Below are 115,343 nucleotides of genomic sequence, written 5' to 3' on the forward strand. Positions count from 1 at the left end.
ACTGACGATCCAGCCGCAGTGCGCTGCGCCCATCACCCTGCATCTCACCGGCGTTGTTCAGCTCTGCCGCCGTCAGTTGCAGCACATTTTGGCTGCGCACGTTGCCGCCGGCCAGGTTATTGAATACCCCACTCAGCTCAGCGTTAAGGCTGTTTTTCCCCAGCAGCCTGCCACCGTTGTCCAATTGCACGGCCGTGAGCCGCAGATCCCCCGCCTGCATCAGGCCCGGATTCTCGATGCGTTCCGCATTCAGCCGCAGTTCGCCGTCGCTCAGCATCTGCCCCGAGGCCTGCTGCACTGCTGCACCGGCGATCTCGGCATCAAGCCGGTTAACGCCGGTCAACACACCGCCGTTATTCAGGTTGTCGCCTTTCAGACGCAATGCAGTCGCCTGCCAGTTGCCGCTGTTGTTCAACGCGTCGGCTTCGATCTGTGCGCTGTCGCCCTGTACTTCTCCCCGGTTATCGATGCTGTCGGCCTTCAGCCTCATCGCGCCTTCCGTCAATACCTTACCGCCGTCGTCCAGCACGTCGGCGTTCAATGCCAATGCCCCACGGCTCAATACCTGCCCCTGGTTATCCAGTTGGCCAACCCACGCGGTCAGCCCGTCAATCCCCAGCGCGCTGCCGGCGTTGTCCCAACGCTGCGCGGTGATATCAATAGCCTGCCCCTGCAGCTTGCCGACGTTGTTCAACTGCGCGCTTTGCAGCGCTAACACGCCGCCAGCGAGGATCCGCCCCGTCAGGCGGTTTTGCAGGTCCTGAGCAGTAACATCCGCCTTGCCTTTAGCCTGCAGCAGCCCACCGTTGTCCAGAGCGCTCGTATTGATTGCGACGTCTTTCGCCGCAAGCCGTCCGGCGTTATTCAGCCGCGGAGCGGCCAGCGTCAGTGCGTTGTTCGCCACCAGCTCGCCCAGGTTGTCTACCGATTGCGTAAAGGCCAAATCCAGCGCCGCAGCACCGATTGCTCCCCTGTTGACCAGCCGTTCGCCACGCAGAGTCAGTTGCTTGCCGGCCAGCAGTTCACCCTGCTGATCAAGACGATTGACGGCCAGCGTCAATTGCTCACTGGCGTGCACCTGCCCGCGCTGGCTCAAATAATCCCCGCGCCAGTCGAGGTTGCGAGCACCGAGCTCTGCGGTATTGTCCACGGTAGCGCCGCTGACCTTCAGATCCCCCAGCGTGCTGAACACGCCGGCAAGTTGCGCACCCTCGGCGACTTTCAGAGACATACCCTGTTTGGCCTGGGTTTGTCCGCTCGCAGCGGCAATCAGCCTTTGGCTGTCGATCGTCAGCTCGCGCTCCGCAGAAAGCAGCCCGCCGAGCCGCACCTCATCCCCCTGGAGCGCGATGTCGCCATCACTGAGTAGCGAAGAACCCTGCGCGGTTTTCAGCGCGCCGCCATTAAATGCTACGCTCTGTTTGCCGGTAGCGCTGCCGGCCAGTAAAAACTCGCCCGCTTGCACCGTCAGCGGGCCGTCGGCATACAGAGAACCGCCCAGGCTCAGGCCGTTTTTCACCGTCAAATCAAGCCGTTGTTGAGAACCGATCAGCCCCTGATTGTTCACGCCATCGGCGTTGATCGTCAGCTCGCCACCCGCCTGCAGTTTGCCGCTGTTATCCAACTGCCTGCCGGTCAGGTTCTGCGCCCCCTGCGCCTGCATCAATCCGGTGTTGGTCAGTTGCTGCGCCTGAACCCGGCTGTCGCGATTGGCGGCCAGTTGGCCACGGTTATTCAACGTGTTGGCCTGCAGTTGCAGGTCACGCCCGGCCGTCAATGTTCCCCGCCAGTCGCCAGCGCCGCTGAGCGTCAGCCCGATATCGCCTTCGGCGGTCACCCGGCTGGCCACACCGCCGGTGAGGCTGTCTGCCAAGAGGTGCAGATCGCCGCCCGACGCAGCGTTACCCCCCAGCATCAGTGCACCGGCCTGCAGATCTACCTGCTTCAACCCGGCCAACATAGACGCGTCGTCCAGTTGCAGGCCACGTTGCGCCTGCGCCGTTATCGTCCCGGCAGTAAGGCGGCTGTTATTCCATTGCTGCTCCCCGGCGTTCACTTTCAGCGTTTGCGCGGCGGTAGCCCGTTGTTGCTTATCGGCGCCGGCCAGCAATGTGCTGCCGTCGGCCTGCAGTTTGCCGGCAGCGTTAAGCGTCATATCGCCTGCCGCACTCAGCGTGGCCTGATCCAGCGCGATATTGCCACCGCCGTTCAGGGTCATCGCCTGCCCGGCCTGGTGGCTGCCGCTCAGCGCCAGGTCGGCCGCATTCGCGCTCAACGCACCCTGCGCCAACGAATTGTGCAGCGTCAGCTTGCCCCTGGCGTCGAGGTTGATATCCCCCTCGCGGGCGTTAAGGTTGCCGAGATTCACCCCCACGCCCTGTTCGCTGGATACCAAATGGATGCGGTTGGCATACATGCCGCCGAGCGCGCCGGTGTCAATCGCCACCCTGGGTGCAGCGCCGTGGCCGGCGATCGGCGTGGCGTTGCCTGCGGCGTCTACCTGGTTGGCGCCGAGCGTGATGCGGGCGTCTTTAGCGTGCAGTTTTGCGTTGATTTCGGTGGCGCGGGCGATCAGGGCGAATTTATCGCTCTGGCTGGCATCCAGCCCTTTACCCTGAACGGTGATCGCCCCCTGAGTCACTTCCAGCGCCTGCAGCTTGCCGTCGGCACCCAGTACCGGTTTGCCGGTGGTCAACGTCACATTGGGGGTATTGATAAAACCGCAACCGTCGCAGGTGATGCCATAGGGGTTGGCCACCATCACGCTGGCCTGCTTGCCCGCCACTTCCAGGTAGCCTTGCAGCTGTGAAGGATTGGGCGCCACCACTTCGTTAATGATGCCCTGCGCTGCCTTGCCGGCCTGCAGGTTGGGGTTATTCTGGATCAGGCCGCCCAGTTGGCTCTGGTTGAGCTGACCGGTGGCGTTATTGAGGATCAGGCCTTCTTTGCCGACGTTGAAATCATTGTATTTATTATGAGAGATACCGGCCTGGTTCGGTGTGGCGATATTGACCACCGGCACGCCATTGGCGGCCTGATCGACGCGGGTATTGCCTTCGGCGACGTTAACGCCTGCGGCAAAAGCCGGAAGCAGCGGCTGGCCGGCCAGCAGACCGCACAGGGTGTAACTCAGCAGGCGCTGGTAGGCATTGAGCGGTTGATTATTTTTATGTTTCATCCCTGAAACCTTCCTGTACGTTAACGTTAAAGTACGATATTGACCCGGTAATACACCGACACCCGATCCGGCTTCAGCCAATCTGGATAAGCCAGCGGCCAACCGACGGTCAGTTGGCTGCCGAAATAGCGGTTGCGGCTGCCCAGCCCGATGGCTCCGCCCCACAACGTGCCGCAAGCGTTGGCGTCCAGCGCGTCGTGATGCAGCCAACCGCCGTCCAGCGCGGCCAAGGCGTTGATACTGCCCAGATACGGCAGCGTCACCAGCGTCCGGTTAACTTCATTGCGCCAATAGCCGCCCTTGTCGCCGGAAAGATACTGTTCTTTGAAGCCGCGCACCGAGCTCTCGCCGCCAATCGTCAGGCGCTCGCTGCCATACAAACGGTGGGGCGTCCACTGGCCGTACAGGCTGGTGAGGTAAGTCCAGTCCTGCGTCAACGGCAGGTAGTAACTGCCGGAAAGCGAAAGCTTGTGGAACTCGGCGCGTGGCGCTTCCTTGATTTTACCGCTGTCGTCTTCGGCACCCAGCCAGGGCACGCCGCGGCTGTAGGCCGGGTTTAACGTGGCGAAGCCGCCCAGCAATTTCTGGCTATGGCTGAGCCCCAGCGTGACGCTGGTCAACTTGCGACTGCTGCTTTCCAAACGGGTATCGTTGAGAGCGTTACGGTTAATGCGGTGCGTCAGCCCCACAGACAGGCCGGTTTTCATTTCACCATCGCGAAACAGTACCCGCGACAGACTCAATCGGTGAGTCTGGCTGTCGCCGCTGGATCGCCAGTCAAAGCCCTGATTATTGATGGTGGCCAGGTAGTCGCTGTAGGCATAGTTATAATCCAGCAGCCAATAGCCATAAGGCAGGCTGACGCCGGCCTGCACGCTGCGTGCATTGTGATCCTTGGCAAAATCGCTGCTGCGCGCGCCAGAAACGAACCACTGGTCCGCCACGCCCAACAGATTATTGCCGGTCAGCGAGCCGTTGATTTGACCGGTACCGGTACTCTTCTGACCGCTATTATCAAACCCCAGCCCCAGCATCAGCGGGAACTCGGGTTTGGCGCTCAAATTGACCACCGAATAACCCGGCCTGCTGCCGGGCAGAATTTCAATCTGCACCGGCTGCTGCCGCAGGCGATTGATCTGCTCCATGCCCTGTTCGATATCGCGCAGATTGAGAATATTGCCCTGCAGGCCGGGGAAAGCCATTTTCAGCATGCGATCGTCGTGCTGTTCCAGCAGGATCTTTTCCAGCTTGCCCTCCAGCACCAGCAACCGTAGCTCCCCACGCGACAAATCCTGCTCGGTCAGGAATGCGCGGCTGGTGATATAGCCACGGCTGATATACCAATCGGAGATCTTCTGTACCAGCGTTTGGATTTGGCCCAGATTCAGGCAGCGTTGCAGGTAGGCTTGAGTTAACTCCTGCCGCGCGCCGGCCGGCAGGTGGTCTGCGCCTTCCAGCCGAAGGGTGGTGATGGTGAAGCAGGGTCCGCCAGAACTGGCGTTTGATTCTGCAGACGCGGGCAACGTCGGTGTCAGGTTGCGTTGCAGTTCCTGCCGCTGCTGCTGATTTTGCTCAAGCAATTCACGCTGCTGCTGTTGAATACTGTCGCGATCCGCCGGGCTAAGCAGGTTGGCACCAGCGGTGGAGGAAAAGAAAATGCAGAGTAAAGCGGCTGAAAGCCGCCGAGTTACTGAATCCATTCAGAAGGCCGTCCCTATGACTTTTTCGGCATTCTAAAGGCGGCGCGCGGCAGGTAACAAGGCATAAATTATTGGTGAAACATTAGATGGCCTAACCAAACAAGAAAAATCTTAAACAAAAACCCCATAAGATCAGTTTTTACACTTAAAAATGGCTTATTGGTTTTCTCTAATCGGAAAAAGCAGCGAATCCGTCTTAATTATGGCTAATGCGATAAGCACCGCAAAAAACGAATTTATTGGGGCCGTGAACCGGCCCCAGAAAAGAACTACGCGGTACCGCCAACGGTCAGCATATCCAGCTTCAGGGTCGGCTGACCGACGCCCACCGGCAGGCTTTGCCCCTCTTTGCCGCAAACGCCCACGCCTTTATCCAGCGCCAGATCGTTGCCGACCATCGAAATCTGCTGCATCGCCTCAATGCCGGAGCCGATCAGCGTCGCGCCCTTCACCGGCTTGGTAATGCGGCCTTTCTCAATCAGATAAGCTTCGGTGGTGGAGAACACAAACTTGCCGGAGGTGATATCCACCTGGCCGCCGCCAAAGTTCGGCGCATACAGGCCGTACTCCACGCTGGCGATGATCTCTTCCGGCGTGGATTTGCCCGCCAGCATGTAAGTGTTGGTCATGCGTGGCATCGGCAGATGCGCATAGGACTCGCGGCGGCCATTGCCGGTCGGCGCAACGCCCATCAGGCGCGCATTCAGCTTGTCTTGCATGTAGCCTTTCAGGATGCCGTTTTCGATCAGCACATTGTACTGGCCCGGCACGCCTTCATCATCGATGGCCAGCGAACCGCGGCGCCCCTGCAGGGTGCCGTCATCCACCACGGTGCAAAGCTCGGAAGCCACCAGTTGGCCCATCTGGCCGCTGAATACCGAAGTACCGCGACGGTTGAAATCCCCTTCCAGGCCGTGGCCTACCGCTTCATGCAGCAGCACGCCGGGCCAGCCGGCGCCCAGCACTACCGGCATATTGCCGGCCGGGGCCGCTACGGCGGAAAGGTTAATCAACGCCATGCGCACCGCCTCTTTGGCGTAAGCGTCGGCACGGACGTCGCCATCGGCGATTTCCAGGAAATAGTCATAACCGAAACGGCCGCCGCCGCCGCTGGAGCCGCGTTCACGCTTGCCGTCCTCTTCCACCAGCACGCTGACGGAAAGACGCACCAGCGGGCGAACATCCGCCGCCAGGGTGCCGTCGGTCGCGGCCACCAGGATTTGTTCATACACGCCAGTGATGCTGGCACTCACTTCCTGCACCCGCTTATCGGCCGCACGGGCAACCTTGTCAACGCGGTGCAGCAGGGCAATTTTTTCTTCGCGCGGCAGACTTTGCAGCGGGTCGAGCAGCGGATACAGCGCCTTATGGCTGATTTCACCGAGCGTATGCACCCGACCGTCACCGCTGTCGCGCACGATGCTGCGCGCCGCCTGGGCGCTTTGATGCAGGGCGTTCAGGGTTATCTGATCGGCATAGGCGAAACCGGTTTTCTCGCCGCTGACGGCGCGCACCCCGACGCCCTGGTCGATATTATAAGAACCATCCTTGATGATGCTGTCTTCAATCACCCAGGCCTCATGGTAGCTGGACTGAAAATAGAGATCGGCATAATCGAGGCGGCGTTCGGCCAGTTGCCCCAAGACAGAGAACAGGTCCTGGTGGCTCAACTTATTCGCAGCAAGTAACTGCTCACTGACAAACGTCAGGCTCATAATTTTTTCACTCTTTATTGGAGGAGGTTTTTTCAAACGGCGCCGTCAGCGACGTCTGGAATCTGTTGTGTTGCAATACCGGCATTTGCGCGCGAAGGGTGTTGAGGCCGGCAGTGTCGACCCGTACTTTCAACGCCGAAACCGCATCCGGGTTTTCGGCCAGTACCTTACCCCAACCGTCCACTGCCAGCGAGTGGCCCCAAGTGCGACGGGTCGGGCCGTGGCTGCCAACCTGCGCCGGCGCCAGGATCACACACTGGTTTTCAATCGCCCTGGCGCGCAGCAGGATTTCCCAATGCGCCTCGCCGGTCACGCGGGTAAAGGCGGCAGGCACGGAAATCAGCTCTGCACCCTGAGCGCGCAGCGCCTGATACAGGGCCGGGAAACGCAGATCGTAACATATCGTCATGCCAAGCCGGCCGACCGGCGTATCCACCACGGTCAACTGCTGACCATGCTGGTAAGTGTCCGATTCCCGATAATGGCCGTGGGAGTCGTTAATGTCCACGTCGAACATATGCAGCTTGTCGTAGCGCGCCCGGATTTCACCCTGGTCGTCAAACAGCAGGCTACTGGTGGTGATCAACGCAGGATTTTCGCGGCTGATCAACGGCATCGAACCGACCAGCAACCATACGCCATAGCGCCGCGCCAACTCGCGAACCGCCTGCTGCAACGGGCCATCACCCTGCGGCTCCGCATGCTGGCGATAAGCGGCAGAGTTGGCAAACAGCAGCGCGTTCTCCGGTGTCATGACCAGTTTTACCCCGGCATTGAGCTGCTTAATCTGCTGTTCAATCTGGGCCAGGTTATCACGCACCCGATCGCCACTGCACAACTGTAACAACGCAACGTTAGCATTTCTCATGACGCCTTATTCTCCTTTGGCTTGCGCAACACCTCGTTAATTTTTGGCTGATCCAGGCTGCCGCTGATGTGATAGCGAATCAGCGAGATCTTGTTCCACAACGGTGCCAGTACCTTAGAAGCGGCAAACACCGCCGCGCCGACGATCGGGTTGATCACGAACGCCGTCGCCACGCCGACCGTGGCTGAAATCTCCGGCGCCACCACCGCTTCCATATCAATCCGGCGGCGCGCCAGGTCGATCTGGCCGTTCATGGCGATATCTGCCGCCAGCCCGTCAACCAACAGATTGTCGGTATGCATTATGCCATCTTTCATCCACGCGGTGCTGCGGATGGAGTCAAAGTAGAAGCCCTTACCGAAGGTATCACTGAAATCAAACTGCAGCTTGCGTAACAGAGCGTCGAAACTCACCAAACGCAGCAACTGGCCGGCACGGCCGCCGCCGATGCTGTCGATCTCACCCTTGCCCATTTTAATCGTCAACGCGCCGCTGAGGGTGTCTACCTGCGGGTTCCACGGTTGGCCACGCCAGTAGAGGTCGAAATCGACATCGTAAGGCGCGCCCTTCAGCGGGGTAGTGATACCAAAGAAGGCGGCGGTTTCGTCGATCTTGCTGCCCAGCAGCTTGCCTTTCAGCGAGCTGCGCTCTTCCTGCGCGTTTTGCTTCCACAGGCCGCTGGCGGTCATGCGCCCTTTGCCGGTATCGATGAGCCCATGCGTAAGCAGAAGGGTATCGCCCTGATTGGCCAGATCGGCTTCGACCTTGCCGAGATTCTGCCCCATCACCCAACACGACTTGCAGCGCAACATCAGCGACGGCCAGTCACGGAAGGAGACTTTATCCGCAGCGGCCAACGGGTTGGTCGCCGCCGGGACATTCTTGTCCGTGCTGAACTGCGGGTTGTAATAAAGGTAATTGATGTCAGCACGCCACGGCCCGCGATCCACGATCCGCAGGTTACCGTCAACTTCATCGCCCTTGGCGCTGACCAACGTGCCGCCAAGCTGTTTTTCCGCCGTCAGCTGCAACTTATGCCATGCCTGACCGCCCAACATCAATTGCGGCGTTTTCAGCGCCACGGTGGTCGGGAAATTAAAACCGCCCACCTGGCCTGAACCACCGCTTTGTTTTATCGCAGGTGCCAACAGCGCCAGCCATTTCTCACCGTCCAGCGGCGGCAAGTTCAGCGTCAGCGATGGGCTACCCGGCAACGGCGGCGTAGCGCCGGCGTCGGTTTGCCATGCGGCGCGCGCCAGCGTCACCTGCTTTTTGGCAAAGATCCATTCGCTGTTGAACCGGTTTTGCTTGCCTGCGCTGCCGGTCAGCATGAATCCATTCAGGCCCCCCTTCACCTTAACGCTCAATGGCAAGGGCTCACCCGCCGGTTTATCCAGCGGTGGCGGTAAGTGACTGCTTACTTTTCTGAGGTCGGCATCGAGGCCAATGTCATAGCTGGCCGCGCCCTGATGTGGCAGAACGATCGCAACCTGGCTCTGCCACGGCGCGCTGCCGTTCAGCGCGTCACTCACGTCCTGCGGTATGCCGGGGAATTTGGCCGGCAACCAGTCAGCTTTCAGGCCAACATTGACCTTATAGTCACTTTTGCCCTCTTGGGTAGTGAAATTCACCGCCACCGGCTGCCCGAACCAGTTAGCCGACAGGGTGTCGCTTGTCAGATTGCCATTATCAAAGCGGAATTTGCCGCTGACCTTTTTCAGTTCGCTTTCAATCGGCTTAACCAGCAGTGAGTTGTTGTTCAACTCGACCTCACCCTGCGCACGCACATCCTCGCCGTTCAAGGGGATATCGAGATGTAAGCGCCCACTGACATTACCGCCAATCTGCAGCTCATCCAAGGCGGAACCGAGCGAATCATGCAACGGGGTCTGGTTGAAATAGTTATGGATCTCTGAGCCTTCACCCGCCACGTCGGCGTCAATCAGCAAGCGTTCTTTCAGATAGTCCGGAATGACCGCCGTAATATTCTTGCCGTCCACCTTGCCCAACTTGGTTTGCGGGGCATTCATCCACAACCCCTCGTTGGCAAAGTCGAGATCAATCGCCAGATCGGTCAACGCCGGCCAGCCCGGCTGGAACTGGAAGGTAGAATGGCGCAGCGGCACAAACACTTCAAACTGTCCTTCGTTCTTGCGATAAGGGAAATGTTGCGGATCGCCGGCGTAAATCAGCGTGGCGTTATCCACCTGTCCTCCCTGAATAGCGCCGCCAAGATAATCCACCAGGTGCTTGCCCATCAGCGGTTCGGGGAAGTAACGCCAGGCGTCTGCGCCGTCATACAAACGAATACCGGCCAAAATGCTCAACCAGGGATCGCCTTTCGCCGGCTGCTGATAGCGGAAATCGCCGTTAACCCACAGCGATTTGGCCTTCACATCCAGGTTTTTGCTGGCCAACTCCCAACCCTGGTCGTTGTTAAGCCAAGTCAGCGCACCGCGCGCGCTGCTGACTTCCAACGGGGCGCGAAACATGTCGCCATAAGGTAAGGTGCTGTTGTTGAGATCAAGCTGCAGCCGGCCATTCTCCACGCCGCCGCTCAGCGCGCCGGAGAAGTGATTAACCCCCGGCAGCAGTTTCCAGTGCTGCCAGCTGACATCTTGCCAGCGGGCCTGGAAACGAGTTTTTTCCGGCTGTTTCAGTGGAATGTCCAGCGCCAGCGCATCGAGTTTGCCCTGCGGCTGCAAGTCGTTCCAACGCTCCAGTACGTCCGGGCTGAGGAATGAGAACGTGGGCAACAACGCCGACAGCCGCTCAAGCTGAATATCGGTAGCGCGGAGGCGTAATTCTTCGTTCTGCCCCGGCCCCATAAATTCGGTATTTTCCGGCAGCCACAGCGCTGAAAGCCTGCCCTTCGGCCAGGTCTTGCCGTCGGTTTGCAAACTGAGCTGCGGCACGTCAACTTGCCAGCCATTGCCTTGGCGACTGAGCGCCAGCGCCTGATTATCCACATCCAGCCGGTGCTGTTCGGTTCCCACGCTCCAGTTAGCCGCGCCTTGTTTCAGCAGCACATTGCCACCGGCTATCTCGCCGTTTTTGATCTGCAACCAGGCCGCCAGGCTGAAATCCGCGCTCTCCAGGCCAGTATTGGCGCGCAACCAGCGGGTAAACCACGGCTTCATGTCAATGTTATCGGCCTGCATATAGACCGTACCGGTATTTAATAATCCCTGGTTATCACGCAGATCCATACGCAGTTGCACCACGCCGTGCTGGCCATTCAGCGTCGACAGGCTAAGCTGCCCTTCAGCGCGGTGGCGATCGCGGCCATTGAGCCAGGTGAGCTGTGGGATTTCGAATTCGGCGCGCGCGCCGGAAGGCATGAGAAAAGAGATACGGCTGTCGCGCAGATCAAAATGATCGAGCTGATGCAGCATCAAATCGCTGATTCTGCCCGGCTCGATGGTGTTGCCCTTACGATCATCACCACCCAGCGTGGTATTCATGTCGAGCTGAAATTGATAAAAGGTGAGATCGCGGAACTGCCAGCGCCAGTGCAGCAGCGACTGCCACACATCCAGCGCCAGCGTCACGCGTTCGATATGCAAATTGCTCTTGGGCAGCGTAGCGCGCACGTTACGCATTTCAAGCTGTGGGCCGAAGGTTTCCCAGCTCCCCTGCATGAAATCGACCTGGAAAGGCACGCCGGAGAGGCTTGCCACTTTTGCCAGCACCTGAGGGCGATACTTGTTCAGTTCAGGCAGCGCCAGACGCAGCCCGCTGACCAGTAACGCCACAACAACAACCAGAGTGGCGCCTGTTGCTAACAAAATCCCAGGCAGTCGCCTCACGCAGTTCTCCTTGCTTCCGCTGCCTGGCAACGGGAATATCTCGACTGTTCGTCCTCACCCTACCTCGGGGAGAGGTATGGGGCGAGGACCAACGATCACATCATGACAACGTCAAACTGTTCCTGGCTGTACAAGGGTTCGATCTGCACCTTAACCTGTTTGCCAACAAAGATTTCCACTTCGGCCAGCGCATGTGATTCTTCGCCTTTCAGCGCTTCGCCAACCGCCGCAGAGGCGTATACCAGGAAACGATCAGAATCGTAAGCATGGTGTACGCGAACAATTTCACGCAAAATTTCGTAGCAGACGGTTTCCACCGTTTTCACTGTGCCGCGCCCATTACAGGTAGGACAATCATGACACAGCACATGTTCAATGCTTTCTCGCGTGCGTTTACGCGTCATTTCCACTAAGCCTAGCTGAGAGAAGCCGTTGATCGTGGTTTTTACCCGATCTTTACTCAACGCCTGCTCCAGCGAATGCAGCACCCGGCGGCGATGTTCGTCATTGTTCATGTCGATGAAGTCAATGATGATAATACCGCCCAGGTTGCGCAGCCGCAGCTGACGGGCAATGGCCTGCGTCGCTTCGATATTGGTATTGAAAATGGTTTCGTCGAGATTACGGTGGCCGACAAAGGCGCCGGTGTTGATATCCACGGTGGTCATCGCCTCGGTCTGGTCGATGATCAGATAACCGCCGGATTTCAGCTCTACCTTGCGCTCCAACGCCCGCTGGACTTCGTTTTCGACATCGTACAGGTCGAAGATCGGTTGCTTGCCGGCGTACAACTCCAGCTTGTCGGTGATATCCGGAATGTATTCGCCGGTAAATTCCACCAGTTGATCGTGGGTCTGACGCGAATCAATGCGGATCCTGTCCAACGCCGCACCGGCGAAATCGCGCAGAATACGGTGCGCCAACGCCAGCTCGCCGTACAGTTTGTATTTGGTCTGATTGCGCTTTTTGCGCTCCATGACCTTGGTCCACAGGCGCTTGAGAAATGCGGCGTCCTGCGACAGCTCTTCTTCGCCGATGCCTTCTGCCGCCGTTCGGATGATAAAACCGCCCAGCTCGTCGCAGTAGGCGGCTACGGCCTTTTTCAACCGCTCGCGCTCGGCTTCGCTTTCAATGCGCTGCGAGACGCCAACGTGCGCCGCACCCGGCATGAACACCAGATAACGCGAAGGCAGGGTTATGTCGGTGGTCAGGCGTGCGCCTTTGGTACCAAGGGGATCTTTCACCACCTGCACCATCAGATCCTGCCCCTGGCGCACCAGTTCGGCGATATCGCGCACGTGGAAATTCTTCTGCTCATCACCGGCGACACATTCGGTGTGCGGCATGATATCGGAGGCGTGCAGGAAGGCGGCCTTGTCGAGGCCGATATCGACGAATGCCGCCTGCATACCCGGCAAGACGCGGCTTACGCGCCCTTTATAAATATTGCCGACGATGCCGCGTTTGGATTCGCGCTCGATGTGGATCTCTTGCAGGATGCCGCCATCAATATAGGCAACCCGCGTTTCAGACGGTGTGATATTAACCAGTAGCTCAGCTGTCATGCCTTCTCCTCAGAGCCGGTCGATAATGGCAGCGCCCATCAACCGGTTCTTACATCACGTAATGCGACAAAATGACTGAGCAGCTCATGTGTTTCGACCAGCGGCAGACCCATCACCGCGTGATAACTCCCGGTTATCGTTCTGACGAAACAACCACCCTTTCCTTGAATTCCATAGGCGCCCGCTTTATCCATCGGCTCGCCCGTTGCAATATAATCGCAGATATCCTGTTGTGACAGGTTGCGGAACGTCACGTCCGTGACCACCAGTTGGCACAAAACGTCCTGGCTATCGGCGATCGCCACTGCGGTCATCACCTGATGCTGCTTGCCCGAGAGCACCGCCAGCATTTCTGCCGCATGCGCTTCGTCGCGCGGTTTTTCCAACACCCGGCCGTTGAGCACCACAATGGTATCCGCGCCCAGCACCGGCCAGTTCTGCTGCGCCAGCGCCACGCCCGCTTTAGCCTTGTCCTGCGCCAGACGGCGCACGTAAGTTTCTGCGGCTTCCCCTTCCCGACGCTGCTCTTCGGTATCCGTCAGGATAATTTCAAACGGAACGCCCAGCAGGGTCAGTAATTCACGTCGACGCGGAGAGCCGGAGGCCAGATAAAGCGAAGTCATTGATATCCTCATTGTACGGCGAACTGACGGCGGATTTTGCGCATCAGCAAGAACAACCACGGCCACAGAATGCCGTTAACCACACTACTCCAGAACACCTCTGGGCGGAAAGAGACGTTGATCACTAAAAACTCAGCCCAGAACACCACAACGTCCATCGCCAGGGATAAAAGTACGACGATCAGCGCCTGTTGCCATAGCGCCATGTTGCGGAACAGCTGGAATTTGAACGCCACCAGATAGGCGATGATACCCAACGCCAGCGCGCGTACGCCCAGCGTGGAGCCGAGGATCAGATCCATGACCAACCCCAGCACAAAGCCGGTGCCGACATTCACTCGGTGTGGCAGCGCCATCACCCAGTAAATCAGGATCAAAGCCAGCCAGGACGGCCGGAACATATAGATTTGCTCCGGCCACGGCATGATTTGCAGCACCAGCGCCACCAAAAATGACAGCCAGATTACCCAGCGCCCGTTGCTGCGGTAGCGGTTCATTGCGTGGCTCCCGCAACCGGTGCGGCGGTCTGCGTCGCAGCGGCACCCGTTGCGGCGGCAGGCAGGGACGGTTGCGGGCCCATGGCATCGGCCGGCGGCAGCACCTGCGGCATCATCTGCATCAGGCGTTCATTGGCGACGCGGTGAACTTCGTCCGGTGGCAGCGGCATATCGCCATTGCGATCGGCGCCCCACAGCAGCAGCAGGTAACGCAAGCGTTGCAGACCTGCGGTTGGCCGCGCCTGGATCACGGTATAAGCACGCTGGTTATCCACTTTAACCGAGGAGACCACCGCTACCGGATAACCTTCCGGGAAGCGGCCGCCCAGGCCAGAAGTGACCAGCACATCCCCCACGCGGATGTCGGTATTGTTCGGCAGGTGCTCGAGTTGCAAATCGTCGGCGCAACCGCTGCCTGCGGCAATCACCCGGATATCGTTGCGCAGCACCTGAATCGGCAGTGCGTGCGAGGCGTCGCAAATCAGCAGCACGCGGCTGGTGAACTTCGCCACCGCCACCACCTGGCCGACTACGCCTTTATCGCTGATCACCGGCTGGCCTTCATAAACGCCGTTGTCCGAACCTTTGTCTATCACGACCTGATCGCTATAAGGATCCGAACCGGTAGAGATCACCTGGGTGACCATTTTGTGTTCATCCTGGCGCAGTGGCGAGCCTAACAGCTCACGCAAGCGGGCGTTTTCCTGCTTGAATTGGCCAAGAAGAAGAGTGTCGCTGTTTTTCAGCAGCAGTTCCTGCCGCAGAGCTCGGTTTTCCAGCTCCAGCTGTTGGCGGGTAGCCAGCGTTTCTGAAACGCCGTCCAAAACTTTACGTGGCCCATTGGCCAAAAAATAGAAAGGGCTAACGGCCGTGTCCATGTAGTTACGAATTTTCACGAACGTACCGAGACGGCTATCGGCAACGATCAGGCCAATGGCCGCAATCACCGCCAAAAAAAGTCGGAGTTGCAGGGAAGGTCCCCTGCTAAAAATCGGCTTCATAAATTATGCGAGTTCCTCGACAACAGAAAAAGGAACCGTACCTGATTTTCGCTTTGCGCTGTCATCCGATACGGTTCCTCTTTCCTGGGGCTGACTATTCTTCGCTGAACAAATCGCCGCCATGCATGTCGATCATTTCCAACGCCTTGCCACCGCCGCGGGCTACGCAGGTCAGCGGATCTTCTGCCACGACTACCGGGATACCGGTTTCTTCCATCAGCAGGCGATCCAGGTTGCGCAGCAGTGCACCACCGCCGGTCAACACCATACCGCGTTCGGAAATGTCGGAGGCCAGCTCCGGCGGACACTGTTCCAGCGCCACCATCACCGCACTGACGATGCCGGTCAACGGCTCCTGCAGCGCTTCGAGGATTTCATTGGAGTTCAGGGTAAAGCCACGTGGCACGCCCTCAGCCAGGTTACGGCCGCGAACTTCAATTTCATGCACTTCATCGCCCGGATAAGCTGAGCCGATGCCGTGCTTGATACGCTCGGCAGTCGCTTCACCAATCAGTGAGCCATAGTTACGACGCACATAATTAATGATGGCTTCGTCGAAGCGATCGCCGCCGATACGTACGGAAGACGAGTACACCACACCGTTCAGTGAGATCACCGCAACTTCAGTGGTACCGCCACCGATATCAACCACCATGGAACCGGTCGCTTCAGAAACCGGCAAGCCGGCACCGATCGCCGCAGCCATCGGTTCTTCAATCAGAAACACCTCACGCGCACCGGCCCCTTGGGCGGATTCGCGAATGGCGCGGCGTTCAACCTGAGTTGCGCCAACCGGTACGCACACCAACACACGCGGGCTTGGCCGCATGAAGCTGTTGCTGTGAACCTGTTTGATAAAGTGCTGCAGCATTTTTTCGGTCACGAAGAAGTCGGCGATTACGCCGTCTTTCATCGGGCGAATAGCCGCGATATTGCCGGGCGTACGGCCCAGCATCTGTTTTGCCGCATGACCCACGGCCGCAACGCTCTTGGGTGAACCGGCACGATCCTGGCGAATGGCAACCACCGACGGTTCGTTCAGTACAATGCCTTGCCCTTTAACATAAATCAGGGTATTGGCGGTACCCAAGTCGATGGACAAGTCATTGGAAAACATGCCACGAAATTTCTTAAACATAACTAAAGGATAATCCTGCAAGCTGGGGGCGGAAAATAAAATCCGCCTACTTTACCAACCACACGAAGCAGCGACAAGGCGCAAAAACGTTCTACTTCGGTGAAAAATAGTCTGTATTGTTTCTGCTCGAATGCACGGAAATTGGATGAGGCCTGAATTCCCTGAACAAAGGCTCAGTTTACCACCCTGTCAGCGCACAAAACGGCGTAACACAGCTCATAAAATCTAACATATTCCCTGATTGACGCGGGTGGTAAGCACCTACCAACGTACAACAGAAAAGGACTGACAAGAGCCTATATCAAATAGGCGTTCTTGTCGCAGGCAGTTTGGGGATAATCCCAAAATGACGGATAAGATAGCCCGGATGAATTGGCGCTCATTCTACGTCAATTTTTGCCAGGCATTCAGGTTAAACGCGATAACGACGTGAATATTTTTTGCGCCCCACGTCTATCGGCTCCGGCGGCGCAAAAAAGTCACCTTGCCCGCCAAGGATCCCACGTTCTTTCAGCGTCTGCCATTCGTTGTTCGTCCGCACGCTGGCGGCAAACACCTTAGCACGGGTGCCTTCGCAGGCGCCGGCCAGGCTCTGAACGAACAGCTGATTTTCATCACGCTTATCAATCCCCCGCACTAAACCCGGGTGGAGTTTGACGATCTCTACCGCTAAGGACTTGATATAAGAGGCACTGACCACGGTTAGCCCCGCCTGAGAAACGGCAAGACGACACCCCAATCCTGAAAGCAATCTCAGCACCGGTCGCAAACGGTCGATATGTTGACACACGTCTGCCTCTGCAAGTTCAATCAGAATTCGTCGACGGTGGTTTTTTTCACACTGTAGCAGGGTATCGCGCAGCCAGCGCTGGAAACTGCGCTGCAATAATGAATCCACACAAAGCGTAAATGCCAGCGTCTCTTCCGGCCACAGCGCCAACAAGGGAAGAATGCGGCTGATATGCTGACGATCGTAACTTTCGGCCAGCCCCAACTGCTGCACCAGCGGCATATATTCCGAGGGTAGCAGCTCTTGGGTTCCATCATAAATCCGGCTCATGATCTCGCGGTGATGAACGTCTCCTTCCACCGTTACCGCCGGTTTCTGATACAGGCGTGGGCCGCCTCGTACCAATACCTGTTCCAGCAGGGTGCGCCATTTAACACTGCCGCGCCCTTTTTCAGGCACCTGGCTGTCGTAAACGTACCAGCCGTTTTCCCCTTGCAACGTGGCGTGACGCGTTGCCTGTTCCGCGTAATCAATCACCTGCTCCGGGGTTTGCCCGCTGCGATACGCCACTATGCCGATATGCAAGAACGTTTCGCGATCGATAAGCGCCGTTGAAGGCAGTGCATCAATGGCATTCACCAACTGTGCGGCGATGCCGTCCGCCTCTTTCAACGTGCGGTGCGGCAACAGCACGGTGAAATCACTGTGGAAATAGCGCGCCAACAGCGCCGCCGGATAGCGCATCACGAAGGTCGACAGCAGATTGACCAGCGAGTACATCAGTTCCTGCACCGCCGAGTTGCCGTGGGTTTCCCGCAGCGTATCGAAATCGGGTAACCGCACCATCATGACAATGCCGTGCGAGCCTTCCTCCTCCAATTGAGTGGCCAGTTGGTTATCAAAAAACAATCGGTTGTTCAGCCCGGTTTTTGCGTCCTGTGCGGCAAAGGCGCGGATCAGCGTATCGACCCGGCTGCGCGCTTCACGCGCTTCCGCCAAATCCGCCAGCAGGCGATCAAGCGCACCGCTGACGTTGGCCGGCCATTCGCGCACATCGCCCTGCATCACGTTTTCTCGTTCACCGTTAAGAATGCGGCGCGCACGGCGCTCCAGCCGATCTTCTCCCTCGGCCTGCTCACGCAGCCAGCGCAGGCTGAACAACAAAATCACCACCATCGCGACGATCGACAGCGTGACAGCCCCGGTGGATTGCAGCGAGCGCACATCGCTGACGAATGGATCGATATAGGTAATGTGGAGCGAACTGCCCGGGTGCTGCAGCAGCGGCCGGGAAACCTGCCGGCAGCCGTTCAGCAAATCCCAGGGCAACTTCAAAGCCGGCAGTTTATAAGTGAAGAGATTGGTGCGGCCGCTATCGACGCTGACGGCCACGATGCCAAGCGGGCGCATCACCAGCGGCAACCATTGTTGCTGTTCATCGGGGGAACCATGCAGCATTGACTGATCGAGCGACGTCACCAGCGAATCGAAGCGGCGCTCCAGACGATCCTGTGTCACGTAGAAGAAACTGTATGAACACCCCATCAGCATCAAAAACATCGCCAGAGCAACAAGCAGGGTGATCAGCGCAGACAGTTTAGTGGTAAATCGCATCCCTGTGCCTTGTCCGTTATGGTTACGTGAATTTTCACCTTTGGAGGTATAAAGGCCCCGAATCCGCTCAAATGAATGCAACTCAATACCTTGATTTCTTAATTAATAACTGACTTTTCACTGCACTCGTTCCGTCAACATCAGGCAGTAAATCGTGCTGCTCAACCTATCAAGCCTGGCCTGCGAAGAAAACCTTAAAACGTCATTTTTTGCCCTTTATCAGGGCATAAGTGCCTTAGTAAGCATATAGTCAAATAAATCTGATTCAGCCATATATGGCAAAAATGATAACGAGAGGAAGAGTGACATGCGTGCACTGTTATTGGAACAACAAGACGAGCAAACTTTGGCGCACATCAAAGAGATCAGCAGCGATCAACTGCCCGATGGTGATGTGACGATCGACGTCAACTGGTCCAGCCTTAACTATAAAGATGCGCTCGCGATCACCGGCAAAGGCAAGATCATCCGCCAATTTCCTATGGTGCCGGGCATCGACTTCGCCGGTACGGTGCGTGACAGCCGAGACCCGCGCTTTAAAGAGGGCCAGAGCGTGGTGCTCACCGGCTGGGGCGTCGGCGAGAATCACTGGGGTGGCCTGGCAGAACAGGCCCGGGTATCCGGCGAATGGTTGGTGCCGCTGCCGCACGGGTTGGATGAACGTAAGGCGATGATCCTCGGCACCGCCGGCTTTACCGCCATGCTATGCGTGATGGCGCTGGAGGAAGGCGGCGTACGGCCGGATGACGGCGACATTCTGGTGACCGGCGCCAGCGGCGGCGTTGGCAGCGCGGCGATCGCCATTCTGACGGCCCTGGGCTATCACGTCACCGCGATCAGCGGCCGCGAAAGCAACGTCGACTACCTGAAAGCGCTGGGCGCCAAAGAGGTTCTGTCGCGTAGCGGTTACCTGGAAGCGCCACGTCCGCTGGAGAAACAACTGTGGGCCGGTGCGATAGATACCGTCGGCGACACCCTGTTGGCACGGGTGCTGGCGCAGATGAACTATAACGGCGTCGTCGCCGCTTGCGGGCTGGCTGGTGGTTACCACCTGCCAACCACGGTGATGCCGTTCATTCTGCGCAACGTACGCCTGCAGGGTGTGGACTCGGTACACGCCCCGCTGCACCGCCGCCAAACTGCCTGGGAACGCCTGGCCGGTATCCTGCCGGACAGCTTCTACCAGCAGGCCACGCAGGAAATTACGCTGGAACAGGCGCCGGCCACCGCCGCAGCGCTGCTGAATAACCAAGTCACCGGCCGCACGCTGGTGAAGATCCGCTAAATCTGTCCGCCCCCCGGCAACGGGGGGAAACCCGCCCTGCGAAATTTCATATTTTCCTGCCGCCTCTCGCATAAGCCCTGCTTTCACGCCATGCTTACCTTTATATACCCCAGCGTATTGCAGGGGCGCGAATACTGCGCCCGCGTTTATCGGGGCGAATAGACTCGTCCCTACAGTCAGTCTGACCGGAGCAGGTTTGAACGCCCTATTTTGCAAGGCGACGGGTAAAAATGCGGAGAAAAACACCATGAGCAAATCCCCAAAATTGACCGAGGCCGACGTCACGCCCGAGACTGTGTTTTATCAGCGGCGCAAAGTGCTGCAGGCGTTAGGTATCACCGCCGCGTCGTTGGCGCTGCCGCTTAATGCGCAGGCCGATGTGCTGTCATGGTTCAAAGGTAACGATCGGCCCAAAGCCCCGGCAGGCAAGCCGTTGGCGTTCAGCAAGCCGCCCGCCTGGCAGGCGCAACTGGCCATGACGCCCGAAGACAAGGTTTCCGGTTACAACAATTTCTACGAATTCGGTCTCGATAAGGCCGATCCCGCCGCCAATGCCAGCGGACTGAAAACCGAAGGCTGGAAAGTGCGCATCGACGGTGAAGTCGGTAAACCGATCACGCTGGATATCGATGATTTAATCAAACGCTTCCCACTGGAACAGCGCATCTACCGCATGCGCTGCGTGGAGGCCTGGTCGATGGTAGTTCCCTGGATTGGCTTTGAGCTGGGTAAACTCATCACACTGGCAGAGCCGAACAGCAATGCGCGCTATGTCGCCTTCCAGACGCTGTACGATCCGGAACAGATGCCGGGCCAGAAGGATCGTTTTATCGGCGGCGGCCTGAAGTATCCGTATGTCGAAGGGCTGCGTCTCGATGAGGCCATGAACCCGCTGGCGCTGCTGACCGTTGGCGTGTACGGCAAAACGCTGCCGCCGCAAAATGGCGCGCCGCTGCGGCTGATCACCCCATGGAAATACGGCTTTAAAGGCATTAAATCGATTGTCCATATTCGCCTGGTGCGCGATCAACCGCCGACGACCTGGAATGAGTCCGCACCCAATGAATACGGTTTCTACGCCAACGTGAACCCGCACGTCGATCATCCGCGCTGGTCGCAGGCGACCGAGCGTTTTATCGGCTCCGGCGGCATTCTGGATGTCAAACGTCAGCCGACGCTGCTGTTCAACGGCTATGCCGATCAGGTTGCGTCGCTGTATCGCGGGATGGATCTGCGGGAGAATTTCTAAGTGCGTTTAACGCCGACTCACATCAAAGGGATCAAGGTCGCTATTTATCTGGCGGCATTCCTGCCTTTTCTCTGGCTGGTGCTGGCGGTGGATCAGGGCTGGTTCAGCGCCGATCCGGCCAAGGATATTCAGCATTTTACCGGCAGGATGACGCTGAAACTGCTGTTGGCGACCCTGATGATTGCCCCGCTGGCGCGCTATGCCCGCCAACCGCTGCTGATCCGCTGTCGCCGCCTGGTGGGGTTGTGGTGTTTTGCCTGGGGCACGCTGCATCTGATAAGCTATTCGACGCTTGAGTTGGGGCTGAGCAATATCGGTCTTCTGGGGCGCGAACTGGTGACTCGCCCTTATCTGACACTCGGCATTATCAGCTGGCTGATTCTGCTGGCGCTAGCCGCCACCTCTACGCTGTGGGCCATGCGCAAACTGGGTGCCAAATGGCAGACATTGCATAACTTCGTCTATCTGGCGGCGATACTGGCACCGATTCACTACCTGTGGTCGGTAAAAACCTTTTCGCCGCAGCCTTTCATTTACGCTCTGTTGGCTATACTGCTGCTGGCGCTGCGATACAAGAAATTCCGCAATTGGTGGCGTTAAAGGGCGGAACTTTTCTGTGTTCTATCCCTCATAATGCGATAACGCCATCGTCAGTTTGCTGATTTAGGGTTGAATATCTTCGCTGATAAGACCAGTATTTAGCTGCGAATTGCTACGATATCGTTATAATGCCCGGCCTTGCTCCTGTTCACAGGGTGAATTTCCCCCTTAACAGGTGACAAATCGGTGACATCGGGTTATTTTCTACGATGATGGTTTTATTGCCGGAGATACCAGCACAATGGCAGACAAGTCTCACATTTTGCTTTTGAACGGCCCCAATCTGAATCTGCTGGGGACGCGTGAGCCGGAGAAGTACGGCAGCACGACGCTGACAGAGATAGTTAACGGATTGGAAAACCAGGCATCCGCGCTGGATATCACCCTGAGCCATCTGCAATCCAACGCCGAGTATCAGCTTATCGATCGCATACATCAGGCACGCGGCAACACAGATTTTATTCTGATCAACCCTGCCGCGTTCACGCATACCAGCGTGGCGCTGCGTGATGCATTGCTGGCGGTGCAGATCCCGTTTATCGAGATCCACCTCTCCAATGTGCACGCCCGCGAGCCTTTCCGCCATCATTCCTACCTCTCCGATGTTGCGGTAGGCGTGATTTGCGGCCTCGGCGCGGATGGCTACACATTTGCTTTACAGGCAGCGGTTAACCGTCTGTCAAAAACCCACTAATTGCTACGCAAAAAGAGTACGGAATCACACTCATGGATATTCGTAAAATCAAGAAACTGATCGAACTGGTTGAAGAATCAGGCATTTCTGAACTGGAAATCTCTGAAGGCGAAGAGTCGGTTCGCATCAGCCGTGCCGCTCCGGTGCAGGCTTACCCAATGATGCCACAGGCCTATGCCATGCAGCCTCAGCAGCAGCCAGCTCTGGCTAACGCCGTTGCCAGCGCGCCTGCTGCAGAAACCCCTGCGGCACCGGCGGCCATGAGTGGCCACATCGTCCGTTCCCCAATGGTAGGCACTTTCTACCGCACGCCAAGCCCGGATGCGAAAGCCTTCATCGAAGTCGGCCAGAAAGTGAACGCCGGCGACACTCTGTGCATCGTTGAAGCCATGAAAATGATGAACCAGATCGAAGCGGACAAATCCGGCGTTGTTAAAGCTATTCTGGTAGAAAACGGCCAACCGGTTGAATTTGACGAGCCACTGGTCGTCATCGAATAACGAGGCGAACATGCTTGATAAAATTGTTATCGCCAACCGCGGCGAGATCGCGCTTCGTATCCTGCGTGCTTGTAAAGAGCTGGGCATCAAAACCGTTGCCGTGCACTCCACAGCCGATCGCGATCTGAAACACGTACTGCTGGCTGACGAGACCGTCTGTATTGGTCCTGCGCCCTCGGTAAAAAGCTATTTGAACATCCCGGCCATCATCTCTGCGGCGGAAATCACCGGCGCAGTGGCGATCCACCCAGGCTACGGCTTCTTGTCTGAAAACGCCGATTTCGCCGAGCAGATCGAACGTTCCGGCTTTATCTTCATCGGCCCGAAAGCCGAAACCATCCGCCTGATGGGCGACAAGGTTTCTGCGATCAACGCCATGAAGAAAGCCGGCGTGCCTTGCGTTCCTGGCTCCGATGGCCCGCTGACCGATGACATGGACAAAAACCGTGCCTTCGCCAAGCGCATCGGCTACCCGGTGATCATCAAGGCGTCCGGCGGCGGCGGCGGCCGTGGCATGCGCGTAGTGCGCAGCGACAAAGATCTCGAGCAATCCATTGCCATGACCAAAGCTGAAGCCAAAGCGGCATTCAACAATGACATGGTTTACATGGAGAAATACCTGGAAAACCCACGTCATATCGAAATTCAGATTTTGGCGGACGGCCAGGGTAACGCCATCTATCTGGCCGAGCGCGACTGCTCCATGCAGCGTCGCCACCAGAAAGTGGTTGAAGAAGCACCGGCACCGGGCATCACCAGCGAAATGCGCCGTTACATCGGCGAGCGCTGCTCGAAGGCCTGTGTGGAAATCGGTTATCGCGGTGCAGGTACCTTCGAGTTCCTGTATGAAAACGGCGAGTTCTATTTCATCGAAATGAACACCCGTATTCAGGTTGAACACCCGGTGACCGAAATGATCACCGGCGTGGATCTGATCAAAGAGCAGCTGCGCATCGCTGCCGGTCAGCCGCTGTCGATCAAACAGGACGAAGTGAAGGTTCACGGCCACGCGGTGGAATGCCGTATCAATGCCGAAGACGCGAACACCTTCCTGCCGAGCCCGGGCAAGATCACCCGTTTCCATGCGCCAGGCGGTTTCGGCGTGCGTTGGGAATCTCATATTTACGCCGGTTATACCGTACCGCCGTACTATGATTCCATGATCGGCAAACTGATCACTTACGGTGAAAACCGTGACGTGGCCATTGCCCGCATGAAGAACGCCCTGGCTGAGCTGATCATCGATGGCATCAAAACCAACGTTGAACTGCAGCAAAAGATCATGAGCGACGAAAACTTCCAGCACGGTGGCACCAACATCCACTACCTGGAGAAAAAGCTGGGTCTGCAGGAAACCTAAGGCAGGCTACTCGCATTGCCTGACAGAAGGCCGGTTAATCACCGGCCTTTTTCTTTTTCGTTTCAGGCCAGTAACGGCTTGGCAAAACGCCCACATGCCGTAAAATTCCCTACCTTTGATACATCCCTCACCCTAAACCTGTGGGAGACACTGATGGACAAACGCTTTATTCAGGCACACCGCGAAGCGCGCTGGGCGCTGTGGCTGACGCTGCTCTACCTGCTGGCCTGGTCGCTGGCGGCCTATCTGCCGGACAGCAATGCCGGCATCACCGGCCTGCCGCACTGGTTCGAAATGGCGTGCCTGCTAGTACCGCTGCTGTTTATCGGCCTGTGCTGGCTGATGGTACGCGGCGTGTTCCGCGATATTTCGCTGGAGGATGGCGATGCAAACTGAAGTGATCCTGCCGTTGATCGCCTATCTGCTGCTGGTGTTCGGGCTGTCGGTATATGCTTACAGCCGGCGTCAGAGCGGCAACTTCCTCAGCGAATATTTCCTGGGTAACCGGTCAATGGGCGGCTTTGTGCTGGCCATGACGCTGACCGCCACCTATATCAGCGCCAGTTCGTTTATCGGTGGCCCCGGCGCCGCCTATAAATACGGCCTGGGCTGGGTGCTGCTGGCAATGATCCAGTTGCCTGCGGTGTGGCTGTCGCTCGGCGTACTGGGCAAAAAGTTCGCCATTCTGGCGCGCCGCTATAACGCCATCACCCTGAACGACATGCTGTACGGCCGCTATCAAAGCCGCCTGTTGGTATGGTTGGCCAGTCTTAGCCTGCTGGTGGCTTTCCTGGGCGCCATGACGGTGCAATTTATCGGTGGCGCGCGCCTGCTGGAAACCGCTGCCGGTATCCCCTACGACACCGGCCTGCTGATTTTCGGCATCAGCATCGCGCTGTATACCGCCTTTGGCGGCTTCCGCGCCAGCGTACTCAATGACGCCATGCAAGGACTGGTCATGCTGCTTGGCACCGTGCTGCTGCTGGTTGCGGTGATCCACGCCGCCGGCGGCCTGCACAGCGCGGTGGACAAACTGCAACAGATCGACCCGGCGCTGGTATCACCGCAGGGCGGCGAGCAGATCCTCAGCCTGCCCTTTATGGCATCGTTCTGGATCCTGGTGTGCTTCGGCGTGATTGGCCTGCCGCATACCGCGGTGCGCTGCATCTCATACAAAGACAGCAAAGCGGTGCATCGCGGCATTATCCTCGGCACCATGGTGGTGGCGGTGCTGATGTTCGGCATGCATCTGGCCGGCGCGCTGGGCCGCGCGGTGTTGCCGGATCTGAAGATCCCCGATCAGGTGATCCCGACGCTGATGATCACCGTGCTGCCGCCGTACGCCGCCGGCATTTTCCTGGCCGCACCGATGGCGGCAATCATGTCGACGATTAACGCCCAACTGCTGCAATCTTCCGCCACTATCGTCAAAGATCTCTATCTTGGCGTGCGCCCGCAGCAAATGCAGAACGAAAGGTTGATCAAGCGTTTCTCCAGCCTGACCACGTTGATCCTTGGCCTGCTGGTGCTGCTGGCGGCCTGGCGACCACCGGAAATGATCATCTGGCTGAACCTGCTGGCGTTTGGTGGCCTGGAAGCGGTCTTCCTGTGGCCGCTGGTGCTTGGCCTGTACTGGGAACGCGCCAACGCGCAGGGAGCGCTTAGCTCAATGGTGACGGGTGCGGTATGCTATACGCTATTGGCCAGCTTCAAGCTGCAGTTGGCGGGGTTGCACCCCATCGTGCCTTCGTTGTTACTCAGCCTGCTGGCGTTTTATATCGGTAACGTCGTCGGCGAAAAGCGTCGGGTGACGTCATCATTACCCTCTTAAAGAGAATTGCTATGCCTTGGATCCAACTAAAACTGAACACCACCGGCAGCCAGGCGGAAGACCTGAGCGACGCGCTGGTTGAAAGCGGCGCGGTATCAGTGACCTTCCAGGACACCCACGACAACCCAGTGTTCGAGCCGCTGCCGGGTGAAACCCTGCTGTGGGGCGATACCGATGTGATCGGGCTGTACGACGCTGAAACCGACATGGCTGAAGTGGTGGCGATACTGGAGCAACACCCATTGCTGGGCGCCGGCTTCCGCCACAAGATAGAACAGCTGGAAGACAAGGATTGGGAACGCGAGTGGATGGATAACTTCCACCCGATGCGCTTTGGCGAGCGCCTGTGGATCTGCCCGAGCTGGCGCGACGTGCCCGATCCGGACGCGGTCAACGTGATGCTCGACCCGGGCCTGGCATTTGGTACCGGCACTCACCCAACTACTGCGCTGTGCCTGCAGTGGCTGGACAGCCTCGATCTGACCGGAAAAACCATTATCGACTTCGGTTGCGGTTCCGGCATTCTGGCGATTGCCGCGCTGAAGCTCGGTGCAGCACGCGCTATCGGCATCGATATCGATCCCCAAGCCATTCAGGCCAGCCGCGACAATGCGCAGCGTAACGGCGTTTCAGAGCGTCTGGAGCTGTATCTGCCGAAAGACCAACCGACCGACCTGCTGGCAGACGTCGTGGTCGCCAACATCCTGGCCGGCCCGTTGCGCGAGCTTGCGCCGCTGATCGGCTGCCTGCCGAAGTCCGGAGGCTATCTGGGCCTGTCCGGCGTGCTGGCCACCCAGGCGGCAAGCGTAGCGGAAGCCTATGAAGACAAATTCACGCTCGATCCGGTCGCAGAGCGCGAAGAATGGTGCCGCATCACCGGCCAGCGTAACTAATCACACCGCCTTTTCATGCAAAAATCCATCGGAAGCTCCCCCTTCCGGTGGATTTTTTATTTCCTTCAAGCCTGACTGATTTATACATACAGTTAGTAGGTGTATTCTCTCTCCCTAGCGCCAACGCCCCCTGAGGTGACGGCGACAATTCAGGCAAACCTCATACTGTCGTTTTTAAAGGGAGTTAACATGAAAGGTCATTTATTGATTGCCGCGCTTTTAGCCGGCAGCTTTTCGGTCACTGCGGCTGAACAGACGCATTGGAGCTATGATGGCCAGGAAGATCCGGCGCATTGGGGCAAACTTTCCCCAGATTTTTCGCTGTGTGAAACCGGTAAGAATCAGTCGCCGATCAATATCAAGGGCGCCCTGGAAACCCACCACGCCCAATTGCAGTTGGCATTCCAGCCAGGCAAGCAGCAGATCGTCAACAACGGCCACACCGTGCAGGTCAACGTCAGCGGCGGCAATACATTGGTACTGGATAGCAGCACCTTCACGCTGCAGCAGTTCCACTTCCATGCCCCGAGCGAAAACGAAATTGACGGCAAACAGTTCCCGCTGGAAGCCCACTTTGTTTATAAAGGCAAAGACGGTGAACTGGCGGTGCTGGCGTTGATGTTCCAACAAGGCAAGGCAAACGCGCAACTGGCGAAGGCCTGGCAACAGATACCGACCACCGTCAATCAAGCCGCCGTGCTGAGCGCTCCGCTGGATATCCAGGCCCTGTTGCCGAAGCAGTTTAACTTCTATCGCTTCAGCGGTTCGCTGACCACCCCACCCTGCTCCGAAGGCGTTAGCTGGATGGTGCTGGGTAAACCCGTTAGCGCGTCGGTCGAACAGATTGCTCAATTCAAGAATGCAGTCCGGCATGCGAACAACCGCCCGATACAGCCGCTGAATGGCCGGGTCATCATCGACTGAGGTCATCCGCAGGGCTTCACCGCCGGTTTTGCCCCCCGGCGGCGAACAAACACCGGTTTAGCCGATCCCCGCGCAAGGCGGTTAAGCGTAATTCAGCCTATTCTCAACGGAATACCCTGATAAACACCGTATATTGCTACCGTTCTCCAGTGGAATCCGCGCTGATTGCAGATAAAATTCTGTTGTGTCGGGAATATTTTATTGCGCTAAAAACAATCAATTAAAGTCAACTCATTGTTAAATATATACAATATTTTTATGAAACCTGACGCAGCCCCTTTTCTCTGCCCGATAACGGCGAATTGGTCAAAGTTTGGCCTTTCATCTCAACGCAAAAATGCGTAATATACGCGCCCTTGCGGACACAGTATGGTTACTCTTTGTCTATGCGCATTGGACACCACCAGCTTACAAATTGCTTGATTGCGGCCCCTATGGCCGGCATTACAGATCGCCCGTTTAGAACCCTATGTCATGCAATGGGTGCTGGGATGGCTGTATCCGAAATGCTCTCCTCCAATCCGGAGGTGTGGCGGACGGATAAGTCGCGTCTGCGTATGGTACATAGCGATGAACCAGGGATCCGTTCCGTGCAGATTGCCGGATGCGATCCCGATGATATGGCTGCCGCGGCGCGGATTAACGTGGCAGGCGGCGCACAGATCATCGACATCAATATGGGATGCCCAGCCAAAAAAGTGAACCGGAAGCTTGCAGGGTCTGCGTTGCTGCAGTACCCGGATCTGGTTAAACAGATTCTCCACGCGGTAGTTAACGCAGTGGATGTGCCGGTAACGCTTAAGATTCGCACCGGCTGGGCGCCAGAACACCGTAACTGTGTAGAGATTGCCCAACTGGCCGAAGATTGTGGTATACAGGCCCTGACTATTCATGGCCGAACCCGTGCCTGCCTGTTCAACGGCAACGCGGAGTACGACAGCATTCGGGCAGTTAAGCAGAGTGTTTCCATTCCGATTATCGCGAATGGAGACATTACTGACCCGCATAAAGCCAGAGCAGTGCTCGACTACACCGGGGCCGATGCCCTGATGATAGGCCGCGCTGCTCAGGGGAGACCCTGGATCTTCCGGGAAATCCAGCATTATCTGGACACTGGGGAGTTGCTGCCACCTTTGCCGCTTGGCGAGGTTAAGCGCTTGTTGATAGGGCATATTCGGGAATTGCACGGCTTTTATGGCCAAGGCAAGGGATTCCGGATTGCTCGTAAGCACGTGTCCTGGTATCTACAGGAACACGCCCCGAATGACCAGTTTCGGCGCACATTCAACGCCATAGAGGATGCCAGCGAACAGCTGGAGGCGTTGGAGGCATATTTCGAAAATCTTGCGTAACAAAAAAGAGCTGACAGAACTATGTTCGAACAACGCGTAAATTCTGACGTACTGACCGTTTCTACCGTGAACTCACAGGATCAAGTGACTCAAAAGCCTCTGCGTGACTCGGTTAAACAAGCACTGAAGAACTATTTTGCTCAACTGAATGGTCAGGACGTTAATGACTTGTATGAGCTGGTTTTGGCTGAAGTTGAACAGCCACTGTTGGACATGGTGATGCAATACACCCGTGGCAACCAAACCCGTGCTGCTCTGATGATGGGCATCAACCGCGGTACGCTGCGTAAGAAATTGAAAAAATACGGCATGAACTGATACTAGTCAGTCAGGTTGTTGAAAAAAGGCGCTTTATCTCATTTGATAAGCGCCTTTTTCTTTGTCTTTACACCGCATCAGCCCCAGCGTAATGCGAATGAGAATATTCGTATGCCCCTCTTCCTCAGTAACCCGTATTGTGTGATACAATACGCATTCCTGGAGCCGCTTTCGCTGGCCTACAGCCATCCTTCCGAAGCCTGATAGCAGCGCGAACCGCCCCTTCGAGTGTAAAGATTTAGTCAATTATGGAATCTGGCTAAACCATAATGATGTCTGGGTGTCTTAGTAGTCGTATCGCAATCGAGTGGATCCTTTATGCGTTACAGATTACTGCCCCCTACTGCATAAATGAGTTGATATGAAGCGTCCACAAGAATTCCGTTCGGCCCTGCTGCACCCGCGCTACTGGTTTACCTGGTTCGGCCTGGCCATTTTGTTCCTGCTGGTTCAACTGCCTTACCCGTTGCTGCACAAGCTCGGCGTATGGATGGGCCGCACCTCGATGCGTTTCCTGAAACGTCGCGTTGCCATTACCCGCCGTAACCTGGAGCTGTGTTTCCCGGATATGGACGAGGCGCAACGCGAGCGCAAAGTGATCGGCAATTTCGAATCCCTTGGCATGGGCCTGCTGGAAACCGGTATGGCCTGGTTCTGGTCAGATAAGCGTGTCAAACGCTGGTTCAACGTCTCCGGCATCAATCACCTGAAAATGGCGCAGCAGAATGAACGCGGCGTACTGGTGATTGGCGTGCACTTTATGTCGCTGGAGCTGGGCGGCCGTGCTATGGGGCTGTGCCAGCCCATGATGGCGATGTACCGCCCGCACAACAATAAAGCGATGGAATGGGCACAGACCAAAGGCCGCATGCGCTCCAACAAGGCCATGCTCGATCGCAAAGACCTGCGCGGCATGGTGCATGCACTGAAGCGCGGTGAAGCCGTGTGGTTCGCTCCGGATCAAGACTATGGCCCACGTGGCAGCGTATTCGCGCCGTTATTCGCCGTCGATCAGGCCGCCACCACCAGCGGCACCTTTATGCTGGCGCGTATGGCCAAGCCGGCACTGGTTCCGGTGGTATTGATCCGCCGCGAGAAAGGCCGCGGCTATGACCTGTTGATCCAGCCTGCGCTGGAAGATTACCCGATAGGCGATGAACTTGCGGCGGCGGCCTATATGAACAAAGTGGTCGAGAAAGAGATCATGCGGGCGCCGGAGCAATACATGTGGCTGCATCGTCGCTTCAAAACCCGACCGATCGGCGCTCCCTCGCTGTACTAAGCCCAGATTCTGTTTCCCAGCCCGGCCAAAACGCCGGGCTTTTTTGTGCGTTGCGTTTAAAAAACCTGCTGCCGGTCCTTAGGCTTTGCTGTAACCTCTTTTTTTACCCGTACAGGAAAAGGAAACGATGAAAACTCACGTCCGCATTGCTCTGGTCGGTGACTACAAACCCCAGGCCGTATCTCACCAGGCTATCCCCATCGCTCTCCAGCTCACCGCCGCACACCTTAACGTCGATATTCAATCCCACTGGCTGCCTACAGAAACCCTCACCGACACCTCGGTATTGCAGGATTATGATGCTATCTGGGTGGTACCCGGCAGCCCGTACAACCATGACGATGGCGTCTTTATGACCATTCGCCATGCACGCGAACAGAATATCCCCTTCCTCGGCTCCTGCGCTGGCTTCCAGTATGCGATTGTGGAATACGCTCGTAACGTTATGGGCTGGCACGATGCCGGGCATGCGGAAACCGACACCGGCGGCCGGTTGGTTATCGCTCCGTTGAGCTGTTCGCTGGTGGAAAAAAGCGGGGACATTATTTTGCAGCCAGACACGCTGGTCGCCCGCGCTTACGGCAAGCTGGAAACGCATGAAGGTTACCACTGCAATTTCGGCGTTAACCCGGATTTCGTTGCCGATCTGCAGCAACACCCGCTGATTATCAGTAGCCATGACCACGCAGGTGACGTGCGTTCGATAGAGCTGCCGGGGCACCGTTTTTACGCCGCTACGCTATTCCAGTCCGAACGTGCCGCGTTGCGCGATGAGCTGTCGCCGCTAGTGGTCGAGCTGATCAAGACCGCAGCACAAGTCTGAAACCCTCTAGCCCTCAGAAAATGAGGGCTAGTATATAGCCATAGCCCAACGCGTTGCCGCGAGGAAAGGCACTCACCAATAATTAAATGGTTAATCACCCCCCGCTAATATCATTCCCATCTTATTAAAGTTAACTAAAACCTGTCTGATAACGGATTATTCATCTCAACTTAATTTTACCGTCATATAAAAGATCATTAATAGCGCCCGCCATTTCCCCCTGTTTATCATTGCCTTCATAAGAATATTGCATAAATAATTCTTTATTATTTTTTAAGTTCAACATGTTGCGATCTGCCGAAGCTACCCCAGGAGGATAATCACAAGGAGAAACTCACTGTATAAGTCTAACATCAACATAAAAAACAAAGAAAAAAGCAAATATAAACAAATGGATACAAAAAAACAAATGAGAGTTAGCTGCCATCATAATAATGATCATTAAAATATATTCGACCTGACGAACTGATTGCAAAAAAATGAAAATTAAATAATTAGGCTTAAAATAAAAACATTTCATATTATCACAAAAAACCATTAAAAAAAATTAATGTAAATCCAGGCCAATTCAATTTTCACCTTTTATAATATTCGGGTGCTTAACGACTGCTAACTCTATTTAAGTCGATTAATTCCTAATTTATGGAGGTGGTTCCGTGTCCGCTTATTCTCTGACAACCGTGCAACAGGCTGTGTGGCTCGACCAATCGTTGAATCCCGAGATCCCATTGTATAACGTAGGGTGTTTATGGCATGTGGAACGGGAAATCTCACTCCCGTTGTTTAAAGAAGCTATCCGCCAAATCCAGCAACAACACGATGCGCTGCAAACCACCCTGAAAGAAGCACCTCAAGGTGTCATTCAGGAGCCGCTGTTCAAAAAACAAATTGAATTACATTACCATGATTTCTCAAAGGAAAATGATGCATTCAACCGGGCGAAAACACATTTGCGAAGCAAATTTATTCAGCCTTATCAGCTCTACGAAGATTTGCTTTGGCGCTGTCATGTCGCCAGGGTGAACGACACCACGACGCTGTGGTTACTGGCGTCCCATCATCTGATTGCGGATGGCACCTCAATCTCTTTGCTAAGCCGCATGATCATGGATCGTTATAAGCAATTAAAAGCCGGAGAAGAAGGCCAGATCGGCGCCTCTTGTTACCAAAACTTCGTCGTCAGCGACCAGGCCTATCAGCAGTCATCACGTTATGAACGCGACCGCGACTGGTGGCTGCAACGCTTTGCCGCGGCCCCGTCTCCAATATTGGAGCGCCGTCAGAATTACTGCGAGCAGCAAACCTACCCTAGCAGCCAAGTTATCAAACGTCTGCCGCACGAGCGTTTTCTTCAACTGGAGCGCTATGCGGCCGAACGGGGTAGCTCGGCGATGCATTTCTTCACCGCCTTGATTGCCCTTTGGTTCGCCCGGATTTGGCAGATGGAGCACGTCATTTTGGGCGTTCCGGTTCACAACCGCAGCACCGCAGATCATAAGCAAACGCTGGGGATGTTCTCTTCCATGATCCCACTGCGTATCAACGTCGATCTGCAGCACTCCTTCGCCGACCTGCTGCGGCAAATTGGCGGCGAATTGCGACAATGCTATCGCCATCAACGCTTCCCGATTGCCGAGCTTAACCGTCACTTAAATCTGCACCAACAAGGAAGGCGTCAGCTGTTTGATATCAGTTTTTCGCTGGAAGTTTTCCCTACCGACATCGAGCTGGAAGGCAGCCAGTTTAAGGTTGAGAATATGCACCATGGCCATGAACAATTGCCACTGGGCATCTACCTGCGCCACTATCTTCCTGGCGAGGATCCCTTGCTGGAATTTAACCTCAATCAGGCTTGGTTCAGCCACGAGGATGGCGAGCGCATCGCCGCCCGCATCATAAGGTTACTCGACGAAGTGCTGGACGGAGATCCGGCACTGCCAGTGGGGAAACTGCCGCTGCTGCTGCCAAACGAACAGCAGCAAATTTTCCACCAATGGAATAATACGCATCAAGTCTGGGCGGACATGCCGCAGAGTTTGCATCAGTTTTTGGAACGGCAGGCAGAGTGCACACCAGACGCTCCGGCCCTCTGCTACGAACACCATTCGATCAGCTATCGTCAATTGAATCAGCAGGCCAACCGGTTTGCCGCGTTCCTGCGGCAGCAAGGTTTGCAACCGGATGATCGTATTGCGCTTTGCGTTGACCGTGGACCGGAAATGGTGATCGCCCTGTACGCCATTTTAAAAGCGGGCGCAGCTTATGTACCGCTCGATCCCGATTACCCGCAGGATCGCTTGCGCCATATGTTGCAAGATTGCGGCGCTAAGTATGTGTTGATCGACGACGGCGGCGAACACGCATTGCACCCGCTCCGCGACATCACAGTGCCGCGTGTGCATCTGCAACGCGACAGCCACCTTTGGCGGCATACATCGGCGGACAACCTTGCACCACTGGCTTCTGATCCGCAGCGCAGCCTGGCCTATGTCATTTATACTTCCGGTTCGACGGGGAAACCCAAAGGGGTGATGAATGAACACCGTGGGGTCATCAATCGCCTGTTATGGATGCAACAAGCTTATCCGCTGACGCCGAAGGATGTGGTGTTGCAAAAAACGCCGTTCAGCTTCGACGTGTCAGTTTGGGAATTCTTCTGGCCGCTGATGGTTGGGGCCCGGCTAGCCATCGCCAAACCGGGTGGCCATCAGGATCCGGACTATCTGAGCGCCTGCATCGCAAAACACGGCGTCACCACGCTGCACTTTGTTCCCTCAATGCTGCAACTGTTTTTACGGCATGGCGACATGGCGCAGTGCAACGCCTTGCGGCGCATCATGTGCAGCGGCGAAGCTCTGCCGCTCGCCACGGTACAGCGCTGCCTGCGGCAATTGCCGCAGGCGGAACTGCACAACCTCTATGGCCCGACGGAGGCGGCTGTGGATGTCTCCAGCTGGCATTGTCGTCCCGAGGACGAACGGGCACTGGTGCCGATCGGCAAGCCTATCGCCAATACTCAGCTCTATATTCTGGACAATCAGTTGCAGCCACTGCCGCCCGGCGTCGCCGGTGAACTGCATATCGGCGGAATTCAGGTTGCCCGCGGCTACCTGAATCGACCGGAATTAAGCACAGAACGCTTCATTGCCGATCCTTTCAGCCGCGACCCTCAGGCGCGCCTGTATAAAACAGGTGACCTTGCGCGCTGGCTGGCGGATGGCAATATCGAATATCTGGGCAGGAACGATTTCCAGGTCAAGATCCATGGCGTACGCATTGAGTTGGGGGAGATTGAGCAGCAATTGAGACTATGCGCCGGCGTGGAAGACGCCGCGATCCTGGCAAAAGAAGACGCCCATGGCGGGAAACGCCTGGTGGCGTATGTCATCGCGCCGGATAAAGACGCGCACCCCACCGACTGGCGCCGCCAGTTGCAGCAACATTTGCCGGATTATATGGTGCCATCCAGTTATATCCGGCTGGAGGCATTCCCCCTCTCCCCTAACGGCAAGCTGGATCGCAAAGCCCTGCCGGCCCCTACTCCGTTGCAGGATACGGTGCCTTATGAACCGCCGCAGACTCCGCAGGAGCGGCAGCTTGCCACATTTTGGGGAGAGTTGCTTGGCGCAGAACACATCGGCCTGGATGACGACTTTTTCGCGCTCGGCGGCCATTCGCTGCACGCCATTCAGTTGCTGATCAAGCTGAAACGCAGCGGATATTCGCTGAGTATTAAAACACTGTTTGCACACCCCACCCTGCGTCGGCAAGCGCGCATCCTCACCGAGGGTGTTGCCCCCGAAACAACGCTGGCGGCTCCCCCACCGCTGCAACAACTGCTGACGAACCTGAACCAGGCCAGTTTTAATTTCAAGCAGATTAAACGTCTGAACCGCTCGCCCGGCGCCGACAACGTCTGGATGATTCATCCGGCCGTCACCGGCTGCGATGTTTATCGCGATCTGGCGAACTCTCTGGAGAAGGATTTCAATGTCTTCGGGGTCAACAATTACAACCTGTTCCAGCAACCGCACATTACTTCACTGCGCGAACTGGCATCGTACTATCTCGGCCATATGCGGCTGTCGCCCTCTCATCCCGTACGCTTGTTAGGTTGGTCTCTGGGAGGGCTGATTGCGCTGGAAATGGCCGCCCAGCTTGAGAGCCAAGGCTACCGCGACATTCAGCTGTTCTTGCTCGATACGTTTTACCGAACACAGTTCCAAATCCACAGTGAACCTGGCATGTTGGCGCCGATGCTGGCAATGTTGGGCATCGATGGCGAGGCGGCCGACAGAGCGTTGAAGGCGGAACCGACGGAGCTGGCGCTGGCGAAACAAACGCTCAGCGCACCGCTGCAGCATGCGCGGATCACCCTGTTCAAGGCCACCGAGGATACAAACCTGGACCTCGCAGATATCGGCGATGAACGGGAATTACTGGCGATCGCCGACAACGGCCTTTCGGCGATTAGCCGGCATCTGCACGTGCATCCACTGGCCTGCAACCATAACTCCATTATCTCCAGCCATGATGAGATCGGCCGCGCCTTGCGCGAATCTACTCGTTCGCCGATGATGCTCGACGACATTCATTGATATGACAGGTCTGCGGCGCTCGTCGCCGCAGACCTCCATCGACAAACTTACCACATTAACTGCCCAATCAGCGGCGCGGCGATCACCGTGATAACCCCCGCCAACATCATCACCAGGCTGGAAACCACGCCTTCTTCCTGTCCCATTTCATAGGCTTTCGCCGTGCCGGCACCGTGCGACGACGCACCCAGCCCGGCGCCTTTGGCCAGGCTGCTGCGCACCGCCAGCCGCAGAAACAGAATGTCCCCCACCGCCATGCCGAATACTCCGGTAATCACCACGAACAGCGCCACTAAATCCGGCTGGCCACCCATCTGTTTGGCGGCCTCCAGCGCAAACGGCGTGGTGATGGAACGCACCGCCAGGCTGCGTTGTACCTCTTCCGGCAACGTTAGCAGCCGCGCCAGCCATACCGAGCTGTAAACCGCCACTAAAACCGCCGTCAATACCCCGGCGCTGAGCGACAGCCAGTGACGGCGGATAATATGCAAATTTTCATAAACCGGCACCGCAAACGCGATGGTCGCCGGCCCCAACAACCACAGCAACCAGTGCGTTTCACCGATGTAATCCTGATACGAGATATGCGTCACCACCAGCAGCAGCACCAGGATCATAGGAGTCAGCACCAACGGCATCAGCAGCAGAGTGCGATGACGACGGTAGAGCTTCTTATTGGCGAAGTACAACGCCAGCGTCGCCAGAAAGCAGGCCAGACTAAGGATAAAATCATTCATCGCGCTGTTTCCGTCTCTGCAGCCAAACCTCTAGGCGGTATACCCGATCGACCACCAGCCCGGTTGCGCCGAGCGTCAGCATGGTACTGATCGCAATCACCAGAAAAATCTTCCAGCCTTCCACCATCAGCAACTGGGCATAGTTGACCACCGCCACCACCGCCGGGACAAAAAACAGCAGCATCTCTGCCAGCAGCCAGCGTGAACCGGCCCTGACCCAGCTCAACGGTAAAATCCTCAGCAGGATCAGCGCCAGCAGCATCAGCATGCCGACAATGTTGGCGGGCAGCGGCAGATGAAATTGCTTTACCAACCGGTCGGCAATCAGAAACAGCACCGCGTACAAAACAACCTGAACCGGCACCTGCAGACGGGTCAACAGAGAGGGGGTTGCACGGCGTAACGCCAATGACATGGAAGATAACCTCAAAAAAATTCAAGGTTTGCAGTATACGCGGCCAGGAAACCTTGCCTGAAATGAATTAAAATCATCAATATCATGCCATCAGGGAATAGTTTCCCGCCGGTATTGCCCTGAGGAGAGCCCAACGTGGATGTCCGCACCCTGCGTTACTTCGTGGAAGTCGTGCGCCAGCAAAGTTTTACCCGCGCGGCGGAGAAACTGTTCGTCACCCAGCCGACCATCAGTAAAATGCTGCGGCATCTGGAAGAAGAGTTGGAGTGTACGCTGCTGATCCGCGAAGGACGCAAGCTGCACCTGACCGACAGCGGCCAGGCAGTATACCAGCGTGGGCTGGCGATCCTGGATGAGTTCCGCCAACTGGAGGCCGAACTGGAAGACATCAGTTCGGTGAAAAAAGGCGTGTTGCGGCTGGGTATCCCGCCAATGGTTGGCCGGCAGATAGCCGATTTGATCCGCCAGTTTCGCCAGACCTATCCTGGCATAGAGCTGAAAATTTCCGAGCTGGGCGGGTTATCGGTCGAGCAGGCGGTGATGTCCGGCGAACTGGATCTGGCGATGACGATATTGCCCGTCGACCTGGATCAACCGCTGACCTTCTTGCCGCTGCTGAGCCATCCGATGTGCGTGGTTGTGCCGCGTACGCCGCACTGGCTTAACCGCACCAGCATCGATATCACCGAATTGGCCAACTGGCCGATCCTGATTTATAACGAGGATTTCTCGTTGTACAAAATGCTGATGAAGGCGTTCCGCCTGGCCGGTTTTGAACCGCAGATTGCCGTACGCAGCGGGCAGTGGGATTTTTTGGCATCGATGGTGCAGGCCGGGGTCGGCATCGCTACCCTGCCGGAGCCGGTTTGCCAGTGGCTGGATAAAGAAAACCTGATCTGGCTGCCGCTGGAACCGAGGATGGAATGGCGTGTAGGGCTAATCTGGCGCCAGGGCAGCTACCTGTCGCACGGCGCCCAGGCCTGGATCGCCTGCTGCCGCGACTACTGGCCGCCGGTCAAATAGCATCAATAACAAGGGCCGCGTCTGCGGCCCTGTTGGCATTACCCTTCGCGCTCTATCAGCAGCGCTTCCAGCAGGTCGAGATCGTGCAACAGCTTTTGCAGCGTCTCGTTGCTGATTTTCTGCGTTGCGCGCAGGTGATACAGCTCCCCACGCTCGGCGCGCAGCGCGGTCAGGCGGAAGCGTCGCTCGAGGTTCTCCAGCATCAGCGCATTTTCGATATCGTCCTTGGTGGTGATGCGTCGCCGCAACGTGCCCACGACCCGTGAACTGATCTCTTTCAGCACCTGCGGGTCGATGTTTTCTTCTACGTCGACGGCCAGGCGTTCTTCCATCTTGTTGATGCTTTCGATCGCCACTTCCGCCGCCATGGCAATCGCCATCCGCTCCTCGCTCTTGCTGGCGCTCTTGTCCGCCACCACTACGCCGCGCAGCAGCAACGGCAATGCCAGCACGCCGACGATCAGTGAAAGCAGGATCACGCCGGCAGCGATAAACACCAACTGATAGCGCGCCGGGAAGGCGGTGCCGTCACTTAACAGCAGCGGAATCGACAGCACGCCGGCCAGCGTGATTGCCCCGCGCACCCCAGCGAACGACGCGATCCAAAGCTCACGCGTACTGTAATCGCCAAACTGCAGCGGCCGTTTTTTCATAAAGCGTCGGCTGGCGTTTTTCATCAGCCACAACCAGGTAAAGCGCAACAACAACAACGCTGCGTAGATAATCGCCACGTCGGCGAACAGGTACCAGGTCTGAATGGTCGGATCCAGCTCTGCCTGCAGGATTGAGGTTTCCAGGATCCCCGGCAGTTGCAAGCCCAACATGATGAACACCATGCCGTTAAACACGAACTCCAGCATCGCCCAGACGCTGTTGGCGCGCAGGCGCATCGCCAATGGCGCATTGCGAATCACGCCGGACTGGCTGATGGTCATCCCCGCGGCAACCGCGGCCAGAATGCCGGAGACGCCGATGTGTTCGGCAATCAGATAAGAAGCGAACGGCAACAGCAGCAGGAACACGATTTGCGTGGCCGGATCATCGCCGCTCCAGCGGCTCATCATCCGCAGCGATTTGCTGTAGCACCAGGTGACAGCCACACCGGCCAGCAGACCGCCGATAGCGACCTTGAGAAATTCCAGAGTGGCGCCGCCCACGGTAAACACCATGGTGCCCATCGCCACCGCGATGGCGAACTTGAGTGAAACCAGGCCGGACGCATCGTTCATCAGCGCCTCGCCTTCCAGCACGCCCATGATCGGTTTCGGAATGCGCCCTTTGCCGACAATGCCGCCCAGCGCCACGGCGTCCGTTGGCGACAGCACCGCCGCCAGCGCAAACGCCGCCACCAGCGGTATGCCCGGCACCATGGCGTAAATCAGGTAACCGATACCGACCACGGTAAGCAACACCAGCACCAGCGCCAGCCCCAAAATTTCACGGCCGTGATGCAGAAATTCACGCGTTGGGGTTTTCCAACCGTCGGCAAACAGCAGCGGTGGGATAAACAGCACCAGGAACAGTTCGGGGTCAAAGTCGACATGCAGCCCGAAATGCGGCCACGCCAGCAGAGCCCCGATGGCAATTTGCATTAACGGCAGCGGTATCTGGAACGGCAACATACGTGTCACCACCCCGGACAGGGAAACCACCAGGATCAAAATGAGGATTGTAAAAAATATTTCCATGCTTTCCTTAGACTCTCGGGTTCAGACTACATCTCTGATATATACCCCGATAGTAGATCACTTTTTTTACAGCGATTAAAGCTTGTTGTGCCTTTCAAAACGCAGCACAGAAAGAAGAAGACTTTTCTGAAGGGGGAATGCAGTCAGACTTTCCCCCACCCAACGGGAGGGGGAAACACAGAAGATTAAATCGCCCAGCCACCGGCGTAGAACGCCACCAGTGCGACGGCGATCAGCACGGTGCCGATATTCAGCCTGCGCCATTCACCGGAGCAAATGCGGCCAATCACCAGCGAGCTGAAGCCCAGCATGATACCGGTGACGATGTTACAGGTCAGCACGATAAACACCGCGCACAGCAGGCCGGACATGGCGTCGACAAAGTCGTTGAAGTCCAGCTTGGTGACGTTGCTCAACATCAGCAGGCCGACGTACATCAGCGCCGGTGCGGTAGCGTAAATCGGCACCAGATAAGACAGCGGCGACAGGAACAGGATCAGCAGGAACAGCAGGCCGACCACGGTTGCGGTCAGGCCGGTTTTACCGCCCGCTGCGGTGCCCGCTGCGGATTCGATATAGACCGCCGCCGGGGCTGCGCCCACCAGGCCGGAGAAAATGCTGCTCAGGGAATCCGAAGTCAGCGCCTTGCCGCCGTTGATGATCTGCCCGTCCTTATCCAGCAGGTTGGCCTGACCGGCCACCGCGCGAATGGTGCCGGTAGCGTCAAACACTGCGGTCATCACCAGTGCCAGCACGCTCGGCAACACCACAGGTTGCAACGCACCCATAATATCCAGGCTGAAGATCAACGAATGACCATTGGCGTCCGCCAGGCTTGGCATGGCGAACAGCCCCTGATATTTCACCGCTGGGTCAAACAGCAGGCCAATCACCGAAATGGCGATGATCACCAGCAGAATGCCGCCGGGCACACGCAGTTTTTCCAACCCGAAAATCACCGCCAGGCCAAGCAACGTCATCACCACCGGGAAAGAGGTGAATGCGCCCAGCGCCACCGGCAGGCCATCCAGCGGGTTCTTCACTACCAGACCCACGCCGTTGGCGGCGATCAGCAGCAGGAACAGACCGATGCCGATACCGGTACCGTGCGCCACGCCCATCGGCAGATTGCGCAAGATCCAGGAACGGATGCCGGTTATCGAGATAATGGTGAACAGCACGCCCATCAGGAATACCGCGCCCAGCGCCACCGGAATGCTGATGTGCTGGCCCAGCACCAGACTGAAAGCGGTGAAGGCGGTCAGGGAAATCGCACAACCGATGGCCATCGGCAGATTAGCCCATAATCCCATCAGCAATGAACCGAGGCCGGCGACCAGGCAGGTGGCAACAAACACCGCCGTTGGCGGAAAGCCCGCTTTACCCAACATGCTCGGCACCACGATCACCGAGTAAACCATCGCCAGGAAGGTGGTTAATCCCGCCACCACTTCCTGACGCACGGAGCTGCCGCGTGCGGAAATATTAAAATAGCCATCAAGCCCGCCTTTTGGTTTAACGGCGTTGTTCGCTTGAGAATTCGACATGTTGCTGTCCCCTGTGTTTCATTGCCAGCCCGTTTCAAAAGGCTTGTTATTCCGCCCGCGCATGTTCATTACGGAATCTTTTCCATCACGTTGGCTTCCCTGCCCTTCGGCCGCGCCGCCCGTTGGCGCCGCGTAAAAAGGCAAACGTTTAACTCTCATCGCGTGATGCGGGTGATTTATGGTGGTTTATTCAAGGCAAACGATTATCCGGCCTTCCATACTCTCTGATCAACCAAAGATCGCGGCAATTCATGCAGAAAAGCGTCGAGATCAATCATTATCGAAAAGGCGAGATTTGTCACATAGGTAAATCCGATGGGGCGCCCCCGGCTCAGGGGGCAAAAACCGGTTACTGAGCCTGTGCGGCTTTTTCATCCATGTACATCAGTTCCCAGATGTGGCCGTCCAAATCCTGGAAACCGTGGCCGTACATAAAACCGTAATCCTGCGGCTGATTATAGGTATTGCCGCCGGCGGCAATCGCCTTGCGCACCAGGCTGTCCACCGCCGCCCGGCTGGGCTGCGACAGGCAAACCAGCACTTCGGTCGCCCTCCTGGCATCGCCAATCGGGTTCGGGGTGAACATTTTGAATTTATCGTGAGTCAGCAACATCACATAAATGGTCTCGCTGACCACCATGCAGGCGGCGGTATCATCGGTAAACTGCTGATTAAAGCTGAAACCCAACTGGGTGAAAAACTCGGTGGATGCGGGCAAGTTGTCCACCGGCAGGTTAACAAAAATTTGCGTAGCCATAGGCTATCTCCGAACAGACGTTAACCCGTCAAGTATAGATCATGCCCTCAGCTCAGCAATTCATAAGGGCCGCCCTGCTCCAGCGCCCGCTGGTAGGCTGGCCGGGAATGAATACGCTGCAGATAACCGCGCAGCTTCGGGCAATTGTCCAGCGAACCGCGCGCCGCCATCGCTTCCAGCGGAAAGCTCATCTGGATATCCGCCGCGCTGAATTCATTGCCGACAAACCAGGTGCTTTTGCTCAGGTGCTGCTCAAGATAATCGCGATGCGTAGCGATCTGTTTGTCCAGATACTCCCGCTGAACCCCTTTGCCAATCGCCCCTGCTACCGGCCGCAACAGCCAGGGGACCGGCGATTGACCCAGGCGGCTGAACACCAGCTTCATGACCTGCAGCGGCATCAGCGATCCTTCCGCATAATGCAGCCAGTAACGGTATTGTTGGCGAGCATGATGGTCAGTCGGGATAAACAATCCCTGGGCATCGTAGGCTTCTTGCAAATATTCGATAATGGCGCCGGATTCCGCCAGGGTCAGATCGCCATCGACAATCACCGGGGATTTGCCCAACGGGTGGATCTTTTTCAACTCCGGCGGCGCCAGCAGGGTTTGCGGGTCGCGCTGGTAACGCTGCACCTGGTACGGCACACCCAGCTCCTCCAGAAACCACAGGATGCGCTGCGAGCGTGAATTATTCAGATGGTGCACGATAATCATGAAATTTCTCCAATCCGTTGCCAAATCAGTTCGCCAGTCTGCACGCCGTCACCGATTTGCAGCGGCACGGTGCGCAACGTCAGTCGATCGTCAGTGAAGCGGTAAAAGCGGATCTGATGGCGACCGACAAATGCATTGATGTCATTGCGCTTCCCCTTTAAGAATCACCTTTAAAGGGTAGTGGCGATTATTCCAGCACGCCAGCGCTCTAAATTAAGTCAATTTATTTGAATCAGATAATCAAAACTCTCCGATTTTCTCTTTGCACATGCAAGTCTATTATTCAACACATCGAGAGGATACAAGCTCTCACCTGAAAAATACCCTGAGGATTGAATCATGAAGAACATCAAAATTTTTGCTACCGCCGTACTGCTGACTACCGCCTCTTTCGCTTCTGTTGCCGCTGACCAGCCTTCCAGCCAACCTGCGGCCGACGCTCAGAAAATCGGTGTCATCTCCGTTGCCGGCGCCTCTAACCTGAGCGCACTGGAAACCGAACTGGCTAACAAGGCCGCAGCATCAGGCGCCAGCGCTTACCGCATCATCTCCGCCGGTGGCCAGAACAAACTGCACGGCACCGCTGAAATTTTCAACTGATCGTCAGACAGCCCACTGACGGAAGAAAGAAGCCCCGCGAGGGGCTTTTCACGTTTCTAGCGCGCATCAAAACGCGTCGCCAGCTTCTGCAGGCGAAATTGCTCGGTGATGTAATCGACAAACACCCGGGTTTTGCTGGGCAGGAATTTGGTCGTGGGAAAGTAAAGATAGACGCTGCCGCGATCGACATACCAGGCTGGCAACACCCGCAATAAGCGACCACTTTCCAGATAAGGCAAGGCACTTGGCATGGCGAACAACGCAATACCCAGCCCCATTTCCGCCGCTCGCGCCGCCGCCTCCGGCTCATTCACCGTCATGTTAATGGTCATCAATGGCGCCCGCTGTTCGTTATCCGCATTGCGTAGCGGCAGGTTGCGAATGCGCCCGGTTTGCGGCGAGCGGATAAAAATCCCCGCGTGGTTCGCCAACTGTTCCGGCTGCTCCAAAGGCGAATGGCGCCGCAGATAGTCGGCCGAGGCCACCAATACCCCGTGGGCCGGCGCCAATTCACGCGCAATCATCCCCTGCGCCAGTTCGATGCCGCCGCCAATTGCGGCATCGAAGTGTTCGCCAATCATATCCACTTTGCGATTGTCAAAATGCCAGTCTGGCACGATCGCCGGATAACGAGACAAAAACGCCGGTAACAGAGGCATCACAAAATGCAGACCGAAGGCGGTGCCCATGCTGACCTTTAGCGTACCTGCCGCTATAGAGCCGCTGCTGTTCACCCCTTTCAGCGCGCACTGGATCGACTGCAAACCGCCGCTCACCTCCTGAAGAAAACGTTCCCCCTCTTCGGTCAGCATCAGCTTGCGCGTGTTGCGCTGGAACAGCCGTACACCCACCAGCGTCTCCAGCTTGGTGACATTTTTCCCCACCGCCGCAGAGCTGATGCCCAGCTTGCGGCCGGCAGCGGAAAAACTGCCGTTTTCCGCGCTGCTGACAAAACATTCCAGATAGCCGAGCATGGCTTTCCTCTGTGGATTTCAAACCTATGGTTTAAGCTGATTATAGCGCTTTGCGGCTAGTGGCCACGTTGCGTTTCTCCGATACTGGTCCGGTAGATTTTTTAACCTTACCCACTCTGGAGAAACATCATGTCAGCAACCCTCTCTCTGCAAGGCAAAGTCGCATTCATTCAGGGCGGCTCACGCGGTATCGGCGCCGCCATCGTCAAACGGCTGGCGCGTGATGGTGCCGCGGTGGCATTCACCTACGTAACTTCCGCCGATCGGGCCGATGCCGTGGTGAGTGAAATCACCGCCGCCGGCGGCAAGGCTATCGCCATCAAAGCCGACAGCGCCGACGCCGCTGCATTACAGCAAGCGGTACGCCAGGCGGTGAACGGCTTCGGCAATCTGGATATTCTGGTGAACAACGCCGGGGTGTTTACGCTGGGCAGCACCGAAGAACTGGCACTGGAAGATCTGGATCGTATGTTGGCGGTGAACGTACGCAGCGTTTTTGTTGCCAGCCAGGAAGCTGCGCGCCATATGAACGACGGTGGCCGCATCATCCACATCGGCAGCACCAACGCCGAGCGCGTGCCCTTTAGCGGTGCCGCAGTTTACGCGATGAGCAAATCCGCGCTGGTCGGCCTGACCAAGGGCATGGCGCGCGATCTCGGCCCGCGCGGCATCACCGTCAACAACGTGCAGCCCGGCCCGGTGGATACCGAGATGAACCCGGACGACGGTGATTTCGCCGAACAGTTGAAACAGCTGATGGCTATCGGCCGCTACGGTAAAGATGAAGAGATCGCCAGCTTTGTCGCCTACCTGGCCGGCCCGCAAGCGGGTTATATCACCGGCGCCAGTCTGAGCATCGACGGCGGCTTCTCGGCTTAACGGTTCTGAAAAGCAAAAAGCCCCGAAAAGGGGCTTTTTTATGGGCTTCAGACAACCTGATATCAGAAAGGAATATCGTCGTCGAAGTCCATTGGCGGTTCGTTGCTGCTGGCTGCCGGCGCGTTGTTCTGCGCTGGGCGCGCCTGCTGGCCGCCGCTGAACTGGTTGCCGCCCTGTGGCTGCTGAGGCTGGCCCCAACCGCCCTGGCCACCTTGGCCGCCAGCTGCCTGACCACCGCCTGCAGGTGCGCCGCCACCTTGACGGCCACCCAGCATCTGCATGGTGCCGCCAACGTTAACCACAACTTCGGTGGTGTATTTTTCTACGCCAGCCTGATCGGTCCATTTACGGGTCTGCAGGGCACCTTCGATATACACCTGGGAACCTTTGCGCAGATACTCGCCCGCAACTTCAGCCAGCTTGCCGAACAACACAACGCGGTGCCACTCGGTTTTTTCTTTCTGCTCGCCAGTCGCTTTGTCACGCCAGCTTTCGGAGGTCGCCAGGGTAATGTTGGCCACTGCGCCGCCATTCGGCATGTAACGGACTTCCGGGTCTTGGCCCAGATTCCCGACCAGAATTACTTTGTTTACGCCTCTGCTGGCCATGAGAACTCTCCTGATGATTGATTTTTACACAGTATAAACGAGTAAGTTTAACACGCTCAGCCTGAAACGACACCCGTGTTGATAACTGCGTATTGTATTCCAGAATTGTCCTTTCGAGCGACCTTGTTGCATTCGTATACTGGATATTCATTCAGGTTTTTTTGTGTCATAATTATGCGTTTCGTACTGGCTGTGCCGGTTTTTTGCGCGTTTGATCACAAAATCACCCGCACTAAACCCAGACAGGCGCGGTGTATCATCAAGACGGGAAGTGTAAATGGACAATATCGAAGTTCGTGGTGCTCGAACCCATAATCTCAAAAACATCAACCTGATTATCCCGCGTGACAAGCTGATCGTCGTCACCGGATTGTCCGGTTCAGGCAAGTCCTCGCTGGCTTTTGATACGCTGTATGCCGAAGGGCAGCGCCGCTACGTCGAGTCGCTCTCCGCCTATGCACGCCAGTTTCTTTCGCTGATGGAAAAACCGGACGTCGACCATATTGAAGGTCTGTCGCCGGCGATTTCCATCGAGCAGAAATCTACCTCGCATAACCCGCGATCCACGGTCGGCACCATCACCGAGATCCACGATTACCTGCGCCTGCTGTTCGCCCGCGTCGGCGAACCGCGCTGCCCGGATCACCATGTGGAACTGGCGGCGCAAACCGTCAGCCAAATGGTGGACAACGTGCTCAGCCAGCCGGAAGGCAAACGCCTGATGCTGCTGGCACCCGTGGTGAAAGACCGCAAGGGCGAGCACACCAAAACGCTGGAAAACCTGGCGACCCAGGGCTATATCCGCGCGCGTATCGACGGCGAAGTCTGTGACCTCTCGGATCCGCCGAAGCTCGAGCTGCAGAAGAAGCACACCATTGAAGTGGTGGTCGATCGCTTCAAGGTGCGTGAAGATCTGGCGCAGCGCCTGGCGGAGTCGTTCGAAACCGCGCTGGAACTGTCCGGCGGCACGGCGGTAGTGGCCGACATGGACGACGAAAAAGCGGATGAACTGCTGTTCTCCGCCAACTTCGCCTGCCCGATCTGCGGCTACAGCATGCGCGAGCTGGAACCGCGCCTGTTCTCGTTCAACAACCCGGCCGGCGCCTGCCCGACCTGTGACGGCCTGGGCGTGCAGCAGTTCTTCGATCCGGAACGCGTGGTGCAGAACCCCGAGCTTTCGCTGGCCGGCGGTGCAATCCGCGGTTGGGATCGCCGCAACTTCTATTACTTCCAGATGCTGCGTTCGCTGTCGGAACATTATGCCTTCGACGTCGAAGCGCCGTTCAACTCCCTGGATGCCAACGTGCAGAAAGCGGTGCTCAGCGGTTCCGGCAAAGAATCGATCGAGTTCAAATACATTAACGATCGCGGTGACACCACCGTGCGCCGCCACCCGTTCGAAGGCGTGCTGCACAACATGGAACGCCGCTATAAAGAGACGGAATCCAGCGCGGTGCGCGAAGAGCTGGCGAAGTTTATCAGCAACCGCCCTTGCGCCTCCTGTCACGGCACCCGCCTGCGCGAAGAAGCGCGCAACGTGTTTGTCGAAGACACCACGCTGCCGGAAATCTCCGATCTGAGCATCGGCCACGCCATGACCTTCTTCCAGAACATGAAGCTCAGCGGCCAGCGCGCCCAGATCGCCGAAAAAGTCCTGAAAGAGATTGGCGACCGCCTGAAATTCCTGGTGAACGTCGGGCTTAACTACCTGTCGCTGTCGCGCTCGGCGGAAACCTTGTCCGGCGGCGAGGCGCAGCGTATTCGCCTGGCCAGCCAGATCGGCGCCGGCCTGGTGGGCGTAATGTACGTTCTTGATGAGCCGTCGATCGGCCTGCACCAGCGTGACAACGAGCGCCTGCTGGAAACCCTGATCCACCTGCGTAACCTGGGTAACACGGTGATCGTGGTGGAGCATGACGAAGACGCCATCCGCGCCGCCGATCACGTGATCGACATCGGCCCCGGCGCCGGTGTACATGGCGGCCAGGTGGTGGCGGAAGGCACCGTCGAAGACATCATGGCGCAGCCTGAGTCGCTGACCGGCCAGTTCCTCAGCGGCAAACGCGAGATTGCCATTCCTGAGCAGCGCGTACCGGCCGATCCGACCAAGGTATTGAAGCTGAGCGGCGCGCGCGGCAACAACCTGAAAGACGTGACGCTGACGTTGCCGGTGGGGCTGTTTACCTGCATCACTGGGGTCTCCGGCTCAGGCAAATCCACGTTGATCAACGACACGCTGTTCCCGATCGCCCAACGCCAGCTCAACGGCGCCACCATTGCCGAACCTGCACCGTTCCGCGAAGTGACCGGCCTCGAACATTTCGACAAAGTGATCGACATCGATCAAAGCCCGATCGGCCGAACCCCACGCTCCAACCCGGCCACTTACACCGGCATCTTCACCCCGGTGCGCGAACTGTTCGCCGGCGTGCCGGAGTCGCGCAGCCGCGGCTATAACCCGGGCCGCTTCAGCTTCAACGTCAAGGGCGGGCGCTGTGAGGCCTGTCAGGGCGACGGCGTGATCAAGGTGGAAATGCACTTCCTGCCGGATATCTACGTGCCTTGCGACCACTGCAAAGGCAAGCGCTATAACCGTGAGACGCTGGAAGTGAAGTACAAAGGCAAAAGCATCCACGAAGTGCTGGAGATGACCATCGAAGAAGCGCGCGATTTCTTCGACGTGGTGCCGGCGCTGGCGCGCAAGCTGCAAACGCTGATGGACGTCGGCCTGTCCTACATTCGCCTCGGCCAGTCGGCGACCACGCTGTCCGGCGGTGAGGCGCAACGCGTCAAGCTGGCGCGCGAGCTGTCTAAACGCGGTACCGGCCAGACGCTGTATATCCTTGATGAACCGACCACCGGCCTGCACTTCGCCGATATCCAGCAACTGCTGGCGGTGTTGCATCAGTTGCGCGATCAGGGCAACACCATCGTGGTGATTGAGCACAACCTGGACGTGATTAAAACGGCGGACTGGATTGTCGACCTGGGGCCGGAAGGCGGCAGCGGCGGCGGTGAGATCCTGGTCTCCGGCACGCCGGAAACCGTGGCCAACTGCGAAGCTTCGCACACCGCACGCTTCCTCAAGCCGTTATTGAAAATGAAGAAATAACCTTTCTTGTCAGCGGGCCGTTTTGCGGCCCGCCATTTTATCCGTTCTGCCCAAATTAAAGAGAAACAGGCAAGATTTAGACATTTTCAGGCATTTCCCTCCCTGCTCGCCCCTTTTATCATCAATGTTCCCTCTGCGCCGCTTGTATGACCTGGGCCGCGTCTCACCGGCACTCTGCGGCCGGAAAGCATTCTCCCCCCATTCACTGATGACTGGAGTTACCATGAACATTACGCATGCCTATGCCGCGCATGACGCGAAGTCAGCGCTCGTTCCTTTCGATTACACACCGCGCGCCCTGCGCGACCACGATGTGCAAATCGAGGTTCTGTTCTGTGGCGTTTGCCATTCGGATCTGCACCAGGCCCGCAACGAATGGAACAACTCGATTTTCCCGGTAGTGCCCGGCCATGAAATTGTTGGCCGCGTGACCGCCGTCGGTAACCACGTATCCCGCCATCAGGTTGGCGATCTGGTCGGTGTCGGCTGCATGGTCGATTCCTGTCGCAGCTGCCCGAGCTGTGACGAAGGGCTGGAGCAATACTGTGAAAACGGCTTTACCGGCACCTATAACGGCCAGGATCGGCAAACCGGCGCCATCACCTACGGCGGCTACTCAACCGCGATGGTGGTGGATCAGGACTTTGTGCTGCGGGTGCCGGCAAACCTCGACCCGGCCGGCGTCGCGCCGCTGCTTTGCGCCGGTATCACCACCTATTCGCCACTGCGCCAATGGGGTGCCGGGCCGGGCAAGAAAGTCGGTATCGTCGGTCTCGGCGGGCTGGGGCATATGGGGGTCAAGCTGGCGCGAGCAATGGGCGCTCATGTGGTGCTGTTCACCACGTCGGTTTCCAAAGTTGAAGACGCCAAACGCCTTGGCGCTCATGAGGTAGTGATCTCTCGCAACCCGGAAGAAATGGCGCAGCACACCAACAGCTTCGATTTTATTCTCAACACGGTAGCCGCCCAGCACGATCTGAACCCGTTCCTCAACCTGCTGCGGCGTGATGGCACCTTGACGCTGGTCGGCGCCCCGGAACATGACCACCCGTCACCGCAGGTGTTCAACCTGATCATGAAACGCCGCCGCCTCGCCGGTTCGCTGATCGGGAGTATTGCAGAAACCCAGGAGATGCTGGATTTCTGCGGCCAGCACGGCATTACTTCGGATATCGAACTGATCCCGATGCAGCAAATCAACGAAGCCTATGAGCGCATGCTGAAAAGCGACGTGAAATACCGGTTCGTGGTGGATATCAACTCTCTGCGAGCATAATGCTACGGGCGCCTGCTGCGGCGCCCGTTTTTTACTATAGCTGTTTAATCACCCGCGCCGGATTGCCGCCGACCACGCAGTTGGCCGGCACGTCTTTGGTGACGACCGCCCCGGACGCCACCACCGCGTTATCTCCCAGCGTGACGCCGGGGTTAATGACCGCCCTGCCGCCGATCCAGACATTATTGCCAATGCTTACCGGTTTGCCGAACTCCGCACCGCCGACGCGGGTTGGCGCATCCAGCGGATGGGTAGCGGTGTAAATATGCACTCCCGGCGCCAACAGGCAGTTATCGCCAATATGCACTTCGCACACATCCAGGATTACACAGTCAAAATTGGCGTAAAAATTCTTCCCCAGATAAATGTTATAACCGTAATCGCAGCGGAACGTCGGTTCGATGGTTCCCCCCTGATACCGGCCCAACAGCGCCGTCAGCCACTCTTTACGCAGGTCGCCCTCGTCCGGGGATGAATGGTTGTAATGGTGCACCAGCTGACGGGCGCGCTTGCGTTCGCTGCGCAGCAGCTCGTCACCGGCGTCGTACAGTTCGCCGGCAATCATCTTGCGTTTTTCTTCACTCATGGCCATCTCACGGCATCCTTTGGTCTCGAGGTTCATCGATTAAAAAGCCTAGTCGTTCCTGGCGCCCAATAAAACGGGAACGTTCCCATTCTCGAATCGCGATCACAATTTAAAGAGAAAAAAGGGAGACAACGGAACGGAAAAGGCAGGCCGCCACGCCTGCCCTGCCGGTTAAGCGCGCAGTTCCTGCCGCACGTGGTCGGGTAACCCTTCCAGCACCAGCTGATATGAACTGTCGATCAGGGTGTAAAATTGCGAGTTCGGCAGGTTGCCGTCGAGAAACACCGTATTCCAGTGTGCCTTGTTCAGACCAGCGCAGGCGACGATCTCCGGGTGATGCTCGCGCAGGCTTTCCGCCAACTCCGGGCTTGATTTCACCGCCAGCGCCGGCCGGCCCTGTACCTCGCACACCATGGCGAACATCACGTCGCCGACCTTGATCTGGCTGGCCTGCCACTGGTTTTGGTCGCTTTGTTCCGCGCCCGGCTTCGCCATGCAGTATTCCAGCAGTGCTGTGTTATTCATTGGGTTACTCCCCCTGTAAAGTGGCCACAATACGGCGTGAACCGCCGTGGATGCGGTGCTCCCCCAGCCAAATTCCCTGCCATGTGCCCAACATCAGCCGCCCGTGGCCGACGGGCAGCATCAAAGATGCGCCCAGCAGCGAGGATTTGATGTGTGCCGGCATGTCGTCCAGCCCTTCGTAGTCGTGCTGATAGGGTGCGTTCTCGGGTACCTGACGCAGGAAATGCTGCTCCATATCGGCTCGCACCGTGGGATCGCAGTTCTCGTTGAGCGTCAGCGAGGCCGAGGTATGCTGCAACAACAGATGCAGCAGGCCAGTTTGCAGGCGGTGTAAGTGGGTTAACTGGTCAGTAATCTCTTCGGTAACCAGATGAAAACCACGCGCTTTTGCGCTGAGGATAAGCGTTTGCTGATGCCACATGAGTGAGCGCCCCTCAATCAGTATATTCTCTATCCGGTTTGCGGCAACTTTGGCGGCAAACCGACAACAAAAAAGGAGCGATATTGCTATCGCTCCTTTGCGAACTTCAGTTCACCCTAACAGTTTTTACTGCACTGCGGCAAACGCCTCGGCCACCTGATGCACGTTGTTGTGGTTCAGGCCGGCCATGCAAACGCGCCCGCTGTGGATCAGGTACACGCCGAACTCTTCACGCAGGCGATCAACCTGCGCCGCGCTGAAACCGGTGTAGCTGAACATGCCGCGCTGCTGCAACAGGTAATCGAAGTTACGCTGCGGCAACGCGATTTTCAGCGCCTCTACCAGCGTTTTGCGCATCTCAAGGATGCGGGTGCGCATGGTTTCCACTTCCGCCAGCCACTGGGCCTTCAACTGCGTATCGTTCAGCACCTTCGCCACCACCTGCGCACCGAAGTTCGGTGGGCTGGAGTAATTGCGACGTACGGTGGCCTTCAATTGCCCCAGCACGCGCCCGGCCGCTTCTTCGCTTTCGCACACTACCGACAGGCCGCCGACGCGTTCGCCATACAGCGAGAAGATTTTCGAGAACGAATTGCTCACCAGGCACGGCAGACCGGCTGCGGCGATAGTGCGGATAGCGTAAGCATCTTCGGTAATGCCACCGCCAAAGCCCTGATAGGCGATGTCGAGGAAAGGGATCAGCTCACGTTCGGCGATCACCTTGACCACCTCGTCCCACTGGGCATTGGTCAGGTCAGAACCGGTCGGGTTGTGGCAGCACGGATGCAGCAGCGCGATGCTGTGTTTCGGCAGCTGTTTCAACGCGCTCAACATGGCGTCAAACTTCACCCCCAGGCTTTCGCCATCAAAGTACGGATAGGTATTCACTTTGAAACCGGCGCCGCCGAAGATGGCAATATGGTTTTCCCAGGTAGGATCGCTGACCCACACCTGTGAATCCGGGAAGTAGCTTTTCAGGAAATCGGCACCCACTTTCAGCGCGCCGGAACCGCCTACGGTCTGAATGGTGGCGATGCGTCCCTGCTGCAGCATCGGGTGCTCGGCACCGAACAGCAGGTGCTGAATGGCAGTACGGTAAGGCAGCAGACCTTCCATCGGCAGATACACCGACGCGCCCTGATCCACGCTGTTCAACTGCGCTTCCGCTGCGGCAACCGCCTTCATCTGCGGGATAATCCCCCGCTCGTCATAGTAAAGACCGATACTCAGGTTAACCTTGTGCGCACGCGTGTCTTTTTTGAATTTTTCCATCAGCGACAAGATAGGATCGCCTGCATAGGCATCAACGTTCTGGAACACGGGGTCGTTCTCCTAGATTGGGTTATTCAGAGGGTACAGATTCAAACGCTGTAACGACCAGGGCGATGGTTCATCGCGATAATCAGATTCAGCACCATTGCACCTAATATAGACGCAATTAGCAGGGAAATATTCACCACAAAAAGTGAGGCTAATACGATAGAAATATCGACCGCCATTTGCAACTTGCCGGCGCGCAAACCGTATTTATCCTGCAGATACAGCGCGAGAATATTGACGCCGCCCAGGCTGGCCTTATGGCGAAATAACACAATAAACCCTAACCCCATGATCATGCTACCGAACACCGTTGCATAAAAAGGCTGCAGGCGGTCAAAATGGATGAAATAGGGATGCAAATCGGAAAATATCGACACCAGCGCCACCGAGCAGAAGGTTTTGACGGTGAACGCCCACCCCATACGGCGGATCGCCAGATAATAGAACGGCAGGTTAAGCAAAAAGAACGCTACGCCGAACGACAGCGGTGTCAGGTAATTGATTAAGAAAGCCAATCCGGCGGTGCCGCCGGTCAGCGCGCCGGCCTGCCGCAGCAGGATCACGCCGAACGACACCATCAGCGTGCCGATCAGGATCGCCAGCACGTCTTCCAGCAGAGTATGGGAAATATTGTCTTCAGGGCTGATGCAGTTATCCATGGTGTTATTACTCAAAGTAGGTTGCCATCACCGCCCGGTGAACCGGGTTTGTACGCTGAATAATGCAAAAGCCACACCATAAGATAAGTAAAACAGCCGTCATCATGCGATTTCGCAGAGTGTTCGGCATTTATGCACAATAAGCCGCTGTTTTTATTTAAAATAAAAAATGCACAAAATGCGCACAAAAAACAAAATAACCGCAAATATCACGCATATAATGCAAATATATCGACCAGCCCCCGCATTAAATGCCCATTAATGGTGCATATTGCCCCTAAATGGTTCATTAAATGGATGCGGCAATGTCCGATCAGCGCGCTACCGGCAGCAGCCCGTTTTCTTTCAGCCGGTTCAGTACCACCGCGGTTTTCACGTGCGCTACGCTCTTGTGCATCGACAGAGTTTTGCTGATAAAGTCGCTCAGCGCTGCCAGATCGGCTACGGCCACCTTTAACAGATAGTCAGCGTCGCCGGTGGTTTTATAGGCGTCGAGAATAGCGTCAACCTCTTCCAGCATGCGATGAAAGCTGTCCACATGCTCCTGGGCATGGTTGGTCAGGCTCACTTCGATTAACCCCACCATCCCCAACCCAACGGCCTCCGGCGCCAGCCGCGCATGGTAGCCGCGGATCAACTGAGCCTGTTCCAGGCTGATGCGCCGCCGTGAGCACTGGGAAGCGGACAACCCCACCAGCTCGCTCAATTCCTGATTGGTCAGACGGCCATTGGCCTGTAACAGCGTCAGGATTTTCATATCAAAATCGTCAATGTTGTACATAGCCACCTGTAAACCCGTTAAGAAATGTTGACGTTACAGACTATCAGTTTTTTTGCCCCTGTAATCCCCCCGTTTTGATTCCCCGGCGACGCCTCACAATTTCATTGCACCACCCTGGCCCATTTCCGGTCATCACAGGTACCCAATACGGGCATTGCGTGCGAAAAAAAAGGTTAAAACGCCATAAACTCCACAATAAACACAGTTTAATGCACGGTTCGTGAGTTAAAGTGAAAAAATAATTAAATAACGTTTTCAGCAGGTTATTAGTGATGCGTCCCCATCCTCCATACTCACTGGCCCGATAGTTGCTAAATCCCCAGCGACACGCATTTACCTTTTTGGGGAACACAGATGGACAATCATCAGTCAGAAAACCAGTTGAAAAGAGGGTTAAAAAACCGTCACATCCAGCTGATCGCTCTCGGCGGCGCCATCGGCACCGGCCTGTTTCTCGGCATTGCCCAGACCATAAAAATGGCCGGCCCCTCGGTGCTGCTCGGTTACGCCATCGCCGGGGTTATCGCCTTCTTTATCATGCGCCAACTGGGTGAAATGGTGGTGGAAGAGCCGGTGGCCGGTTCCTTCAGCCATTTTGCCAATAAATACTGGAGCGGCTTTGCCGGCTTTATGTCCGGCTGGAACTATTGGGTGCTGTACGTGTTGGTGAGCATGGCGGAACTGACCGCCGTGGGTATTTACGTGCAGTACTGGTGGCCGGAAATTCCGACCTGGGTCTCCGCAGCGGTATTCTTTGTGGCGATCAATGCCATCAACCTGACCAGCGTCAAAGTGTACGGCGAGATGGAATTCTGGTTTTCCATCATCAAAGTAGCAGCGATCATCAGCATGATCGTATTTGGTGCCTGGCTGTTGGCCAGCGGGCACGGCGGGCCGGACGCCAGCGTGGCCAACCTGTGGCAATACGGCGGTTTCTTCCCTAACGGCATCAGCGGTCTGGTGATGGCAATGGCGGTGATCATGTTCTCATTCGGTGGTCTGGAGCTGGTCGGCATTACCGCCGCCGAAGCGGATAACCCGGAGAAAAGTATCCCGCAGGCCACCAATCAGGTGATTTACCGTATCCTGCTGTTTTATGTCGGCGCATTGGCGGTGCTGCTGTCACTGTATCCGTGGCAGAAGGTTGTGGAAGGCGGCAGCCCGTTCGTCCTGATCTTCCATGCGTTGGACAGCAATCTGGTGGCGACGCTGCTGAACATGGTGGTGCTGTCCGCCGCCCTGTCGGTGTACAACAGCTGCGTGTACTGCAACAGCCGCATGCTGTTTGGGCTGGCGAAACAGGGCAACGCACCGCGTGTACTGCTGAAGATCAACCGGCGCGGCATTCCGCTGGCGGCGCTGAGCGTGTCGGCGCTGGTGACCGCACTGTGCGTGCTACTCAATTACCTGATGCCGGGCAAGGCGTTTGAATTGCTGATGGCATTGGTGGTATCCGCTTTGGTGATCAACTGGGCAATGATCTGCATTACTCACCTGAAGTTTCGGCGCGCCAAGCGGCTGGCCGGGCAGCAAACGCGTTTCCAAAGTTGGGGTTATCCGTTCACCAATCTGATTTGTCTGCTGTTTTTAGCCGGGATTTTGGTCATTATGTTTATGACGCCAGGCATCCGGATTTCGGTATGGTTGATTCCGGTTTGGCTGTTGGTGCTGGCGGCAAGCTATCTGCTGAAGAAAAAGAACGCCGCCGCGCCGGGCGCCATTGCTGAATCCAATAACGTATAAGCAAGGGAAACAGATGAAAAAGCTATTACCTCTCGCACTGCTGGTCGCCGCCGGGAGCGCCAGCGCCCAATCCCATCTGGATAAGGTGACACAACAGGGCACGCTGGAAGTTTGCACCACCGGCGATTACAAGCCCTACACCTTTTTGAAGGAAGACGGCAGCTACGAAGGCATTGATATCGCCATGGCGGAATCGCTGGCCAAGAGCCTGGGTGCCAAAGTGAAGTGGGTGAAAACCAGTTGGAAAACCCTGACGCCGGACTTTGTCGCCGGCAAGTGCGACATCGCCATGGGCGGCATTTCCGTCACGCTACAGCGGCAAAAACAGGTGTTCTTCGCCGATAAGCTGGATACCGACGGCAAAATCCCGCTGGTGCGCTGCACCGACGTGAAGAAATACCGCACTGTCGAGCAGATCAACAAAGCGTCCGTGCGCCTGTTGGAGCCGGCGGGTGGCACCAACGAAGCGTTCGTACATGCTTACCTGCCCAACGCCAAGCTGACGTTGACCCATGATAACGTGGGTATTTTTCAGCAGTTAGTGGACAAGAAAGCCGATGTGATGATTACCGACGCTTCCGAGGCGCTGTATCAGCAAAAACACTATCCGAAACTGTGTGCGGTCAATCCGGACAAACCGCTGCAATACGGAGAGAAGGCCTATATGTTGCCGCGTGATGATCTGAGCTGGAAGCTGTATGTGGATCAATGGCTGCACCTGGCCAAAGCGACCGGTGAGTATCAGAGCATTATCGATCAGTGGCTGGCGGTAAAGAAGTAACGCGTTGAGGATTGGGGCCGGTAAGATTGCCGGCCCACGACAGCCTATTCGCCGATATATTCCATCGCTACGCGCTGCGTCAGCTTGGTAATCAGCTCATAGGCGCTGATGCCGGTACAGGCGGCAATGCGCTCAACCGGCAGCGCCTTGCCCCATAGCACCACTTCATCGCCGACCTTATCGGTCGCATCCGGCCCGAGATCGACCGAAATCATGTCCATCGATACCCGGCCGACCACCGGCACTTCACGGCCATTAAGCCATACCGGGGTACCGGAGGGCGCACTGCGCGGGTAACCATCACCATAACCCATCGCCACCACCCCCAGCCGAGTGTCGCCTTCGCTCACCCAGGTGCCGCCGTAACCCACCGACTCACCGGCCTTGTGGTCGCGCACCGCAATCAGGTTGGACTTCAGCGTCATCGCCGGCTGCAGATCAAACTGGCTGCCGCAGGACTCTTCCATCGGAGAAACGCCGTAAAGGATAATGCCCGGCCGCACCCAGTCATTGTGCGCATCCGGCCACAGCAAGGTGCCGCCCGAAGCGGCGATAGAGCGCTGGCCCGGCTTGCCACGGGCAAAACTTTCGAAACACTGCATTTGCTTGAGCGTAGCGTCAGAGTCCGGCTCATCGGCGCGGCTGAAGTGGCTCATGATATTGACCGGCTGCGCCACGTTACGGCAGGCGCTCAGACGCTGATAAAACGCCTCGGCCTGTTCCGGACGCACGCCCAGGCGATGCATGCCGGTATCCAGCTTCATCCATACCGGCACCGGGCGCGCCAGCTCGGCCTGCTCCAGCGCTTCAAGCTGTTCGATGCTGTGCACTGCGGTTTCGATGTTATTCGCCACCAGCACCGGCAGATCTTCGGCGCAGAAAAAGCCTTCCAGCAGCAGGATCGGTTTCACGATGCCGCCGGAGCGCAGCATCAACGCCTCGCCAATGCGCGCCACGCCGTAGCAGTCGGCGTCTTGCAGAGTGTGAGCTGTTTCCAGCAGGCCATGTCCATAAGCGTTTGCTTTCACAACGGCAATCAGGCGGCTTTGTGGCGCCTGACGGCGCACCTGTTGCAGATTATGTCGCAGAGCGCGGCGGTCGATTACAGCGGTTGCCGCTTTCATTTCAGTTCCTTAGCTGATTATTCATCATCATATTGTGGCCCCGCGTAGTTATCGAAACGCGACCACTGGCCGTTAAAGGTCAAGCGCACGGTACCGATCGGGCCGTTACGCTGTTTACCCAGAATAATTTCGGCAATCCCTTTCATGTCGCTGTTCTCGTGATAAACCTCATCACGGTAGATGAACATGATCAGGTCGGCATCCTGCTCGATGGAACCGGACTCACGCAGGTCTGAGTTGACCGGGCGTTTATCGGCACGCTGCTCCAGGCTTCGGTTCAGCTGCGACAGCGCCACCACCGGTACCTGCAACTCTTTCGCCAACGCCTTCAGCGAGCGGGAAATTTCGGCAATTTCCAGCGTACGGTTGTCGGACAGGGCCGGCACACGCATCAACTGCAGGTAGTCGATCATGATCATACTGAGGCCGTCATGCTCGCGGAAAATACGGCGCGCGCGGGAGCGCACTTCGGTTGGCGTCAGGCCGGAGGAGTCATCAATGTACATATTGCGCTTCTCCAGCAGGATGCCCATGGTGCTGGAAATGCGCGCCCAGTCCTCGTCGTCGAGCTGGCCGGTACGGATACGCGTCTGGTCGACGCGCGACAGCGACGCCAGCATACGCATCATGATCTGGTTGCCGGGCATCTCCAGGCTGAAGATCAGCACCGGCTTTTCCTGCGTCATCGCGGCGTGTTCGCACAGGTTCATGGCGAAAGTGGTTTTACCCATCGAAGGACGGGCGGCGACGATGATCAGGTCCGATTTTTGCAAACCGGCGGTTTTCTTGTTGAGATCCTGATAGCCGGTGTCTACCCCGGTAACGCCGTCGTGCGGCTGCTGATACAGCTGCTCGATACGCGAAACGGTGTCTTCCAGAATACGCTCGATGCCTTTCGGGCCTTCATCTTTACTGGCGCGATTTTCCGCGATCTGGAATACCCGTGATTCGGCCAGATCGAGCAGATCTTCGCTGCTGCGGCCCTGCGGATCATAACCGGCGTCGGCGATCTCATTGGCTACCGAGATCATTTCGCGCACGACCGCACGTTCACGCACGATGTCAGCATAAGCACCGATGTTGGCGGCGCTTGGGGTGTTTTTCGACAGTTCGGCCAGATAGGCGAAACCGCCCACCGAATCCAGTTCGCCGCGCTGCTCGAGCGATTCGGACAGGGTGATCAGATCGATAGGCCGGCTCATTTCCAACAGCCGCTGCATCTCGGTAAAGATCAGGCGGTGCGGGCGGCTGAAGAAATCGTTGGAGACCACGCGTTCCGATACGTTATCCCAGCGTTCGTTATCCAGCATCAAACCGCCCAACACGGACTGTTCCGCCTCCAGCGAATGTGGCGGCATCTTCAGCCCTTCCATCTGGCGATCTCGGGGGCGATCTCTGGCTTCGTCCGCGTAAGTTTTGTTGGTTGGTTTTTTTCCTGCCATGAAGCGTATTCTTTATCCGGTTGCGAATGGAGAATCCTGACGCGAGAGTATACGTGATTTTTATCTGTGATTCCCGCGGCATAACCGATGCAAAAAAGGTATCAATCCGCACCCGGCTAAACTGGATCGTCGATACTAAAACGCGTAGGGTGAAATCAGACACCCCAATGAGGTAATGAAATGGCAAAGCGCATTCAATTCTCCGCTACCGGCGGCCCGGAAGTGTTGCAATACGTTGATTTTACACCTATCGATCCGGCAGCCGGTGAGGTGCAGGTTGAGAATAAGGCGATCGGCATCAACTACATCGATACCTATATTCGCAGCGGCCTCTATGCGCCCGCCAGCCTGCCAAGCGGGTTGGGCACTGAAGCGGCCGGCGTGGTGATCAAGGTCGGCGCCGGCGTCAGCGCGGTGAAACCTGGCGACCGCGTGGTTTACGCCCAGTCGTCACTCGGCGCCTACAGCGACGTTCACAATGTTTCGGTGGAAAAAGTGGCGATCCTGCCTCACAACCTGAGCTTTGAGCAGGGTGCCGCCTCGTTTCTGAAAGGGCTGACGGTACACTATCTGCTGCGCCAAACCCATGAAGTGCAGCCGGGCGAAGTGTTCCTGTTCCATGCCGCCGCAGGCGGCGTCGGGCTGATTGCCTGCCAGTGGGCCAAGGCGCTCGGCGCAAAGCTTATCGGCAGCGTCGGCTCTGACGAAAAAGCTGAACTGGCTAAACGCGCCGGCGCCTGGGCGACCATCAATTACCATAAAGAAGACATCGCCCAGCGCGTGGCTGAACTGACGCAGGGCGAAAAAGTCGGTGTAGTGTACGACTCGGTGGGCCAAAGCACCTGGCAGGCTTCTCTCAATAGCCTGAAGCGCCGTGGGCTGATGGTCAGCTTCGGTAATGCCTCCGGCCCGGTAACCGGCGTCGATCTGGCATTGCTGAACCAGAAAGGTTCGCTGTACGTCACCCGTCCTTCGCTTAACGGTTACGTCACTAACCGCGACGAGTTGCAATTCGCCAGCAATGAGCTGTTCTCGTTGATCGGCAGTGGCGCTATCAAGGTCGACGTAAAAGAAGAGCAAAAATTTGCGCTGGCCGATGCGCAGCGTGCGCATGAGGTGCTGGAAAGTCGCAATACCAGCGGTTCAAGCCTGCTGATCCCCTGATTCCCCAGGCAAAAGAAAAGGGCTCCGTAAGGAGCCCTTTCTATTACTGCATTTGTAGGGGTAGAGCAGAGTCCGCCAGAGACAGGGGGGTTGCTTCAGCAACGCTCGTATTGGGTACTATTGTCTCTTGCGGTGATGAAATAGGTCGCATCGCTGCATCGACAAATATCCTACCAGCCCCTAAACGCAAAAAACACGCTTAATGTGCCGCATTCGCATTTAAAACACCAAGGTGTGATCGTCGCCGCATTCACGATGCATTCGTTACGCAAATTTCAGCGTGACTGTCTGATTACTCGATAAAAAATCAGTAACGGCGTATTTGCGGCTTCTGCATCGAACGGTATATCCAGACGCCCACCACCGCCAAAATCAACCAGGGCAGCAGCTTGATCACCATCGCCAACAGGCCGCCCAGCAGCATAAATGCCGCCGCGACCAGTAACGCGGCGAATACGCCCAGCAACGAAATTCCGGTCACCATCAGCATCACTACAAAGCCAATGAGAAAGAAGAGTTCTAACATGATTGCTCCTTCGCAAAACAAAGTCTCTGCAGGAGTATTACAAGATGCGTGCCAGAGCGGCGGAAAAGATAAGTATTTGAAATATATAAACAGGCAAACAGCATAGCGCTGAATGCCTGATGAAAAAGACTAACTGTTAGTCAAATTCTTTGTGTATTACGCCACTTCGGTACGCGGCAGACGAACCAGATCCAGCGCGGCTTCCACCACGCGCGCATCGGCACCCGGCTTATGGGCGTTCTCGCTCAGATGGCGACGCCACTGGCGCGCACCCGGCACGCCCTGGAACAGGCCGAGGATGTGGCGGGTGATGTGCCCCAAATAGGTGCCGTTCGACAGCTCACGTTCAATATACGGATACAGCGATTCGATAATCGCCACGCTGTCCATGACCTCGGTCTGGCGACCAAACAGCTCGCTGTCGACCCGTGCCAAAATACCCGGATTCTGATAAGCCTCGCGCCCCATCATTACGCCATCCAGATGCTCCAGATGCTGCTTTGCTTCTTCCAGCGTTTTCACACCACCGTTGATGGCGAGAGTCAGCTGCGGGAAATCACGTTTCAATTGATACACGCGCGGATAGTCCAGCGGTGGCACTTCACGGTTTTCTTTCGGGCTGAGGCCAGACAACCAGGCCTTGCGCGCATGGATAGTAAACATGTCGCACTCGCCACGCCCGGCAACGGTGGCGATAAAATCACACAGAAACTCGTAGCTATCCTGGTCGTCGATGCCGATGCGGGTCTTAACCGTCACCGGGATCGACACCACGTCGCGCATCGCCTTGATGCAGTCGGCAACCAGCGTCGCCTGCCCCATCAGACAGGCGCCGAACATGCCATTCTGCACGCGATCGGACGGGCAACCGACGTTGAGGTTAATCTCGTCGTAACCGCGCTGTTCGGCCAGTTTGGCACAATGCGCCAGCGCAGCCGGATCGCTGCCGCCCAGCTGCAACGCCACCGGATGTTCTTCTTCGCTGTAGGCCAGATAGTCGCCCTTGCCGTGAATAATCGCGCCGGTGGTCACCATTTCGGTGTACAGCAGCGTTTCTTTGGTCAGCAGGCGATGGAAGTAACGGCAATGACGATCGGTCCAGTCGAGCATCGGCGCAATGGAGAAACGATTGGCGGCATATTTTGAGGCGTGGTTGTCTGTCGTCATGCTGAGTTACTGGCTACCTGATTCTGTCTGGGATTCAACGAACGGCGTACTGCCGCAAACGGCTATTATAACGACAATCGGCGGCGTTGGGAAAACCGCCGTGCCATCAGGCCAAAAAGAAAAAGAAAAAACGAATAAAAACGCTTCTTCAGGTGTTCTCTCACCAAGGGGGCAATTCGTCTCCCCTCCAATGAGGAAAAAACCATGAACAGTTTCGTTAAACGCCTGTTGCTGCCCGTGATTGCCGGCTCTCTGCTGTTTTCCGGCGCGGCCCTGGCAATGGGGGGTGACGGCAGCGGCCAAACCACGCCGACCTGCCCGAAAGGCCAGATATACGATACAAAAACCAAGACCTGCATGGTGGATAAAAGCAGCATGATCGGCGACAACGATCGGGCGAACTACGCCTATGCACTGGCAAAAAGCGGCCGCTATCAGGATGCCCTCGACGTGCTGAACACCCTGAAAAACCCCAACACCGCCGTGGCATTGAACTACCGGGGTTACGCCACCCGCAAGCTCGGGCGCACGGATGAAGGGATCGGCTACTATTTAAAATCAGTAGCGCTCGATCCCAACTACCCAAAAGTCCGCGAATACTTGGGTGAAGCCTATATGGTGAAAGGCCGTCCGGACCTGGCGAAAGAACAACTCACGGTGATCCAGTCACTGTGCGGCACCGGTTGCGAAGAGTACCGCGACCTGGCGGCGGCCATCGATCACCATCCCGAATCATAAGGCAGCCAGGCCCGGAGGCGAGCATCAGCAACGACGCAATCCGCAACGAAATCGGCCAATATCTTTCCCGCCTGTGGCGCTATGGTTTAGTGCTCTCCCACCGGCGGGATATCGCCGACGATTTGGTTCAAGCCACCTGTGTGCGGGCGCTGGAGCGCGCCGCACAGTTTACTCTGGGCTCGCGTATGGATCGCTGGCTGTTTTCGATTCTGCATTCCATTTGGTTGAACGAAGTCCGTGCCCGGCATATCCGTCAGGGGCAGGGTTTTGTCGATGCCGACGATCTGGCCGGCGAGGAAAACGGTGAAGATACGATATGGGCCAATGAAGTGATGCAGCGGGTCAACCGCTTGCCGGAGGCACAGCGCAATACGCTATTCCTGGTGTACGTAGAAGAGCTTTCTTACCGGGAAGCGGCCGAGGTGCTGGACGTCCCCATCGGCACCATCATGAGCCGCCTGGCAGCGGCACGTCTGCGGCTTGCAAACGACAGTGTGCTGCAACCCCATATCCCGCAGTCAAAAGGAGAACGATCATGAGCTCATACTATACTGCGGATGAACTGCTGGTTGCCTATCTGGACAATCAACTGGATCCCCAGCAGCGCCGCAGCCTGGAACAGCGCCTGGTCGACGAACCGGCATTGGCCGACCGTTTGTCGCTGCTGGAGCGCAGCAATCTGCCGTTCAAACAGGCGTTTGCCCCTTTACTGGATGAGGCCCCGGCGCAACGGCTCCAGGCCAGATGGCCACTTGCCGCTCCAACCCCACAACGCGGTGTCAGCCGCCGTGCCCTGATTGCCGCGGCCGTCGGTTTTCTGGCGCTGGGGGCCGCGGGCGATCGCGCCTGGCTGCAAGCGAGTCAGCCAGAAGACAACTGGCGCGGCCTGGTGGCCCAATATATGGCGCTTTACACCCCGGAAACGCTGGCGGGCTTCGATAGCTCCCCTGCGTTACTCGCCAGTCAATTGCAGCACACCGGCGAACGACTCGGCATTGCCCTCCCCGCTCCCAAACTGGCATTGAACGGCGCAGAGCTGAAAAATGCCCGCGTGCTGGCTTACGACGATCGTCGCATTGCTCAGTTGACCTGGCTGGACCCACAGTTTGGCCCGCTGGCGCTGTGCATTATTCAGCAACCGGGCAAGCCGGAGTCCGCACAGAGCGAACGCCGACAGGGAATGAATGTGGTGTATTGGGCCGATGGCAGCCACAGCTTTATGCTGATTGGCCATAATCCGGCGGCGGATATGGCCAGGCTGGCAGAGCGTTTGCAGCGTTCACTTTCCACCTGAGAAGGAATCACGCCGCTTGCCCACCGCTCAGATGACGGCGTAGCGCGTGAAACTATCACTCATTTTTCATCGCACCCGCCATATCTCCGCATCAGGTTGCTCCTTATCAGCGGAAAAGGGGGCGACTCTCGGCGATTGCGCTTAATCATGGTAAAATCGGTTTTTTTACGTACCGGGATATTTGCCATGAACTCAAGCACCCAGGAAAAACTGTTGGCGCAGGCTGAACAACTCTGCCAGCAACGCAATGTGCGGCTGACACCGCAGCGGCTGGAAGTGTTACGCCTGATGGCACAACAACCCGGTGCCATCAGTGCTTATGACCTGCTGGATCTGCTGCGCGTGGCTGAACCGCAGGCGAAACCGCCAACGGTCTATCGCGCGCTGGATTTCCTGTTGGAACAAGGATTTATTCATCGGGTGGAGTCAGCCAACAGCTACGTGCTGTGCCATCATTTCGAACAACCGATGCATACCTCCGCGTTGTTCATCTGCGATCGCTGTGCTCAGGTGACTGAACGCACCACCGAAGGGGTGGAGGAAACGCTGCAAAAACTGGCGAAAGAGTCGGGTTTTGTGCTGCGCCACAGCGTGGTGGAAGCGCATGGTCTGTGTTCGGGCTGTGTTGAAGTGGAAGCCTGCGACAGCAAGCATGATTGCGGCGAGCACGATCACAGCATTGCCATCAAGAAGAAATAAATTAAGCGGGGTTGGTCAGGCACTTCCCTGTACCTGTGGCCGTGGCGTTAAAGGGATGAAAATGCCAGGCCGGCTACAGTCGATTACGGCCACCGTACGCTGTGGCCCTGCTCGCTACCAGCGATACTTGCTGTGGTCTTCCCAGGATTTCACTTCTTTCTCGGCCGCCTCTTTCTGGTAGCCATAGCGCTCCTGGATTTTACCGACAAGCTGTTCGCGTTTCCCTTCAATGACTGCCAAATCGTCATCGGTCAGCTTGCCCCACTGTTCCTTCACTTTCCCTTTAAACTGTTTCCAGTTACCGTCGGCTTGATCTTTGTTCATAGTCTCTCCGTTAACCTGTCGTAAATCAGTTTGATGCTGTGCTGACCGGGCGTCTAACCAAGCAATTTTCATGGTCTATTACCGCAAACCAAAGGGTTGCCACTCCCCATTCATTTAGCCAGCCACATGATTAATTGTAGACGCAGATAACGAAAATAGAATAAAAACCAGAATAAAAATCCATTAAAAAACACTTTATCAGAAAAACACGCCAACAAACAAAGCACTACCCGAATGGAATATCCTTCGGGATATGTAAGAAAATATAAATAAAAACATAAATAAAATTACTCAATAATCTAGAAAACTCTCGGACTTATTGCACCGCAAACCAGGTACCGCGCAGCCGGTGACGGTGCCAGAACCAGCCCAGCGCAATGCCCCGCAGCGACAAAAACACCGCCAGCGCCAGCCATAATCCGTGATTGCCTAATACAGGGACGGTAAACAACGTCAGGCCGAAGCCGACGGCCGCCACCGCCATGCTGTTGCGCATTTCGGCACCACGGGTCGCGCCAATAAACATGCCGTCCAGCAGGTAACACCCCACACCGACCAACGGCAGCACCACCTGCCACGGCAGATAATGGCTCGCCAGCGTACGCAACTCGGGTAAAGAGGTTAATGCCGAGATGATTTGCTGCCCGGCAACGGCATACACCCCCCCAAAAGCCAGCGCCACCAGGCAAGCCTGGCGACAGGCGGCGCGCCACACCTTGCGCAGTTGGCTGTCGTCGCGAGCGCCATAGGCATGGCCGGAATGCGCCTCTACCGCGTAGGCAAAGCCGTCGAGCGCGTAGGCCGTGAAGGTCAGCAAATTCATCAATACCGCGTTTACCGCCACCACATCGCCGCCAAGCCGGGCGCCGAAGATGGTCAGTGAGGCAAAACACACTTGCAGCAACAGTGAACGCAACATGATGTCGCGATTCAGCGCCAACAAGCGCCGCAGATTTCCGCGCCAGGCCTGGCGCAGCATCGGCGCGGAAATCCCTCGAATACGCATCACCCGCCAGGCAAGCCATAGCCCCAGCAACAGGGTGACATATTCAGAGATGACGGTCGCCGTCGCCGCCCCTTGCACGTTCCACCTCAGCCCCATCACCAGCCAGATATCCAGTACGATATTCAGCAGGTTACCGATAATCAGCAAGATCACCGGTGCACGCACGTATTGCACGCCAAGCAGCCAGCCCAGGATCACCATGTTGGCCAACGCCGCCGGCGCACTTAGCCAGCGGATTTCGAGGAATAGCCGCGCTTGTTCCAGCACCGCGCCATCGCCGCCCACGATCTGCAACGCCATATCGATCAACGGATGGCGCAGCAGCACAATAGCCACACCGGCCAACGCCGCCAGCAACAACGGCTGCATAAAAGCGCGCGCCAACCCCTGAGGATCCTGTGCACCGAGCGCCTGTGCCGCCAGTCCGGTAGTGCTCATGCGAAGGAACAGCAGCAACATAAACAGGAAGCTGGTAGCCATGGCGCCAATCGCAACGCCGCCCAGATAGGTGGGGCTATCCAGGTGGCCAATCACCGCAGTATCCACCAGCCCGAGCAGCGGCACGGTAATATTGGAAAAGATCATTGGCAGAGCAAGGCGCCATAGGGTTTTATCAGTATCGCTGGTGAAGGCAGAAAGCAGGCGCATAGTGAAATGTTCCCGTGGCGGTAGGGTTTGAATGAATCAGAAATGACATCGCCCCAGAGCTGGGGCGATTTAAATCAGAGGAGGACGTTCAGGCGCAGCGATTAAATCCAGTCGCCGTTGCGGATCACGCCGACCGCCAGACCTTCAATGGTGAAATTCTGCTGACGCAGATCGACCACGATAGGCTGGAACTCGCTGTTTTCTGGCAGCAGTTCAACCACATTGCCGTGTTTTTTCAGGCGCTTGACCGTAACTTCATCTTCAATACGTGCCACAACTACCTGGCCGTTCCGCACGTCCTGGGTTTTATGCACCGCCAGCAGATCGCCGTCGAGAATGCCGATATCACGCATCGACATGCCGTTGACCCGCAGCAGGAAATCCGCGCTCGGTTTGAACAGAGAAGGATCCACCTTATAGTGTCCTTCGATATGCTGTTGCGCCAGCAGCGGTTCACCGGCGGCCACGCGGCCAATCAGCGGTAAACCTTCTTCATCTTCCATCAGCAGACGAATGCCGCGTGAAGCGCCGGAGACGATCTCGATCACGCCCTTGCGCGCCAGCGCTTTCAGATGTTCTTCTGCAGCATTTGGCGAACGGAACCCCAGACGCATGGCGATCTCGGCGCGCGTTGGCGGCATGCCAGTTGACGAAATATGATCGCGAATCAGATCATAGACTTCTTGTTGTCTGGTAGTTAGTGCTTTCATTCCGCCCCCTGTTTGTTTATACAGTCTTGCTGTGAGTATATACAGGTAAGCGCGGCTTGGGAACCGAAGAATGAATAAAAATCAGGGATTAGCGCCCCGCCGCGACGGGGCGAACCACTCAGACAAAGTGCTGCCACAGTACCGAACCCCAGACAAACAGCGCCAGGATGATCGCCAGCGTTACCGCCGCCGATCCCATATCTTTCGCTCGGCCGGAAAGCTCGTGGTGTTCCGTGCCCACCCTATCGACAATGGCTTCAATCGCGCTGTTCAGCATCTCGACGATCACGACCAACAGCACCGATCCGATCAGTAAAATGCGCGCTATCGCACCCACATCCAGCCAGATCGCCAGTATGATAGCCAGCACGGTCGCCACCAGCTCCTGGCGGAATGCGGCTTCGTGCTGCCAGGCAGCAGAAAAGCCTTTATATGAGTAGCCGGCGGCTTTAATAATACGAGTCAGGCCGGTTGCTTGGTTTGCCATGTTTTTTAGTGCCTTTCACAGAGGTAAGTCATAATTATAGAGCTTGGGTCAGGAAACTCTCCCGGCTCCCGGTTTTCCAACACCACAGATCTGCTACCCGGTTTCTGGTATGCTTGCGGCGCATTGCTAACAAGAGGCTTCACGTTGTTATGTCAGGTTGGCGTAAAATTTATTATAAATTATTGAATTTACCACTCAAATTGTTGGTAAGAAGTAAGGTTATCCCTTCAGATCCGGTCACGGAGTTAGGGTTGGATCCCTCACGGCCGATTTTGTATGTTTTACCTTATAATTCCAAGGCCGATTTACTGACGCTGCGCACCCAGTGCCTGGCGCAGGATTTGCCCGACCCCCTCAATCCGCTGGAGATAGACGGCACCGTACTGCCAAGCCACGTGTTCATTCACGATGGCCCGCGCGTGTTCCGCTACTACACACCGAAAGAAGAGTCGGTAAAACTGTTTCACGACTATCTGGATCTGCACCGCAGCAATCCGGATCTCGATATTCAGATGCTGCCGGTGTCGGTGATGTTTGGCCGTTCCCCAGGCCGCGAAGGTCACGGCACGCCGCATCTGCGCTTGCTGAACGGCGTCCAGAAATTCTTCGCCGTCCTGTGGCTGGGCCGCGACAGCTTCGTGCGTTTCTCCAACACCGTTTCGCTGCGCCGAATGGCGACCGAACACGGCACGGACAAAACTATCGCACAGAAACTGGCGCGCGTGGCGCGCATGCATTTCTCGCGTCAACGTTTGGCCGCCGTCGGCCCAAGCCTGCCGGCTCGTCAGGATCTGTTCAATAAGCTGTTGGCGTCCAAAGCGATCGAAAAAGCGGTCGAGGACGAAGCGCGCAGCAAGAAAATTTCCCATGAAAAGGCCCAGCAGAACGCCATTGCGCTGATGGAAGAGATCGCCGCCGACTTCTCGTACGAGACGGTGCGCCTTTCCGATCGCGTGCTGAGCTGGACCTGGAACCGGCTGTATCAGGGCATCAACGTCACCAACGCCGAGCGCGTGCGCCAGTTGGCGCAGGACGGCCACGAGATCGTTTATGTGCCGTGTCACCGCAGCCATATGGATTATCTGCTGCTGTCCTACGTGCTGTATCACCAGGGCCTGGTGCCGCCGCACATCGCCGCCGGCATCAACCTCAACTTCTGGCCGGCCGGGCCGATCTTCCGTCGCCTGGGCGCGTTCTTTATCCGCCGCACCTTCAAAGGCAACAAGCTGTACTCAACGGTGTTCCGCGAATACCTCGGCGAGCTGTTTACCCGTGGCTACTCGGTGGAATACTTCGTTGAAGGCGGCCGTTCCCGTACCGGGCGCCTGCTGGAACCGAAGACCGGCACCCTGTCGATGACCATCCAGGCCATGTTGCGCGGTGGTACTCGCCCTATCACGCTGGTCCCGATCTACATCGGTTACGAACACGTGATGGAAGTAGGTACTTACGCCAAAGAGCTGCGCGGTGCGACCAAGGAAAAAGAGAGCCTGTTGCAGATGCTGCGCGGCCTGCGCAAGCTGCGTAATCTCGGCCAGGGTTACGTCAACTTCGGCGATCCGCTGCCGTTGACCACCTACCTGAACCAGAACGTGCCGCAGTGGCGCGAATCGATTGACCCGATCGAAGCCCAACGTCCAAGCTGGCTGACGCCAACGGTCAACGACCTGGCGGCCAAGATCATGGTACGCATCAACAACGCGGCCGCCGCCAATGCCATGAACCTGTGTTCCACGGCGCTGCTGGCCTCACGCCAGCGCTCGCTGACCCGCGAGCAGCTGCTTGAGCAGTTGGAGTGTTATCTGCAACTGATGCGCAACGTGCCTTATGCCGGCGACGTCACCGTGCCAACCCAGACGCCGGACGAGCTGCTCGATCACGCGCTGAACATGAACAAGTTCGAGGTGGAGAAGGATAACATCGGCGATATCATCATCCTGCCGCGCGAGCAGGCGGTGCTGATGACCTATTACCGCAACAATATCCACCATCTGCTGGTGCTGCCTTCGCTGATCGCCACCATAGTGATGCATCACCGCCGGGTGTCCCGCACTGAACTGCTGCGGCAGATCGGCCTGATTTACCCGATGTTGAAGGCCGAACTGTTCCTGCATAACGACAAGGAACACCTGCCGGAAGTGCTGCGACCGCTGATCGAGGAAATGATCCGCCAGCAGCTCATCTGCGACAAAGGCGAGGATCTGGTGCTTAACCCGGCGCGCATTCGCCCTCTGCAGTTGCTGGCAGCCGGCGTGCGCGAAACGTTGCAGCGCTATGCCATCACCATGTCTATCCTCAGCGCCAACCCGAGTATCAACCGCGGCGCGCTGGAGAAAGAGAGCCGCATCATGGCCCAGCGCCTTTCGGTGCTGCACGGCATTAATGCGCCGGAGTTCTTCGACAAGGCGGTGTTCTCTACCCTGGTGGCGACGCTGCGTGAAGAAGGCTACATCAACGATATCGGCGATGCAGTCCGTGAGCACACCCTGGAGGTGTACAGCATGTTGAGCGATTTGATTACCCCGGAAATCAAGCTGACTATCGAAAGCGTCAGCATGCCGGCGGAAACCAACGTGCAGCCGGAAACGGCGACAGTGGAAGAGAAAGCCGAGTAATTGATTGATAATCAAAAACAAAAAGGCACCGTCAGGTGCCTTTTTTATTGCCGAAAATACCGTTAGCCCCGCCAATAACTCAATGCGATACCGATAAACAACACCAGCCCGACATAGTTATTATCCAGGAACGCCTTGAAACAGGCGTCGCGATCGCGGGTAGCGATTTGCTTTTGCTGATGAATAAACAAGGCACCCGCCAATAGCAACGACCAATAAAACGCCCCGCTCAGTTGGGCCAGATAGCCCACCCACAGCAGCAGCAGCAGCGTCGCGAACTGCAGCAAACCGACGATCAGCTTGTCGTAACGGCCAAACAGGATGGCGGTGGATTTGACGCCAATCTTCAGATCATCGTCACGGTCCACCATCGCGTACAGCGTATCGTAAGCCACCGTCCAGCAGATATTGGCCAGCAGCAGCAGCCAGCAGCTCAGCGGCAGTGCCTCGCTAACGGCGGCGTAGCCCATTGGGATGCCCCAACCAAACGCCGCTCCCAGCACAAACTGCGGCAGATTGGTGACCCGCTTCATGAACGGATAGATCCACGCCAGCGCCAGTGCCGCCAGCGACAGCCAGATGGTCATGGCGTTCAGCGTCAGCACCAGCCCAAACGAGACCAGCACCAACACCACGAACAGGATCTTGGCCTCCTTCTCGCTCACCCGGCCGCTCGGCATTGGGCGCCCCGCGGTGCGCTTCACGTGGCCGTCAACGGCGCGATCGGCATAGTCATTCACCACGCAGCCGGCAGCACGCATCAGGAACACCCCAATGACGAACACCAGCAGGATAGACAGTGGCGGCACACCCTGCCCCGCAATCCACAGCGCCCACAGCGTTGGCCACAGCAGCAGCAGGCTGCCGATCGGTTTATCGAGGCGCATCAGATGGCCGTATGCCCGCCATTTGCTTTGAGTCACGCTTCCCTCCAAGGTATTTCCTCTCCTCATCATGCGATTTCCGCGCTGCCCGCCGCGTACAAAGGCGAAGCCGGTAAAAACAGTTCGGTCAGCAATAAGGGCTTGCCCGCCAGCCGTAAACGGGAGCGGCGCGCCCATAACGCATCCTGCCGCCCCATATGAATGTAATCGCGAGTCAATTCACCGCTGCTGAACAGGTAACGCCCCAGCGGCAGCGTGCCCAAATCCACCAGCGCCTGATCCGGTCCGGTCAGGGTCTCTTGCGGGATCACCGTGCGCCCCAGCAGCCAAGGCTGGTTATCGCCCAGCAATATTATCTCTCGCAGCCAGTAACGCGGGCTATCCGGCAGGTGTTCGGCCTCTTCACCCAACTGGTCGCGGGTGACGAAACATTCACGCTGCGGTTCAACGTGCACGCGCCCACAGTGGCGTTCAAAACGGCGGGTCATGGATCCTGGCTCCATCAGCCAGTCGCTGACGGCGGCGGGTACCGGGGTGTGTTGCGCAGATAACCACTCAAGCGGCGGCAGGATGGAATCCCTATTGCCAGACATTGTTCTACTCCAGGCCTGACGCCGCACCCTGCGGCCACACCAGACCATACAAACTGTTAACAGAAATTCATTGTAACGCAGAAATCCAAAAGCGGCAGGCGGATTCGTGGCGCGGCAGACCGCAAATCTCGCTGGAGTTGATCAGCATCGTAGCGGGCAATACGCCGCGCGACGTCGGTTTTGCCGTGGCCAACCACCTGCTGCTGCAAACCGGCTACCAAGTGCCGGTCGTGGCCGGAGCCGCTAGCGCATTGAGCGAACCGCCGGAACCCTGGCGCGCCCACCTTGACCGGGCGATTACCCGGCCGGATTTGGGGCCTGTGGCATAACGTCCCTTACCCGCACACGGCGGCGATCGTCACGCCAAACGCCGCCGTGGCCCTTGGCGAACTGATCTGCAGCTCTACCCGCAGATGGCGCAGGCGGTGAAGGAAATCGTGATTATGGGCGGGGTGTTCAACGTGGAGGGTTACCTTAAGGACACCAATTTCGGTCTCGATCCTGAAGCCGCCCGACAGGTGCTGACCAGCGGCGCCAACATCACGCTCGCGCCTCTGGACGTCACTACGCAAACCATGCTCACTCAGGCGCATATGACGCAGCCGGATACACCGCTGTGCCGCTATCTGCGGACCACTACCCAGCCCTGGATCGATGATTCGCGCCAGACCCGCCACCTGCCGGGTTGCTGGATCCACGATGCGTTGGTGATTGCCTGGTTGCTTGAGCCGCAGTTGGTGACCACCGCGGAGTATTATGTGGATGTGGCATTGGAAGGCGCCATGACGCGCGGCAGCTCTCGCCGCTGGCGACCGGACGGCCTGCGGTTGACGGTCGGCATGCCGGAGCCGCAGGGCAAACCGGTACGGGTGATGGAGCAAGTAGATAACGCCCGTCTGCTGGCGCTGATTGGCGAAACGCTGGCCCGCGCATGAAAAAAGGTGCGCCGAGGCGCACCAATCATCGAGCCAGCATCGGCAGCGTCGGGTACTACCCCTTGCCTTTCACGCTGCCAATAAACGTTTCACGCGCTGTGGTGGAACCCAGTCTTTCAGCCTCATTCATCAGTTTCAGCGCCTTATCGATATCGCCCGCCTTCACCGCCTGCCTGATGCTGTTATTGAAGTAGCTTTCGGTGTCGTTCAGCATCGGCTCCGAAGGCTTGGCCGGTACTGCGGCAGGTGCCACGGTGGCTGGCGCGGTTGACCCCACCACCACCGGTGCAGCGGTCGGCGCCGGTTGCAGCATACCGATCATCACGTTGCCGGAACCCTGTTCAGCGGTCACCTTCAGCTTAAGCGTTCCGCTCGCGCTGTGGCTGGCGATCGGGTCCGGGATATCCGGTATCGCGTTACCCACGCCGGCGGCATAGGCCTTGGCCGGGTTGGTCAGTTGGGTGGTTTTGGCCAGATCCTGGCGGGTGGTGTACACCAACATATAAATCTGTTTTTGACCGAGCGCCGGGGTCAGCTTCAGCGTGCCCTCGAGGCGATCGGAGGACATCGCCCCCGGTGGTTGGTACGGGAAATAGCTGCTCGGGTAATACGCCGCCGGGCGCAGATGCTCATCCAGCACCAACACGCTTGGCGCGTAAATCGAATTATTCTTGCTGATGCTGCTCAGCGTAACTTCCAGCGAACCGCGATCGGCCGGCAGCGTATAGGCGGCAATGGCGCCCTGAATATCGCCCTGATTGATTTGCGGGCTGACATTATCCAGTTTCACTTCCTGGCTGACCGGCGGCACCAGCGGTTGCCATGGCAAGCTTTGCAGCGTGGCGGCGCTGATGGCCGGGGCAACGGAAACATTAGCCGGCGTGTCAGCATTGGCCGCCAATGGCGCACCAAGGCTCAACGCCAGTGACAAGCAGAGTGACAGCAGATTCTTTTTCATTGTTATACCCTCTATCAGCGCCGATGCAGGTCAGGCAAGAGAGCCGGCGTCGGCGAATACATGTTGGGGAGAGCGCAAGGCCCTCCCCGTCCTGTCATTACCACCAGATTTCCATCTGGGCGCCGAAGGTGACTTCATCGTCATTGCCGCGGCTGAAGGTGTGTACGCTGGTGTCGTTATACGCGGTACCCGAGGTGTAACCGGCACCGGAATCGCTGTTGGCGTAGCCCCATTTCTCATCCCACTTGGCGTAGGTTGCGAATACGCGGATAGCCGGACGTGACCAGATGCTGTTGCCCGCCTGCCACTGTTGCGCCAGGGTGACTTTGTATTGGCCGTTGCGATCGCCGGTGCGCTGGGATTTCACGTTGTCGTAACCGGCTTCCAGCAAGGTGCTCATGATTGGCGTCCATTTGTACATTGGGCGAACGCCCACGGTGTACCAGGTGGTGCCGTTGTTGTTGTCGCGATCGATATCCTGGAACATGCCGACGTACATCAGCGCCCATTGATCGTTGAAGTCGATAGCGCCGTGATCCAACACGCGGATCATCTTGCCGTCGTTATTAATGGTCGCGCCCTGGCTGCGGCCGTTGTTTTGCGAGGTCATAGAGTCGGTGGCGTACTGCAGCACGAACTTGTTGTAACCGCTCAGGATGCTCTGGGTATGCTCAGCAGTTAACAGCCAGCCGTCTTTGCTGGCACCGTCGGCCAGGCGGAAATTATCCTGCGCGTTGGCGCGACCGTAGTCCACGCCGAGCTCCAGCGTACCGCCCGGGTTCAGTTCCAGACCGGCCAGGCGCACGTCGAAGGTGTCGTTGACGGTTGGACGTTCTTTCCACTCATTATCCAAGTAGCCGTAGGAGCCGCCGGATTCGGAGTTACGGGTCACGGCGGCAGACAGCTTGCCGAAGCCCAGATCGATGTTTTCCAGACCGGCGCCCGGGCCGGAGATATCCCAGTAGTAGAAGTCGATCATATGGACGTCATGACGCTGATAGAAACGCTTACCTGCCCACATGTTGGCGCCCGGCAGCCAATCGATCAGGTTTTTACCCTGCACGTTTACTTCACGGAAGCCTGGCGTCACGTCTTCCCAGTCGGAACGTTGTGAAACGGAATAAGCCAGATTGGTATCGAAGTAGAAGCTTTTATCGCCTTCTTTCCACACTTCCTGACCCAGCTTTAATTCAGCGTAGGTTTCACATTCGTTACCGAGACGGTATTTGCTGTCGGCGCCGGTGGCCTTGAAACATTGTTGTTCACCGCCGCTGCCGGTCCAGCCGATGCCGGAACGTGCATAGCCTTTAAAATCAACGGCCATTGCCTGGGTGGTCAGCACACCTGCGGCGATTGCCAGTGCCAGAGGAAGTTTGCGCAGAGTAGTCATCATTATTCTCCTGTTATACAGACTGTGATGCTTTAAACGCCCGGCTCCTGGTGCAGCCGTTTACATGCCGTACCGTCTTCACGGAACAGGTGGCAGCGGTGAGGCGGCAGGCCTATAGCGAATGTTGCACCTTCTTCTACCAGCACCACGTCGTTCTGGCGGTAAACCAGGTTCTGACGAATTGCCGGGATTTGGATGTGGATTTGCGTCTCGTTACCGAGTTGCTCCACCACCTGTACGTCACCTTCCAGCGTCACTTCAGAGGCATTGCTGGGCAGCAGATGTTCCGGGCGGATGCCCAGAGACATGTTCGCGCCGACCTGAACCTGCGTACCTTCCACCGGTAGCCATACCAGCTGGCAGTTAGGCAGTTCGACCTGCACCTGTTGCGGCTCTGCGGCGGTCACTTTGACCGGCAGGAAATTCATTTTTGGCGAGCCGATAAAACCGGCGACAAAGCGGTTGGCCGGATAGTGATACAGCTCCAGCGGCTTGCCGACCTGGGCAACTCGCCCGGCGTCCAGCACCACGATTTTGTCGGCCAGCGTCATCGCTTCCACCTGATCGTGAGTGACGTAAATCATGGTGCGCTGCAGGCGTTTGTGCAGGCGGGAAATCTCGATGCGCATCTGCACCCGCAGCGCGGCGTCGAGGTTCGACAACGGCTCGTCGAGCAGGAACACATCGGGTTCCGCCACCAACGTACGGCCGATCGCTACCCGCTGACGCTGCCCGCCGGACAGCGCTTTGGGTCGCCTGTCGAGCAGATGAGCCAGTTGCAACACTTCCGACACCTGATTCACCCGCTGGCTGATTTCCGCTTTCTTGGCGCCCGCCAGCTTCAGACCGAACGACATGTTGTCGGCGACGGACAGATGCGGGTACAGGGCATAGGACTGGAACACCATGCCGATGCCACGCTCAGACGGCGGCACTTCATTCATGCGTTTATCGCCGATCAGCAGGTCACCGGAGGTAATGTCCTCCAGCCCGGCGATCATGCGCAGCAGCGTCGATTTACCGCAGCCCGATGGCCCGACAAACACCACAAACTCACCGTCATCGATGGTCAGATTGACGTCTTTGGAAATCACAGCTTCGCCGAAGGCCTTATAAACGCTGCGCAGTGTGACGCTAGCCATGCGTTACTCCCCTGCTTTCGCAGTTAACATTTCGTGTAAAAATGGCGGACGCAAACCCCGCCAAAACCCATTGATGACCCTCTTGCTGCGCGCCGTGCTGCCATGCCAGTGGCAAGGTCGCCTCAGACGGCGCGGCCGGCTGAGTATAAGGCTGCAGATTAATCAGCGCTTCAAGGCATTGATCCTGATGGGTAATAAGTAAACGAACCACACCGTTCTTTTGGCTGACTGCGCTCAGCTCACCGTGCTGGATCACCGGCAAGCGACGCAGCGCCAGAAGCGACTGGCAGTAACGTAAAGTGGATTGGCTGTCATGCTGTTGACGACTAATCGCCAGTGCGCGGTGCTCTATCGCCACCTGCTGATACCAATGGATCTCACCGGCAGTCACCTGTTCCGGCGCCTCGTGCCACGGCATCGGCGTTTGCGCGCCAAGCGGATCCCGCAGGCCGGCGGCGTGCGGCAGGCCCAGTTCCTCGCCCTGATACAAGCAGACAGGCGCAGGCAACATCGCCAGCAGCGTCAAAAACGCATCGGCGGAGCGTAAATTCCCCTGTCCCCAATGGCTGACCACCCGTGGCTGGTCGGCATCACCGGTGCTCCAGAGGCTGTCTGCCAGCGTGGCGCGGCGAGCATGCAATACCTCAACCAGCCGCTCGATGCTGAAGGGCATGACCTCCAGCGCCAACGGGCTGCGGACGTACTGCTGCGGGGCAACAGAGTGCCGGACAGGGCTGTGCCCGTCGCAGTACCACAGCCCCAGCCCCTGAGCGGCTACCGCAGCGGCGGCTTGCGCCGACAGCTCATACGGCAATACCAGCCCATCGATCGACAGCGTATTCAGATAAGGCAGTGCAGCAACCATGCCGTGTACGTCGCCCACGCCATCCCCGTTTCCATCACGGAAACTGACCGGATGGATCCGGTACAAGGTGGGTTGAGTGACGGTAGGCATTAGCGACATAAATCCGGTTCCCTGCTGCACGTGACGACGAAAAATCAATGTGGCCGATAGTGCGGGAATCCCCACACGGGGTAATCATCCGTAACAAGATTTTTCATGGGGGAGGAGATGGGAGGATGAGAGAACGACCGTCGCGGCGAGAAGTTCAACGCTTAAAGCAAATCTGTGATCCGTCTGGCAAAAATCGTCACCCTATTTTGTGTCTTCCCCCACAGAATAGGGCGCAACGTTAACTGGATCACACTCCGCAGGCGTGGGGCGTAGAGAGGGGGAGGATGAGAATGTGTCGCTTTGTGACCCACTATTACTGCGAAACCTCTCTCCTTGATTTACGTGCCCACAAAAAAGAAGGATTGGATTATGACTCGCAGCTTTACCACCGCCCGTACGCTGGTGCTTTCCGCTCTGACCACCTTGGTGCTTTCCTCTTCCGCCTTCGCCAAGATCGAGGAAGGGAAACTGGTTATCTGGATCAACGGCGATAAAGGCTATAACGGCCTGGCCGAAGTCGGCAAAAAGTTTGAGAAAGACACCGGCATCAAAGTCACCATTGAGCACCCGGACAAGCTGGAAGAAAAATATCCGCAGGTAGCCGCCACCGGTGACGGCCCGGACATCATCTTCTGGGCTCATGACCGCTTTGGCGGCTACGCGCAGTCCGGCCTGCTGGCCGAGATCCACCCTTCCAAAGCCTTCCAGGACAAGCTGTTCCCGTTCACCTGGGACGCGGTGCGTTATGACGGCAAGCTGATTGGCTACCCGATCGCGGTAGAAGCGCTGTCGCTGATTTATAACAAAGACCTGATCAAAGACGCGCCTAAAACCTGGGAAGAGATCCCGGCACTGGACAAAGCGCTGCGCGCCAAAGGCAAGAGCGCCATCATGTGGAACCTGCAAGAACCCTACTTCACCTGGCCGATTATTGCCGCCGACGGCGGCTATGCCTTCAAGTATGAGAACGGCAAGTACAACATCAAGGACGTCGGCGTCGCCAACGCCGGTTCACAGGCCGGTCTGCAGTTCATCGTCGATCTGGTGAAAAACAAACACATCAATGCCGATACCGATTACTCGATTGCCGAAGCGGCGTTCAACAAAGGCCAGACCGCAATGACCATTAACGGTCCTTGGGCGTGGGCAAACATCGAGCAAAGCAAAATCAATTACGGCGTAACCCTGCTGCCGACCTTCAAAGGCAAGGCGTCCAAACCCTTCGTCGGCGTGCTGACCGCCGGGATCAACGCTGCCAGCCCGAACAAAGAGCTGGCGACCGAATTCCTGGAAAACTACCTGCTGACCAACGAAGGCTTGGCTGACGTCAACAAGGACAAACCGCTGGGCGCCGTGGCGCTGAAGTCATATCAGGAACAACTGGCGAAAGATCCGAAGATTGCCGCCACCATGGCAAACTCGCAGACCGGCGAAATCATGCCGAATATCCCGCAGATGAGCGCCTTCTGGTACGCCGAACGCAGTGCGGTGATCAACGCCGTCAGCGGCCGCCAGACGGTGAAAGCCGCGCTGGATGACGTGCAAACCCGTATTACCAAGTAACAAACGACGCTGTGCGGGGCGCACCAAAACGCCCCGCTGTTGATCCACAGAAAGGAACGCCCTATGCAATTAGCTCACGCCGGGTCGCCTGCGCGCAAGAAGTCGAAGTGGTGGCAGAGTGACGTACTGAAATGGCTGGTGATCGGCCTGTTCAGTCTGGTTACCTGCTACCTGATTGTGTTGATGTATGCACAGGGTGAATACCTGTTTGCCATTCTCACGTTGATCCTCACCAGCGCCGGGCTTTACGTCTTTGCCAACCGCCGCGCTTACGCCTGGCGTTACGTCTATCCGGGCATCGCCGGCATGGGGCTGTTTGTCCTGTTTCCGCTGATTTGCACCATCGCCATCGCCTTTACCAACTACAGCAGCACCAACCAGCTCACCTTTGAGCGCACCCAGTCAGTGCTGATGCAACGCCAGTTCCAGACCGGAAAGACCTTTACCTTCGGCCTGTATCCGGCAGAAAACCAACAATGGCGTCTGCAGTTAACCCACCCCGACAGTGGCCAACAACTGATTTCCGGGCCGTTCAGCTTTGACGCCAACGCGCCGCAAACGCTGAAACTGACGGCGGAAAACGCCGAACCGGCAGGAGAACGCGCCACGTTGCGGGTCATTACTCAGAACCGCCAGGCACTGAGCCAACTGGTAGCGCAGTTACCGGAAGGCGGCGAGCTGCGCATGAGTTCACTGCGCCAGTTTTCCGGCACCTCTCCGCTTTATCTGCTGGATAAAGACAGCAAGGTGCTGACCGACCAACAGACCCATATTCAATACCGGCCGAACCCGGACATTGGTTTCTATCAGGCACTGAATGCTGACGGCAACTGGGCCAAAGAAACCCTTAGCCCGGGATATACCGTCACCATCGGCTGGAAAAACTTCCTGCGCGTTTTGCAGGATGAAGGCATCAAAAAACCCTTCGTATCGATCTTTATCTGGACCATCGTGTTCTCGGTGATGACCGTGATCCTCACCGTGGCCGTGGGCATGGTGCTGGCCTGCGTGGTGCAGTGGGAAGCGCTGAAAGGCAAAGCGGTGTACCGCGTCATGCTGATACTGCCCTACGCGGTGCCGTCGTTTATTTCGATTCTGATTTTCAAGGGGCTGTTTAACCAAAGTTTCGGTGAAATCAACATGATGCTCAGCCACCTGTTCGGCATCAAGCCGGCCTGGTTCAGCGATCCCATTACCGCCAAAAGCATGATTTTGATCGTCAACACCTGGCTGGGTTATCCGTACATGATGATCCTGTGCATGGGGCTGTTGAAAGCGATCCCCGATGATCTGTACGAAGCCTCGGCAATGGACGGCGCCACCCCGATGCAGAACTTTTTCCGCATCACTCTCCCGCTGTTGATCAAGCCGCTGACGCCGCTGATGATTGCCAGTTTCGCCTTTAACTTTAACAACTTCGTCTTGATTCAGCTGTTGACCAACGGCGGGCCGGACATGATCGGCACCACCACGCCGGCCGGTTATACCGACCTGCTGGTCAGCTACACCTACCGCATCGCCTTTGAAGGTGGCGGCGGGCAAGACTTCGGTCTGGCGGCCGCGATTGCCACGCTGATCTTCCTGCTGGTAGGCGCCCTGGCGATCCTGAACCTTAAAGCCAGCAAGATGAACTTCGACTAGGGAGAAAAATAATGGCTATGGTCCAACCCAAATCCCAGCGCCTGCGCCTGTGGATGACTCACACCCTGATGCTGTGCTTTATTGCCCTGATCATGTTCCCGTTGCTGATGGTGGTGACGATTTCACTGCGCTCCGGCAACTTTGCTACCGGCAGCCTGATACCGGAGCAGATTTCGTGGGATCACTGGCGTTTGGCGCTCGGCATGAGCGTGACGCACGCCGATGGCAGCGTCACCCCACCGCCGTTCCCAGTACTGCTGTGGTTGTGGAACTCGATCAAGATAGCGGTGATCACCGCTATCGGCATCGTCACGCTGTCCACTACCTGCGCCTATGCCTTTGCCCGCATGCGCTTTCGCGGTAAAAGCACGTTATTGAAAAGCATGCTGATTTTCCAGATGTTCCCGGCGGTGCTGTCGCTGGTGGCGCTGTACGCGTTGTTCGATCGCCTGGGCCAGTACATTCCGTTTATCGGTCTGAACACCCACGGCGGGGTGATCTTCGCCTATATGGGCGGTATTGCGCTGCACGTCTGGACCATCAAGGGTTATTTCGAAACCATCGACAATTCGCTGGAGGAAGCGGCGGCGCTGGATGGCGCCAGCCCGTGGCAGGCCTTCCGCCTGGTGCTATTGCCGCTGTCGGTGCCGATTTTGGCGGTGGTGTTTATTCTGTCGTTTATCGCCGCGATTACCGAGGTACCGGTAGCGTCTTTGCTGCTGCGCGACGTCAACAGCTACACGCTGGCGGTAGGGATGCAGCAATACCTGAACCCGCAAAACTATTTATGGGGCGACTTTGCCGCTGCGGCGGTGTTGTCGGCCATTCCAATTACCGCCGTATTCCTGCTGGCTCAACGCTGGCTGGTGGGTGGCCTGACGGCCGGTGGAGTGAAAGGTTAAGGTTTTTGCCACTGCAATGCGCTTGATGTACTTAGGTTTATTTTCTTTACCCTATGGATATCAAGTTACAGCTAGGCGACCAGCTCGCTCATCCCCAGGCGCTTACTTTAGTAAGTAACTGGAGTGTGCTAGTGCAGTCAACAACGCTGTAGCTTGAAAGACGACGGGTAATCAATACCTGTGTCTTCGGCGGCCCTATGGGCCGCCATTTTTATGTCGGTTATTCGCGTTTTAAGCGGTCGGTGTTGGCCAAATAGAGAGTCACTACCAGCAGCAATATCGCTCCGGCATAAATCAAGGTATCAAATGGATTCTTATGATCCACTATGATCAAACGAATAATCGCGGTGATGCCGATATAGATGAAATAACGCAGCGGAAAATGATATCCCGATTCAAAATACTTGACGATCAAGGCGATGAACTCAAAATACAGGAAGTAAATCACGATGCCTTCGATCAACAAGTAGGACGATGATTCCTCACTGTTTACAAACAATACTTTCGCCAAGTGAATAGTTTCTTTCACCAAAAAAACGATCAGGATCGCCGCCAGCAGCAGCCCAACGTTCAGCACCCGCTGTAACCCCTTCGCAATCATTATCGAGCGCGATGTTTTCGCCATAAGAACTCCCCTTAAATACCACTGAAATTATCCGCGCATCCTAACATAGGCATTATCTTAAAATTTATTGCCCTTGATGAAATCACTTTAAACTCAATTTAATTCAATCAGTTACATTAGGATATTTCTGGTTGATATATTTGTAGCAAATTGAAATGTCAACTATGATGGGACATAGATCTTTACATAAAACTAATAACCTCGAATTAACAAGGGAATTCTTTATGCGCGCTAAACTTAACGGACTGGTCGCGGCGGGCCTGTTTACCTGTGCATTAACCGGCCACGCCGCCGGCTTGGTCACTCCTGATAACGATCTGCGTAACGATCTTGCCTGGTTGTCAGACCGCGGCGTGATTAACGTCAGCTTGTCCACCTGGCCGCTGAGCCAGGAAGAAATCAGCTCGGTTATTTCACAAGCCAAGCCGGTAACCAGTACCGAGAAAAGCGTCATTGACCGCGTTCAGCGCCGTGTCGATTCCCTGAAAGCCAATATCCGCGTCAGCGGCTACGCCTCTACCGACAAACCCGGCACCCCGCAGGGCTTCGGCCAGAATGAATATGCTGATGACCGCCTGACTATCGGCGCAGGTGCCAACGGCGAATTCTGGGACGTGCGTGTACAAGGTTCTGTCGAGGGCGATCAACGCGTCAGCGACGGTTCAAAATTCAACCTGAATGGCTCCTACGGTGCAGTAAAAATCTGGAACCAATGGCTGTCCTTCGGTGAAGTCTCCCAATGGTGGGGCCCGGGTTACGACGGCAGCCTGATTCGCTCCGACGCCGCTCGCCCGGTGGCTGGCTTTATGCTGCAACGCGCCGACCAGTCTCCGTTTGAAACGCCTTGGCTGTCGTGGATTGGCCGCTGGCAGTACCAACTGACCGCAGGCCAGTTGTCGCAATATGCTGCAGTTCCCCATACCAAGCTGATTGGCGGTCGTTTCACCATGATGCCGACCGACTTCGTAGAATTGGGTGCCTCACGCATCATGCAATGGGGGGGTGAAGGTCGGCCTCAGTCCTGGAGTTCTTTCTGGAATGCGTTTGCCGGTAATGATAACGATGACTCTGGCAAAGGCAACGATCCGGGTAACCAGCTTGCCGGCTTCGACTTCAAGTTGAAAATGCAGCCGTTGATTGGCCTGCCGGTAAGCTTGTATGGTCAGTTGGTAGGTGAAGACGAAGCGGGTATGTTGCCGTCACAAAACACCTATTTACTGGGGCTGGAAGGGCATCCAGAATGGGGCACGACCACCATCAACTGGTCTATCGAAGGGGCTGATACCCGCGCCGATATGAACCGCAAAAACTATGTGTATAACCATTACATCTACAAAGGCGGCTACTATCAGCAGGGTTATCCGCTGGGCCATGCGATGGGCGGCGATGGCCAAATGCTGTCCGGCCGTGTAGAACTGGTACTGGATGACAGCCAACGCTGGAGCACCCGTTTGGTATACGCCAAAGTGAACCCGCAGAACCAGTCAATCAACCAGGCGTTCCCGAAATCCGACACGCTGAAAGGCATTCAGCTCGGCTGGGGTTACACCCTGGATTCCCAGGTCAAGTTTGATACCAGCCTGTGGTATACCGATAACAATGCCAGCACCGCCGATGACGTGGGCGCAGGCATCAGTTTCGAAGTGCCTATCAATCTGTAATCATCCAGATGTAAAAAAACCCGCCGCGGCGGGTTTTTTATTGGCATCAATCAGATACAGCTATTAACGCCATTCTTTAAAGCGGTTGATCAGCGCGTTGGTTGAGCTGTCGTGGCTGCTGACTTTCTCGCTACCCGCCAGCTCCGGCAGGATACGGTTAGCCAGCTGTTTGCCCAGCTCTACGCCCCACTGGTCGAAGGTGAAGATGTTCAGGATCGCACCCTGGGTGAAGATCTTGTGTTCATACAGCGCAATCAGGCTGCCCAGGCTGAACGGCGTGATCTCGCGCAGCAGGATGGAGTTGGTCGGGCGGTTGCCTTCAAACACCTTGAACGGCGCCACGTGTTTGACTTCTTCCGCAGTCTTGCCCTGAGCGGCGAACTCTTCTTCTACCACCTCCAACGACTTGCCGAACGCCAGCGCCTCGGTCTGCGCGAAGAAGTTCGACAGCAATTTAGCGTGGTGGTCGCTCAGCGGGTTGTGGCTGATGGCCGGCGCGATAAAGTCGCAAGGAACCAGTTTGGTGCCCTGGTGAATCAGCTGGTAGAACGCATGCTGACCATTGGTGCCCGGCTCGCCCCAGATGATTGGGCCCGTCTGGTAATCCACCGGATTGCCGTTACGGTCTACGTATTTGCCGTTCGATTCCATATTGCCCTGCTGGAAGTAAGCGGCAAACCGGTGCATGTACTGGTCGTACGGCAGAATCGCTTCCGTTTCTGCGCCGAAGAAATTGTTGTACCAGATGCCGATCAGCGCCAGCAGTACCGGCAGGTTTTGCTCCGCCGGCGTTTGCGCGAAGTGCTTGTCCATCTCGTGCGCGCCGCTCAGCAGCTGTTCGAAATTCTCATAGCCCAGCGACAACGCGATAGACAGGCCAATCGCCGACCACAGCGAGTAACGGCCGCCGACCCAGTCCCAGAACTCGAACATATTGGCTGTATCAATACCAAACTCACCTACCGCCTTGCCGTTGGTGGACAGCGCCGCGAAGTGTTTCGCCACGTGCTTTTGATCGCCGGCGGTGTTCAGGAACCAGTCGCGCGCGCTGTGGGCGTTGGTCATGGTTTCCTGGGTGGTGAAGGTTTTGGACGCCACCAGGAACAACGTGGTTTCCGGGTTCAGCGGTTTAAGCGTTTCGGCGATATGGGTGCCGTCAACGTTGGAGACAAAATGCATATTCAGGTGATTTTTGTAAGGACGCAGCGCTTCGGTAGCCATATAAGGGCCGAGATCCGAACCGCCGATACCGATATTCACCACGTCGGTAATCGCTTTGCCGGTGTAGCCTTTCCAGTCGCCGCCAATCACACGGTCGCAGAACTGTTTCATCTTGGCCAGCACCGCGTTCACTTCCGGCATCACGTCTTTGCCGTCAACGATAATCGGGCTGTTGCTGCGGTTGCGCAGGGCAACGTGCAGCACCGCACGGTCTTCGGTACGGTTGATTTTCTCGCCGGCAAACATCGATTTGATCGCGCTTTGCAGATCGGTCTCTTTCGCCAGTGCCTGCAGCTTCTCCAGCGTTTCTGCGGTAATGCGGTTTTTAGAGTAGTCCACCAGCATCTGATCGTTGAAGGTGGCTGAGAAGCGGGAGAAACGCTCTTTGTCCTGAGCGAACAGATCGCTGATCCGGACGTCTTTCATCTGTTCAAAATGTTGCTGCAGGGCTTGCCAAGCAGCGGTTTGACTAGGATTGATATTTTTCATAGCAACACTCTTAGGCTTGAGAATAAATGTGACGTGATTGTCCGATTGTAGCCTGTTCGACTGTGATTATGATCTCTTTTCTTGCGATAGGCGCTAACTGTCAAACGTCCCCTGCATCGTTTCAGCCATTCCCCTATACTTTTGGATAACAGCCTGTTATCGGGGTTGCCGAACTGTCACTGAAATGTGCCATTGTTGCTGATAGCCAATTAGAGAAGGACCTCCGCCATGGAATTATCTGCCCCACTGATGTTGGTGATCATCGGTTTAAGTTCACTGCTGGCGCAATGGCTGGCCTGGCTGCTGCGCTTACCTGCCATTCTGCCGCTGCTGCTGTTTGGCATCGTGCTGGGGCCGGCGGTGCATCTGGTCCAGCCGGACGCACTGTTCGGCGATCTGCTGTTCCCGCTGGTGTCGCTGTCGGTGGCGATCATTTTATTTGAAGGCGCGCTGACGCTGCGGGTAGAGGAGATACGCGGCCTCGGCGGCGTGGTGCGTAACCTGGTGACCATCGGCATGCTGATGACCTTCCTGGTGATCAGCGTCGCCTGCTGGTGGCTACTGGACTTTCCGCCCGAGCTGGCAGCGCTGATCGGCGCGGTGACGGTGGTGACCGGGCCTACGGTGATAGCCCCGCTGATGCGCGTGGTGCGGCCCAATGCCAATATCAACCAGGTGCTGCGCTGGGAAGGGATAGTGATCGACCCGGTTGGCGCTATCTTCACCCTGTTGGTATTTGAATTCATCGTGCTGAAGCAGCATTCGGAGTCCTATACCCACCTGTTCTGGACGCTGGGCATTACCGCCGCCGTCGGCCTGGCGATCGGCGCGCTGTTCGGTTATTTGTTGGGGGTGGCGTTGCGCCGCGTCTGGCTGCCGCGCTACCTGCAAAACCTGGCGGTGCTGGCGATCATGTTGACCGCCTTTGGCGTGTCCAATGCCATTGCCGACGAATCCGGTCTGCTGACCGTGACGGTAATGGGTATTTGGCTGGCCAACATGCGCGACGTGGATACCAGCGACATTCTGGCATTCAAGGAAGAACTGTCGGCTATCCTGATTTCTGCGCTGTTTATCATTCTGGCGGCGCGGCTGGATATTCATGCGCTGTGGAACATGGGCTGGCCGCTGTTGGGCCTGCTGCTGGCGGTACAGTTTATCGCCCGGCCGCTGTGCATTGCGGTGTCGACCTGGCGTTCTTCCCTGCATTGGCGCGATCGCCTGCTGCTGTGCTGGATCGCCCCACGCGGCATCGTCGCCGCAGCGGTCAGCTCGTTGTTCGCCCTAACGCTGCAACGCAGCGGTTATCAGGGCGCCGATCGGTTGGTGACCGTGGTGTTCGCCGTCATCATCGGCACCGTGGTGTTGCAAAGCCTGACCAGCGGCATGATGGCGCGCTGGCTGCGAGTACAGCAGCAAAAACCGCGTGGCGTGCTGATCGTCGGTGCCAACAGCGTGGCGCGCATGCTGGCGCAGGCGTTGATCAAAATGAATATCCCGGTGCTCGTCACCGACAGCAGCTGGGAATATTACCGCCAGGCGCGTATGGAGGGTATTCCCGCCTATTATGGGCATGCTTACTCCGAACATGCCGAGAACTATCTCGATCTGAGTGATACCGCGCAAGTGTTGGCGCTCTCGCCCAACCGCCATCAGAATGCGCTGGCGGTATACCACTTCAGCCATCTCTTCGGTGACGACCAGGTCTTCGCCATTCGCTCCGGTGCGCTGCTGAAAGGGCGCGGCAACAGCGCGGAAAGCTCGCGCTTCCGCCGGCACGAAATCCTGTTCAATCAAGAGGCTACCTACGGCCGGTTGAGCAGTCTGATCGCCAAAGGCGCCACCATCAAAGCCACCAAGCTGAACGAAAACTTTGGCTGGCTGGAATATCTGGAAAAACATCAGGGCGTTATTCCGCTGTTGTGCCAAGGCGAGGACGGCAAACTGCAACCGATAGGCACCGGTTTTGTTCCCGCCATGCCCTGCACGCTGATAGCGTTAGTGCAAATTGAAAATACCTCAACGTCTGACCGTTGACACAAGCGCAATAACCGGCTATTCCTATCAGCCTACTTGCGCACCCGGTGCGTAAGCCAGAAGAGGCGCGTCGCCCAGGTAAAGTGTCAGAGGAGCCGTTTTCCCATGACGGCACTTGAGGGGGAGCGACGCCGAGGTAGGGTGATGTGCGGCATTCATCGTATCGGCTACAGGGGCTGAATCCCCTGGGTTGTCACCAAAGTTTGCCCCGTGGGGGCAATCAGCAAGGTGGGGCGCTTCTGGGTGTATCGTAGTTTCAACCTCTACGTCTGCCCCCTGTTTATCGCTCTCCCCTTGTGCCAAGGCTATGGAAAAAAGTGCTCTCAAAATAGGGCAACCCTGACACGAGGTTTTACATGAACCAAGCAGTACCCCAAAATTCTACCGTTGTGGCCAAATTCGGCGGCACCAGCGTTGCCGACTATGAAGCCATGAACCGCAGCGCCGACGTAGTGCTCGCCAATCCGCAAGTGCGCCTGGTGGTCCTGTCCGCTTCGGCGGGCGTCACCAATCTGCTGGTCGCGCTGGCTGAAGGCTGCGATGGCGACAAACGCAGCGCCCGGCTCGATGAAATCCGCCGCATCCAGTACGCCATTCTCGACAACCTCGACAAGCCGGCGGTGATCCGCGACGAAATCGACCGCATGCTGGAAAACATCGCCATGCTGTCCGAAGCGGCAGCGCTGGCGACCTCTACGGCGCTGACCGACGAGCTCGTCAGCCACGGCGAACTGATGTCCACCCTGCTTTTCGTTGAGATCCTGCGGAGCCGTAACGTGCAGGCTGAGTGGTTTGACGTGCGCAAAGTGATGCACACCGACGATCATTTCGGCCGCGCCACGCCGGACAGCGCCGCATTGAACGAACTCACCCAAACCCTGCTCAAACCGCGTCTGCAGGAAGCGCTGGTGGTCACTCAAGGCTTTATCGGCAGCGAGCCGAAGGGCCGTACCACCACGCTGGGCCGTGGCGGCAGCGATTACACTGCCGCCCTGTTGGGCGAAGCGTTGAACGTCAGCCGGGTAGATATCTGGACCGACGTGCCGGGCATCTACACGACCGACCCGCGCGTTGTCCCTACGGCGAAGCGCATCGACAGAATCACCTTTGAAGAAGCGGCCGAAATGGCCACCTTCGGCGCGAAAGTGCTGCACCCGGCTACCCTGCTGCCGGCAGTACGCAGCGATATTCCGGTGTTTGTCGGCTCCAGCAAAGATCCGTCCGCCGGCGGCACTCTGGTGTGCAATACCACCAAGAACCCACCGCTGTTCCGTGCATTGGCGCTGCGCCGCAAACAAACCCTGTTAACGCTGCACAGCCTTAATATGCTGCACGCACGCGGTTTCCTGGCTGAAGTGTTCAGCATTCTGGCACGCCACAATATTTCGGTGGATTTGATCACCACCTCCGAAGTCAGCGTGGCGCTGACCATGGACACCACCGGCTCCACCTCCACCGGCGGCAGCCTGCTGACCACCTCGCTACTGACCGAGTTGTCGTCGCTGTGTCGGGTAGAAGTGGAGGAGAACCTGGCGCTGGTGGCGATAATCGGCAACAAGCTTTCCCAGGCCTGCGGCGTGGGCAAAGAGGTGTTCGGTGTGCTTGACCCGTTCAATATCCGCATGATCTGCTACGGCGCCAGCAGCTACAACCTGTGCTTCCTGGTACCGGGCGATGACGCCGAACAGGTAGTACGTACTCTGCACCACAATCTGTTCGAATAACCGGCTCTCATCCTATTGCGGGCGCAGCAGGCTGCGCCCCAACGTCTAAAAAGGCCGTTCATCATTCGCAGGGGTCCAGCACGCTGAGCCCGCAAAAAACACAACGCCATCCCACCGTTCCCTTTTTGGCTAAGGAAAACCGTATTCATGCTGGCATTACTAACCCGATTATTCCCTCTGTGGGCGGTGCTGCTCGCCGTCGCCGCCTACGCTACGCCCACCACCTTCACCGGTATTGGCCCGTACGTCAGCCCACTGCTGATGCTGATCATGTTCGCCATGGGCGTCACGCTGCGGCTGGATGACTTCAAGCGCGTGCTGTCGCGCCCCGCTCCGGTGGCCGCCGGCATCTTTCTGCATTACCTGATCATGCCGCTGGCGGCCTGGTTGCTGGCGATGCTGTTCCATATGCCACCGGATCTTTCCGCCGGTATGGTGCTGGTCGGCAGCGTCGCCAGCGGTACCGCTTCCAACGTGATGATCTATCTGGCAAAAGGAGACGTTGCGCTGTCGGTGACCATTTCGGCGGTCTCCACGCTGGTGGGCGTATTCGCCACGCCGTTGCTGACCCGCCTGTATGTCGATACCGAAATCAGCGTCGATGTCATGGGCATGCTGCTGAGCATCCTGCAGATCGTCGTGATCCCGATTGGCCTCGGCCTGATCGTGCATCACACCTTTACCAAAACCGTCAAACGCATTGAGCCTTTCCTGCCGGCGCTGTCGATGGTCTGCATCCTGGCGATTATCAGTGCAGTGGTCGCAGGCAGCCAGAGCCACATCGCCTCCGTCGGGCTGGTGGTGATCATCGCGGTGATCCTGCATAACGGCATCGGACTGCTGAGCGGCTACTGGGGCGGCAAGCTGTTCGGCTTCGACGAATCCACCTGCCGCACGCTGGCCATTGAAGTCGGCATGCAGAACTCCGGGCTGGCGGCGACGCTGGGCAAGATTTACTTCTCACCGCTGGCCGCGCTGCCGGGTGCCCTGTTCTCCGTGTGGCATAATCTCTCCGGCTCGCTGCTGGCAGGTTACTGGTCCGGGCGGCCAATCAAGAAAAAATAATCTCACGCCGGGGCGCAGCCATTTGCGCCCCGCTCCACTTCTGCGAAATTTCGTATTTCCTCCCGGTTTGATTGTCAGAATTATCCCCATCCCTTATTATCCCCCGACAAAATAAAATTCAGATTCTTCTTAAGCCTGCCGATAACCGGGAGTAAGAGCGAAAAAGAAAAAACCCAAAAAATGGGTCTTATTACCTCCTTTGGGGTAATTGACGGGCATGCATTGAAAAATAAAAACAAGCAGCCTAATTATTATTGGTAAGAATAAAAACCCACCTTCTTATTTGCCCTGAGCAATAAAAGAACCCCGCAATGTGATTGTCGCTCGCTGTTTCGGGCCGGCCGCCGGCCGTCCGTTATTGACCTCATGGATTGAGCAGGCTGCCCCGGTGGCTTCTCATAATGGATTACAATGATTAAAAAAACTGCCGCCCTGGCGCTGCTGTTCAGCACCGCACTCCCCGCCGCTACCCTGCCCGAAATGGGCGATTTTTCACCGATGAGCGAATCACGTCGCGCCCTGCAAGACAGCACGCGTGAAGTGAATCAGCAGATAGAACAGCGCCGTTATCAGCAGCTCAAGCAGCAACAATTGTTGGCGGAACCTGCGCCTGCAGCCCCGGCGCTACCGCATTCTGCGCAGTGCCTGCCGATCGCCGGCGTGTATTTACAGGGGATCACCCTGCTGTCTGCGCAGGATTTGGCGGCGCTAAGCGCACTGCCGCAGCGCTGTATCAGCAGCAATGACATTAACCGACTGACGCGCGAATTAACCCGCTTATACGTTGATAAAGGCTACATCACCGCGCGCGTGCAATTTATTCGCCCTCATGCCGATGGCGAATTAGGGCTGCGGGTCACCGAAGGGTTTATCGAAAAAATAGAGGGCGGCGACCGCTGGGTGAATAGCCAATTATTATTCCCAGGGCTCGAAGGCAAGCCCTTGAAATTAACTCAGCTCGATCAGGGATTGGATCAGGCCAATCGTTTGCAATCAAACAAAACCCGGCTGGATATATTGCCCGGCACCCAAACGGGTGGTTCTATTATTCGCCTGAATAACCAGCACGCCAAGCCCTGGCAACTGACCGCCACGGCGGACAATTATGGCCAAAAAACGACCGGTCAGTGGCTGGCGCGCACGACCGCCGCGCTGGACAGCCCATTCGGCCTGTCGGATTTCGTCAGCCTGAACGCCACCAGCACGCTAACAGATCCGGCACAGCGCTATAACCGTGCCTACACCCTGCTTTATTCCCTGCCCTATGGCGCTTTCACCTTTAGCGGATTCGCCAGCTATTCGGAATACGTGAACCATCAACAGCTGACGTTCAACCGCTATAAGCTGCACGGCCAGACTCAGCAATACGGCCTGCGCAGCGACTATGTGTTTTACCGCGATCGCGATCAGATCAACACCCTCAGCGGCCAGCTCACCCATAAACGCATCGACAACTATTTTGACACCGTGCGCATCGGCCTCAACAGCCCAACGCTCAGCCTGTTTGAACTGGGGATCAACCACCTGCAGATCCTGCCCACCGGCCTGATCAGCGCCAACCTCAGCGTGGAACAGGGATTACCCTGGTTTGGCGCGGACCGCCACGCCGCTGCCGGGCTACCCGACGCTCAATTCACCAAGGGCAAACTGTTTGCCAACCTCAGCCAACGTGTGCAGCTTGCCGGCTCAACTTATCAGCTGAGCAACCTGCTGTATGGGCAATACAGCCGCGACAGCCTGCCTGGCGTGGAATGGCTCAGCCTGACCGACCACAGTGCGATCCGCGGGTTCAGCCGCAGCACGCTGTCCGGCGACAACGGTTGGTATCTGCAAAATACCCTGTCGCGCAGCTTCAACCTGGGCCAGAGCACCCTCACCCCGCGCGTCGGCGCCGACGTCGGCCGGGTCCTGCCGCGCGACAACCGGCCATCAGGCTGGCAAAGCAGCGCCGGTCTGAGTACCGGTGTCACTCTGCGTTACCAGCGGGCAATTCTCGACGTAGAAGCCAGCCGTGGCTGGATCCTCTCCGGGCACCCAATGCCCGATGATCCGATCCAGCTACTGGCACGCTTCTCATACACCTTTTAGTCAGCGCTTTTTGCACTACCACAGCGATATAGGGAGATACATGGATGAAAAATAATAACTTCAGGCTTTCCGCAGCGGGCAAGCTGGCCGCGTCACTGGCAATCATTCTCGCCTCGTACGGCGCCGGCTACGCGGGGGAGATCGTGGCGGCCAACGGGGCTAATGGCCCCGGCGTTTCAACCGCCGCCACCGGCGCGCAGGTAGTCAACATCGTGACGCCCAACGATCACGGACTGTCGCATAACCAGTATCAGGACTTTAACGTCAACCAGCTTGGCGCCGTGCTGAATAACTCACGCGACGCCGGGCTATCGCAGCTGGCCGGTCAACTGGGAGCCAACCCAAATCTGAATGGCCAGGCAGCCAGCGTGATCCTCAATGAAGTGATCAGCCGCAACCCGTCACTGTTGCACGGCCAACAGGAAATTTTTGGCATGGCGGCCGACTACGTACTGGCGAATCCGAATGGTATCAGTTGCGATGGCTGCGGTTTTATCAATACCAGTCGTTCATCGCTGGTGGTGGGTAACCCGTTGGTCGAAAACGGCATGCTGCAAGGCTACAGTACGCTGGGCAACCGCAATGTCTTGAGCCTGGAAGGTAAGTTGAACGCCGGTGGCGTGCTGGATCTGATCGCGCCGAAAATCGACAGCCGTGGCGAGGTGATCATCGCACCGGTATTCGATAAAAAAACCGGAAACATGGTGTCGGATATTAATGCCATCAGCGGCAATAACCGCGTATCGCGCGATGCGCGAGTGCTCAGCAGCGAGCAGCCGCTGAGTGCACTGGACAGCTACTACCTCGGCAGCATGCAGGCCGGGCGCATCAACATCATCAACACCGCAGCAGGTAGCGGCGTGAAGCTGGCAGGCAGCCTGCGGGGCAGCGACGACATCAGCGTGAAAGCCTATGACATTCGCGCCGAAAGCCAGATCAGCAACGCCGGCACCCAGCATGACAGCAGTGAGAACTACCAAAACTATCGCGGTGGCATCTACATCAACGACCGCAGCACCACTCAGAAACTGACCCGTACCGAGCTGGCGGGCAAAAATATCAGCCTGCTGGCCGATAACAACAACCACCTGACCGCTACCGATATTCGCGGCGATGAGATAAAGCTGCAAGGCGCCAGCCTGACGCTCGACGGCCAACAACTGAAGCAAACCCAGGGTCAGACCAACGACCGATGGTTCTATTCCTCGCAGTACGACGTTACTCGTGAAAATGAGCAGCTCCAGCAGATTGGCAGTACCATTACCGCGACCAAAAACGCCACGCTGACTGCCTCGGTGCAAGATGTGAAGTTGCTCGGCGCCGCGGTTGCAGCAGGCGACGCGCTAAAAATCGAAGCCAGGCGCGATGTGCAGATCGCCGGGCTGGTCGAGCGGGACAAAACCAGCGAACGCGGTTACCAGCGCAACCATACTTCCAGCCTGCGCACCGGCAATTGGAGCAACAGCAACGAAACCGAGAGCCTGAAGGCCAGCGATTTGCACGCCGGCGGTGAGCTCGATCTTACGGCCGGCAATAGCCTGATCACTCAGGGAGCCAAGGTCCATACGAAGGGCAACCTCACGATAAACGCCAAAGAACGGATCAACATCGACGTACAAAAGACCGTCAATACGAAAACGGTTAGCGACAATACAACCTCATGGGGCGGGATCGGCGGCGGCAATAATAAAGACAACAGCAACCGCCGCGAGATCAGCAACGCCTCCGAACTGACCGCCGATGGCGTATTGAGGCTTAACGGCAAACAGGGCGTGACCATTACCGGCAGCAAAGCGCGAGGCAAACAGGGCGGTTTCGTTGAAGCCACCGCAGGTGGTCTGCGTATTGATAACGCCCTCAGCACTACCGTGGACAAGATTGATGCCCGCACGGGCACCGTTTTCAACATCACCAGCAGCTCGCAGAAATCCAACAACAGCCACCAGCAGACGAGTGCCAGTGAGCTGGTTTCCGATACCAATCTGCAGTTGGTCAGCCATAAAGATACCGACGTGGTGGGTAGCCAGGTGAGCAGCGTCGGCAAACTGGACGTCCGCTCCGGCGGCAATATCAACGTCAAGACCGCCGAGCAGCAGCAAAGCATCGACGAACAGAAAACTGCGCTCACCCTCAACGGCTATGCCAACGAGAAAGGCGATAAACAATACCGTGCCGGTCTGCGCATCGAACATACCAGCGACAACGAGAAAACCACCCGCACCGAGAACCAGGCAGCCATGCTGAGCGGCGGCAGCGTGGCGCTGAACGCGGATAAAGACGTGACCTTCAGCGGTTCCAAACTGGTCACCACCCAGGGCGATGCCAGTATCAGCGGCGATAATGTCGCTTTCCTGGCGGCCGATAACAAAACCGCCTCTGACACAGAACAAACCAACGTCGGCGGCGGCGTCTATTACACCGGCGGCATCGACAAACTCGGTTCCGGCATCGAGGGGGGCTATGAGAACAGCAAAACCCATGCAGAAAGCAGCAAGGCCGTCACCTCCGGTACCCATGTCGCAGGCAACCTGACCATTACCGCTAAAAATCGGCTCACCCAGCAGGGCGCGCAGCATCAGGTAGGTGGGAAATATCAGGAAAACGTCGCCAACGTCTCCCATCTTGAGGCCACTAACAGCGAAAGCAGCACTACCCGCAAAACAGACGTCGGCGTAGATATCGGCGCTAACGTCGATTACAGCGCTGTCACCCGCCCGGTGGAACGCGCGGTGGGCAAAGTTGCCCAGTTGGATGCCAACAGCGTAATTAACGAAATCGGCGGTATCGGCGCGCCGAATGTCGGGCTGGATATCGGCGCCAAGGGCGGCAGCAGTGAAACACACAGCGGCGATTCAAAGGCGGTAGTCAGCAAAATTACCGCCGGCGAGATAGAGGTGACCGCCACCGGCGAGATCCACGATCGCGGTACCCAATATCAGGCGACTCAAGGTGCAGTCACGCTGACGGCGGACAGCCATCGCAGTGAGGCGGCGGAAAACCGCCAACAGGAAAACCACAGCGAAACTCACGGCAGCGCCGGCTTACGCGTCTATACCACCACCGGCAGCGATTTGACCCTGGATGCCAAGGGCGAAGGCGGCAACAAACGCAGTGAAGATTCGGCCAGCCAGGCGGTCACCGGCAGCATCAGCGCCGCCAAGGGTATCGACATCCGGGTTAAAAAGGACGCCGTTTATCAGGGCACCGCACTGGACGCCGGTGACGGCAAGGTGCGGGTGAAAGCCGAAGAGGGCAACATCCGTTTTGATCAGGCCACCGATACCCACCATGAGAGCCACAGTGGCTTCACGGTCAAAGCCTCGGCCAAAGGCGGTTCCACGCCAGAAACCAAAAACGTTGGCGTCGGGTTAGGCGGTGGTCGCAGCGAGGGTGAAAGTGACGGCAGTAGCGCACACGTCAGCAACATCGGCGGCAAACAGGGCGTAGAGCTGGACGCAGGCCAGGACCTGTCGCTGCAAGGCAGCGTGCTGAGCAGCGACGGTGACGTTACGCTCAAGGCGGGCAATCAGGTTGCACTGACGGCGGCAAACGCCCACCAGACGCGTAAATATGACAGCCTGTCGGGCAATATCGATCTCGGTGGCAACAGCACCGACTCCGCCAAAAAGAGCGGTGGCGGCATCTCCCTTGGCGGCGCATTTGATATCGCCAAAGTGGATGAAGCCTCCAACACCCATCAGGGCGGCAAGATCACCAGCGGCGGCGCAGTTAAGATTACCGCCGGCGGCACGGGGCGTAACGCGTTACATTTACAGGGGGCTGAAGTCACCGGTAATAGCGCTACGCTCGAAGCGAAAAACGGCGGTATCGTGCTGGAATCAGTGCAGAATCAGGAGCAGAAAAACAATCTGAACCTGGGGCTAAAAGCCAACGCCAAAGGCGGTCAATCCTTCAACAAGGATGCCAACGGCCAGGTTGATGCCACCAGCGGCAGCGACCCCCACACCCTGGGTGCCGGCGTGAAGGTCGGCGTGGATAAACTGGAGAAAACCACTCAGGGCAATACCCTGATTAACGCCGGGAAAGTGACGCTCAACAGCGGTAAAGATACCCGACTGGCCGGCGCCAGGGTGGATGCCGATCAGGTGCAGGGCAAGATCGATGGCGATCTGCACGTCGAAAGCCGCAAAGACAGCGAAAGCAGCGTGAAGGTCAATGTGGATGTCAGCCTGAGCCACACCAACGATCCGGCCAGCAGCATCACCGCCAAATTGTCGAAAGTGGGCACCCCGCGCTATGCGGGTAACGTGAAAGAGAAGCTGGAAGGCGGCATCAATAAAGTGGCCGACGCGACCACCGATAAGTACAACAGCGTAGCGCGTCGCCTCGATCCGAAGCAGGACACCGCCGGTGCGGTCAGTTTCAGCAATGCCGATGGCAAGGTGACGCTGCCGGAAGCGCCGGCGGGTGCAAAAGAGAAAGGCCCCTTGTGGGATCGCGGCGCTCGCTTCCTGGGCAACAAGTCCAAAGAAGCCCTGACCGGCCCTGCCGGGCGGTAGTCGGGCAGGACAGCGGTAACAGGCTGCAGACCGCATATTGGAGGGTTAACGCAACGGCAGGAATTACCCTGGAGTTATCATTGATTGCCGCAGCGAAGTCATGCAACTTCCCGTAATGTAACAGTTTCCAAGTGTAGTCCAATTTCGCTGCCGTCGGGCCGCAAATCCTCGACCGACCGGTTGAGCGCGTCAACCAACAGCTCAACGCCACGAACCTGGACACGGTAGCGTACCACATTCCCCAGCAGGCTATGGCTGAGGATCATCCCCTCAATCCCCTGCCCGGCCGGCAGCATCGCGATGGATTCAGGGCGTATCGCCACCTTGCCAGCGTAGCTGCGGCCGGTGAGCGCGCTCGCCTGTTCGGCGCTCAGCAGATTGTAGTTGCCGATAAACCCGGCGGCGAAGACGTTAGCCGGCTGGGTATACAGGGTTTCCGCATCGCCGCTCTGCACGATTTGGCCCTTGTTCATCAGCACGATGCGATCCGACAACGTCAGCGCCTCTTCCTGATCGTGGGTGACGAAGATTGCCGTCAGGTTCAATTCACGCTGGATACGGCGGATCTGCTCGCGCAGATGCTTGCGGATACGTGCGTCCAGCGCCGACAGCGGCTCGTCGAGCAGCAGCAGACGCGGGCGGGTCACCAGCGATCGCGCCAGCGCTACCCGCTGACACTGCCCGCCGGACAGTTGATGCGGATAACGCTTCGCCAGTTCGGTCAATTCCACCAGCGCCAGCACTTCCTCTACCCGATGCTGGATCTGCCCGGCCGCCAGTTTCTGCATTTTCAGGCCAAACGCCACGTTGCCTTCAACGGTCATGTTCGGGAACAGCGCATAACTCTGGAACACCATACCGATGCCGCGCTTTTGCGGCGGCACCGGCACCAGATCCTGGCCCTGCAGCAAGATTTGCCCGCTGTCGACCGATGTCAGTCCCGCCAGGCAACGCAGCAGCGTGGATTTACCGCAGCCGCTCGGCCCGAGCAGCGTGACGAACTCGCCCTCCTCGGCGGTAAAATCGATATCCTGAAACACCTGGGTCTGGCCGTAGTGTTTGTTGAGGCGGGTGACAGTGAGATATGCCATGCGTTAGCCCTTATTTTTATTCAGCAAATTCGCCAGTAAGGTGACAATCAACACCACGGCGAAATAAGAAATGACCAGTGCACTGGTGAAGTGGCCGCTGCCGTTGCGCATGTTATAGAGGTAAACCTGCAGCGTTTCATACTGGCTGCCCACCAGCAGGTTGGCGAAGACGAATTCGCCAATCAGGAACGAGAACGACAGCAGCACCGCAATCATTCCGCCCTTGCGCAGGTTCGGCAGCACCACCAGCAGCGCCGCCTGCCAGGTGCTGGCGCCCAATAGGTGTGCCGCGTCCATCAGATCGCGCAGGTTGATCGCCTGCATGTTGTTGCTGATGGCCCGGTAAATAAACGGCAGGGCAATCGAGAAGTAGCAGCCGATCAGGATCCAGGGCGTGCCGAGCAGCGGCAGCGGATCGGCGGCGAAAAGCTGCATCAACCCGACCGCCGACACCACCGGCGGTACGGCGAACGGCAACAGGATCAGCACGTTCATCACCGCGTCCAGTTTGGGAAAATAGTACGCAATCACGAACATCATCGGCAAAATCACCACCACCGCCAGCACCAGGGTGCCGAAACAGATCAGCAACGAGTGCCACAGCGCCAACAGGAAACGAGGATCGCTCCACAACGCCGTCACCCACTTCAGGGTAAAACCGTCCGGCAGGATGGTGGCGCCCCACTGAGTGGCCAGCGCGTAAATCAGCGTCGCCACCAGCGGTAACAGCAGGATCAGCAAAAGCAGACTGGTCACCACGCGGTGGTAGCCGGTTTCAAAACGGGACATGGCCGCCCTCCGCAACATTATGAGCGCGCATTCAGGTAACTCCTGCGCAACAGCCATTGGTGGATCAGGGTAATGAACGCCATCATCGCCACCAACAGCATCGCCAGCGCGCTGGCCAGGTTCGGATCGAGGGAAATATCCCCCGCCACCAGCGACGAAATACGTATCGGTATCACGTTGAAATTGCCGGTGGTCAGCGCATATACCGTGGCATAGGCACCCAACGCGTTAGCCAGCAAGATGACAAAGGTGCCCATCAGCGCCGGCGCCAGCACCGGCAGGCCGATATGCCGCCAGTAGCGCCACGGGCTGGCGCCGAGCAGCGAGGCCGACTCGCGCCAGTCCTCACGCAGCGCGTCGAACGCCGGGTACAACAACAATACGCCCAGCGGGATCTGGAAATAGGTGTAAAGCACGATCAGCCCGGTTTTGGAGTAAAGGTTAAAGCTCTCCATCAGGCCGTATTTGCGCAGCAGCAACGTCAGGCAGCCGTTCAACCCCAACAGGATGACAAAGGCGAAGGCCAGCGGCACTCCGGCAAAGTTGCTGGTCATGTTGGTAAAAGACATAACAAAATCGTGGAACCGCGTCTGACCCAATTGACGCAGCGAGTAGCTGCCGACCAGGGCAATCAGCAGCCCGTAAACGCTCGACCAGAGGGAAATCTCCAGCGAGAACTGAAACGCCTGCAGATAGAACGGCGAGGTCAGGACATCAACGTAATTGCCCAGCCCCCAACCGCTGGTCTGGCTGAAAAAACTGCTGACCGCAATCCACACCAGCGGCGCGATTTGAAACGCGCCGAACAGCAGGATAAACGGCAGCAGGCACAGCGCGGCAATCCACTTAGCTTTCATTATTCACCCTTATGCCAACAGCGCACGGCAACGCGGTTTGTCGTGCGCTACCTGCAGTACCTCGCACAGCGTGCCGCATAGGTCGGTTTGCTGCGGGTTGGCGTCGTTCTGGCTGAAAGCCGCACCGAACACGAACAGCGGCACCTGTCGCTCCTCCGGCAATACACCGCCGTGGCTGCGGTCGTCATTCATGCCGTGATCGGCCGTCACCATCACCTGATATCCGGCACTTAGCCAGTCGCCCAGATAGCGCGACAGCACACCGTCGGCATTGCGCGCCGCGTTACGGTACTGCGGTGAAGACAGGCCGAAGCGGTGTCCGGCATCGTCGATGTTCATCGGATGGATCAGCAGGAAATCGGGCTGATGACGGCGGCGCAGGCTTTCGGCATCGTCAAACAGATGGGAGTCCGGGTAGCGGTCGTCGTAATAAAAATGGCCGTGCTGAATGGGCAGCCCGGCATCGTCGGTATGGCGATCGCGCGCGGCGTCGAACGGGGTACGGTTATACAGCTCACTGAACCAATGGTAGGCGGCCGCAGCGGTAGTCAGCCCTGCGGCGCGCGCATAGTGAAACACGCTTTGCTGATGCGAGAGGCGCGATACCTGGTTATGCACCACGCCGCTCTCCACCGGCGGCACGCCGGTGAGGATGCATTCATACAGCGGCCGAGAGAGCGAAGGCAGCTCGCTCTCCAGCTGATACAACCGTCCGCGCCCCGCCGCACACTCGGCCTGCAGATACCCCATGGCGTCATGCGCCACCTGATAGTTCAGGCCGTCCAGCAGTACGAGGATCGTTTTCATGATGGCTTAACTCACTGCTGCATAAACATAATGACGTTTTCCTGCCACTGGCGCGGCAGCGTTTTGGCGCTTTGTTCCCAGGCTGCCGGATCGGCGATCGGGTGGCCGTTTTTATACTGTTCGGCCGGCAGCAGCTTGGCTTTTACGTCGTCCGGCAGCGTCAGGTGTTCCGCACGGATCGGGCGAGCATAACCGCGCGCCAGATTGATCTGACCGGCGTCGGAGAAGATGTATTCACGCGCCAGCTTGGCGGCGTTCGGGTGTTTGGCGAATTTGTTGATGATGGTGGTGTAGCCTGACGTGATTGAGCCGTCGGACGGGATCAACACTTCAAAACGGGTTTTGTCGATCTGGTCACGGTAGTTCAGGCCGTTAAAGTCCCACACCACGCCGACCTGCACTTCGCCTTTTTCCAACGAGGCGATCACCGGGTTGCTCAGGCTCAGGCGCCCGGCCTTGGCCAACTTGCCGAAGAACTCCAGACCCGGTTTCAGGTTTTTCTCGTTGCCGCCCATGGCGTAAGTGGCCGCCAGCACGCCGCTTGCCGCCTGCGAGGCGGTGCCGACGTCACCGATGGTGACCTGATAAGTGCCTTTCAGCAGATCGGCCCAGCTATGCGGGATCTCTTTCACCTGCTGTTTGTTGATAATGAAGGCAATGGTGCCGGTATAGGCCAGCGCCCAATGGCCATCCTTGTCTTTCGCCCAGCCAGGCACCTGCTCCCAGGTGGACGGCTTATAAGGTTGGGTTACCCCTTTTTGCACCGCGATGGGGCCGAATGCCGCGCCCACATCACCGATATCCGCCGTGGCATTGCCCTTTTCCGCGTCGAATTTGGCGATTTCCTGCGCCGAGCTCATGTCGGTATCGAGATGCCTGAGGCCGTACTTGCTCTGCAGATCCTGCCAGGTGTCTTTCCAGTTGGCCCAGCTGTCCGGCATGCCGACGCTGTTGACTTCACCTTCCTTCTTGGCAGCCTGCTCCAGCGCAGCCAGATCGGGATCCGCGGCCCAGCTCATCTGACTGGTCAGTACAATGGCACTGGTTAACACAGAAGCGCACAAACGTTTCATAACAGATGCTCCAGGTGGTAGTGTGGGAAGTGGCTGGACTAGTCCAGCAAGAACCAAGCCAATCTAACGGACGAATGTGATAATTATATGTCAGCCCAAAAAAGCAGCAGTTTTATCTCATTTACGCCTCGAGGGGCCGCCCGCTGGTCTACCTTAACTACAGAGTTATACCCTATGAATTTCAAGTTGCAGCTAGGCGCCCAGCTCGCTCATCCCTGGGCGCTTACTTAAGTAAGTAACTTGGGTGAGCGAGTGCAGGTAACAACGCTGCAACTTGAAAGGCGACGGGTATAAACGCACTGAAATGGGGCATGTGTCATGAGTGAAGGATCAACCACCGTGGCGGCAATCTGCCAGACGTTGAACGCCCGCATCATCGCAGGGGAATTCAGCGCCGGCGGCAAGCTGCCTTCGGAACGCGCCCTGAGCGAGCAGTTTTCCACCACCCGCATTACGCTGCAGGAAGCGCTCGGCCAGTTGGAGGCGCAGGGGGTGATTTACCGTCAGGTGAGGCGCGGCTGGTTTATCTCACCGCCACGGTTGGTGTACAACCCGCTGCAGCGCAGCCACTTCCACGCCATGGCTCAGCAGCAGGGGCGCGACGCCCACACCCAGGTTATCGACAGTGGCCACGTGCTGGCCGACGCCGCCCTGGCGCGACGGCTGGAACTGCCGGAGGGCGCAGAGGTTTACCGCATCCGCCGGCTACGCTTTATCGACGCGCGTGCAGTGCTGTATTGCGAACACTACCTCAACCCGGCCTACTTCGCCGGTATCCTGGATGCCGATTTGACGCAGTCGCTGACCGCGCTGTACGCAGAGCGCTACGGTATCCGTTATGGCCGGGTGCGCTTCGATATGCTGCCGACCCTGTTACCGCAGGAGGCAGCAGCGATGCTGAAGGTCACCTACGGCAGTCCGTCGCTGTTTATTACCCGGGTGAACCGGGATCAGCACGATCGGGTGATTGATTGCGATTTGGAGTATTGGCGCTACGACGCACTGCACATTGATGTGGAGGCGGTAGCGAACGACGAGGGATAAGAAGGCGGGGCCAACATATGGGCCCCCTGCGAGAGGAACTGGCTGACAGGGACGCCGCATGCCGCGCCCCTCCGTCATCAATCGGCGTCGTAGCCCAGGTTAGGCGCCAGCCAACGTTCAACTTCACTGATGCTCATGCCTTTGCGCACCGCATAGTCTTCCACCTGATCGCGCTGGATCTGCGCCACCGCAAAGTACTTGCTCTCCGGATGGCTGAAGTACCAGCCCGACACCGCCGCTCCCGGCCACATGGCGAAGGATTCGGTCAGCTCCATGCCGGTGTGGCGGTTAACGTCCAACAGGCGCCAGATCTCCGCTTTCTCGGTATGCTCCGGGCAGGCCGGGTAGCCCGGTGCCGGGCGGATGCCCTGGTAGTTCTCGCGGATCAGCTCTTCGTTGCTCAGATTCTCGTCAGCGGCAAAGCCCCAGTGCAATTTACGCACCTGCTCATGCAGGTACTCGGCGAAGGCTTCCGCCAGGCGATCGGATAGTGCCTTGATCATGATTTTATTGTAATCATCATGCTGCGCATCATAGGCCGCCGCCAGTTCATCCTCTTCCAGACCGCCGGTCACGGCGAAAGCGCCGAAATAGTCGGCCTTGCCGCTGCTTTTCGGCGCGACGAAGTCCGCCAGGCAGTAGTTCGGGAAGTCGGTTTTCTCGGTCTGCTGGCGCAGGTGACGGCTGACCACCAGCACCTCATCGCGGCTTTCGTCGCGATACACCTCGATGTCGTCACCGACGCGGTTGGCCGGGAACAAGCCGTAGACGCCGCGCGGATTGAGGCTGCCGTTGGCAGCCAGCATATCCAGCATCTGGTTGGCATCGGCGAACAGGCGCTTGGCCTCCTCACCCACCACGTCGTCTTCCAGAATCCGCGGGTATTTACCTGCCAGCGACCAGGTCATAAAGAACGGTGTCCAGTCGATGTACTGGCGCAGCGTCTCGATGCCGGCCTCCACCGCATGTACCCCAAGCTGCTTCGGCACCGGTGGCCGGTAGTTTTCCCAATCCAGCGCCATGGCGTTATCGCGCGCTTTCTGCAGGCTGACCGGCGGGGTGCGCGGTTTTTTACGCGCATGCTGGATACGCACGGTTTCGTATTCTTTGCGGGTACGCGCCACAAAATCGTCGCGCTGAGTATCGGACAGCAACGCCGACACCACGCCCACGGTGCGGGAGGCATTTTGCACGTAGGTGGTCGAGCCGCTGTAGTTCTGTTCAATCTTCACCGCAGTATGCGCCTTGGAGGTGGTCGCACCGCCAATCAGCAGCGGCAGGGTAAAGCCCTGGCGCTCCATCTCTTTCGCCACGTTGACCATTTCATCCAGCGACGGGGTGATCAGCCCCGACAAGCCGATGATGTCCACGTTCTGTTCGCGTGCGGTTTTCAGGATTTTCTCCGTCGGCACCATCACGCCCAGATCGACGATTTCGTAGTTGTTGCACTGCAACACCACGCCGACGATGTTTTTGCCGATGTCATGCACGTCGCCCTTCACCGTCGCCAGCAGGATTTTGCCCGCCGTGGTGCCTTTCTGCTTGCTGGCTTCAATGTAGGGTTCCAGATAGGCCACCGCCTGCTTCATCACGCGGGCGGACTTCACCACCTGCGGCAGGAACATCTTGCCTTCGCCGAACAGGTCGCCAACCACGTTCATCCCTGCCATGAGCGGCCCTTCGATCACTTCGATCGGACGATCCGCACGCTGCCGGGCCTCTTCGGTGTCCAGCTCGATAAACTCGGTAATGCCTTTCACCAGCGAGTATTCCAGCCGCTTTTCCACCGGCCAGCCGCGCCATTCCGCCTGCTGCACCGCCACTTCGTTGTCTTTGCTGCCGCGATATTTCTCCGCCAGATCCAACAGGCGTTCGGTGCCGTCGTCACGGCGGTTCAGGATCACATCCTCCACCGCGTTACGCAGTTCGTCACTCAGATCGTCGTAGATCGCCAGTTGCCCGGCGTTGACGATGCCCATGTCCATACCGTTGCGGATCGCGTGGTACAGGAAGACCGCATGGATCGCTTCGCGCACCGGATCGTTGCCGCGGAACGAGAACGACACATTGGACACCCCGCCGGAGATCATCGCGTGCGGCAGGTGGGTTTTGATGTCGGCGCAGGCCTCGATAAAGTCGACGGCATAGTTGTTATGCTCTTCGATACCGGTGGCGACGGCAAAAATGTTCGGGTCAAAAATAATGTCTTCCGGCGGGAAGCCAACACGTTCGGTCAGAATTTTATAGGCGCGGCGGCAAATCTCGAACTTGCGCTCACGGGTATCGGCCTGGCCAACCTCGTCAAACGCCATGACCACCACCGCCGCGCCGTAGCGGCGCACCAGTTTGGCATGGTGAATAAAGGCCTCTTCGCCTTCTTTCATCGAGATCGAGTTAACGATGCCTTTGCCCTGAATGCACTTCAGGCCTTTTTCAATCACCGACCATTTGGAGGAGTCGATCATGATCGGCACCCGGGCGATGTCCGGCTCGCCGGCAATCAGGCTGAGGAAACGCACCATCGCCGCTTCGGCGTCCAGCATCCCCTCATCCATGTTGATATCTATTATCTGCGCGCCGCTTTCCACCTGTTGGCGCGCCACGGCCAAGGCTTCGTTATATTTTTCTTCTTTAATCAGCCGCTTGAAGCGCGCAGAGCCAGTGACATTGGTCCGTTCACCGACGTTGACGAACAGCGTGTTGGCGTCGATATTCAGCGGCTCAAGGCCGGCCAAACGGCAGGCTACCGGGATATCCGGCAAGGGGCGCGGCGGTACACCCGCCACCACATCGACCATTGCGGCGATATGCTCCGGCGTGGTGCCGCAGCAACCGCCGATAATATTGAGGAAACCGGCATGCGCCCACTCGCCCACCTGTTTCGCCATCTCTTGCGCGTCCAGATCGTACTCGCCGAAAGCGTTGGGCAAACCGGCGTTCGGGTGCGCAGTGACGTAGGTTTCCGAGATGCGCGACAGCTCGGCAACGTATTGACGCAGCTCGTCCGGCCCCAATGCACAGTTCAGGCCAAAGCTCAGCGGCTTGACGTGACGCATCGAGTTATAGAAGGCTTCGGTGGTTTGGCCGGACAGGGTGCGGCCGGAGGCGTCGGTGATGGTGCCGGAGATCATGATCGGCAATTCCACCCCCAGCGCTTCGAATTCGGTTTCCACCGCAAAGGCGGCGGCTTTGGCGTTCAGAGTATCGAAAATGGTTTCGATCATGATCAGATCGACGCCGCCTTCCACCAGCGCGCGCGTTGATTCGCGGTAGGCTTCCACCAGTTCGTCGAAGGAGACATTACGGAATGCCGGATCGTTGACGTTCGGCGAGATGGATGCGGTGCGGTTGGTCGGACCAAGCACCCCGGCTACGTAGCGCGGTTTATCCGGCGTGCGTGCGGTCCATTCGTCGGCACAGGCGCGCGCCAGGCAGACGGCCTGATAGTTAATCTCGGCTGACAGCGACTCCATATGGTAGTCGGCCATGGCGATGGAAGTGGAGTTGAAGGTGTTGGTTTCGAGAATATCGGCGCCCGCTTCCAGATACCCGTAGTGGATCGCGGTAATCACTTCCGGCTTGGTCAGCACCAGCAGGTCGTTATTGCCTTTCAGATCGCTCTGCCAGTCGGCAAAACGTTCGCCGCGAAAATCGCTCTCTTCCAGCCGGTAGCTCTGGATCATGGTGCCCATGCCGCCGTCCAACACTAAAATGCGCTGTGCTAACTGCCGGCGCAGTTGTTCTACTCGATTTGTCACTGTAACCCCTTCGATTGCCATCCAACCCATCGCTTAAACTGCCGCAAAAACCAACGAGTCATCCTAGCACAGCTTGTAGGGCCAAAGTGGCGCGCAGCAATTGAGAGTTTTTCAGGTTGGCGGCCAACACATCCGATGAGCTGATTGACGGCTTGCAATTAATCTGCAAAAAACGAAAATGAATTCCATAATACGGAAAGAGGAATGCGAATTATGGTCACCCCCGCTCCCGCCAAACGCGGCAAAAAGCCCCGCGCCGCCTCGCCGGCCGCCAGCGCGGCGACCGGTCAGGTTCAATCGCTGACCCGTGGCCTGAAACTGCTGGAATACATTGCCGAAGCCCAAGGAAATGTGGCGCTGACCGATCTGGCCCAGCAGGCCGGGCTGCCGAATTCCACCACCCACCGCCTGCTCACCACCATGCAACAGCAGGGATTCGTGCGGCAGGTGGGCGATCTGGGCCTGTGGACCCTTGGCTCACACGCCTTTGTGGTCGGCAGCAGCTTTCTGCAGAGCCGTAACCTGCTGGCGATGGTGCACCCGACGCTGCGCCGTCTGATGGAAGAATCCGGCGAGACGGTCAATCTGGCCGTGCTGGATACCAGCGAGTATCAGGCCATCATTATCGATCAGGTGCAATGCACCGCGCTGATGCGCATGTCGGCGCCGATCGGCGGTAAACTGCCGATGCACGCCTCCGGTGCGGGGAAGGCTTTTCTCTCTACCCTGTCGGATGAGCAAGTCACCAAACTGCTGCATAAAAAGGGCATGCAGACCTACACCCAACATACGATGACGCCGCATAACCTGAAGGAAGGGTTGGCGCAGATCCGCAAACAGGGCTTTTCCTTCGACGACGAGGAGCATGCCCTCGGCCTGCGCTGCGTGGCGGCCTGCATCTTCGATGAGCACCGGGAAGCCTTCGCCGCCATTTCGATCTCCGGCCCGGTGTCGCGCATCACCGACAACCGCGTAATTGAGTTGGGCGCGCTGGTGATCCACGCCGCGAAAGAGATCAGCCTGGAGTACGGCGGCGTACGCTGAAGTTACCCCGGGGCGCCGCCAGCGGCGCCCCGTATCCCATGCTGTTGTCAGCATGTAAAACTCTGTAGGTAGAGTGTTTCCAGCCCCGAAAAAACCTTGAAGCCGATCACAGTTAACGATCCTCACCGCTAAAGCCCATTGCAACCGGCCAAACTTCCTTCGACAATGTTACCGATAACATGTTACCGGTAACAACGCATGTAAATTAACCCTGTTTGCCGTTTTGGAGCTAAGCCATGACCAACAATCAAAACCGAATCTACGTCATCATGGGCGTTTCCGGCAGCGGCAAATCCGCCGTGGCCGCGGCGACCGCCCGCCAACTGTCCGCCGGGTTCCTCGACGGCGATTTCCTGCACCCGCGCAGCAATATCCTGAAAATGGCCGCCGGTGAGCCGCTCAACGATGATGACCGCGCTCCGTGGCTGGCCGCGCTCAACGACGCCGCCTTCGCCATGCAGCGCACCAACAGCGTGTCGATCATCGTCTGCTCTGCGCTGAAAAAGCATTACCGCGATCGCCTGCGCGCCGGTAACGGCAATCTGTCATTCATCTATCTGCACGGCGATTTCCCGGTGATCGAAGCCCGTCTGGCGGCGCGCAACGGCCACTTCTTCAAACCGCAAATGCTGGTCACCCAGTTCGCCGCGCTGGAACAGCCAGGCGTCGATGAAAGCGACGTGATGGCTGTCGACATCAATCAGCCGCTGGAAGGCGTAATTGCCGATACGGTGCGCCATATCCAAAGCTTCCTGCCACAGGACGTGTGCGCGTGAGTACGATAACGCTGGTCGGTACCGCAGTCGGCTCGGTTTTACTGCTGTTATTCCTGGTGATGAAGGCGCGCATGCACGCCTTCGTCGCGTTAATGCTGGTGTCTATCGCCGCCGGTATCTTCTCCGGCATGCCACTCGAGCGCATCGCCGACACCATGCAAAAAGGCATGGGCGATACGCTGGGCTTTCTGGCGATTGTGGTGGCGCTGGGTGCTATGTTCGGCAAGATCCTGCATGAGGTCGGCGCGCTGGACCAAATTGCGGCGCATTTACTGAAACGTTTCGGTCAGAGCAAGGCGCATTATGCCCTCGGCATCGCCGGTTTGATCTGCGCCCTGCCGCTGTTCTTTGACGTGGCGGTGGTGCTGCTGATCGGCATCGTCTTTGCCGTGGCGCGCCGCACCGACGGCAACATCGTCAAGCTGGCTATTCCGCTGTTTGCCGGCGTCGCGGCAGCCGCTTCGTTCCTGCTGCCGGGACCGGTGCCGATGCTGCTGGCTTCGCAGATGAAGGCGGATTTCGGTTGGATGATCGCCATCGGGCTGGTCGCCGCCATTCTCGGCATGCTGATTGCAGGCCCGTTGTACGGCAGCTTTATCAGCCGCTTCGTTAACTGGCCAATGCCGGCGGAGGAAAACGCACCTACGCTCAATAAGGGCAATCTGCCGTCATTTGGCTTTAGCCTGGCGCTGGTACTCTGCCCGCTGGTGCTGGTCGGCATGAAAACCATCGGCGCACGGCTGGTCACGCCCGGCTCACCATTGCAGCAGTGGCTGGAGTTTATCGGCCACCCGTTCACCGCCATTTTGATCGCCTGTCTGATCGTGATTTACGGCCTGGCGAAACCCCGCGGCATGACCAATGAACAAACGCTGGCCATCTGCTCTGCGGCAGTGCAACCCGCCGGGATTATCCTGCTGATGACCGGCGCGGGCGGCGTATTCAAACAGATCCTGGTGGATTCCGGCGTTGGCCCGGCGCTGGGTGACGCCATGATCGGCGCCGGCCTGCCGATCGCCGTAGCCTGTTTCGCGCTGTCCGCCGTAGTGCGGGTGATTCAGGGTTCTGCGACGGTCGCCTGCCTGACGACCGTCGGCCTGGTGCTGCCGGTCACCAGCCAACTGGGGCTGGGCGGCGGGCAACTGGCCGCGCTGACTATCTGCATCGCCGGCGGCTCGATTGTACTCAGCCACGTGAACGACGCCGGTTTTTGGCTGTTCGGTAAATTTACCGGCGCCAACGAACTTCAAACGCTGAAAACCTGGACGGTGATGGAAACCATTCTGGGTAGCGTGGGTGGGATCATCGGCATGGCCGCCTTCACCCTGTTTTAAAAAAATATAACGACATAACCCGCCCCCGGTCATTGCACATCAGGGCTGCAATCAACCACCGGGGGCAGCGCCACTGGCGACGTCAATAACAACAGCAATGTGAGGAAGGTATGCTTAATCCAACCCTATCTCGTGTCACACAGCGCATCATCGAACGTTCCAAAGAGAGTCGAACCGCCTATCTGGCGCGCATCGAGGCCGCTCGCTCCCAAACCGTGCACCGCGCGCAACTGGCCTGCGGCAACCTGGCGCACGGTTTTGCCGCCTGCCAACCGGATGACAAAACCGCGCTGAAAAATATGGTGCGCAGTGATATCGCCATCATCACCGCCTATAACGACATGCTTTCCGCCCACCAGCCGTATGAGAACTACCCGCAACGCCTGAAACAGGCGCTGCACGCGGTGGGCGCAGTCGGCCAGGTGGCCGGCGGCGTACCGGCGATGTGCGACGGCGTGACCCAGGGGCAGGACGGCATGGAGCTGTCGCTGATGAGCCGAGACGTAATCGCTATGTCTTCAGCCATCGGCCTGTCGCACAACATGTTCGACGGCGCGCTGTTCCTCGGTATCTGCGACAAAATCGTACCGGGTCTGGTGATGTCCGCCCTGTCCTTCGGCCATTTGCCGGCGCTGTTTGTGCCCGCCGGCCCGATGAGCAGCGGTCTGCCGAACAAAGAGAAAGTGCGCGTGCGCCAGTTGTACGCCGAAGGCAAGGCTGACCGCCTGGCGCTGCTGGAAGCGGAGGCCGCCTCTTATCACGGCATCGGCACCTGCACCTTCTACGGCACCGCCAACACCAACCAGATGGTGATGGAAGTGATGGGCCTGCACCTGCCGGGCGCGTCCTTTGTTCACCCCGCCACGCCGCTGCGCGATGCCCTGACCGACGCCGCCGCGCGCCAGGTCACCCGCCTGACCGAAACCGCCGGCAATTATCTGCCTGTCGGCCAACTGGTGGATGAGAAAGTGGTGGTGAACGGCATTGTTTCACTGCTGGCCACCGGCGGCTCCACCAACCTGACCATGCACATGGTAGCGATGGCGCGCGCTGCCGGCATCATCATCAACTGGGACGATTTCTCAGAACTGTCAGATGCAGTGCCGCTGCTGTGCCGCATCTACCCAAACGGCCCGGCGGACATCAATCAGTTCCAGGCTGCAGGCGGCGTAGCCTTGGTGGTACGCGAGCTTTTGAAGCATGGCCTGCTGCACGAGGACGTGCACACCGTGGCCGGCTTTGGCCTGGCGCGTTACACCCAGGAACCGTGGCTGGATAACGGCCAACTGGCCTGGCGTGAAGGGGTGGAAAGTTCGCTAGACGCCAAGGTGATCGCCAGCCTTGCCCAACCGTTCGAACATCACGGAGGCACCAAGGTGCTTTCCGGCAACCTCGGCCGGGCTGTGATGAAAACCTCGGCGGTGCCGAGCGACAATCAGATTATCGAAGCGCCGGCGATAGTCTTCGAAAGCCAGCACGACATCGTACCGGCGTTCGAAGCCGGCAAACTGGATCGCGACTGCGTGGTGGTGGTGCGTTTCCAGGGGCCACAGGCCAACGGCATGCCAGAGCTGCACAAGCTGATGCCGCCGCTGGGCGTGTTGATGGATCGTGGTTTCAAGGTGGCGCTGGTGACCGACGGCCGCTTGTCCGGCGCTTCCGGCAAAGTGCCCTCCGCGATTCACGTTACCCCGGAGGCCTACACCGGCGGCATGCTGGCTAAGGTGCAAAACGGCGACCCGATCCGCGTTAACGGCCGCACCGGCGAACTGGAGTTGTTGGTCGACGCCGATGTGCTGGCGCAGCGCGCGCCCTCTCAACCGGACCTGAGCGCGGAACACGTCGGTTGCGGCCGCGAACTGTTCGGCGCCTTACGCAGCCAGCTTTCCGGCGCTGAACAAGGTGCCTGCTGCATTAAATTTTAATCGTTAGCATGGCCACGGCGGCCATAACTGGAGAACATCGTTAATGAACAATTGGAAGACAAGCGCAGAGCAAATCCTGATGGCAGGGCCGGTCGTACCGGTGATCGTCATCAACAAGCTCGAACATGCGGTTCCGCTGGCAAAAGCCCTGGTCGCCGGCGGCGTGCGGGTACTGGAAGTGACGCTGCGCACCGCCTGCGCGATGGATGCGATCCGCGCCATTGCCCAGGAAGTGCCGGACGCGATTATCGGTGCAGGCACCGTGATTAACCCGCAGCAGTTGCAGCAGGTGACCGACGCCGGCGCACAGTTCGCCATCAGCCCGGGCCTGACCGACGAGTTGCTGAAAGCAGCCACCGCCGGTTCGATCCCGTTAATTCCCGGTATCAGCACCGTGTCTGAACTGATGCTGGGTATGGATTATGGCCTGCGCGAGTTCAAGTTCTTCCCGGCGGAAGCCAACGGCGGCGTGAAAGCGCTGCAGGCGATCGGCGGCCCGTTCCCGCAGGTGCGCTTCTGCCCCACCGGCGGCATTTCACCGGGTAACTACCGCGACTATTTGGCGCTGAAAAGCGTGCTGTGCATCGGCGGCTCCTGGCTGGTGCCGGCGGATGCGCTGGAAAACGGCGACTACGCGCGCATCACCGAATTGGCGCGCGCAGCCGTTGCGGGTGCCGTGGCTTAATCGTATCGGGCGCGGCATGCCGCGCCTCTACGCGGTGGCTGATGTTGCGGGCAGCGCCATGCCGCTGCGCTGGCTGAAACGCCGTTTCTTGCGGTAAGCGAACACATCTTCCACATGCCCATCGCGGATACGCTGTTGCAACCCGCGCCAGTAGTCGGCCTCGAACAGGTCACTGTGCATCTCTTCAAACACCTGGCGGATGCGTCGATCGCCGCACAGGAAATGCCTGAACTCCTCCGGAAACACGTCGTTCGGCGACACGCTGTACCACGGCTCGCTGGCCAGTTCGTCCTCCGGATAGCGCGGCGGCGGAATATCGCGGAAATTCACCTCGGTCATGTAGCAAATTTCATCGTAATCGTAGAACACCACCCGCCCGTGACGGGTCACGCCGAAGTTCTTGAACAACATATCGCCGGGGAAAATATTGGCCGCCGCCAGTTGCTTGATGGCGTTGCCGTACTCCTCAATCGCATCGCGTATCTGCTGCTCACTGGCCTGCTCCAGATACAGGTTCAGCGGCGTCATGCGCCTTTCCATATACAGATGCTTGATCACGATGCGATCGCCCAAATCCTCCAGCTTGTCCGGCACTTCGCGCTGCAACTCCGCCAACAGTTCCGGGCTGAGACGCGCTTTGTCGACGACAAAATTCTCGTATTCCTGGGTATCCGCCATACGCCCGACGCGATCGTGTTCTTTCACCAGTTGGTAACAGGCCATTACCTGCGCCTGCGTCACTTCTTTTTGCGGTGCGAACTGATCTTTGATCACTTTGAACACCCGATCGAACGACGGCAGAGTAAACACCAGCATTACCATACCCTTGACCCCTGGTGCGATGATGAACTGCTCCTGCGAGCGGGCCATGAACGTAAGGTATTCGCGGTAACATTCTGTTTTACCGTGCTTCTGGCAACCAATCGCCATATACAACTCGGCGGTGGTTTTACCCGGCAGGATCTCGCGCAGCCACTCGACCATAGCCGCCGGCAACGGTGCATAAACCATGAAGTACGAGCGGGCAAAGCCGAACACGATGCTCGCCTCGGCCTTGCTGGTCAGGCAGGTATCGATAAACAGCGCGCCGGAATCGCTGTGATGAATAGGCAGCAGGAAAGGATAAACCCCCTCCGCCAATCGCAGTTTGCCAACCAACCAGGCGGCCTTGTTGCGATAAAACAGCTCATTGGCGATCTGGAACGTCGCCCCCGCCAGTTGCTGTGCGCTAAAGTTTTGCTGCAATGCCAGGGTGATGTAATGAATATCGCGCGGTAAGTTTTCCCACGGCAGGCGCAGAGGTAAATCGGTCAGTAGGGTGTGCAGCATCGCCGGGACGTCGCCGCCGGCGGTAAAATTGCGCGACAGCGGGCGCGGGATGTCGCGAAAACGCACTTCCGGCTGTGAACTGAAAACAAACAGCTTTTCCGGCGTCAGATCGCGGTGCCGGAACAAGCGGCAGTAGACCGAATTAAAGAAGCTCTCGGCAATCTCGAAACGCGGGTACTCCGGCAACAAATCGGTATAGACCGCCTTCACCCGGCAAGGGAAATCCGCATCAAAATATTTTTGCCCGGTGATGCACTTGAGTTGCTCCACCACCAGACCGACATGATGATCATACAGATGGATACGCTTTTTCATCGCCTGCTGTACGGCAGGCCAATCCGCTCGCTCAAAGCGCTGCTGAGCGCCGGCGGTCACCTCGAGGAAACGGCCGTATTGCGCATCAAAGCCCTGCAGGATCGTCTGTGCGATCAACAACTCCAGTTTTGCCGCCATCCTTACCTCCCGCCAGAAAACAGAGCCTGCATAAGCAGGCTCTGGAATACCCGTTATCAGCGCAGTTCCATCAGAACTGTTGCTCTTCCGTCGAACCGGTCAGCGCGGTCACCGAGGATGCGCCACCCTGAATGATGGTGGTGACTTTATCGAAGTAGCCGGTGCCCACTTCCTGCTGGTGTGAGGCAAAGGTGTAGCCACGCGCAACGGCGGCGAATTCCGGCTCTTGCACCTTCTCGACGTAGTGTTTCATGCCTTCACCCTGCGCATAAGCGTGTGCCAGATCGAACATGTTGAACCACATGCTGTGGATGCCGGCCAGGGTAATGAACTGGTATTTGTAGCCCATCGCGGACAGCTCTTCCTGGAAGCGAGCGATAGTCTGATCGTCCAGGTTCTTTTTCCAGTTGAACGACGGCGAGCAGTTGTAGGCCAGCAGCTTGCCCGGGAACTTGGCATGGATCGCGTCGGCGAAACGCTTGGCCGCTTGCAGATCCGGGGTTGAGGTTTCACACCACACCATGTCCGCATAAGGGGAGTAGGCCAGCCCGCGGCTGATCGCCTGTTCGATGCCGGCATGGGTGCGGAAAAAGCCCTCGGCGGTGCGTTCACCGGAAACGAATTCGCTGTCGTAAGGATCGCAATCGGACGTCAGCAAATCAGCCGCATCGGCATCCGTACGCGCAATCACCAGCGTCGGTACGCCGAGAACGTCGGCTGCCAGACGCGCGGCAACCAGCTTCTGA

The 115,343-nt window shown here is 57.5% G+C and carries 92 protein-coding genes, 2 pseudogenes and 1 riboswitch (2 of these 95 cut by a window edge); of the genes and pseudogenes, 44 read left to right on the forward strand and 50 right to left on the reverse strand.

From position 1 onward, the window contains the following. The 11 genes from JEM67_RS24805 to csrD all read right to left on the reverse strand — a co-directional run. Positions 1 to 3,178, reverse strand: the beginning of a protein-coding gene (locus tag JEM67_RS24805; protein ID WP_233527644.1) for a hemagglutinin repeat-containing protein. It extends 6,506 nt beyond the left edge of the window; the window shows 3,178 of its 9,684 coding nt (coding positions 1–3,178); the start codon lies at positions 3,176 to 3,178; its stop codon lies off the left edge, out of view. Between the two features lie 26 nt (positions 3,179 to 3,204). After that, a complete protein-coding gene (locus JEM67_RS24810; RefSeq protein WP_199635697.1) occupies positions 3,205 to 4,878 on the reverse strand; it encodes a ShlB/FhaC/HecB family hemolysin secretion/activation protein in 1,674 nt (557 codons plus the stop codon). A 269-nt stretch (positions 4,879 to 5,147) separates the two neighbouring features. Continuing rightward, a complete protein-coding gene (tldD, locus tag JEM67_RS24815) occupies positions 5,148 to 6,593 on the reverse strand; it encodes a metalloprotease TldD (RefSeq protein ID WP_013814706.1) in 1,446 nt (481 codons plus the stop codon). A gap of 7 nt (positions 6,594 to 6,600) precedes the next feature. Then, positions 6,601 to 7,461, reverse strand: a complete 861-nt coding sequence (gene nit1, locus JEM67_RS24820; RefSeq protein WP_004948637.1) for a deaminated glutathione amidase — start codon at positions 7,459 to 7,461, stop codon at positions 6,601 to 6,603. Further along, positions 7,458 to 11,270, reverse strand: coding sequence for an AsmA2 domain-containing protein YhdP (yhdP, locus tag JEM67_RS24825; RefSeq protein ID WP_199635696.1), 3,813 nt, complete (start codon positions 11,268 to 11,270; stop codon positions 7,458 to 7,460). Before yhdP ends, nit1 begins: the two co-directional genes overlap by 4 nt. A gap of 95 nt (positions 11,271 to 11,365) precedes the next feature. Then, entirely contained in the window at positions 11,366 to 12,835 is a 1,470-nt protein-coding gene (gene rng, locus JEM67_RS24830; protein ID WP_013814708.1) for a ribonuclease G, read from the reverse strand. Positions 12,836 to 12,873: 38 nt separating this feature from the next. Further along, complete coding sequence (locus JEM67_RS24835; protein WP_004948648.1) at positions 12,874 to 13,458, reverse strand: Maf family protein; 585 nt, start codon at positions 13,456 to 13,458, stop codon at positions 12,874 to 12,876. Between the two features lie 8 nt (positions 13,459 to 13,466). Continuing rightward, positions 13,467 to 13,955: a rod shape-determining protein MreD gene (gene mreD / locus JEM67_RS24840; RefSeq protein WP_004948651.1), complete on the reverse strand. Its 489-nt coding sequence runs from the start codon at positions 13,953 to 13,955 to the stop codon at positions 13,467 to 13,469. After that, positions 13,952 to 14,956, reverse strand: coding sequence for a rod shape-determining protein MreC (gene mreC / locus JEM67_RS24845; RefSeq protein ID WP_199635695.1), 1,005 nt, complete (start codon positions 14,954 to 14,956; stop codon positions 13,952 to 13,954). Before mreC ends, mreD begins: the two co-directional genes overlap by 4 nt. 94 nt (positions 14,957 to 15,050) lie before the next feature. Continuing rightward, positions 15,051 to 16,094 carry a rod shape-determining protein MreB gene (mreB, locus tag JEM67_RS24850; protein ID WP_004948655.1) on the reverse strand — a complete coding sequence of 348 codons (1,044 nt, stop codon included), beginning with the start codon at positions 16,092 to 16,094 and terminating at the stop codon, positions 15,051 to 15,053. 412 nt (positions 16,095 to 16,506) lie between these two features. Continuing rightward, on the reverse strand, positions 16,507 to 18,438 hold the full coding sequence (gene csrD / locus JEM67_RS24855; protein WP_199635694.1) for an RNase E specificity factor CsrD: 1,932 nt from the start codon (positions 18,436 to 18,438) through the stop codon (positions 16,507 to 16,509). Between the two features lie 307 nt (positions 18,439 to 18,745). Here csrD and JEM67_RS24860 point away from each other — a divergent pair, with 307 nt between their 5' ends. The 15 genes from JEM67_RS24860 to JEM67_RS24930 all read left to right on the forward strand — a co-directional run bounded on the left by JEM67_RS24860 (position 18,746) and on the right by JEM67_RS24930 (position 36,147). Next, on the forward strand, positions 18,746 to 19,723 hold the full coding sequence (locus tag JEM67_RS24860) for an MDR family oxidoreductase (protein ID WP_199635693.1): 978 nt from the start codon (positions 18,746 to 18,748) through the stop codon (positions 19,721 to 19,723). Positions 19,724 to 19,970: 247 nt separating this feature from the next. Continuing rightward, positions 19,971 to 20,972, forward strand: a complete 1,002-nt coding sequence (msrP, locus tag JEM67_RS24865) for a protein-methionine-sulfoxide reductase catalytic subunit MsrP (RefSeq protein WP_199635692.1) — start codon at positions 19,971 to 19,973, stop codon at positions 20,970 to 20,972. Further along, a complete protein-coding gene (gene msrQ, locus JEM67_RS24870) occupies positions 20,973 to 21,572 on the forward strand; it encodes a protein-methionine-sulfoxide reductase heme-binding subunit MsrQ (protein ID WP_004948663.1) in 600 nt (199 codons plus the stop codon). 241 nt (positions 21,573 to 21,813) lie between these two features. Continuing rightward, on the forward strand, positions 21,814 to 22,266 hold the full coding sequence (aroQ, locus tag JEM67_RS24875; protein WP_004948665.1) for a type II 3-dehydroquinate dehydratase: 453 nt from the start codon (positions 21,814 to 21,816) through the stop codon (positions 22,264 to 22,266). Between the two features lie 32 nt (positions 22,267 to 22,298). After that, the gene (gene accB / locus JEM67_RS24880; protein WP_013814715.1) at positions 22,299 to 22,766 is read left to right on the forward strand and encodes an acetyl-CoA carboxylase biotin carboxyl carrier protein; all 468 of its coding nucleotides are present in this window, start codon (positions 22,299 to 22,301) and stop codon (positions 22,764 to 22,766) included. Between the two features lie 10 nt (positions 22,767 to 22,776). After that, complete coding sequence (gene accC / locus JEM67_RS24885) at positions 22,777 to 24,126, forward strand: acetyl-CoA carboxylase biotin carboxylase subunit (RefSeq protein ID WP_013814716.1); 1,350 nt, start codon at positions 22,777 to 22,779, stop codon at positions 24,124 to 24,126. 153 nt (positions 24,127 to 24,279) lie between these two features. Further along, positions 24,280 to 24,522 (forward strand): YhdT family protein, encoded by a 243-nt coding sequence (locus JEM67_RS24890; RefSeq protein ID WP_199635691.1) that lies wholly within the window; start codon positions 24,280 to 24,282, stop codon positions 24,520 to 24,522. Further along, a complete protein-coding gene (gene panF / locus JEM67_RS24895; RefSeq protein WP_004948678.1) occupies positions 24,512 to 25,957 on the forward strand; it encodes a sodium/pantothenate symporter in 1,446 nt (481 codons plus the stop codon). Before JEM67_RS24890 ends, panF begins: the two co-directional genes overlap by 11 nt. A gap of 11 nt (positions 25,958 to 25,968) precedes the next feature. Then, positions 25,969 to 26,850, forward strand: a complete 882-nt coding sequence (gene prmA / locus JEM67_RS24900) for a 50S ribosomal protein L11 methyltransferase (protein ID WP_013814719.1) — start codon at positions 25,969 to 25,971, stop codon at positions 26,848 to 26,850. 189 nt (positions 26,851 to 27,039) lie between these two features. Next, positions 27,040 to 27,774 (forward strand): carbonic anhydrase, encoded by a 735-nt coding sequence (locus tag JEM67_RS24905; protein ID WP_199635690.1) that lies wholly within the window; start codon positions 27,040 to 27,042, stop codon positions 27,772 to 27,774. Between the two features lie 386 nt (positions 27,775 to 28,160). Beyond that, positions 28,161 to 29,126, forward strand: a complete 966-nt coding sequence (gene dusB, locus JEM67_RS24910) for a tRNA dihydrouridine synthase DusB (protein WP_004948691.1) — start codon at positions 28,161 to 28,163, stop codon at positions 29,124 to 29,126. A gap of 21 nt (positions 29,127 to 29,147) precedes the next feature. Next, the gene (gene fis / locus JEM67_RS24915; protein ID WP_000462905.1) at positions 29,148 to 29,444 is read left to right on the forward strand and encodes a DNA-binding transcriptional regulator Fis; all 297 of its coding nucleotides are present in this window, start codon (positions 29,148 to 29,150) and stop codon (positions 29,442 to 29,444) included. Positions 29,445 to 29,805: 361 nt separating this feature from the next. Then, a complete protein-coding gene (lpxP, locus tag JEM67_RS24920) occupies positions 29,806 to 30,726 on the forward strand; it encodes a kdo(2)-lipid IV(A) palmitoleoyltransferase (RefSeq protein WP_004948702.1) in 921 nt (306 codons plus the stop codon). A gap of 127 nt (positions 30,727 to 30,853) precedes the next feature. Further along, entirely contained in the window at positions 30,854 to 31,549 is a 696-nt protein-coding gene (locus JEM67_RS24925) for a CTP synthase C-terminal region-related (seleno)protein (RefSeq protein WP_199635689.1), read from the forward strand. Positions 31,550 to 32,205: 656 nt separating this feature from the next. Then, a complete protein-coding gene (locus tag JEM67_RS24930) occupies positions 32,206 to 36,147 on the forward strand; it encodes a non-ribosomal peptide synthetase (RefSeq protein ID WP_199635688.1) in 3,942 nt (1,313 codons plus the stop codon). Positions 36,148 to 36,194: 47 nt separating this feature from the next. Here the strand turns inward: JEM67_RS24930 and JEM67_RS24935 are convergent, their stop codons facing one another. Next, positions 36,195 to 36,884 (reverse strand): LrgB family protein, encoded by a 690-nt coding sequence (locus JEM67_RS24935; RefSeq protein ID WP_013814723.1) that lies wholly within the window; start codon positions 36,882 to 36,884, stop codon positions 36,195 to 36,197. Then, a complete protein-coding gene (locus JEM67_RS24940; protein ID WP_013814724.1) occupies positions 36,877 to 37,299 on the reverse strand; it encodes a CidA/LrgA family protein in 423 nt (140 codons plus the stop codon). The genes JEM67_RS24935 and JEM67_RS24940 overlap by 8 nt, the downstream gene beginning before the upstream one ends. 135 nt (positions 37,300 to 37,434) lie before the next feature. Here JEM67_RS24940 and JEM67_RS24945 point away from each other — a divergent pair, with 135 nt between their 5' ends. Then, positions 37,435 to 38,322: a LysR family transcriptional regulator gene (locus JEM67_RS24945; RefSeq protein ID WP_199635687.1), complete on the forward strand. Its 888-nt coding sequence runs from the start codon at positions 37,435 to 37,437 to the stop codon at positions 38,320 to 38,322. A 38-nt stretch (positions 38,323 to 38,360) separates the two neighbouring features. Here JEM67_RS24945 and JEM67_RS24950 read toward each other — a convergent pair whose 3' ends face one another. From JEM67_RS24950 to JEM67_RS24970, 5 genes and pseudogenes are all read right to left on the reverse strand, one after another. Continuing rightward, entirely contained in the window at positions 38,361 to 40,010 is a 1,650-nt protein-coding gene (locus tag JEM67_RS24950) for a Na+/H+ antiporter (protein WP_013814726.1), read from the reverse strand. A 185-nt stretch (positions 40,011 to 40,195) separates the two neighbouring features. After that, on the reverse strand, positions 40,196 to 41,557 hold the full coding sequence (locus tag JEM67_RS24955) for an NCS2 family permease (RefSeq protein WP_013814727.1): 1,362 nt from the start codon (positions 41,555 to 41,557) through the stop codon (positions 40,196 to 40,198). Between the two features lie 349 nt (positions 41,558 to 41,906). Beyond that, positions 41,907 to 42,314: a VOC family protein gene (locus tag JEM67_RS24960; protein ID WP_013814728.1), complete on the reverse strand. Its 408-nt coding sequence runs from the start codon at positions 42,312 to 42,314 to the stop codon at positions 41,907 to 41,909. Positions 42,315 to 42,361: 47 nt separating this feature from the next. Then, positions 42,362 to 43,030 carry a glutathione S-transferase family protein gene (locus tag JEM67_RS24965; protein ID WP_013814729.1) on the reverse strand — a complete coding sequence of 223 codons (669 nt, stop codon included), beginning with the start codon at positions 43,028 to 43,030 and terminating at the stop codon, positions 42,362 to 42,364. Continuing rightward, positions 43,027 to 43,149 (reverse strand): annotated as a pseudogene (locus JEM67_RS24970) (lipocalin-like domain-containing protein); the annotation flags it as partial. The pseudogene JEM67_RS24970 and the gene JEM67_RS24965, both read right to left, overlap by 4 nt. 220 nt (positions 43,150 to 43,369) lie before the next feature. On the opposite strand from JEM67_RS24970, the gene bhsA reads away from it, so the two are divergent. Continuing rightward, positions 43,370 to 43,630: a multiple stress resistance protein BhsA gene (bhsA, locus tag JEM67_RS24975; protein ID WP_013814730.1), complete on the forward strand. Its 261-nt coding sequence runs from the start codon at positions 43,370 to 43,372 to the stop codon at positions 43,628 to 43,630. 56 nt (positions 43,631 to 43,686) lie between these two features. On the opposite strand, the gene JEM67_RS24980 is transcribed toward bhsA, so the two are convergent. Beyond that, positions 43,687 to 44,604, reverse strand: a complete 918-nt coding sequence (locus tag JEM67_RS24980; protein WP_199635686.1) for a LysR family transcriptional regulator — start codon at positions 44,602 to 44,604, stop codon at positions 43,687 to 43,689. A gap of 129 nt (positions 44,605 to 44,733) precedes the next feature. Between JEM67_RS24980 and JEM67_RS24985 the strand changes: the two genes are divergently transcribed. Continuing rightward, a complete protein-coding gene (locus JEM67_RS24985; protein WP_199635685.1) occupies positions 44,734 to 45,483 on the forward strand; it encodes a 3-oxoacyl-ACP reductase family protein in 750 nt (249 codons plus the stop codon). A gap of 62 nt (positions 45,484 to 45,545) precedes the next feature. Here the strand turns inward: JEM67_RS24985 and ssb1 are convergent, their stop codons facing one another. Then, entirely contained in the window at positions 45,546 to 46,091 is a 546-nt protein-coding gene (gene ssb1, locus JEM67_RS24990; protein ID WP_199635684.1) for a single-stranded DNA-binding protein SSB1, read from the reverse strand. Between the two features lie 277 nt (positions 46,092 to 46,368). Here ssb1 and uvrA point away from each other — a divergent pair, with 277 nt between their 5' ends. Both uvrA and JEM67_RS25000 read left to right on the forward strand, forming a co-directional pair. Further along, positions 46,369 to 49,203 carry an excinuclease ABC subunit UvrA gene (gene uvrA / locus JEM67_RS24995; protein ID WP_073441187.1) on the forward strand — a complete coding sequence of 945 codons (2,835 nt, stop codon included), beginning with the start codon at positions 46,369 to 46,371 and terminating at the stop codon, positions 49,201 to 49,203. A 223-nt stretch (positions 49,204 to 49,426) separates the two neighbouring features. After that, a complete protein-coding gene (locus JEM67_RS25000) occupies positions 49,427 to 50,479 on the forward strand; it encodes an NAD(P)-dependent alcohol dehydrogenase (protein WP_199635683.1) in 1,053 nt (350 codons plus the stop codon). A gap of 34 nt (positions 50,480 to 50,513) precedes the next feature. Here the strand turns inward: JEM67_RS25000 and maa are convergent, their stop codons facing one another. From maa to JEM67_RS25030, 6 genes are all read right to left on the reverse strand, one after another. Further along, positions 50,514 to 51,071, reverse strand: a complete 558-nt coding sequence (gene maa / locus JEM67_RS25005) for a maltose O-acetyltransferase (RefSeq protein WP_304621740.1) — start codon at positions 51,069 to 51,071, stop codon at positions 50,514 to 50,516. 165 nt (positions 51,072 to 51,236) lie between these two features. Beyond that, a complete protein-coding gene (locus JEM67_RS25010) occupies positions 51,237 to 51,590 on the reverse strand; it encodes an MmcQ/YjbR family DNA-binding protein (protein ID WP_004948738.1) in 354 nt (117 codons plus the stop codon). Positions 51,591 to 51,594: 4 nt separating this feature from the next. Then, the gene (locus JEM67_RS25015) at positions 51,595 to 52,011 is read right to left on the reverse strand and encodes a secondary thiamine-phosphate synthase enzyme YjbQ (RefSeq protein ID WP_004948741.1); all 417 of its coding nucleotides are present in this window, start codon (positions 52,009 to 52,011) and stop codon (positions 51,595 to 51,597) included. Between the two features lie 126 nt (positions 52,012 to 52,137). Then, positions 52,138 to 53,331 carry an amino acid aminotransferase gene (locus JEM67_RS25020; RefSeq protein WP_013814736.1) on the reverse strand — a complete coding sequence of 398 codons (1,194 nt, stop codon included), beginning with the start codon at positions 53,329 to 53,331 and terminating at the stop codon, positions 52,138 to 52,140. Positions 53,332 to 53,372: 41 nt separating this feature from the next. Beyond that, the gene (locus JEM67_RS25025) at positions 53,373 to 53,990 is read right to left on the reverse strand and encodes a YitT family protein (RefSeq protein ID WP_006317804.1); all 618 of its coding nucleotides are present in this window, start codon (positions 53,988 to 53,990) and stop codon (positions 53,373 to 53,375) included. 313 nt (positions 53,991 to 54,303) lie between these two features. After that, positions 54,304 to 54,771: an Lrp/AsnC family transcriptional regulator gene (locus tag JEM67_RS25030; RefSeq protein WP_004948752.1), complete on the reverse strand. Its 468-nt coding sequence runs from the start codon at positions 54,769 to 54,771 to the stop codon at positions 54,304 to 54,306. A gap of 354 nt (positions 54,772 to 55,125) precedes the next feature. Between JEM67_RS25030 and JEM67_RS25035 the strand changes: the two genes are divergently transcribed. Both JEM67_RS25035 and JEM67_RS25040 read left to right on the forward strand, forming a co-directional pair. Next, positions 55,126 to 56,514 (forward strand): amino acid permease, encoded by a 1,389-nt coding sequence (locus JEM67_RS25035; protein ID WP_199635681.1) that lies wholly within the window; start codon positions 55,126 to 55,128, stop codon positions 56,512 to 56,514. Positions 56,515 to 56,527: 13 nt separating this feature from the next. After that, positions 56,528 to 57,295, forward strand: coding sequence for a transporter substrate-binding domain-containing protein (locus JEM67_RS25040; RefSeq protein WP_013814739.1), 768 nt, complete (start codon positions 56,528 to 56,530; stop codon positions 57,293 to 57,295). Positions 57,296 to 57,339: 44 nt separating this feature from the next. On the opposite strand, the gene alr is transcribed toward JEM67_RS25040, so the two are convergent. Then, the gene (gene alr, locus JEM67_RS25045) at positions 57,340 to 58,419 is read right to left on the reverse strand and encodes an alanine racemase (RefSeq protein WP_013814740.1); all 1,080 of its coding nucleotides are present in this window, start codon (positions 58,417 to 58,419) and stop codon (positions 57,340 to 57,342) included. Positions 58,420 to 58,436: 17 nt separating this feature from the next. Further along, complete coding sequence (gene dnaB, locus JEM67_RS25050) at positions 58,437 to 59,861, reverse strand: replicative DNA helicase (protein ID WP_013814741.1); 1,425 nt, start codon at positions 59,859 to 59,861, stop codon at positions 58,437 to 58,439. Positions 59,862 to 60,041: 180 nt separating this feature from the next. On the opposite strand from dnaB, the gene JEM67_RS25055 reads away from it, so the two are divergent. After that, a complete protein-coding gene (locus JEM67_RS25055) occupies positions 60,042 to 61,025 on the forward strand; it encodes a quinone oxidoreductase (protein WP_006317799.1) in 984 nt (327 codons plus the stop codon). Positions 61,026 to 61,332: 307 nt separating this feature from the next. Here JEM67_RS25055 and pspG read toward each other — a convergent pair whose 3' ends face one another. Next, a complete protein-coding gene (gene pspG / locus JEM67_RS25060; protein ID WP_013814742.1) occupies positions 61,333 to 61,551 on the reverse strand; it encodes an envelope stress response protein PspG in 219 nt (72 codons plus the stop codon). Between the two features lie 156 nt (positions 61,552 to 61,707). Then, complete coding sequence (gene dusA, locus JEM67_RS25065; protein ID WP_004948772.1) at positions 61,708 to 62,718, reverse strand: tRNA dihydrouridine(20/20a) synthase DusA; 1,011 nt, start codon at positions 62,716 to 62,718, stop codon at positions 61,708 to 61,710. A 204-nt stretch (positions 62,719 to 62,922) separates the two neighbouring features. Here dusA and JEM67_RS25070 point away from each other — a divergent pair, with 204 nt between their 5' ends. From JEM67_RS25070 to zur, 4 genes are all read left to right on the forward strand, one after another. Next, a complete protein-coding gene (locus tag JEM67_RS25070; RefSeq protein WP_013814744.1) occupies positions 62,923 to 63,456 on the forward strand; it encodes a tetratricopeptide repeat protein in 534 nt (177 codons plus the stop codon). Between the two features lie 89 nt (positions 63,457 to 63,545). Continuing rightward, entirely contained in the window at positions 63,546 to 63,995 is a 450-nt protein-coding gene (locus JEM67_RS25075; RefSeq protein ID WP_013814745.1) for an RNA polymerase sigma factor, read from the forward strand. Then, on the forward strand, positions 63,992 to 64,750 hold the full coding sequence (locus JEM67_RS25080) for an anti-sigma factor family protein (RefSeq protein WP_199635680.1): 759 nt from the start codon (positions 63,992 to 63,994) through the stop codon (positions 64,748 to 64,750). Before JEM67_RS25075 ends, JEM67_RS25080 begins: the two co-directional genes overlap by 4 nt. Positions 64,751 to 64,936: 186 nt before the next feature. Next, positions 64,937 to 65,449 carry a zinc uptake transcriptional repressor Zur gene (gene zur, locus JEM67_RS25085; protein ID WP_013814747.1) on the forward strand — a complete coding sequence of 171 codons (513 nt, stop codon included), beginning with the start codon at positions 64,937 to 64,939 and terminating at the stop codon, positions 65,447 to 65,449. A gap of 114 nt (positions 65,450 to 65,563) precedes the next feature. Here zur and JEM67_RS25090 read toward each other — a convergent pair whose 3' ends face one another. From JEM67_RS25090 to JEM67_RS25105, 4 genes are all read right to left on the reverse strand, one after another. Beyond that, on the reverse strand, positions 65,564 to 65,773 hold the full coding sequence (locus tag JEM67_RS25090) for a CsbD family protein (protein ID WP_004948789.1): 210 nt from the start codon (positions 65,771 to 65,773) through the stop codon (positions 65,564 to 65,566). Between the two features lie 316 nt (positions 65,774 to 66,089). Next, positions 66,090 to 67,427 (reverse strand): MATE family efflux transporter DinF, encoded by a 1,338-nt coding sequence (gene dinF, locus JEM67_RS25095; RefSeq protein ID WP_199635679.1) that lies wholly within the window; start codon positions 67,425 to 67,427, stop codon positions 66,090 to 66,092. Positions 67,428 to 67,528: 101 nt separating this feature from the next. Continuing rightward, a complete protein-coding gene (lexA, locus tag JEM67_RS25100; protein WP_004948794.1) occupies positions 67,529 to 68,137 on the reverse strand; it encodes a transcriptional repressor LexA in 609 nt (202 codons plus the stop codon). A 118-nt stretch (positions 68,138 to 68,255) separates the two neighbouring features. Beyond that, positions 68,256 to 68,624 (reverse strand): diacylglycerol kinase, encoded by a 369-nt coding sequence (locus tag JEM67_RS25105; protein WP_013814749.1) that lies wholly within the window; start codon positions 68,622 to 68,624, stop codon positions 68,256 to 68,258. Positions 68,625 to 68,773: 149 nt separating this feature from the next. Here JEM67_RS25105 and plsB point away from each other — a divergent pair, with 149 nt between their 5' ends. Further along, positions 68,774 to 71,239: a glycerol-3-phosphate 1-O-acyltransferase PlsB gene (gene plsB / locus JEM67_RS25110; protein ID WP_199635678.1), complete on the forward strand. Its 2,466-nt coding sequence runs from the start codon at positions 68,774 to 68,776 to the stop codon at positions 71,237 to 71,239. Between the two features lie 62 nt (positions 71,240 to 71,301). Here the strand turns inward: plsB and ubiA are convergent, their stop codons facing one another. Next, entirely contained in the window at positions 71,302 to 72,174 is an 873-nt protein-coding gene (gene ubiA, locus JEM67_RS25115) for a 4-hydroxybenzoate octaprenyltransferase (protein ID WP_013814751.1), read from the reverse strand. A gap of 17 nt (positions 72,175 to 72,191) precedes the next feature. After that, positions 72,192 to 72,716: a chorismate lyase gene (gene ubiC / locus JEM67_RS25120; protein WP_199635677.1), complete on the reverse strand. Its 525-nt coding sequence runs from the start codon at positions 72,714 to 72,716 to the stop codon at positions 72,192 to 72,194. Positions 72,717 to 72,832: 116 nt separating this feature from the next. Here ubiC and JEM67_RS25125 point away from each other — a divergent pair. Further along, positions 72,833 to 73,651, forward strand: a pseudogene (locus tag JEM67_RS25125) (nucleoside hydrolase); the annotation flags it as partial. A gap of 55 nt (positions 73,652 to 73,706) precedes the next feature. Here the strand turns inward: JEM67_RS25125 and malM are convergent. From malM to JEM67_RS25145, 4 genes are all read right to left on the reverse strand, one after another. Continuing rightward, positions 73,707 to 74,609 (reverse strand): maltose operon protein MalM, encoded by a 903-nt coding sequence (gene malM, locus JEM67_RS25130; protein WP_199635676.1) that lies wholly within the window; start codon positions 74,607 to 74,609, stop codon positions 73,707 to 73,709. Positions 74,610 to 74,706: 97 nt separating this feature from the next. Further along, positions 74,707 to 76,002 (reverse strand): maltoporin, encoded by a 1,296-nt coding sequence (locus tag JEM67_RS25135; protein WP_143760047.1) that lies wholly within the window; start codon positions 76,000 to 76,002, stop codon positions 74,707 to 74,709. Between the two features lie 29 nt (positions 76,003 to 76,031). After that, on the reverse strand, positions 76,032 to 77,141 hold the full coding sequence (gene malK / locus JEM67_RS25140) for a maltose/maltodextrin ABC transporter ATP-binding protein MalK (protein WP_199635675.1): 1,110 nt from the start codon (positions 77,139 to 77,141) through the stop codon (positions 76,032 to 76,034). Next, positions 77,134 to 78,105 (reverse strand): alpha-amylase family glycosyl hydrolase, encoded by a 972-nt coding sequence (locus JEM67_RS25145; RefSeq protein ID WP_199635674.1) that lies wholly within the window; start codon positions 78,103 to 78,105, stop codon positions 77,134 to 77,136. The genes malK and JEM67_RS25145 overlap by 8 nt, the downstream gene beginning before the upstream one ends. A gap of 360 nt (positions 78,106 to 78,465) precedes the next feature. Here JEM67_RS25145 and malE point away from each other — a divergent pair, with 360 nt between their 5' ends. The 3 genes from malE (at position 78,466) to malG (ending at position 82,202) form a co-directional block, all read left to right on the forward strand. Next, a complete protein-coding gene (gene malE, locus JEM67_RS25150; protein WP_199635673.1) occupies positions 78,466 to 79,659 on the forward strand; it encodes a maltose/maltodextrin ABC transporter substrate-binding protein MalE in 1,194 nt (397 codons plus the stop codon). 63 nt (positions 79,660 to 79,722) lie between these two features. Beyond that, positions 79,723 to 81,300, forward strand: a complete 1,578-nt coding sequence (gene malF / locus JEM67_RS25155; protein WP_199635672.1) for a maltose ABC transporter permease MalF — start codon at positions 79,723 to 79,725, stop codon at positions 81,298 to 81,300. A gap of 11 nt (positions 81,301 to 81,311) precedes the next feature. After that, positions 81,312 to 82,202 (forward strand): maltose ABC transporter permease MalG, encoded by an 891-nt coding sequence (gene malG, locus JEM67_RS25160; RefSeq protein WP_004948829.1) that lies wholly within the window; start codon positions 81,312 to 81,314, stop codon positions 82,200 to 82,202. 220 nt (positions 82,203 to 82,422) lie between these two features. Here malG and psiE read toward each other — a convergent pair whose 3' ends face one another. Then, positions 82,423 to 82,827, reverse strand: coding sequence for a phosphate-starvation-inducible protein PsiE (gene psiE, locus JEM67_RS25165; RefSeq protein WP_199635671.1), 405 nt, complete (start codon positions 82,825 to 82,827; stop codon positions 82,423 to 82,425). A gap of 224 nt (positions 82,828 to 83,051) precedes the next feature. Between psiE and JEM67_RS25170 the strand changes: the two genes are divergently transcribed. Next, positions 83,052 to 84,488 (forward strand): capsule assembly Wzi family protein, encoded by a 1,437-nt coding sequence (locus JEM67_RS25170; RefSeq protein ID WP_013814759.1) that lies wholly within the window; start codon positions 83,052 to 83,054, stop codon positions 84,486 to 84,488. A 63-nt stretch (positions 84,489 to 84,551) separates the two neighbouring features. Here JEM67_RS25170 and pgi read toward each other — a convergent pair whose 3' ends face one another. Beyond that, positions 84,552 to 86,198, reverse strand: a complete 1,647-nt coding sequence (pgi, locus tag JEM67_RS25175) for a glucose-6-phosphate isomerase (protein WP_199635670.1) — start codon at positions 86,196 to 86,198, stop codon at positions 84,552 to 84,554. Positions 86,199 to 86,426: 228 nt separating this feature from the next. On the opposite strand from pgi, the gene JEM67_RS25180 reads away from it, so the two are divergent. The 5 genes from JEM67_RS25180 to JEM67_RS25200 all read left to right on the forward strand — a co-directional run bounded on the left by JEM67_RS25180 (position 86,427) and on the right by JEM67_RS25200 (position 97,632). Then, positions 86,427 to 88,235 (forward strand): cation:proton antiporter, encoded by a 1,809-nt coding sequence (locus JEM67_RS25180; protein ID WP_199635669.1) that lies wholly within the window; start codon positions 86,427 to 86,429, stop codon positions 88,233 to 88,235. Positions 88,236 to 88,287: 52 nt separating this feature from the next. Further along, positions 88,288 to 88,482: riboswitch (Lysine riboswitch) on the forward strand. Positions 88,483 to 88,591: 109 nt separating this feature from the next. Further along, positions 88,592 to 89,959, forward strand: coding sequence for a lysine-sensitive aspartokinase 3 (gene lysC / locus JEM67_RS25185; protein WP_199635668.1), 1,368 nt, complete (start codon positions 88,592 to 88,594; stop codon positions 89,957 to 89,959). 147 nt (positions 89,960 to 90,106) lie between these two features. Continuing rightward, positions 90,107 to 91,024, forward strand: coding sequence for a ketopantoate/pantoate/pantothenate transporter PanS (gene panS / locus JEM67_RS25190; RefSeq protein ID WP_013814763.1), 918 nt, complete (start codon positions 90,107 to 90,109; stop codon positions 91,022 to 91,024). A gap of 411 nt (positions 91,025 to 91,435) precedes the next feature. After that, positions 91,436 to 93,112, forward strand: coding sequence for a ShlB/FhaC/HecB family hemolysin secretion/activation protein (locus JEM67_RS25195; protein ID WP_199635667.1), 1,677 nt, complete (start codon positions 91,436 to 91,438; stop codon positions 93,110 to 93,112). A 44-nt stretch (positions 93,113 to 93,156) separates the two neighbouring features. Then, positions 93,157 to 97,632 carry a hemagglutinin repeat-containing protein gene (locus JEM67_RS25200; protein WP_233527643.1) on the forward strand — a complete coding sequence of 1,492 codons (4,476 nt, stop codon included), beginning with the start codon at positions 93,157 to 93,159 and terminating at the stop codon, positions 97,630 to 97,632. Between the two features lie 98 nt (positions 97,633 to 97,730). Here JEM67_RS25200 and JEM67_RS25205 read toward each other — a convergent pair whose 3' ends face one another. The 5 genes from JEM67_RS25205 to JEM67_RS25225 are packed head-to-tail and all read right to left on the reverse strand — an operon-like array spanning position 97,731 to position 102,249. Continuing rightward, on the reverse strand, positions 97,731 to 98,723 hold the full coding sequence (locus tag JEM67_RS25205) for an ABC transporter ATP-binding protein (RefSeq protein ID WP_199635666.1): 993 nt from the start codon (positions 98,721 to 98,723) through the stop codon (positions 97,731 to 97,733). A 3-nt stretch (positions 98,724 to 98,726) separates the two neighbouring features. Beyond that, entirely contained in the window at positions 98,727 to 99,512 is a 786-nt protein-coding gene (locus JEM67_RS25210) for an ABC transporter permease (protein ID WP_199635665.1), read from the reverse strand. A gap of 17 nt (positions 99,513 to 99,529) precedes the next feature. Continuing rightward, on the reverse strand, positions 99,530 to 100,369 hold the full coding sequence (locus tag JEM67_RS25215) for an ABC transporter permease (RefSeq protein WP_013814769.1): 840 nt from the start codon (positions 100,367 to 100,369) through the stop codon (positions 99,530 to 99,532). 9 nt (positions 100,370 to 100,378) lie between these two features. Beyond that, complete coding sequence (locus JEM67_RS25220; protein WP_013814770.1) at positions 100,379 to 101,176, reverse strand: alkaline phosphatase family protein; 798 nt, start codon at positions 101,174 to 101,176, stop codon at positions 100,379 to 100,381. An 11-nt stretch (positions 101,177 to 101,187) separates the two neighbouring features. After that, a complete protein-coding gene (locus JEM67_RS25225) occupies positions 101,188 to 102,249 on the reverse strand; it encodes an ABC transporter substrate-binding protein (RefSeq protein ID WP_199635664.1) in 1,062 nt (353 codons plus the stop codon). Between the two features lie 318 nt (positions 102,250 to 102,567). Between JEM67_RS25225 and JEM67_RS25230 the strand changes: the two genes are divergently transcribed. Then, positions 102,568 to 103,293, forward strand: a complete 726-nt coding sequence (locus JEM67_RS25230; protein WP_199635663.1) for a UTRA domain-containing protein — start codon at positions 102,568 to 102,570, stop codon at positions 103,291 to 103,293. A 77-nt stretch (positions 103,294 to 103,370) separates the two neighbouring features. On the opposite strand, the gene metH is transcribed toward JEM67_RS25230, so the two are convergent. Next, positions 103,371 to 107,081: a methionine synthase gene (metH, locus tag JEM67_RS25235; RefSeq protein ID WP_199635662.1), complete on the reverse strand. Its 3,711-nt coding sequence runs from the start codon at positions 107,079 to 107,081 to the stop codon at positions 103,371 to 103,373. 183 nt (positions 107,082 to 107,264) lie between these two features. Between metH and iclR the strand changes: the two genes are divergently transcribed. The 5 genes from iclR (at position 107,265) to JEM67_RS25260 (ending at position 112,815) form a co-directional block, all read left to right on the forward strand. After that, positions 107,265 to 108,095: a glyoxylate bypass operon transcriptional repressor IclR gene (iclR, locus tag JEM67_RS25240; protein ID WP_199635661.1), complete on the forward strand. Its 831-nt coding sequence runs from the start codon at positions 107,265 to 107,267 to the stop codon at positions 108,093 to 108,095. Positions 108,096 to 108,331: 236 nt separating this feature from the next. Continuing rightward, entirely contained in the window at positions 108,332 to 108,871 is a 540-nt protein-coding gene (gene gntK / locus JEM67_RS25245; protein ID WP_004948892.1) for a gluconokinase, read from the forward strand. After that, positions 108,868 to 110,205, forward strand: coding sequence for a gluconate transporter (gene gntU, locus JEM67_RS25250; protein ID WP_199635660.1), 1,338 nt, complete (start codon positions 108,868 to 108,870; stop codon positions 110,203 to 110,205). Before gntK ends, gntU begins: the two co-directional genes overlap by 4 nt. Before the next feature lie 110 nt (positions 110,206 to 110,315). Continuing rightward, positions 110,316 to 112,130 carry a phosphogluconate dehydratase gene (edd, locus tag JEM67_RS25255; protein ID WP_199635659.1) on the forward strand — a complete coding sequence of 605 codons (1,815 nt, stop codon included), beginning with the start codon at positions 110,316 to 110,318 and terminating at the stop codon, positions 112,128 to 112,130. 43 nt (positions 112,131 to 112,173) lie between these two features. Beyond that, positions 112,174 to 112,815, forward strand: a complete 642-nt coding sequence (locus JEM67_RS25260; RefSeq protein ID WP_199635658.1) for a bifunctional 4-hydroxy-2-oxoglutarate aldolase/2-dehydro-3-deoxy-phosphogluconate aldolase — start codon at positions 112,174 to 112,176, stop codon at positions 112,813 to 112,815. 27 nt (positions 112,816 to 112,842) lie between these two features. Here the strand turns inward: JEM67_RS25260 and aceK are convergent, their stop codons facing one another. Together aceK and aceA are read right to left on the reverse strand one after the other, a co-directional pair. Beyond that, the gene (gene aceK, locus JEM67_RS25265; protein ID WP_199635657.1) at positions 112,843 to 114,597 is read right to left on the reverse strand and encodes a bifunctional isocitrate dehydrogenase kinase/phosphatase; all 1,755 of its coding nucleotides are present in this window, start codon (positions 114,595 to 114,597) and stop codon (positions 112,843 to 112,845) included. 70 nt (positions 114,598 to 114,667) lie between these two features. Then, positions 114,668 to 115,343, reverse strand: partial view of an isocitrate lyase gene (gene aceA / locus JEM67_RS25270; protein ID WP_199635656.1) — the 3' portion only. It continues 632 nt past the right edge of the window; only the last 676 of its 1,308 coding nucleotides appear in the window; the start codon falls outside the window, past its right edge; its stop codon occupies positions 114,668 to 114,670.

Source organism: Serratia sp. PAMC26656 (genome assembly GCF_016469055.2).
Taxonomy (GTDB): domain Bacteria; phylum Pseudomonadota; class Gammaproteobacteria; order Enterobacterales; family Enterobacteriaceae; genus Serratia; species Serratia plymuthica.

Excerpts from the sequence above, each read along its gene's own strand:
- JEM67_RS24960 (WP_013814728.1), bottom strand. The coding sequence starts at position 42,314 with ATGGCTACGCAAATTTTTGTTAACCTGCCGGTGGACAACTTGCCCGCA.
- fis (WP_000462905.1), top strand. The coding sequence starts at position 29,148 with ATGTTCGAACAACGCGTAAATTCTGACGTACTGACCGTTTCTACCGTG.
- JEM67_RS25040 (WP_013814739.1), top strand. The coding sequence starts at position 56,528 with ATGAAAAAGCTATTACCTCTCGCACTGCTGGTCGCCGCCGGGAGCGCC.
- ubiC (WP_199635677.1), bottom strand. The coding sequence starts at position 72,716 with ATGTCTGGCAATAGGGATTCCATCCTGCCGCCGCTTGAGTGGTTATCT.
- zur (WP_013814747.1), top strand. The coding sequence starts at position 64,937 with ATGAACTCAAGCACCCAGGAAAAACTGTTGGCGCAGGCTGAACAACTC.
- JEM67_RS25090 (WP_004948789.1), bottom strand. The coding sequence starts at position 65,773 with ATGAACAAAGATCAAGCCGACGGTAACTGGAAACAGTTTAAAGGGAAA.
- JEM67_RS25200 (WP_233527643.1), top strand. The coding sequence starts at position 93,157 with ATGAAAAATAATAACTTCAGGCTTTCCGCAGCGGGCAAGCTGGCCGCG.
- JEM67_RS25220 (WP_013814770.1), bottom strand. The coding sequence starts at position 101,176 with ATGAAAACGATCCTCGTACTGCTGGACGGCCTGAACTATCAGGTGGCG.
- aroQ (WP_004948665.1), top strand. The coding sequence starts at position 21,814 with ATGGCAGACAAGTCTCACATTTTGCTTTTGAACGGCCCCAATCTGAAT.
- JEM67_RS24835 (WP_004948648.1), bottom strand. The coding sequence starts at position 13,458 with ATGACTTCGCTTTATCTGGCCTCCGGCTCTCCGCGTCGACGTGAATTA.
- JEM67_RS25015 (WP_004948741.1), bottom strand. The coding sequence starts at position 52,011 with ATGTGGCATCAGCAAACGCTTATCCTCAGCGCAAAAGCGCGTGGTTTT.
- aceK (WP_199635657.1), bottom strand. The coding sequence starts at position 114,597 with ATGGCGGCAAAACTGGAGTTGTTGATCGCACAGACGATCCTGCAGGGC.
- uvrA (WP_073441187.1), top strand. The coding sequence starts at position 46,369 with ATGGACAATATCGAAGTTCGTGGTGCTCGAACCCATAATCTCAAAAAC.
- rng (WP_013814708.1), bottom strand. The coding sequence starts at position 12,835 with ATGACAGCTGAGCTACTGGTTAATATCACACCGTCTGAAACGCGGGTT.
- JEM67_RS25210 (WP_199635665.1), bottom strand. The coding sequence starts at position 99,512 with ATGTCCCGTTTTGAAACCGGCTACCACCGCGTGGTGACCAGTCTGCTT.
- edd (WP_199635659.1), top strand. The coding sequence starts at position 110,316 with ATGCTTAATCCAACCCTATCTCGTGTCACACAGCGCATCATCGAACGT.
- dnaB (WP_013814741.1), bottom strand. The coding sequence starts at position 59,861 with ATGGCAGGAAAAAAACCAACCAACAAAACTTACGCGGACGAAGCCAGA.
- nit1 (WP_004948637.1), bottom strand. The coding sequence starts at position 7,461 with ATGAGAAATGCTAACGTTGCGTTGTTACAGTTGTGCAGTGGCGATCGG.
- dusB (WP_004948691.1), top strand. The coding sequence starts at position 28,161 with ATGCGCATTGGACACCACCAGCTTACAAATTGCTTGATTGCGGCCCCT.
- malG (WP_004948829.1), top strand. The coding sequence starts at position 81,312 with ATGGCTATGGTCCAACCCAAATCCCAGCGCCTGCGCCTGTGGATGACT.
- JEM67_RS24810 (WP_199635697.1), bottom strand. The coding sequence starts at position 4,878 with ATGGATTCAGTAACTCGGCGGCTTTCAGCCGCTTTACTCTGCATTTTC.
- JEM67_RS24925 (WP_199635689.1), top strand. The coding sequence starts at position 30,854 with ATGAAAACTCACGTCCGCATTGCTCTGGTCGGTGACTACAAACCCCAG.
- JEM67_RS25260 (WP_199635658.1), top strand. The coding sequence starts at position 112,174 with ATGAACAATTGGAAGACAAGCGCAGAGCAAATCCTGATGGCAGGGCCG.
- JEM67_RS25195 (WP_199635667.1), top strand. The coding sequence starts at position 91,436 with ATGATTAAAAAAACTGCCGCCCTGGCGCTGCTGTTCAGCACCGCACTC.
- JEM67_RS25230 (WP_199635663.1), top strand. The coding sequence starts at position 102,568 with ATGAGTGAAGGATCAACCACCGTGGCGGCAATCTGCCAGACGTTGAAC.
- maa (WP_304621740.1), bottom strand. The coding sequence starts at position 51,071 with ATGGCCATGAGTGAAGAAAAACGCAAGATGATTGCCGGCGAACTGTAC.
- malM (WP_199635676.1), bottom strand. The coding sequence starts at position 74,609 with ATGAAAAAGAATCTGCTGTCACTCTGCTTGTCACTGGCGTTGAGCCTT.
- prmA (WP_013814719.1), top strand. The coding sequence starts at position 25,969 with ATGCCTTGGATCCAACTAAAACTGAACACCACCGGCAGCCAGGCGGAA.
- JEM67_RS24940 (WP_013814724.1), bottom strand. The coding sequence starts at position 37,299 with ATGTCATTGGCGTTACGCCGTGCAACCCCCTCTCTGTTGACCCGTCTG.
- dusA (WP_004948772.1), bottom strand. The coding sequence starts at position 62,718 with ATGACGACAGACAACCACGCCTCAAAATATGCCGCCAATCGTTTCTCC.
- malK (WP_199635675.1), bottom strand. The coding sequence starts at position 77,141 with ATGGCTAGCGTCACACTGCGCAGCGTTTATAAGGCCTTCGGCGAAGCT.
- mreB (WP_004948655.1), bottom strand. The coding sequence starts at position 16,094 with ATGTTTAAGAAATTTCGTGGCATGTTTTCCAATGACTTGTCCATCGAC.
- accC (WP_013814716.1), top strand. The coding sequence starts at position 22,777 with ATGCTTGATAAAATTGTTATCGCCAACCGCGGCGAGATCGCGCTTCGT.
- JEM67_RS24965 (WP_013814729.1), bottom strand. The coding sequence starts at position 43,030 with ATGATTATCGTGCACCATCTGAATAATTCACGCTCGCAGCGCATCCTG.
- JEM67_RS25135 (WP_143760047.1), bottom strand. The coding sequence starts at position 76,002 with ATGATGACTACTCTGCGCAAACTTCCTCTGGCACTGGCAATCGCCGCA.
- iclR (WP_199635661.1), top strand. The coding sequence starts at position 107,265 with ATGGTCACCCCCGCTCCCGCCAAACGCGGCAAAAAGCCCCGCGCCGCC.
- mreD (WP_004948651.1), bottom strand. The coding sequence starts at position 13,955 with ATGAACCGCTACCGCAGCAACGGGCGCTGGGTAATCTGGCTGTCATTT.
- malF (WP_199635672.1), top strand. The coding sequence starts at position 79,723 with ATGCAATTAGCTCACGCCGGGTCGCCTGCGCGCAAGAAGTCGAAGTGG.
- tldD (WP_013814706.1), bottom strand. The coding sequence starts at position 6,593 with ATGAGCCTGACGTTTGTCAGTGAGCAGTTACTTGCTGCGAATAAGTTG.
- JEM67_RS24860 (WP_199635693.1), top strand. The coding sequence starts at position 18,746 with ATGCGTGCACTGTTATTGGAACAACAAGACGAGCAAACTTTGGCGCAC.
- msrP (WP_199635692.1), top strand. The coding sequence starts at position 19,971 with ATGAGCAAATCCCCAAAATTGACCGAGGCCGACGTCACGCCCGAGACT.
- JEM67_RS25035 (WP_199635681.1), top strand. The coding sequence starts at position 55,126 with ATGGACAATCATCAGTCAGAAAACCAGTTGAAAAGAGGGTTAAAAAAC.
- malE (WP_199635673.1), top strand. The coding sequence starts at position 78,466 with ATGACTCGCAGCTTTACCACCGCCCGTACGCTGGTGCTTTCCGCTCTG.
- JEM67_RS25205 (WP_199635666.1), bottom strand. The coding sequence starts at position 98,723 with ATGGCATATCTCACTGTCACCCGCCTCAACAAACACTACGGCCAGACC.
- lysC (WP_199635668.1), top strand. The coding sequence starts at position 88,592 with ATGAACCAAGCAGTACCCCAAAATTCTACCGTTGTGGCCAAATTCGGC.
- JEM67_RS25070 (WP_013814744.1), top strand. The coding sequence starts at position 62,923 with ATGAACAGTTTCGTTAAACGCCTGTTGCTGCCCGTGATTGCCGGCTCT.
- pspG (WP_013814742.1), bottom strand. The coding sequence starts at position 61,551 with ATGTTAGAACTCTTCTTTCTCATTGGCTTTGTAGTGATGCTGATGGTG.
- alr (WP_013814740.1), bottom strand. The coding sequence starts at position 58,419 with ATGAAAGCGGCAACCGCTGTAATCGACCGCCGCGCTCTGCGACATAAT.
- JEM67_RS25215 (WP_013814769.1), bottom strand. The coding sequence starts at position 100,369 with ATGAAAGCTAAGTGGATTGCCGCGCTGTGCCTGCTGCCGTTTATCCTG.
- JEM67_RS24980 (WP_199635686.1), bottom strand. The coding sequence starts at position 44,604 with ATGCTCGGCTATCTGGAATGTTTTGTCAGCAGCGCGGAAAACGGCAGT.
- bhsA (WP_013814730.1), top strand. The coding sequence starts at position 43,370 with ATGAAGAACATCAAAATTTTTGCTACCGCCGTACTGCTGACTACCGCC.
- JEM67_RS25105 (WP_013814749.1), bottom strand. The coding sequence starts at position 68,624 with ATGGCAAACCAAGCAACCGGCCTGACTCGTATTATTAAAGCCGCCGGC.
- csrD (WP_199635694.1), bottom strand. The coding sequence starts at position 18,438 with ATGCGATTTACCACTAAACTGTCTGCGCTGATCACCCTGCTTGTTGCT.
- panF (WP_004948678.1), top strand. The coding sequence starts at position 24,512 with ATGCAAACTGAAGTGATCCTGCCGTTGATCGCCTATCTGCTGCTGGTG.
- JEM67_RS25145 (WP_199635674.1), bottom strand. The coding sequence starts at position 78,105 with ATGTCGCTAATGCCTACCGTCACTCAACCCACCTTGTACCGGATCCAT.
- ssb1 (WP_199635684.1), bottom strand. The coding sequence starts at position 46,091 with ATGGCCAGCAGAGGCGTAAACAAAGTAATTCTGGTCGGGAATCTGGGC.
- panS (WP_013814763.1), top strand. The coding sequence starts at position 90,107 with ATGCTGGCATTACTAACCCGATTATTCCCTCTGTGGGCGGTGCTGCTC.
- JEM67_RS24985 (WP_199635685.1), top strand. The coding sequence starts at position 44,734 with ATGTCAGCAACCCTCTCTCTGCAAGGCAAAGTCGCATTCATTCAGGGC.
- JEM67_RS24890 (WP_199635691.1), top strand. The coding sequence starts at position 24,280 with ATGGACAAACGCTTTATTCAGGCACACCGCGAAGCGCGCTGGGCGCTG.
- pgi (WP_199635670.1), bottom strand. The coding sequence starts at position 86,198 with ATGAAAAATATCAATCCTAGTCAAACCGCTGCTTGGCAAGCCCTGCAG.
- JEM67_RS25180 (WP_199635669.1), top strand. The coding sequence starts at position 86,427 with ATGGAATTATCTGCCCCACTGATGTTGGTGATCATCGGTTTAAGTTCA.
- JEM67_RS25025 (WP_006317804.1), bottom strand. The coding sequence starts at position 53,990 with ATGGATAACTGCATCAGCCCTGAAGACAATATTTCCCATACTCTGCTG.
- JEM67_RS24955 (WP_013814727.1), bottom strand. The coding sequence starts at position 41,557 with ATGTCGAATTCTCAAGCGAACAACGCCGTTAAACCAAAAGGCGGGCTT.
- JEM67_RS25055 (WP_006317799.1), top strand. The coding sequence starts at position 60,042 with ATGGCAAAGCGCATTCAATTCTCCGCTACCGGCGGCCCGGAAGTGTTG.
- JEM67_RS25000 (WP_199635683.1), top strand. The coding sequence starts at position 49,427 with ATGAACATTACGCATGCCTATGCCGCGCATGACGCGAAGTCAGCGCTC.
- JEM67_RS24950 (WP_013814726.1), bottom strand. The coding sequence starts at position 40,010 with ATGGAAATATTTTTTACAATCCTCATTTTGATCCTGGTGGTTTCCCTG.
- mreC (WP_199635695.1), bottom strand. The coding sequence starts at position 14,956 with ATGAAGCCGATTTTTAGCAGGGGACCTTCCCTGCAACTCCGACTTTTT.
- metH (WP_199635662.1), bottom strand. The coding sequence starts at position 107,081 with ATGGGTTGGATGGCAATCGAAGGGGTTACAGTGACAAATCGAGTAGAA.
- lexA (WP_004948794.1), bottom strand. The coding sequence starts at position 68,137 with ATGAAAGCACTAACTACCAGACAACAAGAAGTCTATGATCTGATTCGC.
- JEM67_RS25170 (WP_013814759.1), top strand. The coding sequence starts at position 83,052 with ATGCGCGCTAAACTTAACGGACTGGTCGCGGCGGGCCTGTTTACCTGT.
- JEM67_RS25225 (WP_199635664.1), bottom strand. The coding sequence starts at position 102,249 with ATGAAACGTTTGTGCGCTTCTGTGTTAACCAGTGCCATTGTACTGACC.
- JEM67_RS25010 (WP_004948738.1), bottom strand. The coding sequence starts at position 51,590 with ATGAATAACACAGCACTGCTGGAATACTGCATGGCGAAGCCGGGCGCG.
- JEM67_RS25030 (WP_004948752.1), bottom strand. The coding sequence starts at position 54,771 with ATGTACAACATTGACGATTTTGATATGAAAATCCTGACGCTGTTACAG.
- JEM67_RS25080 (WP_199635680.1), top strand. The coding sequence starts at position 63,992 with ATGAGCTCATACTATACTGCGGATGAACTGCTGGTTGCCTATCTGGAC.
- JEM67_RS24935 (WP_013814723.1), bottom strand. The coding sequence starts at position 36,884 with ATGAATGATTTTATCCTTAGTCTGGCCTGCTTTCTGGCGACGCTGGCG.
- psiE (WP_199635671.1), bottom strand. The coding sequence starts at position 82,827 with ATGGCGAAAACATCGCGCTCGATAATGATTGCGAAGGGGTTACAGCGG.
- JEM67_RS24905 (WP_199635690.1), top strand. The coding sequence starts at position 27,040 with ATGAAAGGTCATTTATTGATTGCCGCGCTTTTAGCCGGCAGCTTTTCG.
- dinF (WP_199635679.1), bottom strand. The coding sequence starts at position 67,427 with ATGCGCCTGCTTTCTGCCTTCACCAGCGATACTGATAAAACCCTATGG.
- gntK (WP_004948892.1), top strand. The coding sequence starts at position 108,332 with ATGACCAACAATCAAAACCGAATCTACGTCATCATGGGCGTTTCCGGC.
- lpxP (WP_004948702.1), top strand. The coding sequence starts at position 29,806 with ATGAAGCGTCCACAAGAATTCCGTTCGGCCCTGCTGCACCCGCGCTAC.
- plsB (WP_199635678.1), top strand. The coding sequence starts at position 68,774 with ATGTCAGGTTGGCGTAAAATTTATTATAAATTATTGAATTTACCACTC.
- accB (WP_013814715.1), top strand. The coding sequence starts at position 22,299 with ATGGATATTCGTAAAATCAAGAAACTGATCGAACTGGTTGAAGAATCA.